A 111640-nucleotide genomic window follows, 5' to 3' on the forward strand; every position below is an offset into this window, starting at 1 on the left:
CTCGGGCAGCACCAGGCAGAACTGGCCGTACGCCCCGTCGCCGCGGTACCCGTGCCGGGACATCCAGAACTGGTAGCCGTAGCCCCGGTCCCAGTCCTGCCGGTCCGCGTCCCCCAGGGCCCCGGCGGTCGGGACGTGCGGGCGCGCGGCCCGGGCCGGCCAGCCCTCCGGCAGCAGCCGGCCGCCGTCCCACACCCCGTCGCGCAGGTACAGCTGGCCGAGCCGGGCGACGGCGTCGGTGGTGGCGTGCAGCCCGCTGAAGCCGATCTCCCGGCCGGAGCGGTCGCGCAGCCAGGCCACCTCGCCGACGCCCAGCGGGTCCAGCAGCCGGGGCCGCAGGTAGGCGGTGAGCGGCTGCCCGGTGACGCGCTGCACGATCGCGGCGAGGGTGTAGGTGGCGGGCTGGTTGTAGGCGAAGACCGTGCCCGGGTCCCGGTCCGGCGGCAGCAGCAGGAACCCCCGGACGGGCTCCTCGGGATCGCGCGCGTACGCCTCCTCGACGGTGTCGCGCAGGTGGCCGCTGGCCATGCAGGCCACGTCCCGCACGCGCATCGCCCGGCTGCGCGGGTCGGTGACGTCCGCCGCGAACTCCGGGAAGTACGACAGGACCGGGGCGTCGAAGTCGAGCAGTCCCTCGGCCTCGGCGAGGGCGGCCGCGGTCCCGGTGAAGCTCTTGCTCAGCGAGTACAGCAGCCGGGGGCGGCCGGGGGTGTACGGCGCCCACCAGCCGGCGGCCGCGAGGCGGCCGTGCCGCAGGACCATCAGGCCGTGCGGCTCGATGTCGGGGGCGGCTTCCACGGCGTCCAGGAAGGCGTGGACGCCCGAGGAGTCGACGCCCAGGTCGGCGGGGGCGGCGGCGGGCAGGGGGCGGTCGCTCATGACGGCATGCTGCCCCACCGCCGGGCGTCCGACCGCCTCCCGGACGGATGACCGCCCCGTTTTCGGCCCGCCCGGCCGGGGACTCGCCGGTCATGGTGCAAATCGGATACACGATGATGACCGAGCAGGCCGGCCCCCGAGAGCTCGTCGACCACGTGGTGCGGGCCGAGGAAGCGGGCTTCGACTTCTCGGTGACCTCGGACCACTACTTCCCGTGGCTGCGCTCGCAGGGGCACGCACCGTACGCGTGGAGCGTGCTGGGCGCGGCCGCGCAGGCCACCTCGCGCATCCCGCTGATGACGTACGTGACGTGTCCGACGTTCCGCTACCACCCGGCGGTGGTGGCGCAGAAGGCCGCCACGATGCAGCTGCTGTCCGAGGGCCGCTTCCGGCTGGGCCTCGGTTCGGGCGAGAACCTCAACGAGCACGTGGTGGGCGGCGGCTGGCCGTCCGTCGACGTGCGGCACGAGATGCTCGTGGAGGCGGTCGAGATCATCCGGGCCCTCTTCGAGGGCGGGCACGTGAACCACCGCGGCACCCACTTCGACGTGGAGTCCGCCCGGCTGTGGGACCTGCCGGACCAGCCGCCGCCGCTCGGCATCGCCGTCTCCGGGGAGAGGTCCTGCGAGCTCGCGGGCCGGCTCGCCGACCTGGTCATCGCCACCGAGCCCAAGGCGGGGCTGCTGGAGGCGTTCGACCGGCACGGCGGCGAGGGCAAGCCGCGGGTGGGGCAGCTGCCGGTGTGCTACGACCCCGACCGGGACACGGCGGTCAAGCGGGCGCACTCCCAGTTCCGCTGGTTCGGCAGCGGCTGGAAGGTCAACGCCGAGCTGCCGCACCCGGACTCCTTCGAGGCGGCCACCCGGTTCGTCACGCCCGACGACGTCGCCGACGCGATCCCGTGCGGCGCCGACCCGGAGGACTTCGTCGAGGCCGTGTGCCCGTACGCGGAGGCCGGGTTCACCGAGATCGCCCTGGTGCAGATCGGCGGCGAGTCGCAGCCGGCGTTCCTGGACTGGTCGGAGAAGACCCTGCTCCCGGCCCTGCGCGACGCCTTCGCCTGACCGGCCGCCGCGCCTCCGCCGTGACCGGCAGGAGGCGGGCGGCAGCGGGCGCCGCAGCAGCAGTCCGTCGCCGGAGGCGGCGTGCGGCCGCCGCACCACCGGGACGTCGACCCGGACGGCGTGCTCGTCGCCCGGGGGAGCGCCGGGCGGCCCGCCCCGACCGCGGCGCGGCGGAAGCCGCCGGCGAGGTCGCGGGCCGGGCAGCCGGCGGGACCGCGGCCGGGCCGGTCACCGCGGCCGGGGCGGACCGGCTGATCAAGAGCCGCGTCCACCACCCGCCGGTCGAGCGCCGCGTCCACCACCCGCCGGTCGTACCGGCCGGGTCCGGCCGCCCCGTCGCTGCCGGCTCGCGTTCCCGGCCGGTGTCCGCGGTCTCCCGGGCACGCGGGAAGGCGTCCCGGGCCTCCTCGACGACGCCGTCCACCGGCGCGCGGCGGCCGGCGCGGCCGGGCGCACCGCCGTACGCGGGTCCGCCGCGCCGCGCGCGGCGGCGCGGTGCCGCCCGGGCGCCGGTTGCGTCCTGTTCGCCCTTTCTTCGCCGCCCGGACCTGCGGCGGACCCCACGGAATCACCCGGAGGGCGGAGCATGCCGCGCGATTCGGGGGTACTAGAGGGCTCTACGTCGGTTCCTTCCGGAGGCCCTTTCGTGAACTCGTTCGTGCACAAGACGCTGGTGGTGCAGCTTCAGTCGGGCGCCGCGGACCGTTTTCCGGTACTCGCCCACCTGAGCTACGACGCCACGGACCCCTTCGCCGTCACCATCGTCTTCAGCCACGACGGCCGGGTGCTCGCCCGGTGGCAGCTGGACCGCGAGATGATCGCCGAGGGCCTCACCCGCCCCGTCGGCGTGGGCGACGTGCGGATGTGTCCCGAGTCGCGCGGCACCTGGCAGGAACTGCGCATGGAGTTCTACGGCGACGCCCACGCGGACGGCGGCCGCCACCACGCCGTGGTCTTCGCGTGGGCGGAGACGTTCTCCGCCTTCCTGCGCGACACCTACGAGGTGGTCGCTCCCGGGCGGGAGGAGGTCCGCGTCGACGACTTCCTCGCGGACATCCTCGCCGGGAGCTGACGCCCGGTGACCGGGGGTCAGCCGTACTCGTGCGGCCGTCCCCCGGTCACCGGGACGTGTGGCGGCGCCGCGTCCACAGCGGTATCCCGAACCAGCACAGCAGGTACCACAGCACCACGGCGGTGACCAGCCAGGGCACGAAGCCGTCGTGCGTGGCCACGCGCATGATGAGCAGCAGCGAGGCCGCCATGGTGGCGAGCAGCAGGACCAGCCCGAGGAGGGTGAGCCGGGAGGCCCACCGGACCGCCTGCGCCTTCACCCGCCGCCCGGCCACGAGACGGTGCAGGGACACCGGTCCGATCAGCGCACCGGTCGCGCAGGCGCCCAGGACCACGGTGACGATGTAGATGGTCCGGTCGGTGTCGGTCAGGTCGTCGTACTTCGGGGTGAACACGACGGTGAGCAGGAAGCCGAAGAGGATCTGCACGCCCATCTGGGCCACGCGGACCTCCTGGATGAGCTCCTGCCACATCCGGTCGGCTCTCTCCTCCTCCGTCTCGTTGCGCCCCCTGCGCCTGGCCCCGTCCTCCGCCGGCTGCCTCATCGTGCCCTCCCGGTGCGCGCGACCCACGTCCTGTTCGGTTGCGGGTTCCCCGTCGGCGGCCGGCGTCCCGGTCCGGCCGGTTTCGACGACCGGCGGGCGGTTACACGGTCCCCGTTACGCACAGGTTCGAGGAGGTCGTGGACGGATGTCCGGTACGCAGCTCACCGTGACGCTCAGTGGCGGAGGCGTGGACGACGCGCAGGCGGTCGTCCGGGCCCTGGAAGAGGTGTTCGGCGCGCCGGACGAGATGCCCGGCGACGAGCGGGCGACGGTCCGCACGGCGACGTTCGACGGCGGCGCGGCCCCGGGGGCGGGCGGTTCCGAGGGGGCGGACTCCCCCCGGCTGTCCACGCCCGTGACCGTCACCCTGCAGGGCACCCCGGAGGCGGTCCAGCGCGCCGGCGACACCCTGGGGAAGGCCTTCACGGCCCGCGACCAGGGCGCCGCCTCCGGCGACCAGGAGCAGGAGAGGCAGCTGCTCCTGGAGCCGTAGCACCCCCTCAGCGCGGGAGGTGCCTCACCAGCGGGACTCGACCTGGTCCTTGATGCGGCGCTCGTACAGGTCGCGGATCGCCTCCAGCGTCCGCTCGTCCAGCTCCGGCAGCCGGGCGGCGTCCGCGTTCGCGCGGGCCTGCTGAGGAGAGCGGGCGCCGGGGATCACGGTGGTGACACCGGGCTGCTGGACGATCCAGCGCAGGGCCAGCTGCGCGGGGGTGTACCCCTCGGGCGCGAGCGCGGCGAACTCGGCGGCCGCCTCGACGCCCGTCTCGTAGTCGACGCCGGAGAAGGTCTCGCCCACGTCGAAGGACTCGCCGTGGCGGTTGTAGGTGCGGTGGTCGTCCGCGGCGAAGACGGTGTCCTTGGTGTACTTGCCGGACAGCAGGCCGGAGGCGAGCGGAACCCGCGCGATGATGCCGACGCCCGCCTCCCGCGCGGCCGGGAGCACCTCGCGCAGCGGCTTCATCCGGAACGGGTTGAGGATGATCTGCACGCTCGCCACGTTCGGCCGGGCGATCGCCGTCAGGGCCTCGGCGCAGGTCTCGACGCTGACGCCGTACGCGGCGATGCGCTCCTCCTCGACGAGGGTGTCCAGCGCGTCGAACACCTCGTCCGTGGAGTACACGGGCGTGGGCGGGCAGTGCAGCTGCACGAGGTCGATGCGGTCGACGCCGAGGTTGCGGCGGGAACGGTCGTTCCAGGCGCGGAAGTTGTCCAGAACATAATTCTCCGGGATCTGGTCGACCCGGCGGCCCATCTTCGTCGCGACGAGCACGTGCAGATCGGGCCGGCCGCTCAGGAAGGCCGCGATGGTCTGCTCGCTGCGCCCGTCGCCGTAGACGTCGGCGGTGTCGAAGAAGGTCACCCCCGACTCGGCGGCCGCCTCCAGGACCGCGAGGGCCTCCTTGTCGTCGACGTCTCCCCAGTCGGCACCCAGCTGCCATGTGCCCAGGCCGACGACGGATGCGTGCTGGCCCGACCTGTCGAATGTGCGCTCGTCCATGGCGTCAGTCTGTCATCCGTTCCCGGCCGGCGCGGAACCGCCCGGTCCGTCCCGTGCACGCCGGCATGGGCGTGCGGGTCCGGGGGCGCCGCCGCCGGCCGGGTGATCCGGCGCGAGGGCCCGGCCGCGCGGCGTTCCGGCCGCGTGGTCACCGGTGCCTGCCGCGTGTCCACCGGTGTCTTGTGCCGCCCCGGCCCGGACGGTTCCGTGCCGGTCGGCCGGACCGTCCGGGGACCGCGGGGCCGTGGCGGAAGGGCCTAGGGGCGGGGCCGCGGCGCGCGTGCGTGCGCGGTCCGGGCGAGCTTGGGCCCCAGCCAGCGCTTGAGGCGGCGCAGCGCCTCCAGCCGGCCGGCCGCCCGGTCGAGGCGGTAGTACAGCCGGGGCGGGACGTGGGGCAGCAGGGGCGAGTGGCGCTGGCCCAGCAGGGCGAACATGCGCTCCGGCGGCAGGTCCATGTAGCGCGGCAGGTTCTCGTACCACTGGGCGCTGAGGCGGGCCGCGCTCTGCGCCGGCACCAGGGCCGCCCGGCGTTCCCGCTCGTAGCGGGCGAGGGCCTGCGGGAGGGCGGGGTGCGCGCGCAGCGCCCCGGCCAGGGCGACGGCGTCCTCCAGGGCGAGGGTGGTGCCGGCGCCGACGGAGTAGTGGGTGGTGTGGGCGGCGTCGCCGATCAGGACGAGGTTGCCGCGGTACCAGGTGCGGTTGGTGAGGGTGCGGAAGGTCAGCCACGGGGTGCCGCCGTCGGGGGCGGGACGGGCGGTGAGCGGGTGGCCGTCGAGCACGCCGGCGAAGAGCTTCTCCAGCAGGGCCAGTCCGTCGGCCCGGTCCGCCCGGTCCAGGCCCAGGCCGGTCCACGTCTCGGGGGCGCACTCGACGACGCAGGTGCCGGCGTCGGCGCCGTAGGCGTAGCCGTAGCACCAGATCCAGCCGTGCTCGGTCTCCTCGAACGCGAAGGTGAAGGCGTCGAAGGCCTTGCTGGTGCCGAGCCAGAGGTAGCGGTTGCGGCCGGCCGTGAGGCGGGTGCCGAAGTGGTCGGCGTGCCGGGTGCGCAGCGCGCTGTGGACGCCGTCGGCCGCGACGACGAGGTCGGCGCCGGGCAGGTCGCCGGGCTCGACGGGGTGTTCGTACTCCAGGCGCACGCCGAGTTCGCGGGCCCGGGCGGCGAGGATCTCCAGCAGGCGGTGGCGGCCGATGCCGTGGCCCTGGTCGCCGCGGTGCCGGGTGGTGAGGCCGCGGACGTGGGCGACGCCGTCGGTCCACCGCGCGGAGTGCGCGTCGAGGGCGCGGGCCGTCTCGGGGTCGTGCGCGGACAGCCGGTCGAGCAGGCCGCGCCAGTACGTCACGCCCCAGCCGTAGGTCGACCCCTCGGGGGCGCGTTCGTAGACGGTGACGGCGTGGGAGGGGTCCTGCCGCTTCAGCAGGATCGACAGGTACAGGCCGGCGGGCCCGCCGCCGACGCAGGCGACCTTCACACACACCCCTGGGGTTACTCATCGCGGTTCGGTGACGACGCACAGTAGCAGGACGGGGCGGCGTCCAGCGGCGCTCCGGATCGCGCCAATCTCGCGGCGTGAGGTGGGACACGCGGGACGGGTCACGGCGCGAAGGATCTTGCCCAACAGCACTCCCCGGGGCAGGAATTACCCGTTCCGCACCGGCACGGGTCCCGCCCACAGCAAGATCATCTTCGTTCAACCTTGCACCACATGCGGGGAATTGCCCGGATCGGAGCCAACCGGTCCGCGGCGATTTCTCCCGTTCGGCACCGGGCGGATAGGCATACGAGTCGTCAGCCGAACGATCCCAGGAGGTCCGTATGCCGGAACTCAGCCGTCGCCGTGCGCTCACCGCCGCGGCCGCCGTCGCCGTCGCCGCCCAGACCGTCGCCGCCCCCGCCGCGTCCGCCGCGGGCGGCCACCGCCCCGGCTCCCCCCGATCCTTCGACGAGGTCTACAAGGGGCGCCGGATACAGGGACGGCCCACCGCCGGGGGCGGGCACCACCACCACGGGCCGGGCTACGCCGTGTTCGTCGACGGGGTGGAGCTGCACGTGATGCGCAACGCCGACGGCAGCTGGATCAGCGTCGTCAGCCACTACGACCCGGTGCCCACCCCGCGCGCCGCCGCCCGCGCCGCGGTCGACGAACTGCAGGGCGCCCCGCTGCTCCCCTTCCCCGCCAACTGACCCCGCCGCACGGATCCTTGGAGTACCCGCACATGACCGTCCGCAAGAACCAGGCCGCGCTGACCGCCGACGAGAAGCGGCGTTTCGTCGCCGCGGTCCTGGAGCTCAAGCGCAGCGGCCGCTACGACGAGTTCGTCACCACGCACAACGCCTTCATCGTCGCCGACACCGACAACGGCGAGCGGACGGGCCACCGTTCGCCCTCGTTCCTGCCCTGGCACCGCAGATTCCTGCTCGACTTCGAGCGGGCGCTGCAGCAGGTGGACGCGTCGGTGGCGCTGCCGTACTGGGACTGGAGCACCGACCGCACGCTGCGGTCCTCGCTGTGGGCGCCGGACTTCATGGGCGGCACCGGACGCAGCCTGGACGGGCGGGTGATGGACGGGCCGTTCGCCGCCGCCACGGGCAACTGGCCGATCGGCGTCCGGGTCGACGGCCGCACCTTCCTGCGCCGCTCGCTCGGCGCCGGCGGCCGTCAGCTGCCGACGCCGGCCGATGTCGAGTCCGTGCTGGCCATGCCCACGTACGACACGGCGCCCTGGAACAGCGGCTCGGACGGCTTCCGCAACCACCTGGAGGGGTGGCGGGGCGTCAACCTGCACAACCGCGTCCACGTGTGGGTCGGCGGGCAGATGGCCACCGGGGTCTCCCCCAACGACCCGGTGTTCTGGCTGCACCACGCCTACATCGACCGGCTGTGGGCCGACTGGCAGCGCCGGCACCCCGCCTCCGGCTACCTCCCGGCCGCCGGGACGCCGGACGTGGTCGACCTGCACGAGACGATGAAGCCGTGGAACGACGTGACCCCGGCGGACCTGCTGGACCACACGGCGTACTACACCTTCGACGCCTGATCCGCCGGGTGCCCGGTCAGGCGCTCCCGGCCTCCGCGCGGCACTCGGGGTGGCCCCAGCCGCCGGCGTTCTTGGCGATGGGCTCGCCGGCCGCGTAGGAGCGGCCGCACGGGCAGCGGCCGGGGAACTTCGCCTTGATGGTGCGCGAGGAGGTCCGGGTGCCCGAGGACGCCTTGGCGGTCCGTGGCGAGCCGCCGCGGGACCGGGAGCGCGGGGCCTTCACCGGTGTGTCCGGCGCGGGCGGCGGCTCCGGGGAGCCGAGGGCGCTGCCCGCGGCCTCCTGCGCGACGGCCGCCCGGCTGGCGGCGCGGTCGGCGAAGTCGTTGAGCGGGTCGCCGTCGACCTGGTGGGCGGGCACGTAGCGGAACTCGACGGTGCGGCCGTCGAGCAGCTCGTCGATGCGCACCACCAGGTCCTGGTTGGCGACCGGCTTGCCGGCGGCCGTCTTCCAGCCGTTGCGCTTCCAGCCGGGCAGCCAGGTGGTGACGGCCTTCATGGCGTACTGGGAGTCCATCCGGATCTCCAGCGGCACGTCCGGGTCGGTCGCCGACAGCAGGCGCTCCAGCGCGGTCAGCTCGGCGACGTTGTTGGTGGCCCTGCCCAGCGGGCCCGCCTCCCAGCGGGCCGGGGCCTCGGAGGCGTCGGCGACGACCCAGGCCCAGCCCGCCGGCCCCGGGTTTCCCTTCGAAGCCCCGTCGCACGCGGCCACAACACGTTCACGCATGGGCTCGATCATGCCATGGCCGCGCCGGGCCCCGGGGCGCGGGCGGGGCCGTCAGACGTCCGTCAGCGGCGGCGCCTCGCCCTCGGTGCGCGAGGTGTCGATCACGGAGAAGCCGGCGCCCTGCGGGTCGGTGAGCGACGCGAACCGCCCGAAGGGCGTGTCCGCCGGGCCGGACCGCAGGACGCCGCCGAGCCCGGTCGCCCGCGACACGGCCGCGTCGCAGTCGGCGACCCCGAAGTAGAGGTTGATGTGCGGCGGCACCTCCGGCGGGAAGTCCTCCGTCATCTCCATGCGGCCCAGGACGGGACGGTCGCCGAGGCCGTACACCCGGAAGTCCGTCGTGTCGCCCTGCATCCGCTGCGCCGTGTAGCCGAAGACGGCGGGGAAGAACGCGTCGGACTTCGCCGGTTCCCGGGTGAAGATCTCGGCCCAGGTGAAGGCGCCCGGTCCGCCCATCGGCGCGCCGAAGCCCTCGTGCCGGGCGGCCTGCCAGACGCCGAAGAGGACGCCGCCGGGGTCCCGGGCCAGGCACATGGTGCCGAGGTCGGCGACCCGCGTCGGCTCCAGCACGATCTCGCCGCCGGCGTCGCGGATCCTGCGCGCGGCGGCCCCGGCGTCCTCGACGGCGATGTACAGGCACCACTGCGGGGAGCCCTCCTGGCCGGGCATCGGCGGGACCACCGCCGCCGCCGGCTCGCCGGCCGCGTACGCCTCGGTGTAGTTGCCGAACTCCTCGGACGTCTCGCCGAAGGTCCAGCCGAGGACCTCGCCGTAGAACTCCTCGGCCCCGTCGAGGTCGCCGAACATCGCGTCGGCCCAGCACGGCGTTCCCTCAGGTCGTACGGCCATGGCTGCGGCCCTCTCCTGATCGGTGGGTGGTCGGACCCGTGGGGTCCGGTTCCTCACGCTAGTCACCGGGACGCCCGCCCGCGCGCCGGGCCGTGCGCGGCGCGGGTCAGCGCAGGGCGCGCGGGTCCGCGTGGAGGCGGCCCGCCAGCCGGACGGTGATGAACTCGTTGTCGTCCGCCCGGCCCGGGGTGCGGCCCGAGGAGAAGGGGAAGTTGTTGTCGTTCAGGACCGCCAGGGTCCGGTCGTCCAGGAGGACCACGTCCTCGATGGTCTGGAACGGGAAGCGGAACGTCTCCCCGAAGCCTCCGACGCCCCGCGGGTTCGCCAGGTCCAGCAGGTCCGCCACCAGGGTCTTGTCCAGCAGCCCGTCCCGGTCCCGGTCCCGGGTGTCGGCGAGGTAGATCCGCTTGAACACGGCCGCGTCGCCCTGGCCGCCGTCCCGCTCGATCACCAGGAACCGGTGGCGGTCGACGGCGACGGCGTCACCGATGGCGTGCGCCGGCGACTCCAGGCGGTAGACGAACCGCTTGCCGGTGTAGGCGCGGGTGCGCAGGTCGAACTCGCTGAAGCGCAGGTCGCCCGGCGTGTCGCCGGTCACCGTGCCCTCCAGCAGCGGGTAGAGGCGCCGCCCGTCGACGGAGCGCACCAGCCCCTCGAAGCCCTTGCTGCCGCCGAGCGTGGGCTGAGCGCCGTCGAGGTACGGGTTCTCCGGGGCCCGGACGCCCTCCAGCTCGACGGGGGCCTCCAGGAGACGGCCCCGGGCGTCGAAGTGCAGCAGGAAGGGGCCGAACTCGTCGCCGATCCAGTACGTCCCGTCGGCGCCCCGGACGATCGACTCGACGTCGAGGTCGGCGCCGGTCAGCACCCGGTCGGCGCGGGTGAGCGCGAACGGGGCCCTGTGGTGCGGGTCGCTGAGGTGGAAGCCGCCCAGCACCCTCAGCTTCCCGGACTTCAGGTCCGGCTTCACGCGGTGCACGCGCAGCAGGAAGTCGGCGCTGTTGGCCTTGTTGCCGTAGCCGTTGTCGGACAGCACGTCGAAGGTGCCGTCGTGGCGGTTCACGACTCCGCTGAAGCCCTGCACGGGCTGGCCGGCGAAGGGCGCGGTGACGCCGTTGAAGGGCCCCGGGCCGAGGAGCGCGCCGGACGGCTCGCTGTCCGGGACGAACGTCTCGGCGGGGAGCGACGCGAAACCGGTGAGGGTGGCCCGCCCGAAGCCGCCGTCCGCGGGGCCGCCCGCCGGGCCCCCGTGGGCCGACGCGGGTGAGGCCAGCGCGACGGTCAGGGCGGCCGCGGCGAGCATGATCGAAGGTCGTCTCATGGCGCGCACCGTAGGCACGCCGGGTGACCACCGCCCGAACACCGGGCGACGAACCCGGTCGGCGCGGGTGGCCGACGTACGTCTTTCCCGCCGCGTCCGGCTGTGCTTGCCTGGGGAGCCGTTTCGACGCTCGGGGCGGGAGTCGCCGTATGCGCAAGCCGTGGGCCGCGGGGATGCTGCTGGCCGCCGTGCTGCTGGGCGGATGCGGGGACCCGGCGTCCGCGCCCGGGGAGCCGCCGCCGTCGCCCCGCGCGTCCGTACCCGGGGGGCCGCCGCCGTCGCCCCGCGCGCCGGCGACCGCCCACCAGCGGGCCGCCGCGTCCCCGGGCACGCAGCCGGCGAGGGCGCCCGCGGTGCTGTACCTCGGCGACTCGCTCGCGACGGAGAGCCAGGAGGTGCTCGGGCGGGAGCTGCGCCGGGACCTGCGCGCGGCGTACACCGGCGCCCCGTACTCGGGCACCACCCTGTGCGACTACCTGGAGGGCACCGGCGAGCGGTCCCTGGTCCCGGCCGCGGACAAGGCGGCGGCGCTGGTGCGGTCGCTGCGGCCGGACGTCGTGGTGCTCCAGTTCTGGGGCAACGCCTGGGGCTACACCCCGTGCATGGACGGGATCACCCACGACGCCGCGCCGGAGAGGTACTTCGCGCGGTACGAGGCCGACGCGCGCCGGCTCACCGAGCAGATCACGGCGGCCGGCGGAGCCCGCCGGCCGCGGATCGTCTGGGTGCTGCAGGGTCCCGACCCGATCACCCCCGACCGGGTGCGACGGGTCAACGCGCTGTACGGGAAGCGGGCCGCCGCCTCGGGCGACCTGGTCGCCGACGCCGGCCGGACGGTGAGCCCGGACTCCGCCCGCCACACCTGGACGCAGTACCTGCCCTGCACCGCCTACGAGCGCGCCCACCCCGCCTACTGCACCCAGCCGGACCGCGGCCGCACCGCCCTGCACCGCGACGACGACCCCCTGCACTTCTGCCTGGCCCCGACGACGTCCACCCCGAGACCGTGCCCGGTCCGCTCCCCCGGCATCCTGCGGATCGCCCGGGAGATCACGCGGGTGATCGCGGAGCGGGTGGGGTGAGGGTGCCCGGGCGGGGCGCGCACCCGCCCGGCGCGCGCGTGCCGCGGAAAATGCTTGGACAGGACGCCGGGCGCCCGCTGGGATGGCCCGCATGAGTGCGCTGCGGATGCACGCGGACGAAGTGGACGTCGACGTGTCGCTGGTCGGCCGGCTGGTCGCCGGGCAGTTCCCCCGGTGGGCCGGGCTGCCCCTGGAGCGGCTGCGGTCCTCGGGGACGGAGAACGCCATGTTCCGCCTCGGTACGGACCTGGTGGTGCGGCTGCCCCGGCACCCCGGCGCCGTGGAGAGCATCGCGCACGAGCGGCGCTGGCTGTCCCGGCTCGGGCCCCGGCTGCCGTACGCCGCGCCCGAACCGCTGGGGCGGGGCGAGCCCGGCGCGGGCTTCCCGTGGCCCTGGTCCGTGTACCGCTGGCTGGAGGGCCGCAATCCGGTCGCCGGCGCGGTCGACGAGCCGGAACTGCTCGCCGGGGACCTGGCGGAGTACGTCACCGCCCTGCGCGGGCTCGACCCGTCGGACGGGCCGCCCTGCTCCCGGGGTGTCCCGCTGGCGGCCCGGGACGCGGCGACGCGCGAGGCGATCGCGCGCCTGGCGGGCCGGGTCGACACGGGCGCGCTGACGGCCCTGTGGGAGGAGGCCCTGCGCGCCCCCGGGCACACCGGCCCGCCCCGGTGGGCGCACGGTGACCTGTCGCCCGGGAACGTGCTGGTGCGCGGGGGACGGCTGGCCGCCGTGATCGACTTCGGCTGTGTGGGCGTCGGGGATCCGGCCGTGGACCTGATCGTCGCCTGGAACCTGCTGCCCGCCGGGGCGCGGGGCGTCTTCCGTGACGCGGTGGGCGCCGACGACGCGCAGTGGGCGCGGGGCCGCGGCTGGGCGCTGTCCATCTCGCTGATCCAGCTGCCGTACTACTGGGACACCAATCCGCCGCTCGCCGAGAACTCCCGGCACGTGATCGGGGAGATCCTCGCGGAGGCCGGGTAGGACGGGGCGGGGCCGTCGCCGTCCCGCCCGGCACGGGTGTCACTCCCCGGCGTACGCCTTCTCCAGGGCCGCGATGTCGAGCTTGCCCATCGCGAGCATGGCCCGGGTGGCGCGGGCCGCCTTCTCCCGGTCGTCGTCGGCGACCATCTCGATCAGCCGCTTCGGGACGACCTGCCACGACACGCCGTAGCGGTCCTTGAGCCAGCCGCAGGGGCCCGGTTCCCCGCCGTCCTCGGTGAGCCGCTTCCAGTAGGAGTCGACCTCCGCCTGGTCGTCGCACTCGATCTGGAAGGAGACCGCCTCGCTGAAGCGGAACTGCGGGCCGCCGTTCAGCGCGACGAACCGCTGCCCGTTGGCCGTGAACTCCACGGTGACCACCGAACCCGCGGGGCCCGGTCCCGCCTCGGTGGAGCGGACGGTCCGCCCGAGGCGGGAATCCTCGAAGACGGAGACGTAGAAGCGGGCGGCCTCCTCGGCCCGGCCGTCGAACCAGAGACACGTGGTGAATCCGTCGGTGGTCATGGGTACCTCCTGGGGCGGTGGAACGGTCGTCTGTACGACCGGCGCCCGCCCGGAAACTCATCGCCGGCGGCCGGACGCCCCGTCCGGAGACCGCGCGGGCCGGGCCGGCGAGCCGCCCCCGGCACGGGCTGGTCGTGCGGCGTGCCGACGGCTTACCCGCGGGAGCTCGGCCCCTGCCGGCGGCACGTCCACGACCGGTGTGCCGCCGAGGCGGAACCGAACGCGTGGCCGCGGTTCACCACCGTCGTCGACGGGGCGGCCGTCCGCTCCGCGCGCGACCGGTCCCCGGAACCGGACGCCGTGCCGCTGGTCCTCACGCACGGCCGGCCCGGTTCGGTCGTGGAGGTCCCGGACGTGGCGGGGCCGCTCGCCGGTCCGGCCGCCCACGGGGGCGATCCGGCCGACGCGTTCCACGTCGTGTGGTGCCGAGGGTCCCCGGGTCGGGCTGTCGGGTCCCACGCGGGACACCGGCCGGGAGGCGGGGCGGGTCGCCGGCGCCCGGGCGGAGCCGATGCGGCGGCTCGGCGGCGCGCGGTTCGGCGCGCAGGGCGGCAACGGGGGTGCCGCGATCTCCCGAGAACCGGGCCGGGCCCGCCCCGGCCGCGTCGTCGGCGTCCACCTCAACCTGCTGCCGGGAGCCGGCCGCCGGGGAACCGGACGCGTTCGGCCCCGAGGAGCGGGAGCGCACCCTCGCGTCGTCGCGCCGCCGGCGCGACCGGTCCCGCGGGGGGGGGCACCGGGTGCGCCGTCCTCCGGTCGGCCCGGCCGCAGACCCTCGCGTACGCGCTCGCCGGCGGGCCGGCTCGCCTGGACCGGCGAGACGTTCCGGGAGGGGACGGACGCGCGGGAACCGCCGGAGGAGGGCGTCGACCGGGACCGGCTGATGACGGACGCGATGCCGTACCGGCCGGCCGGGACGGCGGGTTCGTCCGCCCGCATCTCCTGCGGGCGGGCCCACGCCACCGGCGGGACCGCCCGGCCCGCCGATCCGTCGGCCGCGCCCACCGCGCTCGCCCTGTTTCCCGCCGAGCCGCAACCGCCCCTGCGGCACGAGGCGGAGCGCGCCGAGGACCTGGTGCGGTGGACGGAGTTCGACCGGGGCGGGCACTTCACCGCGCTGGAGGGGCCGGACCTGCCGGTGGAGGAGGCGCGGGCGTTCTTCCGGGAGTCGCCCGGCACGTGAGCGCTCTGCGCGTGGCGAATCTGCCGCGAGCCGAGAAAGGCGCCGGGGGCCGGGGCGCAAGGCAAGAGTGGAGAGCGCGGCGAGGACCGCCGCGTCCCGAGACGAACGACGACTGGGAGCGCCGATGTCTCCACTCACCGCCGGCCCCGTGCCGGCCCCGCTGCCCCGGGCCGAGGAGGGCGACACCCCTCCGACCCGGTTCGACGACCACCTGGCCGCCCAGCTGCTCGCCCAGCGGATCGTGCTGCTGGGCACGCAGGTCGACGAGGTCTCCGCGAACCGGGTCTGCGCCCAGCTGCTGATCCTGTCCGCGGAGGACCCGCGCACCGACATCAGCCTGCTGATCAACAGCCCCGGCGGGTCCGTGCACGCGGGCCTGGCCGTCTACGACACGATGCGGCTGATCCCCAACGACGTCTCCACGCTCGCCATGGGCTTCGCCGCCAGCATGGGGCAGTTCCTGCTCAGCGTCGGCACGCGCGGCAAGCGCTACGCCCTGCCGCACGCGCGGATCATGATGCACCAGCCGTCGGCGGGCATCGGCGGCACCACCGCCGACATCGAGATCCAGGCGGAGAACCTGGAGTTCACCAAGCGGACCATCGAGCGGATCACCGCCGAGCACACCGGGCAGAGCCCGGAGACCATCTCCCGGGACGGCGACCGGGACCGCTGGTTCACGGCCGAGGAGGCCCGGCAGTACGGCATCGTGGACCGGGTCGTGGAGTCGCTCGCCGACGTCCGCCCGGCGGCCACCCGGCGCAGGATGGGGTTGCAGTGAGGGGCGGTTACACGATTCCGAGCGTCATCGAGAGCACCGCGCGGGGCGAGCGGTCCTTCGACGTCTTCAGCCGGCTGCTGAACGAGCGGATCGTCTTCCTCGGCACCGAGATCGACGACGGCGTCGCCAACGTCGTCATCGCGCAGCTGCTCCACCTGGAGTCGGCGGCCCCGGAGAGCGAGATCGCGCTCTACCTCAACTCCCCCGGCGGCTCGTTCACGTCGCTGATGGCCATCTACGACACGATGACCTTCGTGCAGGCGCCGATCTCCACGTTCTGCGTCGGGCAGGCGGCCTCCACGGCGGCCGTGCTGCTGGCCGGCGGGGACCCGGGGCGGCGTTTCGTGCTGGAGCACGCGCGCGTGCTGCTCGGGCAGCCCGCCTCCGGCGGCGCCCGCGGCACCGTCTCCGACCTGGCGCTCCAGGCCAAGGAGATGGTGCGGATCCGTTCCCAGGTGGAGGAGGTGCTGGCGCGGCACACCGGCCACGACGTGGCGACGCTGCGCGCCGACATGGACCGCGACAAGGTGTTCACCGCGCAGGAGGCGGTGGCCTACGGGCTGGCCGACGAGGTGCTGAGCCGGCGCCTCGCGCGGATCTAGAGGCGCCGGCGGCGGGTGCGCGGTCAGGCGGCCAGGCAGAGCCCGTCGTGCGACGCCGGGGACACGGTCCGGCCGGCGGCCGCGTACCGCGAGGTGACGCGGACGAGCTCGCCGTGCGCCCGGGCCAGCAGGTCGCCGAGGGTCAGGCCGAGGGCGTGGGCGGCGGCCGCGAGGACCTCCGAGGAGGCCTCCTTGCGGCCGCGCTCCACCTCCGACAGGTACGGCATGGAGATCCGGGCGGCCTCGGCGACGTCCTTGAGCGTGCGCTCCTGGGCGAGGCGCTCGCGCCGCAGGACGTCGCCGACCAGGTCGCGCCAGAGGGGTTCCCTCGGCGCGGGGGCCGCCGGCGTCCGGGGCTCCGGGACGGCCGGGACTCCGTGTCCCGGCCGGAGGGCGTCGGCGGCGCGGGGCGGGTCGGACGCGGGGCGGGCGCTTCCCCGGGGCGCGGCCTGCGGGCGGGCGGCCGGCGGCCGGGCGGCCGGCGGGCGCAGGGGGACGACGCGGGCTTCGTTCGGCAGGTGGCTGGTCATCCGTTCAGCGTAAGAGCGCCCGCCGCCGGGGCAAGGGACCGGCATTCCGCCCTCGGTGGAATCGCGGCCCGGCGGGGCCGTGCGGCACACGGGAAGCGGCGTCCGCACGCAGCGGCCTCGGGGACCCGTACGCGGTCCGCGCCGGGGGCACCGGATGCCCCCGGCTTCCTGGTGCCCGGGCGCAGGGGCGATGATGGGGGTCGGCTCACCGTGCCGCCGGGGCTGCTCCCGCCCGCGACCGGCGATGTCACCGCTTCGTTCACGGAGCGGGCATGCATCGCCACATCCCGGGTACCCGCAACCCGGAAGCACCTGAGCAGATACCGAGCTGTGACTGTCGTGGGAGAGGTACTAGCTGATGGACACCGCCGTGATCCGGTCGCAGGCGCGGACCGACGAGGGAAACGCCGAGGTCAGGACGGGTGACACAGCACTGCCGGGAATCGTGGACCCGAGGACCGTGGCTCCCCGGGACGCCAGGGAGCTGTCGCGGCAGTTCTTCCAGCGCCTGACGGAACTCGAAGAGGGCACGCACGAGTACCAGTACGCGCGCAACACCCTGATTGAGATGAACATGTCACTCGTGCGGTTCGCGGCCGGCCGGTTCCGCGGACGCGGCGACGACATGGAGGACATCGTCCAGACCGGCATGATCGGCCTGATCAAGGCGATCGACCGGTTCGAACTGTCGCGCGAGGTCGAGTTCACCTCCTTCGCCCTGCCGTACATCGTGGGCGAGATCAAGCGGTTCTTCCGCGACACCACCTGGGCGGTGCACGTGCCCCGGCGGCTGCAGGAGCTGCGCGTGGAGCTGGCCAAGGCGCGCGAGGAACTCGCCAGCCGGCTGGACCGCGAGCCGACCGTCGCCGAACTCGCGACGCTGATGAACATCAGCGAGGACGAGGTCGTCGAGGGCCAGATCGCGGCCAACGGGTACAACAGCGCGTCGCTGGACGCCGCGCTCACCGGTGACGGGGCGGAGAACGGCGAGGCGGTCCTCGCCGACTTCATCGGCGTGGAGGAGCACGGGCTGCGGCTCGTCGAGGACTTCCACTCGCTCGCCCCGCTCATGGCCGAGCTCAGCGAGCGCGACCGGCAGATCCTGCACATGCGGTTCGTGGAGGAGGCCACCCAGGCGGAGATCGGCGAGCGGCTCGGCTGCTCGCAGATGCACGTGTCGCGCCTGATCAAGCGGATCATCTCGCGCCTGCGCGAGGGCATGCTGGGCGAGCTGGGCATCAGCTGAGACCGGCGTTTCCAGGACCACCGGGACGCGGGTGCCGTTCCCCCTTCGGTACGGGGACGGCATCCGCGTCCTTAGCGTTGCGGGTTCCCCGCGCCCCCGCAGGCGCGGTGCGGGGCGCTGCTACGCCCCCAGGGGCTCCGGGCCGGGCAGGCTCACCACGACGCGCACCCGCTTGCCGACCGGCACCCGCTCGACGGTGACCCGCTCCGCGAGGGCGTGCACGATCTCCAGGCCGTGCCGGCCCACGCGCTCCGGGTCCCGGGGGAATATGCGGGGCAGGGCGACGCTGCTGTCGTAGACGGACACCGTCACGGCGGTGTCCGTCCCCTCCAGCTCCAGGATGTACGGCCCGTTGCTGTGCCGGTCGGCGTTGGTGACCAGCTCGCTCACCACCAGTAGGACGGCGCCGTCGGTCCGGTCGTCGATCGCGGCGCACCACTCGGTCCTGAGCCGCTCCAGGAAGTGCGCGGCGAAGGCCCGCGCCTCGGCGATGCAGCCCGCTTCGCCGGTGTAGTGTGCCGCCCGCCGCAGCGGTTCCACGGGCACGTCGAAACCAGTCGGTATCACTGCCCCGTCCAGGTGCTCGATCATGCGTTTCTCTCTCGGAAGCCGGACTGGCCGGACACTCTGCACCAGTCCTCGTACCCCGAGCCGGGCCCAGCACTCCCCACGGCACGTGCCCGCCTTCCCCCACGCTATCGGCGCGGCGCGCCGCCGCCTTGACCGGGCGGCGTGCGGAAAACGCGTGCGAGGCCGTCCCCCGGCCGCATCGTCCCGGCCGGGCGGGGCACCCGGACGGCGGAAGGGGCATGGGGATGAGCGAGCTGATGGCGGCGCGCAGCCTGGCGACCCGGCCGGTGGTCACCCTGGGCGGCGACATGGTCGCCCACGTCAAGGACACGGTCTTCGACCCCGCGGCCGAGCGCATCACCGGCTTCACGCTCAGCGGCCGGAGCCTGCTGTCGGGCCCGCTGAAGCAGAGCCTGCCGTGGCCGGGCGTGCACGCGCTGGGGCACGACGCGGTCATGATCCGCGACGCGACCGTCCTGGCCGACACGCCGGTCATGGTGGCGCGCCGGGAGGCCCTGCACGGCCGGGTGATCGGCGCGAAGGTGCTGACCGACACGGGCACCGAGATCGGCACGGTGCTGGACGTCGTCGTCGAGGGCGGCGGCAGCGGCCGGGTCGCCGGGTTCCGCATCGCCCCGCACCGGTCGCTGCTGCCGGGCGCCGGACGCCACCGGTACCCGGTCTTCCTGCCCCGCGGCGAGCAGGTCGCCGTCTCGGGCCGGACCCTGGTCGTCCCCCTGGACAGCGTCCGCCACGTCACCGCGGACCTGCCGGTCTTCACCGCCCGGCTCGGCCTCTTCCACCACCACGTCCGGCACGAGGACGCGTCGTGATGCTGTTCTCGCAGGTGCGCGGCCTGCCGGTGCTGACCGCCGGCGGGGAGCGGATCGGTGTCCTGAAGACGCTGACCGTCGACGCCAGGGCGGGCACGGTCACCCACGTCCGCGTCCGGGAGCGGCACGCGCGCAGGGAGACCGTGCTGCCGTGGGCCGCGCTGTACGCCGTCGGCCCGGATGCCGTGCTCGTCCGCCCGGCCGTCGCCCCGCACACGGTGCCCCCGCTCCACGACGTCCTCGGCCGCCAGGTCCTCACCGAGCGGGGCGAGGGCCACGGCACGGTCCTGGACGTCGCGTTCGACCCGGCGACCGGCCGGACAGCGGCGGTCTACACCACGCTCGGCGCGCTCCCGGCCGACCGCCTGCTGGGCCTCGGCGACCACGCCCTGGTCGTCCGCGCGGCCTGACCCGCCGGGGCCGGGGCCGGCGCGCCGACGCGGACGGACCTCCCGGCGGGCGCCGGGCACGGGCGCTGCTTAGCGTGGCTGCGTGACCTCGGGAACCCCCTCTGCGCGGGCCGCCGCCCGGCACGGCTGGGTGCAGGCCGTGGCCGTGGTCCTGGCGGGGCTGGCCGCCATGGGCACGGTCGCCGCGCTGGGGCTGTGGGCCGCCGGAGCGGCGGACCTGCCGGGCGGCGCCTTCCCGCAGGTCGTCGCGGCGACCGTCGTCACCTCCGTCGGGGGCGCGGTCGACGTGTCCGGCACCGCGGGGGAACTCGCCGGGACGGACGCCGACCTGACCGTGATCCCGCTGTCGGTGACGCTCGTGGGGGCGCTGGTGATCGCCGGCGGCTTCCTGCGCCCGCTGCGGCACCGCGCGGTGGCCGGTGCGGCGGAGCTCGGCGGCTGGGCCGCCCGGATCGCGGTGCTCTGGCTGCCGGCGCTGCTGGGCCTGGCCCTCGGTGCCCGCCGGACGTTCGTGATCGACCTCGGCGAGGACGTGCTCGGCGACATCGGTGATTTCCTCGGCATCCGGCCGGAGGTCGGCTTCACGGCGGACGTGCCGCTGACGCTGCTCTTCGGCCTGCTGTGGCTGGCCGGTGTGCTGCTGCTGGCCCTGCTGGTCGCGCGCGGCGCGCCGCTGCCCGGCGGGCTGCTGCGCTTCCAGGCGTCGGTGCGGCCGGCCGCGTACGCGATGGTCGTGCTGCTGCTGGCGTCCGTCGCCGTCGCCCTGGCCGTCGGGCTGGTCGTCGCGGCGACCCGCGGCCACCCGGCGGAGACCTTCGCGGTGATCCTGCTCGGCCTGCCGAACCTGGCGTGGCTCGGGCTGACGGTCGGCATGGGCGCCACGTGGCACGGCCGGGTGGAGGGCCCGTTCGGGCTGCCCGTGCCGCACCTGCTCGACCAGGTGCTGCGCACCCCGGACGTGTCCGCTCTCCACCTGGGTTCGCTGGCCGAGTACGACGGGACGGCGTGGTGGCTGCCGGTGATCGACGCGGTGCTGCTGCTGGGCGCCGCGTTCGTGATGGCGGCCCGGTCCCCGGCGGGCGTCCCGGCCTGGCGGCACGCGGTGCGCATGGCGGTCGCGCTCACCCTGACCGTCCTCATGATCTGCCTGGTCGGCCGTGTCTCGGCGCACTACGGGCTGTCCGTGCTCGGCATCGGCGACCTCGGCGGCGGGCTCGCCGGAGAACTGTTCCTGCGCCCGCAGCTGTGGTCCGCCCTGGGAGCGGCCGTCCTGTGGGGCCTGGTCACCGGCTTCGCCGGGGCGCTGGCGGCGGGGCCGGTGCGCCGCCGGGGCGAGACGACCGGCGCGGGCCGAGGCGGGGCGTGAGCGGCCGCCCGGCGGCACCGGGGCGACGGGGACGCCCGTGCTCAGGCGACGGGGACGCCGAAGACCTGGGCCATCCGCTGCATGCGCCAGGCGTCCACGGACTCGGCGAGCAGTTCGTACTCGGTGGTGTCGTCGCTGGTGGCGATGCGCACCAGCCGTCCGGCGGCCAGTTCGTCGGCGACGTGTTCCTGCTGGGCGACGTCGGCGCACCAGGCGCGCAGCACGGCGGGCACGTCGGGCACGGTGTCGGCGACCGGGACGAGGGCGCCGGACGGCACGTGCTCGGCGTCGGGGCGCGGGTCGAGGCGCTCGGCGATCCAGGACGCCCGGTCCCGTAACCACCACAGGGCGAGGGCCAGGGTGGGCGCCCGGTAGGTGCCCAGGGGGACGCCGATGCGCCGGCCGTCGCAGACTCCGTACGCGGTGACGTGGCACAGGAACTCGTCGTGCACGGTGACCTCCCCGTTGCCCTGCCCGTCTGCCGGCCCGGCCTCGCTCTCCCGCGGCTCGCGTGCTGTGCGTGAGGGCGCCGTCGCCCAGCGCAGTGCCCACGCTGTCGAGTATGTTCACTACTGAAACACTGTCACCATGGCTTTCCGGCCAGTCTCCTGGCATATTCACGGGCGTTCTTGGCCGAAACATGGCGGTGACGGACGGGCCGGGGAGCACCGGCCGTCCGCCCGGCCGCCTCGGCGGATTCCCGCCCTCCCGGCGGCCTCCTCCGTGCGGACCGACGGAGACAACGGGCCACCGGGAGCGGAGCGATCATGGCCGTCACCGGACACCCCGACGCGGAGTGCACCGCCGTCCCGCGACGGCACGCACCGGCTTCCCGTCGGGGCGGACACGCACCGTCTTCCCGCCGGGGCGGAGGTGCGCGGGGCGACCGGGATGCGGGAGGGCGGCCGGGTGACCGCCCGCCCGGCCGAGCGCCCCGGCCACCCGCCCGGCCGAGCGCCCCGGCCGTCGGCCTGGACGAGCGCCTCGGCCGTCCGTCCGTCCGTCCGCCCCGGCGCCTCAGCCGTTGACGACCGCGTCGATGCGGACCAGCTCCTCGGCGTCGAAGTGGAGGTTGCCGATCGCGGCGACGCTGTCCTCCAGCTGCCGCGGGCTGCTCGCCCCGACCAGGGCGGAGGTGACCCGGCCGCCGCGCAGCACCCAGGCCAGCGCCATCTGGGCCAGGCTCTGGCCGCGGGTCTTGGCGATGTCGTTCAGGTCGCGCAGCCGCGCCACCAGGTCCTCGGTGAGCGCGTCGCTGTTCAGGAACGGGCTGTCGCCGGCGGCCCGGGAGTCCTCCGGGATGCCGTCGAGGTAGCGGCCGGTCAGCAGGCCCTGCTCCAGCGGCGAGTAGGCGATGGAGCCGGCCTGGAGCTCGTCGAGGGCGTCCAGCAGCCCCTCGTCCTCAGGGCGGCGGTCGAGCATCGAGTAGCGCGGCTGGTGGATGAGCAGCGGGGTGCCGAGGTCGGCCAGGATGCGGGCGGCCTCCCGGGTCTGCTCGGCGCTGTAGTTCGAGACGCCGACGTACAGCGCCTTGCCCTGCTGGACCGCCGAGTGCAGCGCGCCCATCGTCTCCTCCAGCGGAGTCTCCGGGTCGGGGCGGTGCGAGTAGAAGATGTCGACGTAGTCCAGGCCCATCCGCTTCAGGCTCTGGTCGAGCGAGGACAGCAGGTACTTGCGCGAACCCCACTCGCCGTACGGGCCGGGCCACATCAGGTAGCCGGCCTTGGTGGAGATCACCAGCTCGTCGCGGTACGGCGCGAAGTCCGCCTTGAGGGCCTCGCCGAAGGCGGACTCGGCGGCGCCGGGCGGCGGGCCGTAGTTGTTCGCGAGGTCGAAGTGGGTGACGCCCAGGTCGAAGGCGCGGCGCAGGATGGCGCGCTGGGTGTCGACCGGGCGGTCCGGCCCGAAGTTGTGCCACAGGCCGAGCGAGAGCGCGGGGAGCTTCAGTCCGCTGCGGCCGGTGCGCCGGTAGGGCATGTCCGCGTAGCGGTCGGGGTGTGCGGTGTACAACGCGACTCCAGAGGGGTTGGCACACGGGTTCGCGGGTCCCTGGAGGCCCAGGGACCCGTGTCCCACTCTGTCGTGACCTGCGGGCAGTGGTCCAACAGAAGAATCCGATGGAATTCAGCGGATAGGCTTCTCAATCATGGAACTGCGCCACCTCCAGCACTTCGTCGCGGTCGCCGAGGACCAGCACTTCACCCGGGCGGCCGAACGCCTGATGGTGTCCCAGTCGGGTCTGTCGGCCTCGATCCGGGCGCTGGAGCGGGAGCTGCAGACCCCGCTGTTCGTGCGCACGACCCGCCGGGTGACGCTCACCCCGGCCGGACGGGCGCTGCTGGGCGAGGCGGAGCGGATCCTGGCGCAGGTGCGGGCCGCGCACGAGGCGGTGGCGGCGGTGCAGGGCGTGCTGCGGGGCATGCTCGCGCTCGGCACCGAGCAGTGCATCGCCGGGGTCGACGCGGCGCGGCTGCTGGCCGCGTTCCGCGGGCGGTACCCGGACGTGGAGATCTGCCTGCGGCAGGCGGGGTCGGCGGAGCTGGCCGAGGAGGTCGCGGCCGGGCGGCTGGACCTGGCGTTCGCGGTGCGGACGGCGCAGGCGGACACCGAGCAGCTGCGGGCCGTGCCGCTGACCGCCGAGCCGATGACGGTGCTGTGCCACCGCAGCCACCGGCTGGCCTGCGCGGGCGCCGCCGTCACGCCGGAGGACCTGGGCGGCGAGGTGTTCGTCGACTTCCACCCGGACTGGGGGCCGCGCCGCATCACCGACGCCGCGTTCGCCGCCGCGGGGGTCCGCCGGTCGGTCGCCCTGGAGGTCAACGACGTGCACACGCTGCTCGACCTCGTGGACGAGAACCTCGGCATCGCGGTCGTCCCCCGGCACTTCCGGCACAAGCGCGCCTCGCTGACCGCCCTGCCCCTGAAGGACACCGACGAGTCGGCGTACGAGACCGTCGCCCTGCTGCCGCCGCCGCAGGCCACCAGCCCGGCGGCCCGGGCCCTGATGGCGCTGCTGACCGGCGCCCCGGAGCACCGCGGGGAGGCGTGAGCCGGACCGGCGCGCGAGCCGGACCGGGACGCGCCGGACGCGGCCGTGCGCGATGGTGGAGCCATGCATGCCAAGGACATCCTCATCGACGGGTACGGCCGCGTCCGGGAAGAGGTCCACGCAGCCGTCGAGGGCCTCGGCCCCGACGAGCTCGGCACCCGCCCCGCGGCCGACGTCAACTCCATCGCCTGGCTCGTCTGGCACCTCACCCGTGTCCAGGACGACCACATCGCCGACGCCTTCGGCCTCGACCAGGTGTGGCTGTCACAGGACTGGGAGAAGCGCTTCGCGCTCGGCCTGCCCCGCCACGACACCGGCTACGGCCACTCCCCCGCGAAGGTCGCCAAGGTCCGGGTCGACTCCCCGGACCTGCTGACCGGCTACTACGACGCCGTGCACGAGCAGACCCTGCGCGCCCTGCGCGCCCTGACCGCCAAGGACCTGGAGCGCATCGTCGACGAGCGGTGGGACCCGCCGGTCAGCCTGGGCGTACGGCTGGTCAGCGTCCTGTCCGACGACCTCCAGCACGTCGGACAGGCCGCCTACGTCCGCGGGCTCCTTCAGAGCGCGGCCTCGTAACCGGGCAGCACGACGTCCTCGATCAGGGCCTTGCGCTCGTCGTACGGCAGGAAGGCGCTCTTGACCGCGTTCACCGTGACGGTGCGCAGGTCCTCGGCCGTCCAGCCGGCCTGCTCGACCAGCAGGGACATCTCCCGGGTCATGGTGGTGCCGGAGACCAGCCGGTTGTCGGTGTTGAGGGTGACGCGGAAGCCGAGGTCCTTCAGCGCGGTGATGGGGTGCTCGGCGATCGAGGCGGCCGCGCCGGTCTGCAGGTTGGAGGTCGGGCACATCTCCAGCGCGATGCGCCGGTCGCGGACCCAGCCGGCCAGGCGGCCCAGCTTGCCGCCCGCGAGGTCGGGGATGTCCTCGGTGATGCGCACGCCGTGCCCGATGCGCTGGGCGCCGCACACCTGCACGGCCTGGTGGATGCTGGGCAGGCCGTGGGCCTCGCCGGCGTGGATGGTGAAGGGCACGTTCTCGCGGCGCAGGTGCTCGAAGGCGGCCAGGTGGTCGGCGGGCGGGAAGCCGTCCTCGGCCCCGGCGATGTCGAAGCCGACGACACCGGCGTCCCGGAACGCCACGACCAGGTCGGCGATCTCCCGGCTCCGGTCGAACATGCGCATGCCGCACAGCAGGGTCCCGACGCGGACGGGCGTGCCCGCGGCCGCCGCCTTCGCCATGCCCGCCGCGAGACCCTCCTGCACGGTCTCCACGACCTCGGGCAGGGTGAGCCCGCCCTTCAGCATGAGCTCCGGGGCGTAGCGGACCTCGCCGTACACGACGCCGTCCGCCGCCAGGTCGAGGACGTACTCCTCGGCGGTGCGCAGCAGGCCCTCGCGGGTCTGCATGACGGCGAGGGTGTGCTCGAAGGTGGCGATGTAGCGGACCAGGTCGCCGGAGTTGGCGGCGTCGTAGTACCAGGCCGCGAGCGCGTCCGGGTCGGTGGTGGGCAGGGTGTGGCCGACCGCGTCCGCGAGCTCCACCACGGTGGCGGGGCGCAGGCCGCCGTCGAGGTGGTCGTGCAGGACGGCCTTCGGCAGGCGGCGGAGGGCGTCGGCGTCTATGCGCGTAGATGACATGTGCGGTCGTTCCTCGGCGATCGGTGGGCGAGCGGGCGGGAGGGTCAGGAGGCGGCGGGCTGGAGCAGGTCCCAGCGGTTGCCGTACAGGTCCTGGAAGACGGCCACCGTGCCGTACGGCTCGTGGCGCGGGTCCTCCAGGAAGGTCACGCCCGCGGCGGTCATGCGGGCGTGGTCGCGGGCGAAGTCGTCGGTGTGCAGGAAGAGGCCGACGCGCCCGCCGGTCTGGTCGCCGATCCGGGCCCGCTGCGCCTCGCCCGCGGCGCGGGCGAGCAGCAGTCCGGTGCCGTCCCCGCCGCGGTCCGGCTCGACGACGACCCAGCGGGACCCGTCGGGCCGCGGCGCGTCCTCGGCGACACGGAAGCCGAGGGCTTCGGTGTAGAAGCGGATCGCCTCGTCGTAGTCGTCGACGACGAGGGTGACCAGGGCGATACGGCGCATCGGGACCTCTCGGGCGGGGTGGTTGACGGGAGAGGTTATACGTAAAACTTGGCGGATGCCAATCCGCCGGTGCCGCGCCTCGCCCCCCCGGGGGGCGGCTCACGCCCTCGCGGGGAACACCCGCCCGCCGGCCGCGCCCGGGACGGCGTCCACGCCGCCCTCGCCGCTCCGGCCCGTGGACACCGGCCGGATCACGAGGTGCCCCACCGGACGGACCGGCCCGTCACCCGCGGCGGCCGGAACGGTGGTCCCACCGGCCTCTTGCCCTGATCCCGGCCGGAGTTCGGGGCCGATCCGCTACAACCCTTCCGGCGTGACGGAGGTCTGCCCTGCGGGTGCGCGCGTTTCCCCGCCGTACACCCCTCCGTAACCGTCGTTCGACCAGAGGACCTCATGTACCAAGCGTCTCCCGGCCTCCGCGCGTACCGACAGACCGCCGGCGCGATCGGCGCCGTCGCCCTGATGGTGCTCGGCGCCACGCCCGCCGCCGCCGAAGACTCCGCCCCGGGACTCGTCCTGGAAGACATCGCGGCGATCGACGGGGTGAAGCCGGGCAGCCGCTTCGAGGTCCCGGCCGGTTTCACGAACACGGGCAGCGAGGCCCTCGGCAAGGTCTGGCTGTCGTACTCCGTCACCCGCGGGCTGAGCCACACCGAGCTGCCCTCCAACTGCCTGCGCTACGACGTGGGTTCGTTCGACGAGGCGCCGAGCAAGTCCAGCGCGGTGTGCGCGTTCGACCAGACGGTGAGGCCCGGTGTCGTCTACGCCCCCGAGAAGCCGCTGACCCTCGACGCCCTCGACCACGCGCTCTACGACGACCTGCGCGTGACGGTGTCCACCTACGACGCGGCCCCCGGGGACGGCGCGGCCGAGCCCGTGCGCGGCACCGCACCCGCGGTCGAGCTGGTCGAGCGGCCCGACGCCACGCCCGCCCCGCCCGGCTCCGCGGAGCGTGCCGAGTGGGACGCGGCCGACGTGGACGTGACCGCGGTGAACACCGCCGACTTCCAGGTGACCGGCGCGCGGCTGAAGGGCGCCGTCGGGGACACGGTGGACCTGACGGTGCGGTTCACCAACGCCGGCCCGGGCTGGCTGTACCGGAGCGAGGAACTGGGCATCCCGGCGACCCGGGTCCTCATCGGGATGCCCGCCGGTACGACGGTGACCAAGGGCAACGGCAACTGCACCGCGCTGTCCGCCGGGAGCTACCGGTGCGGCACCCCCCAGGCCTGGGTCGACGAGGACGAGGGGGTGACGTACGCCTTCAAGGTGCGGATAGACAAGGCGGTGGCGGGAGCGAAGGGCTCGGTGGCCCTCGACTCCGAGCCCCGGCCGTTCGACGACGACAAGGCGAACGACACCGCCGTCATCACGCTCGACGTCACCGGCGGCGGCTCGACCGGCGGCGGTTCGACCGGTGGCGGCTCGACCGGCGGCGGCTCGGCGTCCACCACCGGCGGCTCCGGCTCCGCGTCCACCGGCGGTTCGGACTCCACGGCGGGGTCCGGGTCCGCCGCCGGCGGGTCCTCCGGCGACGGCGGATCCGCCGCGGCCGGCTCCTCGACGGCCGGCTCCACGGACGCCTCCGCCGACGGCGGCCTGGCGAGCACCGGTTCGAGCGCCCTGCCCCTGGCCGGCGCGGCAGCCGCGGCCGTCGCCGCCGGAGCGGCCGCCGTCCTGGTGACGCGCCGCCGCCGGGCGGCCCGCCGGTAGCACCCCGGGCCGGCCCGCGGCGCGTGCGCCCCGCCGCGGGCCGGCCGGCCACCGGGAGCCGGCGGGGCCGTCCCGCCTCCCGGCGCTCTCCCGGAACGGTCACGCGCGCCGCGACCGGCACGAGGCGCCGGGGCGGCGCCCCACCCGGAACCGGCGTGCCCGGCACGGCACGGGACGGCTAGCCTGGCGATCATGACAAGACGGCGGCGGAAGAAACTCGCGCGGCGGCTCGTCGACGCCGCGGGGTGCGGCGACACGGACCGCGTCCGCGCCCTGCTGCGGGCCGGTGCGCAGCCGGACGCGCCCGACGCCGACGGCACCACTCCCCTGTACGCCGCGTCCGTCCGGGGCGCCGCCGGAACCGTCCGGTCGCTGCTGGCCGCCGGTGCGTCGCCCGACCGGGAGAGCGGGCACGGCTCGGAGGGCACGCCGCTGTGCGGGGCGGCGTGCTGGGGGCACGTCGAGGCGGTGCGCGCGCTCCTGGCGCACGGCGCCGATCCGGACCTGCGCGAGGACCACGGCACGGGCCGCACCGCGCTGGAGTGGGCGCTGGCCGGTCCGTACCCCGACACCGTCGCCGTGCTGCGGGCGGCGGGCGCCACGCCGCCGGCCGGCTCCGCGCCGTCCGCCGCCGGCACGGGTGCCGGCGGCGGGTGACCGGAGCGGCCGGAGGGCGGTCCGCGCCCGTCTCGCCCCGGCCGTGTCAGGGGTACGTGTACGTGTTCAGCAGGCCGACCGCGGACGCCGGGTCGCCGAGGTCGTAGCGGTCCACGGCGAGGAAGTTGGGCTTCTTGCGGGCGGCGGCCTGGCAGAACCGCCGGGCACGGTCGGCGAGTTTGCCGTTGTCCGTGGCCGCCGTCGAGGCGACGGGGGCGTCACGGAAGTGGTTCATCACGAACAGCGGCCGGAAGCCGGGCTCCGTGCGGGTGAGGGGCAGGACGGTGTTCGCGTCGTACCAGCGGCTGGAGCAGGACCAGTCGGACGCGCCGACGCCCGGGCCCATGGACCAGTGGTTCTCCACGGTCCACTCCCGCTGGTACATCACGCCGAAGCTGTCCCGGGTCAGGCCCGCCGCCTGGTCTGCGGAGCGGCTGTGGTCGGTGAAGAGCAGCAGGCGCCGGCCGGCGGCGGTCAGGTCCGCCAGGCGGGGCCAGCCGTTCTCGCGCACCCCGGTGCGGTCGGGGCGGTAGAGGACGTCCTGCAGCCCGTCGACGCGGGCGAGTTCGGCCCGCAGGACGCCCGGGTCGACGTAGTCCTCCAGGAAGACGGTGACGAACTGGTCGGGACGGGCTTCGAGGAAGTCCACGATCCGCTGGAGGTCCACCCACAGCGCGACCGGCCTGCTGACCAGTGCGCAGCTGTTGTGGCAGAGGATCGCGCCGTCCGGGGTCTGGTGGATGTCCAGCATGAACCCCCTCACCCCGTCCTGGAGCTGGCGGGCGATCCCGCGGCTCTGGTTGGGGAAGAGGCTGACGAACGGCGGGGCGAAGCCGCCGTCGACGCCGTTGGCGTACGCGTTGTGGGCGGTCAGGAACGTGACCTGGTCCAGCGTGCGCCGGTCCGGGGGCGGCATGGGACCGGTCGCGGGGTCCACCGGGGTGAGGTACCAGGCGGCGCGGTCCTCCGAGGGCCCGCCGACGGCCAGCCGGGCCGGGTAGGCGGCGTCGGCGGGTTTGGGCGCCACCGTCAGGTGACGGTCGGTGCCGGGGGCCCTGAGCGTGTACCGGTCGGCGCCGGCGGGGATGATCTCCCACACCGCGTCGGCGCTCGCGCAGGCCACGGTGCGGGCCTGGTCGCCGCCGCGGCCGAGGCAGCTCCCAGCGGTGTCGGTGCTCTCCAGCAGGTACCCGGAGCCGCCGGGTCTCAGGTACCACTGCTGCCGGTCCTCGTCGCCGCGGGGCCGGTGCTGCTCGACCGCCCCGGCGGCGTCGGCGGCGTTCAGCCCGGTCGTCGCGCTCTGCACGTAGTAGGCGCCCGGGGCCGGGACCGTGCCGGCGGCGGACGCGGGGGCGGGCGGGGGCGCCACGACCGCGGCGGCCAGCGCCGCGGCCGTGGCGAGCAGGGCGTGGGGGGTGCGCATGAGGAAGCCCTTCCTCCAGCGGATGGTCAGGTGCATGACACCACGCCCCGCGCCCGGTGTCAGCAGTAGAGGTTGCCGCCGGGCGACACCCCGAGGATCTGCGTGAACCGCTGGTAGTTGTTCACGCGGCTCTGCACCTGGGCCGGGTTCTTGCCGTCGCACTCCAGGGACCCGTTGATGCTGCGGATCGTCTGGCCGAAACCGGCCCCGTTGACCATGGCGTTGTGGGGGGTCATGGTGCCGGGACCGGACTGGGTGTTCCAGTACCACAGGGCCGTCTTCCAGGCCACGGCCGCGTCGTTCTGCACCAGCCAGGGGTTGTTGAGGAGGTCGATGCCCAGCGCGTCGCCCGCCGCCTTGTAGTTGAAGTTCCAGCTCAGCTGGATCGGGCCGCGCCCGTAGTAGGCGGACTGGCCGGCCGGGCAGCCGTAGGGCTGGCTCCAGTCGCAGTAGTGCGAGTAGTTGGCGGTGTTCTGCTCCACGACGTGCACCAGGCCGCCGGTCTCGTGGCTGACGTTGGCGAGGAAGGCGGCGGCCTCCTGCTTCTTCACCGTGTCGCTGCCGGTGTTGGCGAAGCCGGGGTAGGCGCTGAGGGCGGCCTTGAGACCGCTGTAGGTGTAGAAGGAATTCCGGTTCGGGAACATCTGGTTGAACTGCGCCTCGCTCACGACGAAGGTCCCGACGGGCGTCCCGGAACCGGTGTCGCAGGCGTACGGCTCCCAGTACCAGGTGCTGATGGTCGGGTCGTAGCCCGGGTTGTCGTGTTCGGCGATGTAGGCCTTGCCGTCGGTGTAGCGGACGATGTCCCCGGTGACGTACGGCTTTCCGGCCACCCAGCTCGGGTAGCTCGAACAGGCGGCGGCGGACGCCTCGGTGGCCGGAAGCAGGACCGGCGCGGTGCCCGCGAGGGCGAGGGCGGCCAGGACGGCTGAGATGCGGCGCCTCGACACGATGTCAACTCCTTTGCGTGACACGGCCGCGTCCGGACCAGGGCAGGATGGAACCGGGCCTCGCGCGGAGCGCGGCCGTGGTGGGGGGTGTGGAAGCACACTCAACCGCTTTGGTCTGTACCAGTCAAGGGTGTAGACCAGTCACTCCGGTGAAGCGCCGGGACCGGCGACGGCTCAGCCGGTGAGTTCACGCCGGCGCCGTTCCAGGTAGCCGCGTTCCGCAGGGCTCGCGGCCAGCGCGATCGCGGCCTCGTACGCCCGTACGGCCTCGGTGTCGCGGCGCAGGCGGCGCAGCAGGTCGGCGCGGACCGCGTGGAAGACGTGGTAGCCGTCCAGCGCGAGGGCGTCCACCAGGGCGAGGGCCGGGCCCGGTCCCTCGGTCTCGGCGACGGCGACCGCCCGGTTCAGGGCCACGACGGGGCTCGGGGCCAGCGCCGTCAACTGGTCGTAGAGCTGCCGGATCTGCCCCCAGTCGGTGGCCCCGGCGGTCGGCGCGTCGCTGTGGACGGCCTGGACGGCGGCCTGGATCTGGTAGGGCCCGGGCCGGTTCCGGCGCAGGCAGCGGCGTATGAGCGCCTGCCCCTCGGCGATCAGGGCGCGGTCCCACCGGGAACGGTCCTGCTCGGGCAGGGGCACGAGCTCGCCGCGGTCGTCCGCCCGGGCCGGGCGGCGTGACTCGCTCAGCAGCATCAGCGCGAGCAGGCCGGTCACCTCGGGCTCGTCGGGCATGAGTTCGGCCAGCAGCCGGGCGAGCCGGACGGCTTCGGCGGACAGCTCCGGGTCGCCCGTGTACCCCTCGTTGTAGATCAGGTAGAGGACGGCGAGGACGCCGTTCAGCCGGCCGGGGAGATCGGCGTCGCGGGGCACGCGGTACGGGATCCCGGCGTCGCGGATCTTGGCCTTGGCCCGGACGATGCGCTGGGCCATGGTGGATTCGGGGACGAGGAAGGCGCGGGCGATCCGGTCGGTGCCGAGCCCGCCGAGGAGGCGGAGCGTCAGGGCGACCCGGGCCTGCGGGGCGAGCGCCGGGTGGCAGCAGGTGAAGATCAGGCGGAGCCGGTCGTCGCGCACGGGGCCCTCCTCGGGCGGTGCGTCGGGGGCGTGCAGCAGGGCGGCCTCGGCGTGCCGGGCCTCCCGCGCGGACTCGCGGCGGAGCCGGTCGACGGCGCGGTTCCGCGCGGTGGTGATGATCCAGCCGGCCGGGCTCGGCGGCACACCGGTCTCCGGCCAGCGGCGCACGGCCGTGGCGAAGGCGTCCTGGACCGCTTCCTCGGCGAGGTCGAGGTCGCCGAGGAAGCGGGTGAGGACGGCGACCGCACGGCCGTACTCCGCGCGGAAGACGGCTTCGACGTCCACGGCGGTCAGTCCGCCTCCCCCATGAAGGGCCGCACCTCGATGGGCAGGGTGGTGGCCAGCGCCGCCTTGCGGCCCCACTCCAGGGCCGCGTCGAGGTCGGGTGCCCTGACGACGCAGATGCCGCCCAGCTGTTCCTTGCCCTCGGCGTACGGGCCGTCGGTGACCAGGACGTCGCCGTCGCGGGGCCGCAGCACGGTCGAGGACGACCGCGGGTCGTGCAGTCCCCCGGCGAACACCCAGGCCCCCGCCTCGCGCAGCTCCTGGTGGAAGGCGTCGAGCCGGGCGCCGATCCCGGCCAGCTCCTCCGGTGCGGGCAGGTCGTCCCACCCCGGCTGCATCACGCTGAGCAGGTAGTGCTTCATGGCGGCCTCCTCGGGTCCCGTCGGTCTTCTCACCTCCTACACGAACGGGACTCCCCCTTTTCGACACCTGGCCCGACCGGACCGGGGGATTTTTCCGGGCCGGGGCGCGTTCGGGAGCGGGCGGCGGCCGCCCGGCCGCGCAGGTGCTCGCCGGGGCAGGCCGCGGCGGCCGCCCGGGTGCTGCCGAACAGGCCGCGCAGCCGTGGCGGGCAGGCCTCGCGCGAGGCGGGCGGCCCCGGCAGCGGGCGGCGGCGCGTTCGCACGTCGGTGGTCCCGGCGGACGCCCGCGGCGACGCCTCCCCCACGCGTGCGCCACGTCCCGCGACGCGTCCGGGGCGGGATCGCGCGTCCCGCCCGGCCCGTACGCCGGTGACCGGCCCGGCCGCAGCGGCAGGCGGGCGCGGGACCGGGCCCGCACCGCACCGCCCGCCCGGCGTCGGTGCCGGTCCGCGGGGAGCCGAGCAGGGCCGTCGGCACGCGGCGGCGTCCGAGCGCGTGGAGCGCCGGTGCGACGGACCAGCGGCACAAGCCGGGATCCGGGTCGTGGGCGGCCGCCGCCGTCAAGGGACCGGACACTTCCCCGGGCAGGCCCGCCCGGCCGAGCGGCGGCTCACGCACGGCGGCGGCCGGCAGCCGGGCCTGCCGGCGGACCGCCCCCGGATCCGTGCCTTCGGCGCCCGCGGCGTCCCGGGGTTCCCCGCCGCCTCGACGCCGGACAGCCGGGCCGCCTCCGCGACGCACGGCAGGAAGGCGCGCGCTCCCGTCCCGTTCCCCTGTCCCCGGCCACGGCGGCATTCCCGGCCGCGCGCCCGCGGGCCGGGCGCCGGGCGGGTCCGGGCGCGGGCCGCGGGCCCGTGACCGGCCGCCGGGCGAGCCGGAGCCGCTCCCGCTAGCTCGCGAACGGCACCCGGGCCGGTGACGGCGTGGCCGCCGCCGCGAAGGGGTGGCGCCACAGGCCCCGGCCGGCCAGACGCGGCAGGACACCTTCGCCGAACCAGTACGCCTCCTCCAGGTGCGGGTAGCCGGAGAGGACGAACTCCTCGATGCCGAGGGCGTGGTACTCCTCGATCCGCTCGGCGACCTCGTCGTGGCTGCCGACCAGGGCGGTGCCCGCGCCGCCGCGGACCAGGCCGATGCCCGCCCAGAGGTTGGGGTGGATCTCCAGCGCGTCCCGCCTGCCGCCGTGCAGGGCGAGCATGCGCCGCTGTCCCTCGGACTCGCTGCGGGCGAGCCCGGCCTGGATCGTCCGGACGCTCTCCGGGTCGAATCCGTCGAGCAGCCGGTCGGCCTCCGCCCAGGCCTGCGCGGAGGTGTCGCGGGTGATGACGTGCAGCCGGATCCCGAAGCGCGGCGTGCGGCCCTCCCGCGCCGCCAGCGACCGGATCCAGGCGATCTTTTCGGCGACCTGCGCGGGCGGCTCGCCCCAGGTGAGGTAGACGTCGGCGTACCGGGCGGCGACCTCCCCGGCGGCCGGCGAGGAGCCGCCGAAGTACACCGCGGGGACCGGGTCGGGCACCCGGGCCAGCGCCGCGTCCTCCACCCGCAGGTGCTCGCCGTGCAGGTCGACGGTCTTGCCCTCCCACAGCTCCCGTACGACCTGGAGGAACTCGCCGGTGCGGCGGTACCGCGCGTCCTTGTCGAGGAAGTCGCCGTAGGCGCGCTGCTCGTGGCTCTCGCCGCCGGTGACGACGTTGAGCAGGAGCCGGCCGCCGGTGTGCCGCTGGAAGGTCGAGGCCATCTGCGCGGCGAGGGTGGGCGAGACGAAGCCGGGCCGGAAGGCGACCAGGAACTTCAGCCGTTCGGTGTGCTGGCTGACCATGGCCGTGGTCAGCCACGCGTCCTCGCACCAGGCGCCGGTCGGGGTGAGCGCGCCGACGAAGCCGAGGTCCTCGGCGGCGCGGGCGATCTGGCTCAGGTAGGCGACCGTCGGCGGCCGGTCCCGTCCGGAGGCGGTGGCCGGGGTGCCGTGGCCGCCGCCGACGACATCGCGGCTGTCGCCGTTGGTGGGCAGGAACCAGTGGAAGGTGAGGGACACGCGGGTCTCCGATCGGGGGGTCTTCAGAGCAGGCCGTGCCGGGGCGGCCTGGTGCCGTTGAGCACGTACCGGCCGATGTGCTGGACCTTCCAGCGGACCGGGTCGTGCAGGGTGTGGGTGCGGGCGTCCCGCCAGTGCCGGTGCAGGTTGAGGGAGCGCAGGGCCGAGCGGGTGCCGGACACCTCGAACAGGGCGTCCGCCACCTCGACGGCCGCCCGGGCCGCCTGCACCTTGGCCGCGGCGACCGCGACGGACGCCTCGGCCGCCGAGTCGTCGGTGAGGGCGGCCCGCGCCGCGTCGACCGCGCGGGCCGCCTCGCGCAGCAGGGCCTCCGACGCCCGCACCAGCAGGGCGAGTTCACCGAACTGCTGGATCAGCAGCGGGTCCTCGGCGGCGGTCTCGGTGCCGCTCTCGAACCAGGGACGGCTCTTGGTGCGCACGAACGCGACGGCTTCCGCCAGCGCTCCCCCGGCGATGCCGGCGTCGATGGCCGCGTGCAGCAACTGCGCGACCGCGCCGTGCAGTTGCGGCCCCTGGAAGGTAAGGTGGTGGGGCAGCACCCGGTCGGCGGGGACCGGGACGCCGGCCAGGCGGACGGTGCCGCTGGCGGTCGTGCGCTGGCCCATGCCGTCCCAGTCGTCGACCACCGTCAGGCCGGGCGCGTCCCGGGGCACGTACGCCACGTGCAGGGCGTCGTCCTCGGCGCGGGCGAGGACGGGGATCCAGTCGGCGAACAGGGCCCCGGTGGCGTAGTGCTTGACGCCGTTCAGGACGTACGAGCCGTCCGGCCGCGGCTCCAGCCGGGTGCGGATGTCCTGGACGTGCCGGGTGCCGGCCTCCGACTGGGCGTTGCCGAAGCGCCGCCCGGCGAGCACCTCGGCGAAGAGGAACTTCTGCTGCTCCTCGGTGCCCTGGCGGCGGACGACGTTGACGTAGACGAAGTGGCTCTGCGGGATCTGCGCGAGGCTGGCGTCGGCCGAGGCCAGCAGCCGGAAGATCTCCGCGAGGGTCTCCTGGCGGACGTCGGCGCCGCCGTGGCCGGCGGGCACGGTGACGCCGAGCAGCCCGGAGGCGGACAGCCGGTCCAGTTCGCGGTGCGGCAGCCGCCGCTCGGCGTCCCGGGCGGCGGCGCCCGCGCGGAACTCGTCGGCCAGCGACGCGGCGACCGCCAGGGCCTCCGCGTCGTCGGCGATCACGTGTACGGACACGGCGCTCAGCTCGCCGCGGCCAGGACGGGCGTGCGGCCCAGCGCCGCCGAGAACTGGTCGACGACCTGGGTGAGGGCCTCGTCGGCGGCGGGCGCGACGGCGAGGGAGCCGTCCTCGTGCACGGTGATGTCCTTGTCGAGGGTGAACCAGCCCTGCACGATGTGCGCCGCGCCCATGGAGTTCAGCACCGGGCGGAGCGCGTAGTCGATGGCCAGGACGTGTGCGACGGAGCCGCCGGTGGCGAGCGGCAGCACGGTCTTGCCGGTCAGGGCGTACTGCGGGAGCAGGTCGAGGAGCGCCTTGAGGACACCGGAGTACGACGCCTTGTAGACGGGCGTGCCGACGACGACGCCGTCGGCGCGGGCGAACAGCTCGGTGGCGGCGACGATCGCCGGGTGCCGGAAGTCGGCGCCGAGCAGGGCGTCGGCGGGAATGGTGCGCACGTCGAGCGGGACCACCTCGTGGCCCTGCGCGACCAGCCGCTGGTCGAGGTGGCGCAGCAGGCGGTTGGTGCGGGAGGAGACGGACGGGCTGCCGGAGACGGACAGGACGGTGGCCATGGGTCCTCTTTCGGGGAGGGCCGGGGCGCCCGCGCGGCGGGCGCCCCGGGAAGCGGTCAGGAGTACCAGGTGGGCTGGGGCAGTTCGCCCTCCAGGACCCAGCGGCCGACCTCGCGGCGCTTGTAGGCGACCGGGTCGTGCAGGCTGTGGGTGCGGATGTTGCGCCAGAAGCGGTCCAGGCCCTCCGCGGTGCTGGTGGCGCGGGCGCCGGTCACCTCGAAGACGCGGTTGGCGACCTCCAGCGCGACGTCGGTGGCGCGGGCCTTGACGGCGGCCACCCGCACCTCGAACTCGCCGCGGGCCTGTTCGGTGACCGCGTCGGGGTCGTCGTGCAGCTTCTGCCCCTCGGCGGCGACGGCGTCGGCGAGCGCCTCGACCGCCCACAGCTTGGCGGTGAGGTCGCCGTAGGTGTCGATCACGTACGGCTCGTCGACCGCCCGCTCGTACCCGCCGTGCAGCCAGGAGCGGGACTTGGTGCGGGTGTAGGTCGCCGCCGTCTCCAGGGCGCCGCCCGCGATGCCGAGGTAGAAGGCGACGAAGACGAGCTGGATGGTGGGCACGTTGAGGGTGGCGTACGTGCGCGGCTGGAACTCCTTGCCGACGTAGCCGAGCGCCGAGGACCAGGGGGTGCGCACGCCGTCGATGGTGACGCTGCCGCTCTCGGTGAGCCGCTGGCCGATGTTGTCCCAGTCGTCGTGGAAGGTCAGCCCGGCGGTGCCGGACGGCACAATGGCGAAGACGTGGTTCTCCGTGCCCTCCAGGACGCCTTCCAGGACGGTGACGTCGGAGACCCTGCTGCCGGTGGAGAACGACTTGCGGCCGGAGAAGACGAGGTCGTCGCCGTCCTCGGTGACGACCACGTCCTTGTCGCGCGGGTTGACGGCGCCGCCGAAGAACCAGCGCTCGCGGGCGGCCTCGGCCTCGATCCGCTCCCACTGCTCGCGGGTGCCGACCAGGCGGGCGGCCCAGTTCCACAGGTAGTGGTAGCCGAGCAGCTGGCCGATGGAGCCGTCGGCCTTGGCGACCTCGCGCACGACGCGGTAGGCGGTGGTCCAGTCCTGGCCGGCGCCGCCGTGCTCGGCCGGGCCGAGCAGGGTGACGAGACCGGCGTCCTTCAGCAGCCGGACCTCGGCGTGGGGGGTGGCGCCGGCGCGGTCGCGGGCGGCGGCGTCGGTGGCGAGGACGGCCGCGACCTCGGCGGCGCGGGCGATCCACTCCTCGGCGGTCCGCGGGGCGGGGCGGGTCTGCCAGTCGGCGGGCGTGACGGTGCTCATGGGTGTGGCCTCTCTCGCGGTGCGGGTGCGGTCAGGCGTGGGCGGGGACGGAGGTGGACCGGTTTCCGGCGCCGGGTTCGGTCCCGTCGTCGGGGAGGGCGGCCTCCAGCTCGCGCACCAGGGGCAGCACGCGGCGGCCGAAGTACTCGACCTCCTCGTGGTAGTGCAGGAAGCCGAGGAGGAAGAGGTCGACGCCGAGCTTCTTGTAGGCGACGATCCGCTCGGCGATCTGCTCCGGGGTGCCGATGAGCCCGGTGCGGAAGCCGTCGTTGTACTGGACCAGGTCCTCGAACGTGGAGTCCTGCCACATGCCCTTGCCGTCGGCGGTGGACTGTCCGGCCTGCTTCACCGCCGCGCCGAAGCCCTCGACGGCCTCGGTGTCGGCCTTGGCGACGATCTCCCGGAGCGTCTCGCGGGCCTCGGCCTCGGTGTCGCGGGCGATGAGGAAGCCGTTGAGGCCGAACCGGGGCGGCCGGCGGCCCGCCCGGGCGGCGGAGGCGTGCACGTCCCGGATCTGTTCGACGACCCCGTCGAAGTCCTTGCCGTTGGAGAAGTACCAGTCGGAGACCCGGCCGGCCATGGCGCGGGCGGCGGTGGAGTTACCGCCCTGGAAGATCTCCGGGTGCGGGCGCCCGGTAACGTCCAGCGGCTTGGGCTTGAGGGAGAAGTCGCGCAACCGGTAGAAGTCACCGGCGAGTTCGGCGTGGTCCTCGGTCCAGACGGCGCGCAGGGCGCGGATGAACTCCTCGGCGCGGCGGTAGCGCTCGTCGTGCTCCAGCCACGGTTCGCCGAGCGCGGTGAACTCGTCCTTGAACCAGCCGCTGACCACGTTGACGGCGAAGCGGCCGCCGGACAGGTGGTCGGCGGTGGCGCCGAGTTTGGCGAGGACGCCCGGGTGCCACAGGCCGGGGTGGACGGCGGCGATGACCTTCAGGCGCTGCGTGGCGAGCAGCAGGGCGAGGCTGAAACTGGTCGACTCGTGCTGGTACTCGGCGCCGTAGCTGGCCATGTAGCGGACCTGGCTGAGCGCGTACTCGAAACCGTTGTTCTCCGCGAGGACGGCGAGTTCGCGGTTGTAGTCGTACCCCCAGTCGGTGCGCTGTTCGATGGTGCTGGTGACGAGTCCGCCACTGACGTTCGGGACCCAGTAGGCGAATTTCACGGGTGCTGCGGGCATGCGGAACTCCTGCTGCGGCGACGTACGGGAACGCCGAATGCGAAAGGCGCGGCGAACCGGCCTGCCATTCAGGCGGTGAAAGAGAGGAACGCGGTGAGGAAGGCGAATCGGGTGGAGAGGGCGAGACCCGGGCGCGGCACGGCGGCGTCCCCGGGGGACGCGTGCGGCGGGGTGTCGGGAAGGCGGCGGATCTGCGGGATCAGGCCGCGGCGCAACAGGAGGCGCTGGAGACGCGCGCGAGGTCGACGTGGCGTCGCCGCGTGAGGTCCAGTCGCGTTGTCATGCCGTCGATCGTGGCAGTCGAAAGGGAGGGCCGTCAAGGAAAACCCGACCGGTCTCGTATCGCGGACCATTGGATTTCACGAACGTGTGACAGGAAAACCCTTGAACCGAGCGCCGGGGCGCCCGCATTCTGCGGCGGTGCGGACAGAACAGCTGGAATACATCGCGGCGGTCACCCGGCTCGGTTCGCTGCGCCGTGCCGCCGAGGAACTGCGCCTGTCGCAGCCCGCGTTGAGCGAGACGGTGCGCAACCTGGAGCGGGAGCTGGGCGTCGACCTGCTGGAGCGCAAGCGGTCGGGGGCGCGGATGAGCGCCTCGGGCCGGGAGCTGCTGCCGCACATCGTCGGCGTGCTGGAGGCGGTGGACCGGTTGCGGGCCGCCGCGGGCGAGCAGCACCGCATCAGCCGCATGGTGCGCGTCGGCACGGTGAACGCGGCGACGGTGCCGCTGCTGATCCCGGTGGTGCGGGCGTTCCGCGCCGCCCATCCGGTCACCCAGGTGGAGGTCGTCGGCGCGCAGCAGACCGACATCCACCGGGGTCTGCTGGAGGGCGGTTTCGACCTCGGCCTGGTGAACCACCTGGAGGGCGACGACACCCCCGCCGAGTTCGAGAGCACCGAACTGCTCAGCGGCCGGCCGGTGGTGTGCGTACGCCCCGGCAGCCCGCTCGCCGCGCGGTCCGCGGTGTCGGTCGACGACCTGCTCACCGAGCCGCTGATCGGGATGCGCACGGGCTATGTGATGCACCGGTACGTGCACCGGCTGCTGGACGGCCGCGGCCCTTCCTTCGCCTACTCCACCGACGGGGCGGAGATGGGCAAGCTGATGGTCGCGGAGGGGCTGGGGGCGACCGTCCTGCCCGACTTCAGCGTGATCGGGGACCCGCTGGAGCGGTGCGGCGCGATCACCCACCGGCCGCTCGCCGGCGACGCCACACGGGTCCTGCTGATGCTCCAGCGCCGCCGCGCGGAGTCCGTCCCGCGCGCGGCCCACGACCTGCGCGCGGCCTTCGTGCGCCGGGCGGAGGAACTGGGCGGGACGCTGACCGGCGGGAGTCCGCCGACGGCCGACGGCCCGCGGGATCCCGCCCGCGTCCGCCGGCCCGGAGGGCCCCGGCGGGACCCGGCCGGCGGCATGCGGCCCGGCCGCCCCGCCACCGACGCGGCACGGGCCGGCAGGGCCCTCGACAGCGGTCCCCCGCACGGGAGTTGACGGGCCCGGGCCCCGCCGTGCCCGGCCCGCCGGGGCGTGGGCCACCGGCCCCACGCCCCGCACACCGCCGCCCGCCGGCCTCCGGCGCGCCGACGACCTGCTGTTTCAGTCCTCGTCGCGCGACGGCACGACCACCAGGAACGCGTCCGACTTCAGATCCATGACGACCGTCGCGGGCTCACCCTCCGCGCGACGCGCCGCCGCGTACTCCTCCGCCGGCCACGATCCGCGCGGAGCCCCCGCCGGAAAACGCTCCAACACCTTCGCGCCCATAGCGGCAGACACCTCCATGATCGACCAGACTCCGAACCGACAACTTCGTACAATCCGGCTGCCCTGGATCGGGGCAAGCATGTCCGGCGGCCCACCGCGACATGTCAGGAATCCTCACGGGCCGTGACGAGCGTGCGGTCCTCCGCGGGCGCCCGCCCGTCGCGGCGGCTCAGCCGCCCGGGCCACCACGCCCGGGCACCGGCGTCCCGCACCAGCGCGGGCACCAGCAGCGACCGCACCACGAGCGTGTCGAGCAGCACACCGAAGGCGACGATGAAGGCGATCTGCGCCAGGAAGGCCAGCGGGATCACCCCGAGGGCGGCGAAGGTCGCGGCGAGCACCACCCCGGCCGAGGTGATCACCCCGCCCGTGGTGACCAGCCCGCGCAGCACGCCCTGGCGCACGCCGTGCCGCAGCGACTCCTCGCGGACCCGGGACATGAGGAAGATGTTGTAGTCGACGCCGAGGGCGACGAGGAAGACGAAGCCGTACAGCGGCACGGACGGGTCGGTGCCGGTGAAGCCGAGGACGTGCTCGAAGACGAGCGCCGAGACGCCCAGCGTGGCGAGGAAGTTGAGCGCCACGGTGGCCACCAGCAGCGCCGGCATGGCGAGCGAGCGCAGCAGCACCGTGAGGATGAGGAAGATGATGGCGAGGACGACCGGCACGATCAGCGTGCGGTCCCGTTCCGCGGTGCGCAGGGTGTCGTACTGCTGGGCCGTGTAGCCGCCGACCAGGGCGTCGGCGTCCGGGACGGCGTGCAGGGCGGTCCGCAGCCGGGCCACGGTGTCCTTGGCCGTGTCGCTGTCCGCGGCGGAGGCGAGGGTGACGTCGACGCGTACGCGTCCGTCGGCGACCAGAGGGTCGCCGCCGGGGCGCCCGGAGGCGGACACGGGGGCCGCGGAGGCGACGCCCTCGGTGTCCTCGGCCGCCGCGACGACCCGGTCCACGCGGTCGGCGTCGGCGATGACCACGGTGGGGTTGCCCGAGCCGCCGGGGAAGTGCCGGCCGAGGGTCTGCTGCGCGGCGACGGACGGCGCGTCGTTCACGAAGGTCTCGTCGAGCGGCACGCCCTTGGAGGTGAGGGCGGGGGCGAAGGCGGCGCAGGCCAGCAGGCCGGCGAGGGTGACGGCCCACACCCGGCGGGGCGCCCGGTCGACCAGGCCCGCGACCCGGTGCCAGACGCCGCCGGCGGACTTCCCGGCGTCGGGGCGGGGCTTGGCGGGCCAGTAGGCGGCGCGGCCGAGCAGGACGAGGACGGCAGGCAGGAACGTCAGGGAGCTCAGTACGGCGCAGCCGATGCCGATCGCGCCGACCGGGCCGAGGGCGCGGTTGTTGGTCAGGTCGCTGAGCAGCAGGGCGAGCAGGCCGAGGGCGACGGTGGCGGCACTGGCCACCACGGCGCCCCAGGACTGCCGCAGCGCGGCGCGCACCGCCGCGAACCGGTCGGCGCGCTGGGCGAGTTCCTCCCGGTAGCGGGCGGTGAGCAGCAGGGCGTAGTCGGTGGCGGCGCCGATCACGAGGATGGAGAGGATGCCCTGGACCTGGCCGTCGACGCGGACCACGTCGCGGTCGGCGAGGGCGTACACGACCGCGCAGGCCAGGCCCAGCGCGAAGACCGCGCCGAGGATGATCACGAGAGGGAGGAGCACGCTGCGGTAGACCAGCAGCAGGATGACGAGGACGGTGACCAGGGCGACGGCGAGCAGCAGCCCGTCGATCCCGGCGAACGCGTCGGACAGGTCCGCCTGGCTCGCGGCGGGTCCGGCCACCTGGACGGTGGTGCCGGGAACCCGTTCGGCGGCGGCGCGGACGCGGTCGAGGGCCTGCGGCAGCTCGTCCCCGAGGTCGGGCCTGAGCTGGACCACGCCCTGCAGGGCCTGCCCGTCCTCGGAGAGCAGCGCGGGCGACGTCTTGCCGGTCACGCCCGGCGCCCCGGCCAGCGAGGCGAGGGCCCGGCCGGCCGCCGCGCGCCGGTCCGCGACCTCGCCGTCGCGGTCGTCGGTCCACACGACGATCGCCGGCAGGGTCTCGTCCTGCCGGAAGGCGCGCTGGCGGTCGAGGACCTCGGTGGACTCGGCGCTGCGCGGCAGGAAGGCGGCCTGGTCGTTGGTGGCGACCTCGCCGAGGCGTCCGGCGAAGGGACCGAGGACGCCCCCGATGCCCAGCCAGACGGCGATCAGGAGGACGGGGACGAGCCAGCGGGCCCGGCGTGGGGTGGGGGACATGCGATCTCCGGACGGTGGGAGGCGTTTCGGGACGTGCTGGTGCCCACATATCTCAACGAAAAACAATCTCAATGATTGAGATATATGGCCGGGACGGATCTTAGACGACGCCTGGTGTTCCGTTTCCGGCCGGTCCCCGGATGCGGGGCGCCCGGCTCAGCGCCCCGGCGTCCTGCGCACCGCGAGCTCGTCGTTCATCGCGGCGAGGAAGCGCAGCACCACCGCGAGCTCCCGCTCGGTGAACCCCGACCGGGCCGCCTGCGCCGCCTCGGCGAGCGGGCGGAAGTAGGTACGGGCGGCGGACCGCGCGTCGGCGGCGTAGTACAGGTGCACCACCCGGCGGTCGGCGCTCTCCCGGACCCGGCGGATGTGCCCGGCGCGCTCCAGCCGGTCCACGCACGCGGTGACGGCACCGGAGGTGAGACCGAGGTGCTCGCGCAGCCTGCCCGGGGTCATCGGCTCGTCGGCGTCGAGGATGGCGGCGAGCGCCTGGATGTCCGTGGCGTGCAGTCCCTGCTCGCCCGCGAAACCCTGCACCATGCGGTTGATCTCGCTGTTCATCCGCCGCAGCTGCACGGCGAAGGCGCGCGGGTCGGTCGCCCCCGCCTCCGCGGGCGCCCCGGGGCCCCGCTCGTCCTGCTCCCGCCCGCCCTGCTCCCGGTCGTCTGCTGTGGCCACGTGATCAGCCTATAGACACCGGCGCGCGCTCCCCGCCGGCCCTCGCGCGGCCGGGCGGCAGCCGGCCCGCGCACGGTCCGGTGACAACCGCGCCCCGCGCATCCGGCACCGGACGTTCCGGGGAAGCGATCCGTGGAGGAGCACACCGCGACGGAGGGCCGAGAGCTGATGAACGGTGACGAGCACCGCGCACGCGCACCGCGCTGCCTGGTGACCGGGGCGACGGGCTACATCGGCGGCCGGCTCGTCCCGGAGCTGCTGGCGGCGGGCCACCGGGTGCGCTGCCTGGCCCGTTCCCCGGAGAGGCTGCGCGACCACCCGTGGGCCGGCGAGGCCGAGGTGGTGCGCGGGGACGTCACGGACGCCCCGTCGGTCGCCGCGGCGATGGACGGCGTCGACGTGGCCTACTACCTGGTGCACGCCCTCGGCACGGGCCGGGACTTCGAGGAGACCGACCGCCGGGCCGCGCGGATCTTCGCGCGGGCGGCGCGGGAGGCGGGCGTACGGCGCATCGTCTACCTCGGCGGGCTCACCCCGGCGGGCGTCCCCGAGCGGGAGCTCTCGCCGCACCTGCGCTCCCGCGCCGAGGTGGGCCGCATCCTGCTGGACTCGGGCGTGCCGACGACCGTGCTGCGCGCCGCGATCGTCATCGGCTCGGGCTCGGCCTCCTTCGAGATGCTGCGCTACCTCACCGAACGCCTCCCGGTGATGGTGACGCCGAGCTGGGTGCGCACCCGGATCCAGCCCGTCGCCGTCCGGGACGTGCTGCGCGCCCTGGTCGGCAGCGCCCGCATGCCGGACGACGTGAACCGCGCCTTCGACATCGGCGGGCCGGACGTGCTGACGTACCGGGAGATGATGGCCGGGTACGCGGCGGTCGCGGGCCTGCCGCGCCGGTTCATCGTGCCGGTCCCGGTCCTCACGCCCGGCCTGTCCAGCCACTGGGTCGGCCTGGTCACCCCCGTGCCCGCGTCCATCGCCCGGCCGCTGACCGAGTCGCTGCGCCACGAGGTGGTGTGCCACGAGCACGACATCGCGCGGTACGTGCCCGACCCCCCGGGCCACCCGATCGGCTTCCACGAGGCCGTCCGGCAGGCGCTGCGCCGGGTGCGCGACGCCGAGGTCGTCACCCGCTGGTCGTCGGCCTCGGTGCCCGGCGCTCCCAGCGATCCCCTGCCCACCGACCCCGACTGGGCCGGCGGCAGCCTCTACACCGACCACCGCGAACGGGCCGTCCGCGCCTCCCCCGAGGCCCTGTGGCGGGTCGTCGAGGGCATCGGCGGCGAGAACGGCTGGTACTCCTTCCCGCTGGCCTGGGCGCTGCGGGGCTGGCTGGACCGGCTGGTCGGCGGGGTCGGCCTGCGCCGCGGGCGGCGGGACGCCCAGCGGCTGCGGGTCGGGGACTCGCTGGACTTCTGGCGGGTGGAGGAGATCGAGCCGGGCCGGCTGCTGCGGCTGCGCGCGGAGATGCGGCTGCCGGGCCTGGCCTGGCTGGAGATGTACGTCGACACCGACGGCGACGGCCGGAGCCGGTACCGCCAGCGGGCCCTGTTCCATCCGCACGGCCTGCTCGGGCAGGCCTACTGGTGGGGCGTGTCGCCGTTCCACGCGGTCGTGTTCGGCGGGATGGCCCGCAACATCGCGCGGGCGGCGGAGCAGCAGGCCCAGGTCACCCGGGAGAGGGAAGGAACCGGCGCCCCCTGAGACGACCGCATCCGTGCGGTCCCGCGGACCGGAAGCCAAGGTCGCCCGTTCCCGTGCACCGGCCCCTTCCGTCCTCCCGCGCGCCCCGCCCTTCCTTCCCGGAGCCACCCCGATGAACGTCTCGGTCGTCCTGTTCACCGCCGATCTGCGGCTGCACGACCATCCGCCCCTGTCCGCCGCGCTCGACAGCTGCGGCGGTTCCGGCCACGTGGTGCCCCTGTTCGTGCGCGACCGGTCGGTGGCCGCCGCCGGGTTCGACGCGCCGAACCGGCTGGCGTTCCTCGCCGACTGCCTGCGCGATCTGGACGCGGGCCTGCGCGAACGCGGCGGGCGGCTCGTCGTCCGCTCGGGCGACGTGGTCGAGGAGGTGTGCCGGGTGGTCCTGGAGGCGGACGCCGACGAGGTCCACATGGCGGCCGACGTCAGCGCGTTCGCGCGGCGCCGCGAGGCGCGGCTGCGCCGGGCGCTGGAGGCGGAGGGCCGGCGGCTGCACGTCCACGAGACGGTCACCACGGCCGTGCCGCCCGGGCTGCTGACACCGTCCTCCACGGACCACTTCGCCGTCTTCACGCCGTACTTCCGGCACTGGTCGCAGCACCGGCTGCGCGACGCCCTGCGCGCGCCCCGCTCCGTACGGGTCCCGGACGGCGTCGGCTCGGACGGAGTGCCGTCCCGCACCGGCCTGTCCGGCGTCTCCGAGGCGCTGGCCCGGGGCGGCGAGAAGGAGGGCAGGAAGCGGCTCACCGCGTGGCTGCGCGGCGGCCTGGCCGGGTACGCGGACCGCCAGGACGACCTGGCCGGCGACGCCACCTCCCGCCTCTCGCCCCACCTGCACTTCGGCACGCTCTCCCCCGTCGAGCTCGTCCACCGGGCCCGCCGGGCGGGCGGGCCGGGCGCCGAGGCGTTCGTCCGGCAGCTGGCCTGGCGCGACTTCCACCGCCAGGTGCTGGCGGCGCGGCCGGCCGCGTCCACCGCGGACTACCGCACCAAGCACGACCGCTGGCGCACCGAGCGGACGGCGGGCGCCGACATCGCGGCCTGGCGGGCGGGCCGCACCGGCTACCCGCTGGTCGACGCCGCGATGCGCCAGCTGCGCCACGAGGGCTGGATGCACAACCGCGCCCGCCTGCTGACCGCGAGCTTCCTCGCCAAGACGCTGTACGTCGACTGGCGCGTGGGCGCCCGGCACTTCCTGGACCTGCTGGTGGACGGCGACGTGGCCAGCAACCAGCTCAACTGGCAGTGGATGGCCGGCACCGGCACCGACTCCCGGCCCAACCGCGTCCTCAACCCCGTCACCCAGGCCAAGCGGTACGACCCGCGCGGCACGTACGTACGGCGCTGGGTGCCCGAGCTGGCGCCGCTGGACGGGCCCGCGCTGTTCGAGCCCTGGAGGCTCGCGGAGGACGACCGGGCCGCGCTCGGCTACCCCGGCCCGATCGTCGGGCTCTCCGCGGGACTCGCGCGGTTCCGGCGGGCCCGGGGCCGCGAGGAGTGAGCGCGCCCGCCGTGCCGGTCAGCGCGCCCCGGCCCCGGCCAGCGTGTCCAGGGCGTCCCCCAGGCCGGTCGGTCTGAGCATGCCCCGCGCGGCGCGTCCGGCCCAGCCGGGTCCGCCCAGCATCACGAGCGGCTGCCTGCGCGCCCCCTTCACCCCCCACTGCGTCCCGGCCACGTGCCGGGCCAGCGGCAGGCTCGCGGTGGAGCGGGCCTGCGCCCACAGGACGACGGCCGACGGGCCCAGCCGCTGCACCGCCGCCGTGAGCGCCTCGACGGGTACGGCCGCGCCGAGCATCCGCGTGGCCACCCCGAGGCCGGTCAGTCCGGCGTTCAGCGCCTCCAGCGGCAGGGTGTGCTGCTCGCCGGGGACGCAGGCCAGCAGGACGGGCCCGGCCGCGCCCGCGCCCTGCGGGGCGGGCGGGCGGGTGTACCGGCGCAGCGTGGTGGACACGTGCCAGGACAGCAGGTGCTCGACCTCGACGTACCGGTCGCCGGAGGAGGCCCACTTGCGTCCGACGGCGTGCAGGGTCGGCACCATCACCTCCTGCCAGGCGACGACCAGGCCGTGCTCCTCCACCGCGGAGACGAGCTGCTCCTCGACGGCCGGGGCGTCCAGCCGCACCGCGGCGCGGGCCAGGCCCCGGCACTCCTGGCGGACGTCGCCCAGCGGCAGCGATCCGGCGGCCCGGGAGCGCCCCGGCGCGGCACGGTCACGGGTCCGGCCGGCCGGCTCCGTGCTCTGCGGCGGGACGCCGGCGCCCCCCTTGGCGACCCGGGCGGCCTCGCCGGGCGGCACCCCCGCCGAGGTCAGCCGGCACATCGCCTCCAGCATCGCCACGTCCCGCGCCGACCAGCGGCGGTGCCGGCCGTCGGCGCGGACCTCGGGACCGATGCCGTACCTGCTGTCCCAGGAGCGCAGGGTGGTGGGCGACACGCCCAGGCGGCGGGCCACCGCGCCGGTCGTCAGACCCGTGTCGGCGGCCCGGGCGGCGGGCGGTGCGGGGCGGGTCTGCGGTGCCTTCCCCGCCGTGGACTCAGCCATGAAGCCGACTTTACGGCACTGATCGACGCAGAAACGATGCGAGTTGAGGACGCCGTCGCCGCGCTCGGACGATGACGGCACCGGGGCGCGGCCGCCCCGGTGGTCTCCGGTCCGAGGTGAGGAGCCGTCGTCATGAGCCCGCCTGCGGTGCGCCGCCCGGTCGAGGAACCGCTCACCGACGAGGATGTGGCGCGGGGCCTGGTCGCGGGCGACCAGGACTGCCTGTCCGTCGCGTACGACCGCTGGTCGGCACTGGTCTTCACCCTGGCGCGGCGCTCGCTGGGGGACACGGCGGAGGCGGAGGACGTCACCCAGCAGGTGTTCCTCGGCGTGTGGCGGGGGCGGTCGGGGTACCGGCCGGAGCGCGGCACGCTCGGCGGGTGGATCGTCGGGATCGCCCGGCGCAGGATCGCCGACGCGCTGGCGGCGCGGACCCGCCGCACGGACCTGCTCGCCGCGGCGGGCTCCGACCTGGCGCTCGCCGACCCCGCCGGGGCCCGGCCCGAGGCCGCCCTGGACCGGGTGCTCATCCGTCAGGAGCTCGCCCGGCTGCCGGGCCCCCAGCGGCGGGTCCTGCACCTGGCCTTCTACGAGGACCTGACGCAGACCCAGATCGCCGAGCGCACCGGCTGGCCGCTCGGCACGGTCAAGAGCCACGCGCGGCGCGGGCTGCACCGGCTGCGCCGCTGCCTGGAGGACGGCTGAGCCGCCCGTGACGCACGCGGTGCATCCGGACGCGCCGCGTCACCGGAAGAACAGGGGGCGGTGCCGGTCGAGCCGCGCGCCGCCCGCCCCCCGGGGAGAGTCGGTGCTCCCCGGGGGCTCGCTCCTGCCCGGGCCCGCAGATGCCCCCATCTCTACACATAAAGACCGAATAAGCGCAGAATGAAGATACGCGGCGCTTATCGCACAGCGCACCCCACGCGGACCGGCCTGTGAGTCAAAGGAGACGCGTCATGGCCAACGTCTCGCCCACCAGAGGTGACATCACCAGCCACCCCGACGCTTCGGAGATGCGGGCCCGCTACGACCGAGTGCTCGGCGGTCGCGACGTGGCGCTCGTGGACGGACCGGTGTTCCTCCTCGGTCTGTACTGCGCGGCCTCCCCCTGGATCGTCCACTACACGACCAGCCAGCCCGCACTCGTCGCCCACAACCTGATCGTCGGCATCGCGATCGGCCTGCTGGCCCTGGGGTTCACCCGGGCGCCCGAGCGCATGTACGGCCTCAGCTGGGCCATGTGCGCGATGGGCGTGTGGATGATCATCGCGCCGTGGGTCGTCGGGCGGAACCCGGACGCCGGTGTGATCTGGAACAACATCGTCATCGGCGCCCTGGCCCTCGCCCTGGGACTGGTCTGCGCCGGCACGGCGGCGAAGAGCGCCCCGAAGCCGTAGGAGGCCCGTCCGGCAGGAAGCGGCGGAAGGCACGTGCCCCGTAGAAGAGACAGGCCGGCCCGCACCCCGCGGACCGGCCCGCTCACGCCTCGCCGTGACGGCTACGGCACGTACACGTACGGCGTCGTCGTGGTCAGCGGGTGGAAGCCGAGGCGTTCGAGGACGGGGCGGCTCTGGCGGGAGGCGTCGACCTGGAGGTAGCGGCAACCGCGGGCCGCGGCCGCGCGGGCCCGGTACGCCACCAGGGCGCGGTAGACACCGCGGCCGCGCCACGCCTCGACGGTGCCCCCGCCCCACAGCCCGGCGAACGGCGTGCCCGGCACGAACTCCATGCGGGCCGCGCTCACCGCTTCGTCCCCGGCGAGGGCCACGACCGCGACGACGGTGTCGGGCTCGGCCGTCAGCCGGGCGAGGAGCTGGTGACGCAGCCCGGAGGAGTCCGTCCCGAACGCCCTCTCGTGCACCTCGGCCACGAGGGCGACGCCCGCCCGGTCGGTGACGGGGACGACGCGGACCCCCTCGGGCGGCTCGGTGTCCAGGTCGAGGCCGGCCACCTCGCCGACCATCAGCGTCTCCCGCGGCCCCGGGCGGAACCCGGCGGCAGCCAGCCGGTCCCCGAGGTCCGCCGGCCGGTCGTGCCCGTAGTGCTTCCACTCGAACGGGAGCCCGAGCCCGGTGAAGTACGCGATCTGCTCGGCGATCGCCGCGTCCGCGCCCGCCCCGTCCAGGGCCGACCACACGACGGCGCTCCAGCCCGGCGCGGAGGCGACCTGGCGCACCACGCCGCCCGTCCGCTCGATCCGGGCGTCCGGGCCGTCCGGCCCCGCTCCCTCGCGCACGGTCCGGTCGAAGAGGGCGAGCACCGCGTCGTGATCCATGGCGCCACTCCAGCAGGCGTGCGCCGCGCGGGCAACGGGATTACGGTGCCTGCGGGCCCGGCCGCGGCCGACCGCTCGCGCCCGCGGCCCGTCGTCTCACGGAAGGTGCGTACGCCATGGTCGTGAAGGACTCCGAACTGCCGCACCTGCGCCGCTGCGTGGAGCTGGCGGCCGAGGCCCTGGAGGCCGGGGACGAGCCGTTCGGCTCGGTGCTGGTCGGCGGTGACGGCACCGTGCTCGGCGAGGACCACAACCGGGTGGCCTCCGGCGACCGCACCCGGCACCCGGAGTTCGAACTGGCCCGCCGGGCGGCCGCCCGCCTGACGCCCGGGGAGCGGGCGGCGGCCACCGTGTACACGTCCGGCGAGCACTGCCCGATGTGCGCGGCCGCCCACGCCTGGGTGGGCCTCGGACGCATCGTGTACGTCGCCTCCTCCGCCCAGCTGTCGGCCTGGCTGGAGGAGTGGGGCGTGCCCGCCCCGCCGGTGCGCGCGCTCCCCGTACAGGAGATCGCGCCCCGGGTGACCGTGGAGGGCCCGGTGCCCGAGCTGACGGAGCGGGTGCGGGAGCTGCACGCCCGGTTCCACCGCCGCTGACCCTCGCCGGAGCCGCGGGGAACCACCGCACCACGAGGCGCCGGGGGCACGGCGCGAGGCACCGCCGCGGCACGGAGCCCCGCCGGTCGGCACCGGCGGGGCTCCTCGTGTCCGGTCAGCCGTTCGCGCCGGGGCGGAAGCGCCTGCGCAGCACGATCCCTCCCGCGACCAGCGCCGCGCTCGCCGCGAGGGCGGGGACGGTCCGGTCGGCGCCGGTCTCGGCGAGGGAGCCCGCGGCCGGTTCCTCGACGAGGCCGGCCGGCTCGGGGGCCGGGCGCGCGGTGTCCGGCACGACCGGCTTCGGGGCCGGGTGGTGGGCCTCGGGCGGCGTGGACGGCCGCGGCTCCGGCTGCTCGGGGGGTGCGGTCGGCTCGGGCCGGTCCACCTCGGGCGTGTTCCCGGACTGGTTGCCGAACGCCGGGTTGCCGATCCCGACCACGTCCACGGTGTTACCGCTGACGTTCACCGGCAGGTCGACGGGCAGCTGGAGCCCGTTGCCCGAGATCACGCCCGGCGCATCCGTGGTGCCGCCCTGCGCGGCCGCTCCGCCGGAGGACGTCTCGGCCGGTCCGCCCTTCCCCCCCTCGTTGACGCACGTGTTGCCCATCGCGGGATTGAGGAGTCCGACGACGTCCACCGTGTTCCCGCACACGTTCAGGGGCACGTGCACCGGAAGCTGAATGCTGTTCCCGGAGATCGCTCCCGGCGAGTCGGCCGCGGAGCCGTCCGCCGCGGAGTCGGCGAAAGCCGACCCCGTCATTGCCATCGCGCCCGAGACGGCGGCGACGGCGATCAGACCGTTTCGGGTCACCCGTCCCATAGGTTCCCTGCCTTCCAGACATGGTCGCGGGCACTCACCCGCACCGGGTAGAACGCGGGCGGTCCAGCGGGGTTATGGCCTGTCCGTCTTTCACTCCATCGAGCGGCCCCTTCGTCGAACTAGCGGTAAAGAACCTCGTATGCGCGCCGGGCGAGCGGGAAGGGGAAGGGCCGCCGTGCCGTCCGGTGCCGGAGAAGGGGGAAGGGCGCGGAAAGGGCGGAGGGGCGGAACGCCCGTCCGGAGGCGCGGCGCGCGGGGTCCCCTTATGGTGTGGTCCAGACGCCGTTCTCCCGGTCCGCTGCGGGGCGCTTCTTGGAGGCATCGATGCTGGCCAAGCTGTCCGTACGGCCCTCGGTCCGGCGCTGCGCGGTCACCGCCGCGGTCGGACTGGCCGTGCTCGGCGCGGGGCTGTCGGCCACCGACGAACCGGCCTCCGACCTGGCCCGCTTCTACCGCCAGAAGGTCCGGTGGGCGGCGTGCGAGGGCGCGGACACGCCCAAGGACCTGCAGTGCGGGAAGGTCACCGTCCCGCTCGACTACGCCCGGCCCGCGGCGGGCACCCTCGACCTGGCGCTGGCCCGCTACCGCGCGACGGGCCCCTCGCGCGGCTCGGTGGTGCTGAACTTCGGCGGCCCGGGCGGCGCCGGGGTGAGCGAACTCGCCGCCGGCGGCGGCAAGGACTTCATGGACCTGACGGACGGCTACGACGTGGTCGCCTTCGACCCCCGGGGAGTCGGCCGGTCCTCCCCCGTCAGCTGCGGCGAGGGCTCCGACGACGCGCTGGCGGCGACGGTCGGCAGCGCCGACGTCGACGACCCGCGGGCCGTGCTGGACCGGCTGCGCGAGGCGGCCGACGCGTGCGCCGCGCACTCGGGGCCCGTCCTGCGCCACATCGGCACGGTGGACGCCGCGCGCGACATGGACGTCCTGCGCCAGGCGCTCGGCGACAAGAAGCTGAACTACCTGGGCTTCTCCTACGGGACCCGGCTGGGCGCCGTCTACGCCGCCCAGTTCCCCGGCCGGGTGGGCCGGATGGTCCTGGACGGCGTGGACACGCTGACGGAACCGCTGGCCGAGCAGGGGCTGGCGAGCGTGCGGGGCCAGCAGACCGCGCTGGAGAACTTCCTCACCTGGTGCGCTAAGGACGTCGGCTGTCCGTTCGGGCAGGATCCGCGCGACGCGCGGAAGCAGGTCGTGCAGCTGGTCCGCTCGCTCGACGCGGACCCGGTGCCGACGGACTTCGGCAACGAGTTCTCCGGCCAGGACCTGGCGGGCGCCATCGGCCAGGCGCTCTACAGCCGGGAGATGTGGCCGTCGCTGGTGCGGGCCCTGCTGCAGCTGCTGGAGGACGGCGACACCCGCGCCGTCGAGGGCTTCGCCACCGAGGGCGTGGCGCTGCCCGTGCCGCGGCGGGACGACGGCGGTCTCGTCGACGAGGAGGACGTCCCGCTGGACAACCTCCCGGCGGCACTGGTGGCGGTCAACTGCGCGGACGATCCCGACCGCCCGACCGCCGCGCAGGTCGAGAGGGACCTCGGCCGGCTGCGCGCCGCGTACGAGGAGGCGTCGCCGGTGTTCGGCCCGTACCGGCTCGCCCAGGTGCTCATGTGCTACGGCCGCCCCAAGGGCACCGACTTCATCCGGGAGCGGGTCAAGGACCTCGACACGCCGAAGATGCTGCTGATCGGCACCCGGGGTGATCCCGCCACGCCGTACCGCTGGACGCAGCAGACCGCCGAGCGGCTCGGTTCCGCGGCGGTGGTGCTGGACAACAAGGGCGAGGGCCACACCGGGTACGCCTCCTCCGCGTGCGTGCACCGCAAGGTCGACGACTTCCTGCTCTACGGCAGCCTGCCGCGCAACGGCAGCTCCTGCGGCGCCGAGGACGACGAGGAGTAGGCCCCGGCGGCGGTCCGCCGACCGGCTGACGAATTGCCCCGAATGCCCTACTCGCGAGTCGGTCCTATGGTGCTGTCATGGAGCACGATCTCAGCCCCGCCGCCCTCGCCGAGCTGCGCCGCCGGCGCCCCTACCCCGCCGTGTCCGTGCTGACCCCGACGCACCGGCGCGAGCCCTACCACGCGCAGGACTCCGTACGGCTGCGCAACGCGGTGGCCGAGGCGAAGAAGCAGATGGAGACCGATCCGTCGGTCACCCGCGAACGCCGCGCCGAGGTCGCCCGGCAGCTCGACCGGGCGCTGGCCGAGGTGGACCTGACGCACGCCGAGGACGGCCTGGCGATCTTCGCCGCCCCGGGCGAGCACCAGGTGTGGTCGCTCGCGCGCAGCGTGCCCGAGCGCGTCGTGCTCTCGGACACCTTCCTCACCCGCAATCTCGTCTCCGCGCAGACCGCCGAGCGGCCGTTCTGGGTGCTCGCGCTCGCCGCCGACCGCGTCACGCTGTGGAACGGCGGCGCCGGCCGCGTCGTGGAGGAGCACAGCGGCGGCTTCCCGCTCACCCGGGACGTGGAGAACTTCGACCCCGAGCGGCAGCAGCGCATCGGGGACCCGCCGAGCAGCTTCCGGGACGAGCGCACCCGCCGGTTCCTGCGCGAGGCCGACACCGCGATGAGCGCGCTGCTGCGCCTGCACCCGCGCCCGCTGTACGTCAGCGGCGAGCCGGCCGCCCTGGCCCTGCTGGACGAGGTCGGCAGCGTCGCCTCGCGCGCGGTGCACGTCCCGCGCGGCGGTCTCGCGCACGCCACCGCGGAGACCGTGTGGCAGGCGGTGCGCCCGGTGATCGAGGCCGAGGACCACAAGAGCGCGCACGCGGTGGCGCGGGCGCTGGAGACGGCGCGCGGCCGACGGGCGTACGCGGCCGGTGTCGACGAAGTGTGGCGCAGCGCCCTGGAGGGCCGCGTCCGGCTGCTGGCCGTCGAGGAGAACTACCGCGTGACGGTGGCCGACCTGGGCGACCACCTGGTCCCCGCCGAGAGCGGCGACCTCGACGCCCGCGAGGACATCGTGGACGAGATCGTCGAGCAGTGCCTGGAGACCGGCGCCGACGTCCGGTTCGTCCCGGACGGCACCCTGGGGGACGCGCACGGGATCGCGGGGGTGCTGCGGTACTGACACCGACCGCACCGGTCACGCTGCGTACACCCTCGCCCATGCCGAACACGGGGCCGTCGAACACACGAGTGAGCGCGACGCCGGCGCCCCCGGCCGTCCGTCAAGTCGCGTAATCCGCCTACGACTTGCCCCGTCCGGCGACGTACACCGAAGGGGCCCGCGGCATCACTCCGCGAAGACTGTGGCATATGCCTGAAGCATCACCGCAACGTGTGTTGCCAAATCCCTTACAGGGCGTCGCGGCCTGTGCCACAGTCGTAGCGGTCCCTGCGCCCGCCCTGGCCGTACCGTTCCCGTATCGGAGTGCGTCATGCCGTCCCCTCTCTCCGCGGACCGCCCCGCCGCCCAGCCGCCGGGACGCGGTCCGGTCGACGCACTCATCTCGCAGACGCGGCGGCTCAAGGGCGAGGTGGACGCGGTGCGGCGGGACGCGCAGGGCGACGGATCGGACCCCCGGGAGCGGTGGCAGCGCGCCCTGTGCGACCTGGCGCTGCACCAACTCGACGACCTGGACGCGCACTTGGCGCAGTTACGGGACGGCCCGCTCCCCGCGCCCGGAGCGGCGCCCGCGCCACGGCACGGCTCGCTGCTCAGCCGGGTCGGCACCGCCGAGTGGAACCTGCTGACCGACGAGGCCGGCTGGTCCGGGGAGTTCTGCCAGATCCTGGGGCGCGACCCGGCCGCTCCCCCGCTCACCCTCGACGAACTGCCCTCGCTGGTGCTCGACGAGGACCGGCCCACGCTCACCGCGATGGTCACCCACTGCCTCGTCGACGCCCGGCCCATAGACGGGGAGTTCCGGATCGTGCGCCCGGACGGCGAGGTGCGGACCGTGCACATGATGGGCGAACCGGTCCTCGACGCCGACGGCAGCGCGGCCTCCATGTGGGCCGTGCTGCGGGACGTCAGCGAACTGCGCCGCACGCAGCGGGCGGTGAGCGAGACCCGTGACTCGCTCACCGCCCGGCCGTGTGCCGCGCGGGCCGCGGTCGAGCCGCAGGAGGCCGCGCCGCTCCCCTGGCACGGCCCCCTGCGGCTCCCGCGCTCCGGCCCGCCCGCCCTCGACGTCGCGGCCCGCCACCTGCTCCCGGCGGCCGGCGCCCCTCTCGGCGGCGACTGGTACGACGTCCTCGAACTCCCCGGCGGCGAGACCCTGCTCACCGTCGGCGACCTCACCGGGCACGGCGCCGGCGCGGCAGCGGACCGGGCGATGGTGCTCGGCGCGGTGCGCGGCATGGCGATGGCGGGCACCGGGCCCGGACAGCTGATGGGCTGGCTCAACCAGCTGGTGGACGCCGCCGCCGAACCGGCCCTGGGCAGCGCCGTCTGCTGCCGCTACCGGCCCGGGACCCGCACGCTGGTGTGGGCACAGGCCGGACACCCCGCCCCGCTGCTGTTCCGCGACGGGACGGGGCGTGTACTGGACGCACCCGACGGCGTGCTGCTCGGCGCCACCACGGGCGCCGCCTACGGGCAGGCCGAGGAGGCCCTCCGGGCGGACGACCTGCTGCTCCTCCACACCGACGGACTGGTGTCCGGGCACAGCGGCACCGACGCCGCGGGAACCCTCCTCGCACTGGCCCCGCTCCTGGCCGGGGCCCGGACCGCGCAGGACTGCGTCCGGACGGTCGTCGAGGAGTTCGGCGGGGACGGGCGCCAGGACCACGCCTGCGTGCTCGCCGTCAAGGTGACGTCGTGACCGGCACCGCGCCGCCGCCGGAGGGCGACGCGCGGGACCGCTAGGCCGGTGCCGCGGAACCGCCCCTGCCGCCCTTGGCCTTGGGCAGGGCGAGTTTGATCTCCTCCCGCAGCTCCTGGATCTTCGGGTAACCGGCGTACTCGGCGGTGAGCCGGTACATCTGGCGCAGCCGGTCCCAGGTGCGGTGCGAGGAGTTCGAGCCCATCGACACCAGGGCCAACCGCGCGTAGCCGGCGGCCTGTTCGGGGTCGTCCGCGATGAAGCAGGCGGACGCCATGGAGAGATGGTCGAAGATCTTCGACCGCTCCTGCGCGTCGACCCGCAGCGACAGCGCCTTGTCCGCGTAGTGCTGGGCGTGCACGGCGGCGTCCGGCTCGAACTCCGCGAGCGTGCGGTACGCCAGGGCCTGCATGCCGTACAGGTCCGCCTCGTCGAAGAGCTGCATCCAGCTCGGCGGCGGCACGTCGCTCCTGTCGGAGATGAACAGGTCCTCCGCCTGGCCGAGGGTGCGGCGCATCGCCTGGCCCTTGCCCATGGACGCCTGGGCCCAGGCCTCGATGGTGTGGAACATCGCCTTGGTGCGGGGCAGCATCCGGTCGCCGGAGCCGGACTGGGCCAGTTTCATCAGGTCCAGGGCGTCGTCCGGCCGGCCCAGGTGCACCATCTGGCGGGCCGCCCGGGAGAGCGCCTCGCCGGCGCGGGGCCGGTCGCCGCCCTCTCTCGCCGCGTGGGCGGCGATGACGAAGTACTTCTGGGCCGTGGGTTCGAGGCCGACGTCGTGGGACATCCATCCCGCGAGGACGGCGAGGTTGGCGGCGACGCCCCACAGGCGCCGCTGCAGATGGGGTGGGTGCCGGTAGGCGAGCATGCCGCCCACCTCGTTGAGCTGGCCCACGACCGCCTTGCGCTGGAGCCCGCCGCCGCGGGCCGCGTCCCAGGCGCGGAACACCTCGACCGAGCGCTCCAGTTCCTCGATCTCCTGCGACCCGATGGGAGCGGCCTCGTAGCGGTCGAACCCGGCCTGGTCGGCCTGCAGGGGACGGTGGAGGTCGGGAGCGTCGGCCGCCAGGGCCGGGTCGGTGTGCAGCCAGTCGTGCATGGCGCTGCTGAGTGCGGATCCCGCGGCGAGCGCGGCGCCCGCGCCCACCAAGCCGCGTCGGTTGAGCATGAGGTCCATTCCCGTGAATTCGGTGAGGACCGCGGCGGTCCGCTCGGGCGCCCACGGCACTCCGTCGGGATGTTCCGCACTCCCGCCGCCCTGCCGTTTCCCCGCGCGCCCGTGCCGTACCAGACCGAGGTCCTCGATGGTCACGACACGGCCGAGACGCTCGGTGAACAGAGCCGCCAGCACCCGCGGCACCGGATCGCGCGGGATCTCTCCCATGTCGATCCACCGCCGCACCCGGGAGGTGTCGGTCGCCAGCTGGGGGTGGCCCATGGCCGCCGCCTGCTTGTTGACCAGCCTCGCGAGTTCGCCCTTGGACCAGCCGGCCAGGCCGAACAGGTCCGAGAGCCGGGTGTTGGGTCGTCCGCTCACGTCAAGCCCCCAGGTTCTCGGCTGAGTTGACAGTAGCCCGGCCGGACATGCCGGGCGACTATTCGCCAGGGTTCGCCAGGGCACGCCAGATGGTGTGCCACGGGCCGTCGGGTGTCAGGTAGGAACGCGCCACCCCGCCCCGGTCGCCTCTCGCTACGACGGGTGCACTCCCCAGGGTGCACCCGGGCGGCCGGGCCGGGCGGGCGTTCGACCCACAGGCACACGAAGGGATCTGTTTCGCCCATGTACGCAGCATCGTCCTCCGTGTCCGCCCCGGCCCGACCGCTGCGCCCCCGTCCCACGGACAGCGGCCCCTATCTCGCCCCCGCCCGTCCGGCGGCCCCCGTGCTCGGCGCGGGCCGGGCTCGGCGCGCCACGGGGCCCGGCACGCAACCGCTCAGCGGGAGACTCGACTTGTCCGGCCCTCAGGGCGCCCAGCTGCGCACGGCGCTGGCGTCGGTGCACCGGATCTGTCCGGAGTTCGCTCCGGTCCAGGTGCTCCGCCGCAGCGGACGCTCCGTGCTCCTGGTCGGTACGACCGGACGCAGCACGGTCGTCGCCAAATGTTTACTGGACCACTCCCCCGCGTGGGCCGAGCGCATCCGCCACGAGATAGCGGCCTACCGCGCGTTCGTCCGGCACCGCCCGCCCGTGCGGGCGCCCCGGCTGATCGCGGCGGACCCGGACAACTGCACGCTCGTGGTCGAGCGGATGCCCGGCCGGGCGGCGGCGCTCCAGCGGCACCCGGCGGAGGCACCGCCGCGGGCGGACATCAGGGCGGCACTCGGCGCGGTCTGCCGGCTGAACGCCTGGCGGCCGCCGGCCGGCACGTTCGACGCGCCGCTGGACTACGCGGCACGCATCTCCCGGTACCACGAGCTGGGCCTGCTCACCGACCGGGACATGGGCGACCTGCAGAAACTGCTGCACGGCATCGCGCAGGCGGCCGGGCGGCACGGCATGGGCCAGTTCTGCCACGGCGACGCACTGCTCTCGAACATCCTGCTCTCACCGGCCGGTCCAGTGCTGGTGGACTGGGAGCACGCGGGCTGGTACCTGCCGGGCTACGACCTGGCGACGCTGTGGTCGGTGCTCGGGGACGCGCCGGTGGCCCGGCGGCAGATCAGCCAGATCGCGCAGTCGGCGGGACCGGCCTCCAGGGACGCCTTCCTGGTGAACCTGATGCTGGTGCTGACCCGTGAGATCCGCACCTACGAGACGGCCGTGCAGCGTTCGATGCACGACACGGCCCCGGCGGCACCGGTGCCGCCCCACCCAGGTGCCGCGCCGTCCGGCGAGGAGCAACGGCTGCTGCTGCGGCGGCTGCACGACGACTGCCACCTGGCCCGGCGGGCCGTGCGCGCGGCGGTCGGCACACGCTGACGGGGACGGACGTCCGCGGTGCACCCGGAGAGGGCGCACCGCAGACGTCCGTCTGCGCGGCCGGAAGGCGGGACGCGCCCGGCGCCGGTGACACGGCAGCCTCCCTCCCCGTGGGCATGATTGACGAACCGTCGGCTCACAGGAGGACCCAGTGCGAGGATCCGCCACCGCCACCGCCACCGCCACCGTCACCGCCACCCCCACCGGACCGGTGTCCGTGCCCGGCCCCGGACGTGCCCGAAGAACCGCCGGTGCCGCGGTCGCGGCGGCGCTGCTGCTGCCGCTCCTCGGCGCCGCCCCGTCCGCGGCGCGTCCGGACGGGTTGCAGGAGGCGTTCGCCGCCGCGGCCGCCGAGTACCGCGTGCCGCAGAGCGTGCTGCTGGGCGTCTCCTACCTCCAGTCCCGCTGGGACACGCACGGCGGCGCGCCGAGCGTGACGGGCGGCTACGGGCCGATGCACCTCACCGACGCCCGCACCGCGCTGGCCGCGGCGGCGCACCACGGCGACCGCACGGAGGACGCCCGCGGCGACGGCGCCCGCCCGGCCCTGCTCCCCGCGGCGCCGTCGCCCGCGGGCGGCGCGCTCCCGGCCCGCCTGACGACCCTGCCCCGCGCCGCCGGGCTGACCGGGCTGAGCCCTGAGCGGCTGCGCACCGACCCCGCCGCGAACGTGGCCGGCGGTGCCGCGCTGCTGGCCGCGGCCCAGCGGGACCTCGGCGAGCCGCCGAGCGGGGATCCGGCGGACTGGTACGGGGCGGTGGCCCGCTTCTCCGGCGCGGACGACACCGCGACGGCCGCGGCGTACGCGAACGACGTGTACGCCGTGATCCGCGCCGGCGCGCGGCGCACCACGGACACCGGACGGCGCGTCACCCTGACCGCCCGGCCGGACGTCGTCGCGGACACGGCCCAGCTGCGCCGCACCGGCCTGCGCACCGCCTCCGCCGCCGGCACCGAGTGCCCCGCGTCGGTGTCCTGCGCGTGGATCCCCGCACCGTACGAGCAGTTCGGGGACGGCGACTACGGCAACCACGACCTGGCCGACCGGCCCGGCTCGCCGTCGTCCCCGCCGATCGAGTACATCGTCGTCCACGACACCGAGGGCGCCTGGGACGGGGTCCTGCAAGCGGTCCAGGACCCCACCTACGTGTCGTGGCACTACTCCCTGCGCGCCACGGACGGCCACATCGCCCAGCACGTGCGGACCAAGGACGTGGCCTGGCACGCGGGCAACTGGTTCGTGAACGCCACCTCGGTCGGCCTGGAGCACGAGGGCTTCCTGACCAGCCCGGACGCCTGGTACACGGAGGCCATGTACCGGTCGTCGGCGCGGCTGGTGGCGCATCTCGCCGGGAAGTACGGCGTACCGCTGGACCGGCAGCACATCCTCGGCCACGACACCGTGCCGGGGCCGACCGCGTCGGCGGTCCCCGGCATGCACACCGACCCGGGGCCGTACTGGGACTGGCGGCACTACTTCGAGCTGCTCGGGCGACCGCTGGAGCCGTCCGGGGGGCCGGACAGCGGCGTGGTGACGATCCGGCCCGACTACGCCGCCAACCGGCCGGTGTTCACGGGCTGCGCGGCGGCCGGGCAGCCGTGCCCGGCGCACGGGTCGAGCGCGGTGCGGCTGTACGCCGACCACGACGAGAACGCGCCGCTGATCCCGGACCCCGGCCTGGGCGGCACGCCCACCACCGGGGTGAACGACCTGTCCTCGCGGGTGTCCACCGGGCAGCGGTACGCGGTCGCCGGCCGGTGGGAGGACTGGACGGCCATCTGGTACCTGGGCCGGAAGGCGTGGTTCAGGAACCCGGAGCGGCAGCCCGCCGCGGTCCCCGCGCAGGGCGAGGTGGTGACCCCGAGGGACGGCCTGGAGAGCGTCCCGGTGTACGGCCGGGCCTACCCGGAGGCGGCCGCGTACCCGGCGGAGGTGCCGGTCCAGGCGGTGTCGCCGCTGCCGTACCGGATGCCCGCGGGGCAGCGGTACGTCTCCGGCGGCACGGTGCGGGGCGCGTACTACTACGCGGCGACCTTCGACCGGGCGGGGCACCGGATGGTGGTCGGCGAGGACGTGTACCACGAGATCCAGTTCGGCCACCGGGTGGCGTTCGTCCGGGCGGCGGACGTGCGGGTCGAGCCGGCGGCCGCGCGGCCGTGAGGCGGTGAGGCGCGGGGCCGGCGGTCTCGTGGCGTGCCGAGGGCCGGGCCCCCGCCGGGGTCCGGCTCTGGTCGTGCCGGTGGTTCAGCCCTGCTGGAAGAGCTCCGCGGGCAGCGGCTTGAGCAGCGCGTAGAGGTCGTCGGTGATGGGGCGGTCCCAGGCGGCGATGGTCACCAGGACGTTGTCGCTGCGGTCGAACTGCACGCAGGAGATCCGGCTCTCGGAGAGCTTGACGCGGCGCACGATCAGCAGGTTGTCGCCCTGCATCACCGGCACGTCCTCGGTGCCGACGACGGTGACCTCCTCGTCGTTCTCCAGCGCCAGGAGCAGCTGGGCGACCTCGAAGGGGACCTGTCCCTCGGGGACCTCGCGGGCCGGGGAACCCTCCGGCAGGTTGCCGATGACCATCGCGGGGCCGCGGCCGCCGAACAGGTCGTAGCGCAGGAAGACGCCCTGGCAGGTGCCGTCGGGGGCGGGCAGCAGCCCGGCGCCCAGGTTGCCGGGCCAGTCGCCCGGGTCCATGGCCAGTACGTCGAAGTCGGGCCCGGCGGGAGTGGCACTGCGGCGGCGGAGGAACGACATGCCGCCATGGTACGTGCCCGGGCGCGGCGCGCGCGGGCTGGGCGGGGCTCCGGTCGGCCCGCGCGGTGTTCCCGTGCCGCTGGTGCCGGCGGGCCGCCCGGGCCCGGCCGCCGCAGGACGGCTCGCACCGCTCCTGGCGGGGTGCTCCTCGGGGAAGTGCCGCACGCGGCGCGGCACGTGGCAGGCGCGCGGCCGCCGTCGGCCGGGGCTCGCGAGGAAGGCGGTCACGGCCCGGGCGAGGAAGGCCGCCGGGCCGCGCGGACCGGGCACGGGCCGTCGTCCGGCGCCGGGTCCGGTGCCCCGTGCCCGGGTCGGGACGGGCGCGGTCGGCGGGCGGGCGGCCGCGTCGCCGAGGCGCCGGACGGCCTCGGGCAGGGGCAGCGGGCGGGCTCGGCGCGGGGCGCGCCGCGTGCGCGAAGAGGGTCCGGACGGCGGCGCGCGGGTCCCGTACGGCAGTGAGGGCGGCGGACCGGCCGGGGTCCGGGACGGTGGCGGGGTGGGCGTGGGCCCGCGCGGTGCGGCCGGGGCCGGGTCGGCGAGGTCCTCGACGGCGCCTCCGCGGCCGTCGTGGCGGAAGGTGAGGGCGGAGTCCGGGCGGGCCGGGCGTCCTCGCCGGCCGGGTCCCGCAGGGCGGTCAGGACGGGGAGGCCGGGATGCCGGCGGGTGCGGCGCGGGGGCCGCTCAGTCCTCCGGCGGCTTCGGCGGTACGACCGCGACGGGGCTCGCCGCGTGCAGCAGGACGGCGTGGGTGACGGACCCGATCATCCGGGCCGGGGCCAGCAGGCGCCGCCGGTGACGGCCGACGACGACCAGGTCGGCGTCCCGGGAGGCCGCGACGAGGACTCCGGCCGCGTCGCCCGGCGCCACGTACGTCTCGGCCCGTACGTCCGGGTGCCGCTCGCGGTGCGGGGCGAGGAAGCCGTCGGCCAGGGCGCGGGTGTCGTTCTCCACGGCGTCCCGGTCGATCGCCGGCGGGGGCAGCTCGCCGGGGACCAGCCACGCCTGCGCGGGCCAGGGGTAGGCGCAGACCACCTGGAGGCGGGCGCCGAGCCGGGCGGCCTCGGCGAAGGCGAAGCCGAGCACGGACTCGTCGGGTCCGTCCACCTGGAGGCCGGCGACCACCCGGGGGCCGGGGCCGGCCGGCGCGGCGCCGTGCACCTCGCGCCCGGGCCGGGGCACCACGACGACGGGGCAGTCGGCGTCGCGGGCGGCGGCCATGCCGTTGGAGCCGAGCAGCAGGCCGGTGAAGCCGCCGCGGCCGCGGGAGCCGAGCACCAGCAGCTGGGCGGTCGCGCCCAGTTCGGGCAGGACGGCGCTCGGCGCGCCCTCCAGCCCGGTGTACTCCGTCTCCGGCAGGTCGGCGCGTCCCTCCAGCCGGCCGCGGACGTCGTCGAGGACCGGGTCGTGACCGGGGTCGGCGGGTGCGGCGGCCAGTGCCTCGGGCTGCGCCCAGGGGGCGTACTGGCGTACGTGCACCACGCGCAGGGGGGCCGAGCGGCGGCGGGCGGCGTGCAGGGCCCATTCCAGGGCCCGCAGGCCGTCGTCCGATCCGTCGACCGCCGCGATGACCGGCAGGGTGCTCATCGGGTTCCTCACCTCCGGGGGGTACGACCGTCCCGTCCCGGGGGCAGCGTGGCTCAGGCGCCGCCCCGGGAGCGCGTTCCGGGTCGCGTGTCCGGACATCCGGCGGGAAACACCCCCGGATCGGCCGGTCGGCCCGCGGTTCAGGTCAGGTCGAACTCGCCCTCCCGGGCGCCCGAGACGAACGCGCCCCATTCGGCGGGCGTGAAGATCAGGGAGGGGCTCTCCGGGCGGGTGCTGTTGCGCATGGCGATGAAGCCTTCCACGAAGGCGATCTGGACATCGCCCAGGCCCCGGCTGCTGGACTGCCACTGCGCGTTGCTCAGGTCCAGTTCCGGCTTGTCCCAGCCCGTGAACGCGCGCTGCTGGATGGTGCTCTCGGCCACGTCCGTGCTCCTCCCGACTCGTCGTCCGCGGGCCAGCCTAGCGACCGCTCCGCACGGCGGACAGGCCACGTGAGGGGGACCTTCCGGGGCCCGGCCGTGCTCCGGGGCCGGTCCCGAGGAGAGCGCACGGCGGATCGCGGGGCCGGCGGGGGTCACGGCCGTGCCGGCCGGCCGGACGACGAGCCGGGCGCGGGCGCGTCCCGGCCTCCACGCCCCCTGCGACTGAACGGAACGCGGGGCGCGGACGTACCGAGAGGGGCAGGCCCGGTGACGGGTGCTGTTGTCATGCCTTCGTACGACCGCACGGAAGGACCCGCCGGGTGTCGCTCTTCGTTCGTTCCCGTCAGCTGCCGGACACCGTCGAGGGCGGGGCGGACGACGGCGGCGGCGACGGGGAGGGGACGGACGCCGCGGGGGCGGCGGGCCGGTCCGGGTGGCGGCGGCGGTTCCCTCGGGCCGCGCGCGGGGCGACCGTGGCGACGACCGTGCTGGCGGGCGCGCTGGTGGTCTTCGCGCTGCTCGTGCCCAACCGCCTCGAACGGCTCGCTCCCGGCGCGTTCCTCCGCATCCCGGCCGAGGGGGTGCTGCTGGCGGGCCTGCTGCTCGCGCTGCCGCCGCGGCCCCGGCGGATCGCCGCGGTCGGGTCGGGTCTGCTCCTCGGGCTGCTCACCGTGCTGAAGTTCGTCGACATGGGCTTCTACCAGGTGCTGGCGCGGCCCTTCGACCTGGTCCTGGACTGGATCCTGCTGGAGAACGCGACCGAGTTCCTGAGGGAGACGTTCGGCCGTACCGGGCAGGTGCTCGCCGTGGCGGGGGCCGTCGTGTCGATCGCCGCCCTGCTCGTCCTGATGACCCTGGCGACGGTGCGGCTGACGGACCTGATGGTCCGTCACCGGCCGGTCGCGGCCCGGACGACGCTGGTCCTCGGCACCGCGTGGATCACCTGCGTCACGCTGGGGGTGCAGATCGGCACGGTCCCGGTCGCGACCAAGGGCAACGCCGAGTTCCTCGGCAACCGGGTGGAGCAGGTGCGGGCCGGTCTGCGGGACGCGCGGGTGTTCGAGAAGCAGGCCGCGGTCGACGCGTTCGCGACCACCCCGCCGGACCGGCTGCTGACCCGGCTGCGCGGCAAGGACGTCCTGTTCACCTTCATCGAGAGCTACGGCCGGGTCGCGCTCGACGACCCGGCGATGGCGCCTCAGGTCGACGCGGTCCTCCGGGACGGCACCCGCTCGCTGGAGGCCGCCGGGTTCGCCTCGCGCAGCGGCTGGCTCAGGTCGCCGGTGACGGGCGCGGGCAGCTGGCTCGCGCACTCCACCTTCCTGTCCGGGCTGTGGATCAAGAACCAGCAGCGGTACCGGAGCCTGACCACCAGCGACCGCATGACGCTCACCAACTACTTCCGCAAGTCCGGTGCCTGGCGGACCGTCGGCATCGTGCCGGGCGTGCGGCGGGCCTGGCCGGAGGGCGAGTTCTTCGGGCTGGACCACATCTACGACTCCGAGCGCCTCGGCTACCACGGCCCGTACTTCAGCTGGACGCCCGTGCCCGACCAGTTCAGCCTGGAGGCCTTCGAGCGCCTGGAGCACGGCCGGAAGGACCGCGAGCCGATCATGGCGGAGATCATCCTCGCCTCCAGCCACAACCCCTGGTCCCCCATCGCCCGGATGATCGACTGGGAGGACCTCGGCGACGGCTCGGTGTTCCACGCGATCAAGAAGGAGGGCACGGACCCCAAGGAGGTCTGGAAGGACCCGGAGCGGGTGCGCACCGAGTACCGGCGCGCCATCGAGTACTCCCTGCGCAGCCTGATCGGGTGGGTCGAGCGGTACGGCGACGAGGACACCGTCCTGGTCTTCCTCGGCGACCACCAGCCGGTCCCCACCGTCACCGCCGGGGACACCGGCAGGGACGTGCCGGTCACGATCGTCGCGCACGACGCGGAGGTGCTGGAGCGGGTCTCCGGCTGGGGCTGGACCGACGGGCTCCGGCCGGCCGGCGACGCGCCGCGCTGGGGCATGGACGAGTTCCGCGACCGGTTCATGACGGCGTACGGCCCGGGCTCCGGCGCCGGGCCGGGAACTCCCGCACGGCCCGCGGGGACTCCTCCGGCCGCGACCGGCGCCCCGCAGGCCCCGCGTCGGCGGTGACGGACCGGGCGCCGGGCACGCGGGGTGCGGGACGGTGCGGCCGCGCAGCGGGAAAGTGCGGGCCGCGCTCTTGCCGGGAGCCGGGCCGCCTGCCTTAACTGATCTCCGACAGGGCGACCGAATGATCGGTCGTCCGTACGGGTGCGGTCGGTGAGGGAGGTCCTCATGGCGGAGGCGGCGGATCTGCTGGACCCCGGGGAGCGGCTCGACGCGGACGCGCTGCGCGAGGTGCAGCTGCGACGGCTGCGGGCCTCCCTGCGGCACGCGTACGAGAACGTGCCGTTCTACCGGGACTCCTTCGACAGGGCGGGGATCCGTCCGGAGGACTGCCGTTCGCTCGCCGACCTGGCCCGCTTCCCCTTCACCACCAAGGCGGACCTGCGCGACACCTATCCGTACGGCATGTTCGCCGTGCCGCGCGACCGTGTGCGCCGCATCCACGCCTCCAGCGGCACCACCGGGCGCCCCACGGTGGTGGGCTACACCGACAACGACCTGTCCCTGTGGGCCGACATGGTGGCGCGGTCGATCCGGGCGGCGGGCGGCCGCCCCGGGGACACGGTCCACGTGGCGTACGGCTACGGCCTGTTCACCGGCGGGCTGGGCGCGCACTACGGCGCCGAGCGGCTGGGCTGCACGGTCGTGCCCGCGTCGGGCGGGATGACCGCCCGCCAGGTGCGGCTCGTCACGGACCTGGAGCCGGCGGTGATCATGGTGACGCCGTCGTACATGCTGACGCTGCTGGACGAGTTCGAGCGGCAGGGCGTCGACCCGCGCGGCACCTCGCTGCGGGTGGGGATCTTCGGCGCCGAGCCGTGGACCGAGGAGATGCGGCGGGAGATCGAGGAGCGGTCCGGGATCGACGCGGTCGACATATACGGGCTGTCGGAGGTGATCGGCCCGGGGGTCGCGCAGGAGTGCGTGGAGACCAAGGACGGGCTGCACATCTGGGAGGACCACTTCTACCCGGAGGTCGTCGACCCGGTCACCGGGGAGGTCCTGCCGGAGGGCGAGAGGGGCGAACTCGTCTTCACCTCGCTCACCAAGGAGGCCATGCCCGTCATCCGGTACCGGACGCGCGACCTGACCCGGCTGCTGCCGGGCACGGCCCGGGTGTTCCGCAGGATGGAGAAGGTCACCGGGCGCAGCGACGACATGGTGATCCTGCGCGGGGTGAACCTCTTCCCCACCCAGATCGAGGAGATCGTGCTGCGCACGCCGGGCGTGGCGCCGCACTTCCAGCTGCGGCTCACCCGGGAGGGCCGTCTCGACGCGCTCACCGTACGGGCGGAGGCGCGGCCGGGCGCCGGGCCGGAGGTCCGCCGGGCGGCGGCGCGGTCCCTCCGGGCGGCGGTGAAGGACGGCGTCGGGGTGTCGGTCGAGGTGGAGATCGTCGATCCAGAGTCGCTGGAGCGGTCGGTGGGCAAGATCCGGCGGATCGTGGACCTCCGGCCGCGCTAGTACTGCAACGGTGCTCGTTCTGAGTGCTGGGCGGTTTTCAGGGGCTGTGTCCGCGTCGCTTGTGGTGACCGATGCGGGCACAAGCCTTGAACCGGTCAGCAATCAGCACAAGCACCGTTGCAGTACCAGAGCCTGTCTCTTGGAAGTGCGGTAGTCCAGCCGATGTCGTCAGCACCGTCGGCCGCTGTCAGGAGCGCGGCGAGGAGCCGTTCCCAGGTGCCGTCCACGGCCCACCTGAGCAGCCGTTTGTGAGCGGTCCGGAATGAGCCGAGCTCGTCGGGCAGGTCCCGCCGGGGCGAGCCGGTGCGGTACTTCCACGCGGTGGCCTCCAGGGTTCGACGATGGCCGGCCCATCGCCGGCCACGGACCGGATCGGCCGGCCACAACGGCTCGATCCGGCCCCGCATCGCATCAGTGATCACCCGCCGGACAGACACATCCGATCGACCGACGAGCAGATCAAGGGGACACGCTCTGGCCGGACACGGGTGTCAGCTGCTCATCCGCCCACTCGGCGAAGGTGGTGACCGGGATGCCCAACTCCCGGGCGAACTCGGGCCGGGCGGGCTGGAGGACCGCGTTGTTCCACTCGTGTCCGGCTCCCCACGTCGGCATGCCCGCGTCGAGGGCCTCTTCCAGGCTCATGGAGGGTGCGGTCACGGGCACGCCCCAGGCGGCGGACAGGGTCTGCGCGATCTGCTCCATCGTGCGCAGGTCACCGGCCAGTTCCAGTTCCACCTGGTGGAACCGGTCAGGGTCTCGAAGGGCGTGCGCCGCAGCCGTGCCGATGTCCCGCACGGCCACCAGGGCCAGTTCGGTCTGCGGCTTCAGTACCGTCAGCAGTCCGCCGCGCGGCCCCTTGGGTGCCAGCAGGGGCAGGTTCTCCATGAAGAAGGCGGGCTTGATCACCGTCCAGCGGGCCAAGCCCGCACCCCGCACCGCCTCCATGATCGCCTGCTTGGCGCGGAAGTAGTCCGCCATCGCCGCCCAGCGGCCCTCGGCCCAGCCGGCGACCCGGGTGTGCTCACCGACTCCACTGGTCGAGGACTGCACGAACTGCCGTACCCCCTCAGCCTTCGCCGCGTCCACCAGGTTGGTGGCTTGGGCGAGCTCGCCCGCGAAGTCCACGCCGGTCTCGGTCATGGGCGGCATCTGCACCGAGAACACCGCGCGGACTCCCTCGACCGCTGGGCCGAGGGAGTCCCGGTCGGAGAGATCCGCCCGCACCAGCTCGGCGCCCAGCGCCTCGATCGCTCGGGCGGACTTCGACCGCGGATCGCGTACGAGTGCGCGTACGGGCACCCCGGCGGCCAGGAGTGCGCGGGCCGTGGCCCCGCCTTGCCGGCCGGTGGCTCCGGTGACCAGGACGGTATCGCTGTCGATGGGCATGGTTGCTGCTCCTCGCGGACCGGAGAAAGAAAACGGCGGGGCCCGCCGTTTTGCCTACCGCTAAGATATGGCGGGGCCCGCCGTTTAGCAATGAGGAGATCATGACCGGTCAGCGCTCGGACGCCCGACGCAACTACCAGCGCATCCTCGCCGTCGCCAAAGCCGAGGTCGCCGCGCACGGCGCCGAGGCATCCCAGGAACGGATCGCCCGCACCGCAGGCGTCGGTTCGGCGACCGTGCGCCGTCACTTCCCCACCCGCCGTGCCCTGCTCGAAGCCGTCTTTCAGGAGCGCATCGAGGACCTGTGCGAGCGCGCCCACCGGCTCAGTGCGACCGAGGACGGCCGCACTGCCCTCCTGGAGTGGCTCCACGCCCTCGTCCGCTACGCCGTCTCAGCCCGCGGATTCGCCAACACCCTCAGCTACGAGCCTCCCGCCGAGGAACCCTCCCCGCACTCCTGTGGCAACAGGATCGCAGCGGCCGGAACTCCCCTGCTCCAGCGGGCCATTCGCGACAAGGCAGTTGCACCGCACGTCACCTTTCACGACCTGCTGACTCTCGCCGTCGGCATCGCCCTGGCCACCGAGCACCACAAGGACCCCGAGACCCAGGCCGACCGCCTCTTCCGCCTCGCTGTGGAAGGGCTCAGCCCTGAGCACGGCATCGCTGGGGTGTCCGGGAACTCAGGATCTTCGGTACTGGTAACAGAAAGCCTGCCGAACGAGCGGTTGTGACAAGTGGGATGCCTAATGGGTGACCGCCAATGTGCCTCGACCGGTCCTCTCCGCCAGCTCATCCGACGTCGCCGGTGACAGCTCCTGAGCTTCGGCTCGATACGGCCCGGGGCGCGCGTGCCGCCGGCCAGGGGCGTCCGGACGTCCTGGGCGGGACCGTGCTGCTCGAGGTCTTCGAGCACGGCGGCGCCCAGCGGCACCTCCCGGGCGAGCGCGGCGACGAGCGGGTGCTGGGCGGCCATCGCCTGCAGGTCGCTGATCCGGCCCTCCAGCCGGCTGCGGGAGGCACCGGTCAGGACGAACAGCACGCGGGGGAAGACCGGATACCAGCGCAGCCAGCCGTACTCCGCGGCGGCGCGCCTGCGCCGACCGGTCGGCTGGGCCTCGTACTGGTGCAGCCGCGCATACTCGATCAGCTTCACCGCCAGGCGCTCGCCGCTCATGGTGGTCCGGTCGACCTCCACGAACGCGCGCAGCTTACGCCGCTGCTCATCCCTGACGCCGGTGTAGTGCATGACGGCGTCGGCCATCACCCGCTCCCCCTCGCCGATGGAGTGCTGTCCAGCGGATGCTGAACCGGATCGGGTGGGACGCCGATGAGGTCCTCGACGACGTGCGGGACTACGTCGTCGAGCACCTCGGCGACCAGGATGCCGTTCTGATCGTCGACGACACCGGCTCTCTGAAGAAGGGGGTGCGATCGGCCGGGGTGCAACGGCAGTACTCCTGCATCGCCTACTGCCCCGCCGGCACCACCCTGGACGACTACCAGGTCCGCCGTTGTCCCGGCTGGCACCGTCACATGACCCTGACCATGGCCGCCCACGCCTGCCTGACCGTCCTGCGCGCCCGTCAGCCGGATGCCGGGAAAGCAGAAACGGATCCTCCCAGCTCATCCCCTACAGCCTCGCCGAGATCCGACGCCTGATCACCCGCCTCACCGACCGCCGACCCGCACCCGTCGACCACGTTCTGCACTGGTCGACCTGGCGCCGCAGACGACAACGCCAGGCCCGCATCGGTCACTGCAAACAACGCGGGCACAAGCCTTGAACCGGTCAGCAATCAGCACAAGCACCGTTGCAGTACTAGCGCTTCGGTCGGGCTGCCGTGGCGTGCGGTGCCAAAAGGCCGTCACCTCCGCCGCGGCGCCGGGTTCGCGTCGCGCCTCGCGGTGCGGGGCCGGGCGGTGCGGGGCCGGGCGGTGCGCGGGTGAGGGCGCCGCGCACCGCCCGGCCCGTCTCAGTGCCCTTCCATGCCGAGGAGCGCCTCGGCCGCCAGCCGCACGCCGGGGGCGCGCAGGAAGGTGTAGTGGTCGCCGGGCACGCGTACGGTCCGGGTGCCGGCCCCGAGCAGCCCGGTCCACGGCGCCGACAGGTCCGGGGACTGCTCGGCCGAGACCACCAGGACGGGGGCCGCCACGGGCTCCGGACGGTGTCCGCCGATCAGGCGCAGGTGCGCCTTGAACACCTGGAACCTGCGGTCGATGTCCTCCTGGACCTCCTCGGTGTCCCCCGACCCGCCGGTCAGCTTCTCACCGAACCACCGCAGCTGCTCGGCCACCGGCGTGGTCCCGGGGTCGGGCAGTTCGCCCGCGTCGGGACCGAGGGCCCGGGCCCCGTCCAGGACGAACTGGGCGGCGAAGGCCTGCTCGCCCACCCCGGAGACATCGTCCGCGGAGAAGGGGGTGTCCAGCAGCCCGACCAGGGCCACCTCGGCGCCCGACTCCTCCAGACGGCGGGCGACCTGAAGGGCGAGCAGGCCGCCCATCGACCAGCCGGCCAGCCGGTACGGTCCGGAGGGCTGGGCCTGGAGGACGGCTTCGGTGTACGCGTCGGCCATCTCCCCCAGGTCCTGCCTCGGCTCGCTGCCGGGCCGCAGGCCCGCGGCCTGCACTCCGAGCACCCGGTAGCGGTGCTGGAGTTCCTGCGTCAGCCCGAAGTACGGGTACACGGTGCCGCCGACGGCGTGGATGAGGAACAGCGGGTCGCCGTCGGTCTTCTCCGACAGGGGCACGACGGTGTCCGAACCGGACGCGGCGGTGCTCTCGCCGGCAGCGCCGCCCGGCGCGCCCGGCCCGTCCGCCTCGTCCAGGCTGTCCAGTTCGTCCAGCGGGGCGTCCTCGAGGCCGTGCTTCTGGACCAGGGCCGCGGCGAGCCGGGCGGGCGTGGGGGCGAGGAAGATCGCGGTCACGTCCGTGTCGACCCCGAGGTCCTTGCGCAGGCGGGTGATCACCTGCATGGCCTGGAGGGAGTTGCCGCCCATTTCGAAGAAGTTGTCCTCGATGCCCACCCGCGGCAGCTTGAGTATGTCGGAGACCATGTCGGCCAGGACCGTCTCCAGAATGGTGCGCGGGGCCACGTAGTCGCCCGAGTCCCCGGGGCCGTCCGGGGCGGGCAGGGCGGCGCGGTCGACCTTGCCGTTCGCGTTGAGCGGGAAGGTGTCGAGGATGACCAGGTGAGCGGGGACCATGAACGCGGGCAGCTGCTCGCCCAGGTGCGCGCGGAGGTCGGCGGTGGTGACGGCCGGCGCGTCGGGGCTGGTGCGCGCGTAGCCGATGAGGTTCTTCTGGCCGGCCTGGTCCTCGCCGACGACGATCACCGCCTGGGCGACGGAGGGGTGGCCGGCGAGCACCGCTTCGATCTCGCCGAGCTCCACCCGCAGGCCACGGATCTTGACCTGGTGGTCGAGACGTCCGAGGTACTGCAGGTTGCCGTCCGGCAGACGGCGGGCCAGGTCGCCGGTCTTGTACATGCGCGCGTCCGGGACCTCGCTGAACGGGTCCGTGACGAAGCGCTCGGCGGTCAGCTCCGGCTGGTTGAGGTAGCCACGGGTGACGCTGGCCCCGCCGATGTGGAGTTCGCCCGCGACGCCGACCGGTACGGGGTTGAGGTGCTTGTCCAGCACGTAGGCCGTGTAGTTCGTCAGGGGCAGGCCGATCGGCGGCGGGTCGATGCCGTCGTCCTGGCACCGGGCCATGGTCGAGCCGACCGTGGTCTCGGTCGGGCCGTAGCCGTTGATGAAGCGCATGCCGGGTCGCGCCCAGGTGCGGACCAGCTCCGAGGAGAAGGCCTCGCCGCCGGCGATGACCACGCGCAGGCTCGGGAACTCCTCCTCGGCCAGCAGGTTCAGCACGGCCGGGGGCAGGCACATGAAGGTGATGCCCTCACCGCGGATCAGGTCGGCCAGCCGCGGAGGGGAGAGCAGGGTCTGCGTGCTGCCGAGGACCAGGGTGGCACCGGACAGCAGCGCGCCGAAGATGTCCAGGACGGACACGTCGAAGTTGAGCGACGCGAACTGCAGGATCCGGTCTCCCGGGCCCAGCGGCCAGAACTCGATCTCGGCGTAGCAGAAGTTGACGGCGTTGCGGTGCTCGACGACCACGCCCTTGGGGCGTCCGGTGGAGCCCGAGGTGTAGATGACGTAGGCGACGTCCGACGGGCTCGCGGTGGCCTCGACGGCGCTGTCGTCCAGCGCGGTGAGTTCGTTCCAGGACCGGTCCAGGTCCAGCACCGTGACGTCGTCGGTCGGCACCGCGGACGCGCTGGCCTCGTCGGTGAGGACCACGGTCATCTTCGCGTCCTCGACCATGAAGGCGAGGCGGTCGGCCGGGTACTCCGGGTCCAGCGGCACGTAGCCGCCGCCGGCCTTGAGGATGCCCATCAGGCCGACGATGCGGCGCACCGTGCGCTGCATGCTCACGCCCACGAGCGTCTCCGGGCCGACGCCGAGCTCGCGAAGCCGCCGGGCGACCTGGTTGGCGTGGGCGTCGAGCTGGGCGTAGGTCAGGCCCTCGCCGTCGAGTTCGACGGCCATGACGTCGGGGTGCGCCGCGGCCTTGGCCTCGAACGCCTGGTGCAGGTTCCAGTCGGGGAAGTCGGCCTTGTCGCTGTTCCAGGTGACGAGCTCCTGGTGGAGCTCGGCCTCGGTCATGATCGGCAGCTGGGAGACGCGGGCGTCGGGGTCGGTCACGACGCCGTCGAGCAGCGTCTCGAAGTGGCCCAGCAGGCGCTGCGCGGTGGCCGCGTCGTACAGGGCGGTGGCGTAGCTGAGGTTCAGCCCCAGCCGGCCGCCGCTCTCGACGGCGGAGAGCAGCAGGTCGAACTTGGCCGCCTCGGCCGGAAGTTCCTCGGAGCTCCAGGTCATGCCGCCCGGCCGGAGGTCCCGCCGCTGGTCGTCGGAGAGCATGAAGCCGACCTGGAACACCGGGGAGCGCGAGGGGTCGCGGGGGGCCTTGGCGGCCTCCACGATCTTGGCGAAGGGCAGGTCCTGGTGTCCGAAGGCGCCCAGCGTGGCGGCCTTGGTGCGCTCCAGGACCTCGCGGAAGGTCGGGTCGCCGGACAGGTCGACCCGGACCGGCAGGGTGTTGATCAGGTAGCCGATCACCGGCTGCAGTTCGGGGCGGCTGCGGTTGGCGCTGACGGTGCCGACCACGATGTCGTCCTGGCCGCTGTAGCGGTGGAGCAGGACGTGGTAGGCGGCCATGAGGGTCATGAACAGGGTGGCGCCCTCGTCCCGGCCCAGTGCGCCGAGCCGGGTCAGGATCTTGTCGCCGAGGTCCCTGGACTCCGTGGTGCCCTGGTAGGTCTGGACCAGCGGCCGGGGCCGGTCGGTCGGCAGCTGGAGGACGGGCGCGCCCCGGAGGTTCTCGCTCCAGTACTCGGTCAGATCCCGCAGCGTCTCGCCCTGCAGCCGGTCGCGCTCCCAGACGGCGAAGTCGGCGAACTGGACGGGCAGCTCGGGCAGCCGCGCGGCCGTCCCGGTGACGGCGCCGGAGTACGACTCGGCCAGCTCCGCCAGCAGCACGGGGAACGAGGAGCCGTCGAAGACGGTGTGGTGGACGGTGATCAGCAGGACGTGGTCCTCGTCGGCCAGCTGCTGCAGGTGCGCGCGGAAGAGAGGACCGCGCTCCAGCTCGAACGGGCGGGCCGTCTCCTCCTGGGCGGCCGCGCGCCAGTGCCGCTCGATGTCGTCCGCGGCGACGGCTCGCTGGTCCACGAAGGCCAGCTCGACCGGGCCGGCCGGATCGACCACCTGGACGGGCGTGCCGTCCACGGTGACCAGGCGGGTGCGCAGCGCTTCGTGGCGGGCGACCAGCGAGTCCAGTGCCGCGCCGAGGGCCGGGCGGTCCAGGGCGCCGGTCATCCGTACCGCACCGGCGATGGTGTAGGTGGATTCCCCGGGAGCCAGCTGGTCGATGAACCAGAGCTGCTCCTGCCCGTACGACAGCGGCAGGTCCCGCAGCGCGGGCGAACGGCGGGGGATCGACGAGATCGGGGGAGCCGTGCGACGCAGCCTGGCGGTCAGCGCGGCCCGCTGGGAATCGGTCAACATGACTGGTCAGTCCTTCTTTCGAACAGTGGGTGAGGCAGCGTCAGAAGCACGATCAGGAATCGGCAGCGCCTGACTGGGCGACGGTCTCGGGCCGGTCCACGTCGACGGGCCCCTGGGGCATCTCGCGGAGCCGGTACACGGGCGAGAAGGCGATCCACACCACCGGCACGGCGATACCCGCGACGCCGACGGCCAGGGCGGCGCGCAACCCGAACACGGAGGCCAGCGAGCCGGCCAGCAGTGCGCCGAGCGGGATCGTGCCGTACAGGATGAGCCGGTAGCTGGCGTTCATCCGCCCCAGCAGGCGGGCCGGCGTCACGGTCTGGCGCAAGGTCAGCGAGTTGACGTTGAAGACGGCCAGGTGGAAACCGTGCACGGCGAGCGCCCCGCCCAGGATCACGAGGGAGACCGGACCGGTGCCCCCGGGCACGAGCAGCAGCACGGGCGACAGGCAGGCCAGCAGCGTGACCAGGCGCAGCGCCGGGCCGAAGCCCAGGCGCTCGCTGATCCGCCCGGAGAGCGTCGCGCCCAGCAGCGCGCCCACCGAGCCGGCCCCCACGACCAGGCCGAGCTGGAACGGGCTCAGCCCCAGTGACCTCACCGCGTAGACCAGGAAGACCGTCGTCATGACGTTCTCGAACAGGTTGAACACGGCCGACTGCGCCGCCAGGTGCCGCAGGATCCGGCTGCCGACCACGGTGCGCAGGCCCTCGACGATGTCGGCGCGGACCGACTTGGGCTCGGCGGGCCGCTCGGGTTCGGCCTCCGGCCTGCGGATCCACCACAGGGCCACGGCCGAGGCCAGGTAGGTGGCGGCGCCCACGGTCAGCGCGACGGGCGCGGTCAGCGCGCCGACCAGGAAGCCGGCCAGGCCGGGACCGGCGATGCCGGCCACCGAGTAGCTGGCCGTCATCTTGCTGTTCGCGTCCGCCAGGTCGTTCTTGTCGACGAGTCCCGGAATGTAGGAGAGGATCCCCACGTCGAAGAGGACCGTCGCCACGCCGGCCAGGAACCCGACGGCGTAGAGCCACGGGAGCGAGAGCACGCCGAGCAGGTGGGCCAGCGGCAGGGCGCCGATCAGCAGCACCCGGACGGCGTCCGCCGCGATCAGGGTCGGCCTCCTGCGCCGCCGGTCGAACCAGACGCCGGCCAGCAGGGTCACCAGTACGTACGGTGCGAACCTGGCGACGTTGAGCAGGCCGATCTGGAACGCGCTGGCGTTCAGGGTGATGACCGCCGCCAGCGGCAGCGCGATGTCGGTGACCTGCGAGCCGACGAGGGAGACCGTCTGGCCGCTCCAGAGTTTGACGAAGTCCCGGTTGGCGAGGACACCGCGTCGGCCCGCGGTGTCCTTGCGCTCCTGTGTGGTGGTCAATGCTCCCGCCCCTTCAGTTGGTTCGTCCCGCGCCGACGGGCTGCGGGGCGGACGCGTCGGTGTGCAGGCCGAAGGCGCTGTGCAGCACCCGTGCGGCCTCGTCGACCGCGCCGGAGGCGACGTGGCAGGAGACCCGGCTGGGGGTGCTGGTGACCAGCACCGGTCTGATGCCCGTGCGCTCCAGGGACTCCAGGATCCGCAGGGTGACCTCGGCCCGGTTGCCGCAGGCGTCCCCGGCCACGCTCACGCTGCCCAGTTCCTCGTCGTGGACCCTGACGGTGGCCCCGATGTCGCCGAGGGCGGCGACGACCGCCTGCGGTTCGGCGCCGGGCGAGGTGAACCGGAGCTCACCCGGGCTGCCGATGATGGATCCGACCGGCAGGCCGTGTCCGGCGAGTGCCGCCGATACCTGCGCCGGCGTCAGGCTGTCGACCTGGTAGAGCGGGTCGTGCCGACGGTGGGCGACGCCGATGATCCTGGCCGTCTCGAACATGACGTTCTCCTCCCTGGCTTCTGTGATCCACGTGCCCGGCTCGCCGGTGAACGAGGACCGGACGTGGATGGCGACACCGTGCGCCGCCGCGAGCTCCACCGCCCGCGGCTGCATCACCTGGGCACCCGCCTCGGCCAGTTGGAGCATCTCCTCGTGGCTGAGCCGCTCCAGGCGCCTCGCGTCGGGGACCACCCGGGGGTCGGCAGTGAAGACCCCCGGGACGTCCGTCCAGATGTCGCACTCGGGCAGCCCGAGCGCCGCCGCCACGGCGATCGCCGAGGCGTCCGAGCCGCCGCGGCCCAGCGTCGTGACGTCACCCTCGTCCGTGACGCCCTGGTAGCCGGTGACCAGGACGATCAGCCCCTGCTCCAGGGCCGCCACGATCCGCCCCGGGTCGATCGACTGCATGCGGGCGTTGCCGTGCGCGGCGTCGGTCCGCACCCCGGCCTGGCGGCCGTTGAGGGAGACGGCGCGCTCACCGGCCTCGTGCACGGCGATCGCGGCGAGCGCGCACGACACGGACTCCCCGACCGCCAGAAGCGCGTCCAGTTCCCGCGCGTCGGGCTGTGCCGTGAGGCCGTTCGCCATGTCCAGCAGGTCGTCGGTGGTGTCCGACATCGCGGACAGGACCGCGACGACGTCCGCCCCGGCGCGCCTGGCCTCCACCAGCCGCTGGGCCACCCGGCGCAGCCGGTCCATGTCGCCCACCGACGAGCCGCCGAACTTCCACACCACCGGCCGCAGCGCGCGGCCGGACGGGTCTGTTGCGGACACAGGTCCCCGCCCCCTAGCGCGCGGCCGACTGGTCACCGACCAGCCGGACCCAGCTCGCGAAGAACGCCAGGCTGTGGCTGCGCCACAGCCGCAGCGGCCGGTCCAGGTCCACGCCGACCGGTGCCTTGACCCCGGCCACCTGCTGGGACACGTCCCTGCGGTACTCCTCCGCCAGGCGCGAGCCGTAGTACTCGGGGTGGCCGGTGTGCATGAGGACGGAGTGGTCGTGGGACTCGGCGATCACCGTGCCCGCGCCCTCGGCCCGGGCCAGTGCGCGGACCGTGGTGCTGGCGTCCAGCGCCTTGTCGTCGAACCCGGCGAAGCGGCTGTGCGTCGACCAGAAGCGGTCGTCGAGGCAGGAGGCGATGGGGCCGTCCTGCGCCAGCAGCTCGGTCTCGTACATGCCGGAGACCTTGTCGGTGTAGATGTCCTTGGGCAGCCCGTAGAGCAGGTGGCCCACGCCCATCGCGCCCCAGCACAGGCCCAGCAGCGGTGCTCCTTGCGCGTGGACGTCCTGCACCATGTCGTTCAGCTCGTCCATGAACCGCACCTCCTCGTAGGGGAGGTGCTCCACCGCGGCGCCGCTGACGATCAGGCCGTCCAGCGGCGCGTCCGCGGTGGCCTCCTTGTAGGTGCGGTAGGCCGCGGCGATGCGGGCCGGGTCGTCCAGGTGGTAGCGGCGGGACGAGATCCGTATCAGCTGCAGTTCGAACGGCTCCGCCAGGGACAGCTGCGGCATCAGCCAGTTCTCGTACTGCTCGGCGTGCGGCATCAGGTTGACCAGGCCGATCCGCGGCGGCCGGCCGGCTCGTCCGGACACGAGCGTGCTCATCGGCCGGCCTCCGCGGCGAGTTCCGCCTCCAGCGCGCTCAGCGCGCTGCCCAGGATCGCCACGGCCTCGTCGGCGACCTCACGGGTGATGTTCAGCGGCGGCAGCAGCCGTACGACGCTGTCCCCGCGGCCACCGAGCTCGACGATCAGTCCACGGCTCAGCGCCTCCTGCTGGAACCTGGCCGCGACCCCGGTCGCGTCGAGCGTCGCGGTGCCGGCCATCTCCATGCCGAGCATCAGGCCCATCCCGCGCACGTCGGAGACGAGCGGGCCGGCACCGAGCCGCTTCAGCTCGCCGAGCAGGTGGTCGCCCACGGCGCGGACGTGCGGGAGCAGTTGCTCGCGCTCGACGATGTCCAGGAAGGCGTTGGCGCTGGCGAAGGCGAGGTTGTTGCCGCGGAAGGTGCCGATGTGGCTGCCCGGCGACCAGGTGTCCAGGTACTTGCGGTAGAGGATGGCGGCGATCGGCAGCCCCATGCCGGACAGGCCCTTGGAGGCGACGACGACGTCCGGGGTGATGCCGTACTGCTCGAAGGCGAACCAGGTGCCGGTGCGGCCGCAGCCGGTCTGGACCTCGTCCACGATCAGCGGGATGCCGAGTCCACGGGCGGTGTCCGCGACCCGGTGGACGAACTCGCGGCGGGCCGGGATGGCCCCGCCCTCGCCCTGGACCAGCTCCATGATGATCGCGGCCGGCAGCTGCACCCCGCCGTGGGTGTCGGTCAGCGTGTTCACCAGGACCTCGGCGCAGTTGGTGGTGCAGTTCTGCGGGGCGAGACCGATCGGGCAGCGGTGGCAGTAGGAGTACGGGGTGAAGTGGATGCCCGGCAGCAGGTTCTGCAGACCGGCCTTGGGCGCGTGCTCCGAGGTGAGGGACATGGCCCCCTGGGTGGACCCGTGGTAGGCGCCCTGGAAGACGACGACCTGGCCGCGGCCGGTCGCCTTCTTGCACAGCTTGATCGCGGCCTCGACGGCGTCGGAGCCGGTGGGGCCGCAGAAGTGCATCTTGACGTCGTCGCGCATGTGCTCGGGCAGCATCGCGATCTGACGGCGTTTGAACTCGTCGCGCACCGGCGTGGGGAAGTCCAGGCCGTGCGTCAGTTTCGGCAGCTGGGCCGTCACGGCGGCGACCAGCTCAGGGTGGTTGTGGCCCAGGGCGAGGACGCCCGCGCCCGAGAGGAAGTCGATGTACCGGCGGCCGTCGAGGTCGGTGATGTAGGGCCCGGCCGCCTCGGCTATCGCGACCGGGATCCGGCGTGGATAGGTGCGGGCGTTGGACTCGGTGGCGGCCTGGCTGTCGAGCAGCACGCGTCCGTTGGGGCCGGGCCGGGCGAGGTCGACCGCCGGTCTCTGCGAGGTCGCTTCAAGGGTCTGCATGATCGTCCCTCTCAGATGTCGGAGCCGGCCGCCTGGGCGGCGACGAGGTCGGCAGCTCCCTGTTCGGCGACCAGGCGCCGCTCAAGGCTTTCGACGATGGCCTGGGAGCGCAGCGCCAGCAGGCTGAAGGAGCCCGCGTCGCCGAGCCCGTGCGTGGACTCGCACAGCCCGTTGACGAAGATCGGCGGCACCTCCCGCTCGAAGACCGGGTGCGGCACCACCCCGTAGTCGTAGCCGACGGACAGCGGGCGGTCGTCCGTCACGCCGAGCACGTCCGCCAGGTCCTTGAGCAGCGGCGGCAGCTGCTCGGTGCGGCCGGTGATCCCCAGGTCCAGGTAGCCGGTGGCCAGGACCACCCGGTCGGCGTGGATCCGCTCGCGCTCACCGGTGATGTGCTCCGTGACGTCCAGCGCCACTCCCCCGGCGGTGCGCTCCACGGCGTCGACACGGCGGTTGGTGCACAGCCGGATCCGCTCGCGTCCGTCGAGCTCGTCCTCGTACATGCGCATGTACAGGGCGCTGACCACGTCCGCGTCGGCGGCCGAGTAGTTGGTCGGCCGCAGCTGGTCGCGCAGCCGCTTCTTGCCCTCCTCCGTGGCGTGGAAGTAGTACTTCACGAACTCCGGGAAGTAGACCTCCTCGGAGAACGGGCTGGTGTCCTTGAGCCGGTAGCCGAAGCCGGTCATCACGTTGGCGATGCGGGCGGCGGGGAAGCGCGCGATCAGGTCGAGCACGACCTCGACCGCGCTCTGGCTGGCGCCCACCACGGCGAGGGTCCCGTCGAAGTCCCGGTCCAGGTCGGCGATGTTGGGCAGGAACTGGGAGGTGTGGAAGAGGTACGGGGCCGGCACGCCGCCGAAGACGGCGGGAACGTTGGGGGTGCGTCCCGGGGCCACCACGACCGAGCGCCCGTGGTAGGTGGTGCCGTCGGCGACGGTGACCTCGACCAGCGGGCCGTCGGCGGACGCCACCGTGGTGATGCCGGTGACCTCACGGCCGTAGTCCACGTCGGCCCGCACGTTCTCGGCGACCCACTGGACGTAGCGCGCGTACTCCTTGCGCAGCGGGTAGTGGGAGGGCAGGTTGAGGTGTTTGAAGAGCCGGCCCTGCTCGTGCAGGTAGTTGGTGAACGTGTACCGGCTGCGCGGGTTGCGCGGCGTCACCAGGTCCCGCAGCGGGTTGTTCTGGATGTCCGAGCCGTCCAGCAGCATGGCCCGCTGCCAGTAGGGGCCGGGCTCGCGCTCCAGGAACTTCACCCGGGCCTGCGGCCACAGCTCCTCGAACGCGACCGCGACGGCGACGTTCGCGGGTCCGTAGCCCACACAGAGAACGTCATAGGCATCGTGCACGTTGAACCTCCACAGTTGGTTTGCACGGGCATGCCGACGGCATGCCGGCTGGGTCACGGACGGGAGACCGCCTGCACCTCCGCGCAAGCGCCGTCGGAGTACGGCCCGGCCGCGTGCCGGCCGGCGAAGGACGCGCCGTCGCTGAGGTCCCCCGCTGCGTGCGGGACCACCCATTCCGCGGTGTCCGGGCCGGTGAGGTCGCTTGCCGGCCCAGGGCCGGCGGTGTCCGCAGTCACACCTTCGGGGTCCGCATTCGTGGTCATTTGAACTGCAGCTTCCGTCGGCGTCCGAGGTGTAATGAGCTTTTCACTGACCGCTACCGTTTGACTTCCGCCGGGCTTCCTGCCGTGCGGTATCGTCCAGAAACGCAGTTCATCAGTGGGGGGTGTCCCGTGACCGCGTCGAGCGGACGGGATGGGAAGGAAGCTGCGTGATATTAGAGTTCCGTGTCCTCGGGCCGATCACGGCGTGGCGCGAGGGACTGACAGTGAGACTCAACGGGCGCAAGACGAGATCGGTGCTGGCGGCGTTGCTGCTCCGCTCCGAGCACGTGGTCCCGGTGGAACGGCTCGTCGCGATCCTGTGGGGGGAAGCGCCGCCGCCGACCGCCGTGGCCCAGATCCAGAAGTGCGTGTCCCAGCTGCGCGGTGAGCTGGGGCCCGACCTGATCGTCCGGTCGGGCAACGGCTACCGCCTCCAGCTCGGTGAGCACCGGTTCGACCTGCGGACCTTCGACCGGGCCGTCGCGGACGCGAGGGCCGCGCTCGCGCAGGACCGTCAGCTCGACGCGGTGGAGGCGTACTGCGCCGGACTCGCCCAGTGGCGTGGGGAGCCCCTGGCCGACGGTACGGAGGAGTTGATCCGGGCCGAGTCGCCGGCGTTGGAGGAGCGCCGCATCGGGATCGTCATAGAGCGCATCGAGGCGGAGCTCTCCCTGGGCCGCCACGGCGAACTCGTCAGCGAGCTCAAGGCGCTCGTCGGGGAACAGCCGCTGCGGGAACGGCTGCGCGGTCAGCTGATGCTGGCGCTCCACCGCTGCGGCCGGGTGGCCGACGCGCTCGCGGTCTACCAGGCCGGGCGCACCCTGATCGCCGACGAGCTCGGCCTGGAACCGGGGAGCGAGCTCCAGCGGCTCCACGAGGCGATCCTGGTCGGCGACCCCGGTCTCGACCTGCCCCGCAAGGCCGCCGACGAGGTGCCCGAGCGCGTCTGGTCTCCCATCGTCCCGGTCGTGCCGGCCCAGCTTCCGCCGTCGATAGCCGACTTCACCGGACGCGCCGACCAGGTCGGCCGCATCCGCGAGACGCTGACGACGGGCGACAAGGAGTCACTGGCGCTCGTCGCCCTCTCGGGCAAGGGCGGGGTCGGCAAGTCCACCCTCGCGGTGCAGGCCGCACGCCGGGTGGCCGATCAGTTCCCCGACGGGCAGCTGTACATACGCCTGCGCACGGCGGACGCCCGGCCGCTCGACCCCTTCGTGGCGCTCAAACGCTTCCTGCGCGCGCTCGGCGTCGGGGAGGAGGGCATCCCGGACTGCCTGGAGGGGCGCAGTGAGCTCTTCCGCAGCCGGACCGCCTCCTCCCGGATGCTCATCCTGCTCGACGACGCCGTCAGCGAGGCGCAGGTGAGACCGCTGCTCCCCGGGTCGCCCGGCTGCGTCGTGCTGATCACCAGCCGGCCGCGGCTCACCGGACTGGAGTCCGCCACCCACATCGGCCTCGACGTGTTCAACGCGGAGGAGTCCGGGACCCTGATCGAACGGATCGCCGGAAGGCACCGTCTCGCCGGGGACGAGGCCACCACGGCGGAGATCGCCCGGTTGTGCGGATACCTGCCCCTGGCCGTCCGGATCGCGGCCGCGCGGCTCGCCCAGCACTCCCGGGGCGGCATCACCCGGTTCGCCCGCCGCCTGGCCGACGAGCGGCGGCGGCTGGACGTGCTGGTCTCCGGCGACCTCGAAGTGCGGGCCACGCTGAAGACCGGCTACCAGGAGCTGGAGCCGCGCGAGCGCGAGGCGTTCTGCCTGCTGGGCCTGATCGACGCGCCCGACTTCGCGTCCTGGCTGCTCGCGCCGTTGCTGCGCGTCACCATCGACGAGGCCGAGGACCTGATCGAGGAACTCGTCAGCACCCAGCTCCTCGACATCGTCGGATGCGATGCCGCCGGGCAGACCCGGTACCGGTACCACAATCTGGTCCGTCTCTACGCCAAGGAACGGGCCCAGGCGGAGTACTCGCAGTCGCAGTGCCGCGAGGCGCTCGCCAGGGTGCTGGAGGGGTGGCTCACCCTGTCCACCACGGCGGCGCAGCGCATCACCGGTGCGGGATCCCAGGGACGGCCGACCGCGGCGCGGGGCGCGGCGAACCGCTACGACGGCTTCGACCGCTCCGACGTCGACTACATCGTCGAGGACTCCTACCTCTGGTTCGAGGCCGAGCGTCCGGCGCTGGCCTCCGCGGTCGCGATGGCCTGCTCGAACGGGTTCGGCCGGATCGCCTGGGAGCTGGCCGACAGCATGACCGGCTTCCTGGAGCTGCGGCACCTCTACGACGACTGGGAGCTCAGCCACCGGCTCGCCCTGGCGGCGGCCGAAGCCGACGGCGACACCGTCGGTGTCGGTGTCATGTCCTTGCGGCTGGCCGCTCTGCGGTGCATCCGCAGGGAGCCCGAGGCCGGCCTCGGCCTCGCCGACCGGGCGGCCGCCGTCTTCGAGGACCTGGGCCTCGGTGCCCTGGAGAGCGAGTGCCGGGTGATCCGTGCCGCGGCGCTGCGGGCGCTGGGCCGGCTGGGGCCCGCCCTCGCCGAGGTGACGCAGGCCGCCGAGTCCGCGCTGGCCTCCTCCAGCCGGCTCGTGCAGGCGTTGGCCGCCCGCGAACTGGGCACGATCCACTACGAGGAGGGGCGCTGGGAGCTGTCGTCGGCCGCCTTCCAGGAGGCGGTCCGGTTCAGCCGTCTGGCCGGCAACAGGCGCGAGGAGGCCCTCGCGCTGCGGCACTGGGCCATCGTGCTGCGCCACCGCGGGGAGCTCCAGGAGGCGAGGGAGAAGGCGGAGACGGCCCTCGCGGCGTTCCACGAGCTGGGGGACCGTCCCTACGAGGCGTTCAGCGGCCTCACCCTCGGTCTGATCCTGCTGGAGCTGCGCGACCCGTCCGCCCGGCGGTTCATCGAGGAGGGGCACGCCGTCCTGCGGGACATGAACCTGGAGTTCGGGATGGGCGAGCTCTTCTACGTGCTGGCCTCCCTGGAACTCGCCGACGGGCACCTCGACCGGGCCGTCGAACGGCTGGCCCAGTCCATCCGGCTGCTGGGCGTGGAGCCGGTCCACCACGTGCTGCTCTCCGCCGTCGAGCTGCTCTGCCAGGCGCTGGAAGCCGGGGACCCGGTGGTGGGCCGGGTGCTGCGCGCGGAGCTCGCCGAACTGTCCGCCTGCGTCGGCGCACCGGTGCCCGCCCACCGTCTCGAGTCGATCCTCGCCCAGGTTTCACGCAGAGTCATCGGAAGGAATCCGGTAGTGACCCTGTCTAGGGTTCCCGTCCTGCAACCGATCCCCTGATCACGGAAACGGACGGCGATCATCGTGAAGAAGACCACCATCCACGTCGACCCACGCACCACGGCGGAGAAGAGGAGAGCCGGCACGGACGTCATCGGCGTGCGCAGGATCCTTGCGGCGGAAGGACTCTGAGACCGACCGGAGGGCTGCTCAGCACATGCGTATGACTCTCGTGAACATGCCGTGGGCCTCCTTGGACACTCCCTCCCTCGCGCTGGGGATCCTGCATTCCATCGGCCGCTCCCACCGGGCGGACGTGGAGACGGTCAACGCCAACCTGGACTTCTTCGACTGGGCGGCGGAAGCGATCGGGCTGAGGGTCGAGGACTACGAGTTCTTCGCCAGTCACGCGTACTTCGAAGGCTATGGGGACTGGGTGTTCTCCAGCGCCCTCCACGGTGTTCCGGCGTGGAGGGTGCGCGAGTTCGAGGAGCGGATGGCGTCGGGCCTCAGCCCCCGCCTGCGGGCCGTGAGCCTGGCCCTGCACGAGGCGTCCGCGCGGTTCGTCGAGGAACTGGCCGCGCGGATCGCCGGCACCCGTCCGGACCTGGTGGGCTTCACCACCACGTTCCAGCAGAACACGGCCGCCCTGGCCACGGCCGCGGCGGTCAAGAGGCTGTCGCCGGGCACCGCCGTGGTGCTCGGCGGCGCCAACTGCGACGGGCCGCAGGGGGCGGCCCTGCACCGCAACTTCCCCGCCGTCGACTACGTGGTGCGCGGCGAGGCCGAGCGGGCGTTTCCCGCGTTGCTCGGCGTGCTCCGCGGCGAGGTGGAGCCGGCGACGATCCCGGGGCTGTGCTGGCGCGGGGAGGACGGCGCGCACCGGGCGAACGCGATGTCCCGGCCCCCGCTCCCGCCCGGCGAGTTGAGGCAGCCGGACTACCGGCCCTACTTCGCCCGGGTGCAGACGTCCGCCGCCCGCTCCAGCATCGAGCCGAAACTGGTGCTGGAGGGCTCGCGCGGGTGCTGGTGGGGCGAGAAGCACCACTGTACGTTCTGCGGACTCAACGGCTCGTCGATGTCCTTCCGCAGCAAGGCTCCCGAGACGTTCCTGAGCGAGATCGTGGAACAGGCCCGACGGCACCAGGTGCTCGACGTCCTCGTCGTGGACAACATCCTCGACATGGGCTACCTGCGGAGCCTGCTGCCCGCTCTGATCGACCTCGGCCACGACTTCCGGTTCCACTACGAGATCAAGTCCAACCTCCGCCACCGCCATCTGAAGACGCTCGCCGACGCCGGCGTCGTGCAGGTGCAGCCCGGTATCGAGAGCCTCAGCAGCCGGGTCCTGCGCCTGATGGACAAGGGCGTCACCGGCTGCCAGAACGTGCGCCATCTGCGGGACGCCCAGTCCGCCGGCCTCTGGGCCACGTGGAACTACCTCTACGGGTTCCCCGGCGAGCAGGAGTGCGACTACACCGAGGTGATCCGGCAGCTCCCCGCCCTCGCCCATCTCACCCCGCCGGACGGCGTCACCCGCATCGAGATCGAGAGGTTCAGCCCTTACTTCGACCGGCCGGAACTGGGCTTCGCCCCGCTGCGGCCGGCCGCGCACTACGCCGTCGTGTACGACCTGCCGGAGACGGAACTGCACGACCTGGCCTACCTCTTCGACGCCCCGCACGCCGGCATCGACGAAACCGTCGCGAAGGAGCTCGGCGCCGCCGTCGAACGGTGGCGCGACCTGCACCTCCACAGCAGCCTCACCCGTCACGACATCGGATCGAGAATCGTGCTGACGAACCGGCGGGAACACTTCGACTGGACGACGAGGAGCATCACGGATCCGGTCGAGGTGGCCGCGTTCCGGCTCCTGGAGGATCCCCGGAGCGTCCAGTCGCTGACCCACCGGCTCAGCGCCAGATTCACCGCCAGCGTCTCCCCCGCCCGGGTCGCCGCACTGCTCGCGGAGTGGGGCGAGGCCGGGCTCCTGTACGAGGACGCCGACCGGTACGTCCACGTCGTGCCCCTGGCCACCAACGCGGAGCTGACCCGCCTCGGCGGTTCCGCCCCGGACCTGACCTGTGACTTCGCACGGGCCGCCGGCCCCGGGCCCGAGGACGTCTCGTGATCCCCGCCCGCAAACCGGTGATCGACCTCTGGCGTGACTACCGGGACCACGCGCGAACGCTCCCGGGCATGCATCTCGGCAGCATCGCCCTCTCCGACGCCTCCGCGGACGCGGCGGGCACCGCTCATGAGCTGTACCGCACGGGCGTGCGCAGGGCCGAGTTCAGCGCCCTGGTGGACCTGTCCCCGGCAGCCGAGCCGCTCTGCGCCGTGCGGGCCTTGGACCTGGTCCGGGAGCTGACCGCCTGGGGCGTCGTCGTCGACTGGCGCGTACGGCTGTCCGACGCGGGGTCGTGCCGGACCGGCCCGTCGGCGTTCACGCTCAGCCATCTCTACCCACCGTCGCGGATCGAGGGGCCGGCCGACGCGGCGGAACTCCGGTCGGCCTGGGCCGAAGGCTTCTTCCTGGGCAAGTGTCTCGTCCGGAAGGGGCCCGGCTTCCTGGAGATCCGCGATCACCGGCCCGGGGTGCTGAACCGGATCGTGATCGACGCACCGGACTACCTCGCCGCGGTGGAGGCGGTCCGGGCGGTCCCGTCGGCCGACGGCATCGACCCCTGCGTCCGTGCCGATCTCGCGGCGGAGTCCCTCCTGCTCGGCGTCGGCGACCTGTGGTGGTGGGCGCCCCACCGCCCCCACCGCTGGCCGCAGCCGCCTTTCCGGGTCTGACCGGAGCTCCGCCGTGCGGCCCGGCAGCACCTGGGCCGCCTCCGACGGCCCGGAGGCCGTGGCGGGGAGGGACAGGACGGTCGCGTGCACGTGGACGGCCGAAGGGTCCGGAAGACGGGGTGCCGCTCGGGGTTGCCGGGCGGCCGGAGCGCGGCCTCGCCGTGCAACTCCGTTGCCGCGTCGCGGTTCTGCCGTGGCGTGTTCCCGCCGGGCGCGTCCTCACCGTGGGGCGCGCGGTCGGTGGGCGTGTGCGCCGGCGGTTCACCCGGGTGTGCGCCGGACATACTTCCGGGGGACGTCCGGACGGCTCGGCGGGAGGGATCCTCGGTGACCGGAGGCGCAGCGGACGGGGCGGGAGCGGCCGGCGGGCCGACGCGCCGTCACCTCGGAGCGGCGGCACTGGCGCTGGGCGGCGCCCTGGCCCTCGCGCCCCTGCCGGCCGGACCGGCCGCCGCCGCGGACCGGACCCGGAAGCCCGTCCTGCGCCCGGGGTCCCCCGAGCGCGCCGGACTGCTGCGGGCCCCGCTGCGCGGGCTCGTCGCCGACGCCGAGGCCTTCCTCGGCCCCTCCCCCCGGCGCCCCTGGTACGCCGGTGCCGTGCTGCTCGCGGGCCGGGGCGGCACCGTGGCGCTGCACCGGCCGATCGGCATGGCGGTGCGTTACCAGGCGTACGACGAGACGACCGACACGGGCGTGGAGTTCCCGGCCGACCGGCAGATCCCGATGGCCGAGGACACCGTGTTCGACCTGGCGTCGGTGTCGAAGCTGTTCACCTCCCTCCTCGCCGTGCAGCAGGCGGAGCGGGGCGCGCTGGAGCTGGGGGCGCGGGTCGCCGCGTACCTGCCGGAGTTCGGCCGGGCGGGCAAACAGGACGTGACGATCCGTCAATTGCTGACCCACACTTCCGGGTTGCGCGCCTGGCTCCCGCTGTACGACGCGCCCACCCGGGAGGAGAAGCTCGCCCGCGTCCTCGGCGAGGCGCCGGTCAGCCCGCCGGGCACGGCGTACCTCTACTCGGACCTCAACCTGATCTCGCTCCAGCTGGTGCTGGAGCGGGTCACCGGCCGGACCCTGGACGTCCTGCTCCACGACGAGATCACCGGCCCGCTCGGCATGCGCCGCACCCGTTACAATCCGCCCGCGTCCTGGCGGCCGGGCATCGCGGCGACGGAGGACGCCCGCCGGCCGTGGTCCGGGCTGGACCGGGGCCTGGTGTGGGGCGAGGTGCACGACGAGAACGCCTTCGGCCTCGGCGGGGTGGCGGGCCACGCGGGGGTGTTCTCGTGCGCGTGGGACCTGGCGGTCCTCGGCCGCACGCTGCTCAACGGCGGTGTCCACGGCCGGGCGCGGATCCTGGCGCCGGAGTCCGTGGAGCTGCTGTTCACCGACTTCAACACGGCCTTCCCCGGCGACGAGCACGGCCTCGGCTTCGAGCTGTACCAGCACTGGTACATGGGCGCGATGGCCACGCCGCGCACCGCCGGGCACACCGGCTTCACGGGGACGTCGCTGGTGCTCGACCCGGTGACCGACTCGTTCCTCGTGGTGCTCGGCAACTCCGTTCATCCGGTGCGCGGTTGGCGGTCCGGCTCGGCGCCCCGGGTGGCCGCCGCGAACCGGCTGGCGCGCGCCGTGCCGGTCCGCCCGGTCCGGGGGCGCACGGCGTGGTTCTCCGGGATGGCGAACGACGCCGCCGCGACCCTCGCGCTGCCCGCGCTGGACACCTCCCGGGGCGGAGCGCGGCTGCGCTGCGCGCTGTGGTGGGACACCGAGCCGACGGCGGACGCGCTGGTGCTGGAGGCCTCGGCGGACGGCGGCGCGGCCTGGCGGCCGGTGCCGTTCACGACGGCCCGCCGGGGCGAGGAGCCCCGGACGCACCCGTCGGGCACGGTCACCGGCTGGTCGGGCCGCGTCTGGCACCGCCTCGCGGCGGACCTGCCCGCCGCGAGGCGGCTCACCCTGCGCTGGCGGTACGCCACGGACCGGCTGTACACGGGCCGGGGCGCCTATGTCGACGGGCTGCGCGTGGAGGCGGCCGACGGCGTCCTGTTCGACGAGGTCCGCCCGGCGGACGCGGCACGCGTCCGGGCCGCGGGCTGGACGCCGTCGGCCGACTAGGCGGTCACCGTTCGGCGACCGGCCGTCGCCCTACTGGTTGAACACGGCCTTCTGGACCTCGTTGGGGCCGTCGAAGTGGTCCTGCTTCAGGCCGTCCAGGCGGCTGACGACCTTGTCGTCGGCCTTGTTCTTGCGGGCCTGCTCGACCAGGTGCTGCTTGTCGGTCGGGTAGTCCATGCCGCTGAGGGCCTTCTGCAGGTCGATCGGGCTGAGGTCGGCCATGGGAGCCTCCCGTGGGGTGGACGGCCGCCCGCACGGGGCGACCGATTCGTGCGGTTTGCTTCGCTTTGCCGGAGTGCCCCGCTCGGAGACGGCCATGCAGCGACGGCCGTGCGGTCACGCTCGCGCACCGCGCGGGAGCCCTCCGGTGAACCCCCGCTCAGTCGCCCCGCGCCTCCAGCACCGCCATGGCCGCGTTGTGCCCGGGCACCCCGCTCACCCCGCCCCCGCGCACGGCTCCCGCCCCGCACAGCAGCACGCGCGCGTGCCGGGTCTCCACGCCCCAGCGGCCGGTGTCCTCCCGGGCGTGGGGCCAGGCCAGGTCCCGGTGGAAGATGTTGCCGCCGGGCAGCCGCAGGTCGCGCTCCAGGTCGAGCGGGCTCTTCGCCTCGATGCAGGGCCGTCCGTCCGCGTCGGTGGCCAGGCAGTCGGCAAGCGGCTCGGCCAGGTGGGCGTCGAGCTGGGCGAGGGTGGCCTTGAGCAGGTCCTCGCGCACGGCGTCGTTGTCCCGGGCGAACAGGCGGGCCGGGGCGTGCAGCCCGAAGAGGGTGAGCGTCTGGTAGCCCTGGGCGGCCAGGTCGGGGCCGAGGACGGTCGGGTCGGTGAGCGAGTGGCAGTAGATCTCGGAGGGCGGCTCGGCGGGCAGCTCGCCGGCGGCGGCCCGGGCGTGCGCGGCGGCCAGCTGCCGGTAGCCCTCGGCGATGTGGAAGGTTCCGGCGAACGCCTCGCGCGGGTCCACGGAGCGGTCGCGCAGCCTCGGCAGCCGCGTGAGCAGCATGTTCACCTTCAGCTGGGCGCCCTCGGCGGGGGCGGGCGGCGCGTCGCCGGTCAGCGCGGCCAGGGTGTGCGGGGAGGCGTTGACGAGGACGTGCCGGGCGGTGACGGTGCCCTCCGTGCCGGCCGTGCGGTAGGCGACCTCCGCGGTGCGGCCGTCCGGGTCGATCCGGACGGCCTCGTGGCCGGTGGCGATGACGGCGCCCGCGGCGCGGGCCGCGGCGGCCAGGGCGTCGGTGAGGGCGCCCATGCCGCCCACCGGCACGTTCCAGGCGCCGGTGCCGCCGCCGATCACGTGGTAGAGGAAGCAGCGGTTCTGCTTCAGCGAGGGGTCGTGGGCGTCGGCGAAGGTGCCGATCAGCGCGTCGGTGAGGACAACACCCCGCACCAGGTCGTCGGCGAAGTGCTCCTCGACGGTCACGCCGACCGGCTCCTCGAACAGGGCCCGCCAGGCGTCCTCGTCGTCGACGCGGCGGCGCAGTTCCTCGCGGGTGGGCAGCGGCTCGGTGAGGGTCGGGAAGACGCGCCGGGCGACCCGGCCGGTCATGGCGTAGAACCGCCGCCAGGCCTCGTACTCGCGGTCGGAGCCGGTGAGCCGGGCGAACGCCTCCCGGGTGCGCCGTTCGCCGCCGCCGACCAGCAGCCCCGTGGGCCGTCCGTCGCGCTCGGCCGGCGTGTAGGAGGAGACGGTCCGGGCGCGGACCCGGAAGTCCAGGTCCAGGTCCCGGACGATCTTCTCCGGCAGCAGGCTGACCAGGTACGAGTAGCGGGACAGCCGGGCGTCGACGCCCGCGAACGGCCGCGTCGAGACGGCCGCGCCGCCGGTGCGGCCGAGCCGTTCCAGCACCAGCACGGAGCGTCCCGCCCGGGCCAGGTAGGCGGCGGCGACCAGGCCGTTGTGGCCCGCGCCGACGACGACGGCGTCGTACGTCCGGTCCGTCCGGGGTGCCTCGGGTGCGGTCATGGTCCTTGGTAACACGCGGTGATCCGGGTCGGCCAGGGGGCGGGCGGGCGCTCGCGGGGTCCCCGGCGTCAGGAGGTGCGGCGCTGCCGCGGTCCCGCCGCCCTGTGGTGCGGTGCGGCGGCCCCGGGGCCGCGGCCGAGCCGTTCCAGGCAGTGGGCCTCGTCGTCGCGGGCGGCGAGGGTGTCGGGGTGGTCCGGTCCGAGGACCCGTTCGCGGGCGGCGGCCACGCCGCGGTACTCGGCCAGCGCGTCGGCCCACCGGCCGAGCCAGCCCAGCCCGACGGCGACCTCCCGGCGGCTGACCAGGGTGTCCGGGTGGTCGGGGCCGAGGACCCGCTCGCGCAGGGCGCACACCGCCCGGGACTCGGCCAGCGCCTCCTCCCACCGGCCGAGCCGGCCGAGGTTGACGCCGAGGCCGTGGCGGGCGCGCAGCGTCTCGGGGTGGTCGGGGCCCTGGACGCGGGTGCGATCCGCGACGAGGTCCCGGTAGAGGGCGAGCGCCTCGGTGCCGCGGCCGAGGCGGCCGAGGCTGATGCCGACCTCGTAGCGGGCGGCGAGCGTGTCGGGGTGGTCGGGGCCGAGGGCGCGGGCACGGGCCCCGGCGACCTCCCGGTAGGTCTCCAGGGCTTCGTCCCAGCGGCCCAGCCGGCCCAGGCAGTAGGCGACCTCGTACCGGGTGACCAGGGTGTCGGGGTGGTCGGGGCCGAGCACCCGGGCGCGGGCCGCGGCCACCTCGCACGCCACCCGGTGGGAGTCCTCCGGGCGGCCGAGACGGCCGAGGTTGAAGCCGAGGTTGTGCCGGCAGCGCAGGGTGTCGGGGTGGTCGGGACCCATGGTGCGCTCCCGTGCGGCGAGCACCGAGAGGTAGACCCGGTGGGCGTCGGACGGGCGGCCCAGCCGGCCGAGGACGTAGGCCATCTCCTGGCGGGCGGCGAGCGTGTCGGGGTGGTCTGCGCCGAGCACGCGGATCCGGGCCTCGGTCACGTGCTTGTAGGCGCGCAGCGCGTCGGCGGCCCGGCCGGTGCGGCTGAGGGTGAAGGCGACCTCGTAGCGGCTGGCGAGGGTGTCGGGGTGGTCGGGCCCGAGGAGGTGCTCGCGTTCGGCGGCGACCGCGCGGTGCACCTCTCCCGCCTCCGTCCAGCGGCCGAGCCGCCCGAGGCTCAGGCCCGCGTCGTGCCGGGCGGCCAGGGCGGCGAGGGCCTCCGGCGGCGGGGCGGGCCGCTCGGCGGGGGCGGGCCGCGCGACCCACTCGCCGGACAGGCCGGCCGCCGGGTCCGGGGGCGTGGCGCGCGGGCCGGCGCCGGCCGCCTTGTGGCCGGTGGTCATGCCGCGCGTCCAGGACGGCAGCCGCGCGCCGCGCGCCGCAGGGCCCGGGGCGGTGCCGGGGCCGGCGGCCGCCACGGTCGGCACGTACAGCGGGGCGGCGCGGTGCGCGCTGATCCGGCGGGCCAGTTCCCTGGCGTCCCCCGGGCGCTGTCCGGGTTCCTTGGCGAGCAGGTCGAGGATGATCCGGTCCAGGTACCCGGGCAGCCCGGGGCGGTGGTCGCGCGGCGGCCGGGGCGGGGTGTCGCGGTGGCCGACCAGGACGGCCCACGCGTCGTCGAGGTCGAACGGCGGTACACCGGTGGCGAGTTCGTACAGCACGCAGCCGAAGGAGTACAGGTCGCTGCGCTGGTCGACCTCCGTGCCGCTGATCTGCTCCGGCGACATGTAGTGCGGGGTGCCCATCGCGATGCCGGTGCCGGTCAGGCGGGAGGTGAAGCCGATGTCGTGGCCGAGGCGGGCGATGCCGAAGTCGCAGATCTTCGCGGTGCCGTCGCCGAGCCGCACGATGTTGGCGGGCTTCAGGTCCCGGTGCACGATGCCCTGTTCGTGGCAGTAGGCGAGGGCCGCGGCGACCTGTTCGGCGATCTCCACGACCTCGGCGACCGGCAGCGGGTGGTGCTTGTTGTCCTCCAGCAGCTGGCTGAGGTTGCGGCCCTCCAGCAGCTCCATGACCAGGTACAGCAGGCCCTCGGACTCGCCGAAGTCGTGCACGACGGTGATCCCGCGGTGCTGGAGGGCGGCGGCCACCCGCGCCTCGCGGCGGAACCGCTCCCGCAGCACCCGGGTGAAGGCCTGGTCGCGCTGCGGGCCGAGCGGCTTGAGGCACTTGACGGCGACGTGCCGGCCCAGCGACTCGTCCCGCGCCCGCCACACCTCGCCCATGCCCCCGCGCCCGATCAGGTCGAGCAGCCGGTACCGGCCGTGGATCAGCCTGCTGTCCCCCATCTGCCGCGCACGCCCCCGTCGCTGTCCGCCGCGCCCTCCCCTGGCCCGTCCAGTATGGCCACCTCTCGCCCGAGTTTGTACGGGGCCGGGCGAGCGGCGGGGCCGGGTCCGCCCGGGGCGCGCCCGATGTGCCCGGGCGGGAGCCGCCGGCGCGGACGGGCGGGGACGGTGCGCAGGGCGGTGCCGGTGGGGCGCGGTCGCCGGGTGGCGGCGGCGGGTGCGGGGGCCGCTCCGCCGTACAGCGCGTGGGCGCACGGCGGCGGGAAGACGTACGCCCCCTGCGCCGCCCGTCGTCCGGCACCTCGCGCACCGGGACCGGCAGCGGGGGCGCCGGCGGGCGGAGCGGCAGGTCGTCCGCCTCGCGGGACCGCGGCGGGTCGGGGCCGTCCCCGCGCGGAGCAGGCCGCCGGCCCGGCCCGGTACTGCGACGCGGGCACCGGCCCCGCCCGGGCTCCTCGGTGGTGCGTACGCCGTCGTGCCGGCGAAGCCGGCGACCCGCGTCGCCGGAGGCCGCCGTGCATCCGGCAGGTCACCGTGCGGCGGCCCCTCCGCATCCGTCCCGTGTCTCCCGGGGCTCTCCCTCGCGCACCTCCTCACGGGGACGGCCGTCAGCTCAGTGTCGCGAGGAAGTCCGTGCAGGCCCGGGCGCACGCCCGGCACGCCTCGGCCGTCTCCTCCGCTCCGGGATGCGCCTCGAAGACGCGCGCGCTCTCCAGGCACACCGTGCGGCACCACTCCACCTGCGCACGGATGCCCGCCTCGTCCACCTGGTTCTGCTCGGACAGCACCCGGCAGGTCGCGTCGCAGACCTCCGCGCACAGGATGCCCTTGCGCCGTACCAGGTCCTGGTTCTCGGTCCCGTCCGGGTCCACGAGGCTCGCGCGCAGCGCGCAGGCCCGCGCGCACTCCGTGCACGCCTGGGCGCAGGCGAAGCGGTCCTCGAGGAACCGGAACAGCTCCTGTTGCGATGTCGTCGATGTCACACCGCGCGGGTAGCCCCGGCCCCTCACGGTCAAACCGGCGTCCGCGCGGCGTCCGCGCCGTTTCCGGCCCTGCCCGCCGGGCACTCGTCCGGCCCGGACGCACGACGTCGCGGAGGTGGGTGCCATGCCCGGACGGCAAGAGATCCCGTCGACCCTGGAGCGCTCCTCCGAGGACGCCCGGCACGTCTGGATCAAGGCGCACGACTCGGCCGTGGAGCAGTACGGCGAGGGCGAGCGCGCGCACCGCGTCGCGTACGGCGCGCTGAAGCACCTGTACGAGAAGGTCGGCGACCACTGGGGGCGCAAGGAGGGCGGCCGCAAGGGCCCCTCGGACCCCCGCTCGGCCCGGCCCCGGCAGCAGGGCGGCCGCAGCGGCGAGGGCGTCGACGAGCAGGCCTCCAAGGAGCACCTGTACGGCCTCGCCCGGCGCCTCGGCGTCGCGGGGCGGTCGCGGATGTCGAAGGGGGAGCTGCTGGAGGCGGTCCGCAAGGCGAACCGTTCGCGGACCAGGGCGGCGCGGGAGAGGTGAGCCGGTTCACGGGGCGCTCCCCGGGTACTCGCGTGCCATGAATACCGCATGGATGGAGCTGGCCGCGGGCCGGGGAGCCCTCGGCGTCGGACTGATCGTGGCGGGTGTGGTGGTCCTGGCCCTGCTGCTGGGCGCCTTCGTGCTGGGCATCCGCGTCATGCGCCGGGAGTCGCCGACGCCGAGGCCGGAGGAGCAGCCCCGCATGCCGGCCGGGGGCCCGGTCCGCGAGACGCGTGAGGTCCGCGAGCCCGACGAGATGCCGCAGAGCGACACCCGGCTGACGCCGCACGAGCTGAAGGGCAACGGCCGGACGGGCGACCGGACCAGCCCGTCGCAGGAACGGCCCCGCTGGAACGAGGGCAGCAGCGGCTCCTTCGGCAGCGGCGGCCCGGGCGGGCGCTGAGCCGCACCGCCGGGGAGTCCCGGCTCCCCCGTCGGACACGACCACCCATCCCAGGGAAGCAAGAACCATGGCCGGCCACGCCGCCTCCGGCACCCTGCCGCCGGACCGCACCCGGCTCTCCGGGCCGCCGATCGGCGGCCCGGAGAGCCGGGTGCGGTCGGTGACCGCGGACGAGGCGGCGGAACTGCCGGCGTCCGGACGGTCGCACGCCGGCCGCCACCCGGCGACCGGGCCGCTGTCGAACCGGCTGGAGCAACCGCGCCAGGGCGCGCAGCCGGCGTCCGACGGCCGGGCCTGCGGGCGCCCCGGGCAGCGCGAGGGAGACGGGGGTTCCCCGGTCTCCCCCGCGGCCTCGCCGGAGCCGTTCCGCCCGTCGCCGCACGGCACCCCCGGCCGGTTCGGCAAGCCGGAGGGCGACCGCCACTAGACCGCTAGACCGCAGACCGCGTCCGGAGCGCGGCCGGAGAAGGGCCCGGGCCTCGTGCCCGGGCCCTTCGCGCTGCCCGGGCTCTTTTCGCCGCCGGGCCCTTCGCGCTGCCCAAGCCCTTTTCGCCGTCCGTGCCCCGCACGGCCTCGGTGGTGAGGTGGATCACACAGGAAGGGCGCATCGCGGGACGGGGTCCAGCGTCTTTAGCAGGGGTGCAGGGGGTTCGTCGGACGCGGGACGGTGGGGATGGAGCGATTTCGGGCGGACGGCTTCGACGCGTTCGTGGCCGCCCGGTGGTCGGCGTTGCTCCACGTCGCGCGGCTGCTGACCGGCGGGGACCGGCAGCGGGCCGAGGACCTGGTGCAGGAGGCCCTGGTCAAGCTGTGGTTCGCCTGGCCCCGGGTGGCCGACCAGGCGCCGGAGGCGTACGTCCGCCAGGTGCTGGTCCGGCTGGCGGCGCGCTCGGCCCGGCGGCGGTGGTGGGGCGAGCGCCCCGTCGAGCGGCTGCCCGAGCAGGCCGAACCCGGTGACGTGTCGTCCGCCGTGGCCGAACGCTCGCGCCTGGAGGCCGCCCTGGCCCTGCTGTCGCCGCAGCAGCGCGCCGCGGTGGTGCTGCGCTACTACGAGGACCTGCCCGAGGCGCAGGTGGCGCAGGCGCTCGGCTGCCCCGTCGGCACCGCCCGCTCGCACGCCTCCCGCGGCGTCGCCCGGCTGCGGAAGATCCTGTCCGGCACCGTCAGGACCGTGGGGTGAAGGGAGACGCCATGGACGACTTCGAGCGGGAACTGGCGCGGCTGATGCGCGACTCCCGGCAGCACGCCCCCTTCGAACCCCGGCACCGGCAGCGGCTGCACGAGGGCATCCGGGCCCGGCACCGCGCCCGGCTGCTGTGGCGGGCCGGCGGCTCCGCCGTCGCGGCGGCCGGGCTGTGTCTCGCCCTCGCCCTGCTGCCCGGCATGCTCACCGAGGCCCAGCCCGCCGATCCCGTGCCCCGGCCGACGACCAGCCCCCGGCCCCCGGTCACCACCGGACCCACGAGCCGGCCCCCCGACCCGAGCCGGAGCACCACGACGCCCCCGTCGGCCACCCCGCCCGCGACCGCGGACGCCGGCCCGGCCCCCGAGGTCACGACCCCGGGGAGGACCGCGGCGGGGACCACCGCACCGGCCACCCGGACGCCGCCGGCCACGTCCGGCGCGGGACCGGAAGACGGCGGCGCCACGACGACGCCGCCCGCGCCCCCCGCCACCCGGACGCCCACGACGACCCCGCCGCCGGACGCGGAGACGCGGGAGCCTTCCGCCTCGGCCGACGTGGAGGCGGAGGCGACCGGGTAGCGAAGCGGCCGGCGCGGCGTCCCGGCCCGCGTCGCGCCGCCCTCCCGGTCCGGGCCCCGACCGACCGCGTCGGGCTCCGCGCCCACCGCCGCACCGCGTCGCCGCACCGCGTGGCACCGCACCACAGCAGCACACCCACCGCACCGCACCGCACCGCACCGGACAGAACCGCACCACCGCCAGGCACCGCACCACCGCCAAGCAGCCCACCGCACCACCACCCCGCACCACCACCCGCCCCACCCCGCCCGCCCGTTGGGCGCCCCACCGCCCGGGCCCGTCGTCCGACCACTCACCCTCCGGGTGCCCCCGGCATGCCGTGGGCCGGAAAGAGACTGTGAACCAGCCATGAGAACCGCAAGGCGGCCGGCCCCGACCGGCCGCCGGACCCCCGATCCGCTCCCGGCCCCGGTCGCACTGCCGCGCCGCGCTCCGCTGCCCGCGCACCACCCGGACCCGGTCCTGGACGTGGTCGTCCCCGTCCACAACGAGGAGAACGACCTGGAGCCGTGCGTCCGGCGCCTCCACACCCACCTTGCGGAAACCTTTCCGTACCCGTTCCGGATCACCATCGCGGACAACGCCAGCACCGACGGCACCCCGCGCATCGCCGCCCGGCTGGCCGCCGAACTCCCCGGCACCGACTGGATCCGGCTGGCCGAGAAGGGCCGGGGCCGGGCCCTTCACACGGCCTGGTCGCGCTCCTCGGCCCCGGTGCTCGCCTACCTGGACGTCGACCTGTCCACCGACCTCGCGGCCCTGCTCCCGCTGGTCGCCCCGCTGATATCCGGTCACTCGGACATCGCCATCGGCACCCGGCTGGCCCGCGGCTCGCGCGTGGTGCGCGGCCCGAAGCGGGAGCTCATCTCCCGCTGCTACAACACCCTGCTGCGCGGCACCCTCGCGGTGGGGTTCAGCGACGCGCAGTGCGGGTTCAAGGCGGTGCGGCGGGACGTCGCCGAGCGGCTGCTGCCGCTGGTGGAGGACCGGTCCTGGTTCTTCGACACCGAACTCCTCGTCATCGCCGAGCGCGCCGGGCTGCGCATCCACGAGGTGCCCGTCGACTGGGTGGACGATCCCGACAGCCGGGTGCGGATCCTGTCCACGGCCCTGGCCGACCTGCGGGGCATCGCCCGGCTCGGCCGAGCCCTGGCCTGCGGCCGGCTGCCGCTGACCGCGCTGCGCCGCAGCGACGGCCTCGGCGCCGGGGACGGGGTGCCGCCCGGGCTCCTCCCCCAGTTGCTGCGCTTCGCCGCGGTCGGCGCGGCCAGCACCCTCTTCCACTTGCTGCTGTACACCGCGCTGCGGCCCGCGACCGGGGCGCAGGCCGCCAACGCGCTCGCCCTGCTGGCGAGTGCGGTCGCCAACACCGCCGCCAACCGCCGCCTCACCTTCGGCATCCGGGGCCGCACCGGGGCCGTGCGCCACCAGCTCAAGGGCCTGGCCGCCTTCCTGATCGGCCTGACGCTCACCAGCGGCGCGCTGGCCGTCCTCCACCACACGGTGCCCGCGGCCGGGGCCCGCGTCGAGCTCGCGGTCCTGGTCGCCGCCAACCTGGCCGCGACCCTGCTGCGCTTCCTCCTCTTCCGGGCCTGGGTCTTCCCCGCCCGGCACGACCGCCGTACGACGGGACCCTCCGTCTCATGACCACCGCCCCGGCCCCTGTGGCCGATCCACGGCCCTCCGGCGACGGCCGGCCCGGCCCCTCCCCCGCCCCGGGCCGCCGGCGGCGGCTGCGCCGCGCCGCCGCGCACCACGGGCCGGTGCTGGCGACGTACGGCGTACTGAAGCTGATGGGCTTCGGCGCCTTCCTGTTCCTGCTGGACTCCGCGGGCGACTTCCGCGAGAAGCACCCGCGCTTCGGCGGCGGCGCCCACCCCTGGGACGTGCTGGGCAGCTGGGACGGCTGGTGGTACCAGCAGATCGTCCTGCACGGCTACGACCCCGCCCTGGAGCCGATCCCCGGCGCCACCGGCCTGATCACCCTGCAGGGCAACTCGGCGGCGTTCTTCCCGCTGTACCCGGCGCTGATGCGCCTGGTCCGCGAGTGCACCGGCCTCGGCCCGTACGGCGCCGGCATGGCCGTGTCCGTCCTCGCCTCGTTCGTGGCCGCGCTCGGCATCCACGCCGTCACCGCGCGCCTCGGCGGGCGCCGGGCGGGTCTGATCGCGGTCGGCCTGTGGGCGGTGTGGCCCGGCTCCGGCGCGGAGTGGGCGGTCTACTCCGAGTCGCTCTACGTGGCCCTCGCCTCCTGGGCCTGCTACGCCGTGATGACCCGGCACTGGCTCACCGCCGGGGTGCTGACCTGCACGGCCGGGCTCAGCCGCCCCACCGCCGCCACCCTGGTGGCCGCCCTGGCCGTCGCCGCGCTGCTGGCCGTCCGCCGCCGCCGGGACGGGGTCGGACGCCCGCTGGCCGCGGTGGCGATCGCCCCGCTGGGCCTGGCCGGCTACCTCGCCTGGGTCGGCCACCGCATGGGTGACTGGAACGGCTACTCCAAGCTCCAGGACGGCGCCTGGGCCCACACGTTCGACTACGGCAAGCACACCTTCGACGTGCTGTCGTCCGTCCCGGTGGGCCACTTCGACTACCTCTTCGCGATGCCCTACCCGGACCTGATCGGGGTCGGCGTGGTACTGCTCGTGCCGGTGCTCACCGTGCTGCTGCTGCAGATCCGCCCGCCCGCCGTGCTCGTCGTCTACACGGTCCTGTCCTTCGCCATGGTGATGGGCACCCAGCAGTACTTCGCCAACGTCTCGCGCTACCTGCTCCCCCTCTTCCCGCTCTTCGTCCCCGTCGCGCTCGGCCTGCGCCGCCTCACCCTGCCCTCCCTGGCCGCCCTCCTCGGCGTCGCGGCGCTGGCCTCCGGCTCGTACGCCGGGTACGCGCTGTTCGAGCTGGGCGTGCCGTAGGCGGACGCCCGGGCGCGGGGCCCTGTACCGGCGCCGGCCCGAGGAGGAGAATCACGACGTGCACGCCTCAGGTCCCGGGGCGTGCGCGCACGGCGTCACCGGGGCGGAGCAGCAGGGCGAGGAGGCGGGCCGATGACCGTGGACGCGTCACTGCTCGTCCCCGTGCTCGGCGTCGCCGCCCTGGTCGTCAAGGCGGCGCTGGGCGAACTGCGCCGCCCCGGCAGCGCCCGCGAGCAGTGGGCCTTCGCCGCCGACCGCACGGCCCTGGCCGCCGGGGCCGCCGCGGCGGCGGCCGTCGTCCTGCTCGGCTGGAACCGGCTCGGCGTGACCGCGGTGGCCTGGGCCCTCCTCGTCGGCGCGCTGAGCGCCCAGCTGTTCCACCGCGCCGCACCCCGCCCCTGACCGGACACGGCCCGCTTCCGGCGGTCGCCCCGGGTCCCCGAGGCCCGCAGGCCGGCCGTGCGCCCGGTGCCCGGTGCGGTCCTCGGCCGCCGCGCCCCGGGAGGTCACCGGCGGCGTCCGCCACCACGGCCCGATCACCGCTCTCACGTGACCTTCGCCGTCCCAGGGCAGATACTGCCCCCATAGGGCTCCGGTCGACATACGGGTGCCCTGCCGAGGCACCTGTCAGGACGGTACGGAAGCCATCCACCTGCCAAGCCCCAGGAGGTACCCATGAGGATGCTCATCAACGTCCCGGAGACCGTCGTCGCGGACGCGCTGCGCGGTCTGGCGGCCGCCCATCCCGAGCTCGCCGTGGACGTGGAGAACCGGGTGGTCGTACGGCGGGACGCGCCTGTGGCCGGGAAGGTGGCCCTGGTGTCCGGGGGCGGCTCCGGGCACGAACCGCTGCACGGCGGCTTCGTGGGCCCCGGCATGCTGTCGGCGGCCTGTCCTGGCGAGGTGTTCACGTCCCCCGTGCCGGACCAGATGGTGCGGGCGGCGGCCGCCGTGGACAGTGGCGCGGGCGTGCTGTTCATCGTGAAGAACTACACCGGTGACGTGCTCAACTTCGACATGGCCGCCGAACTGGCCGAGGACGAGGGCATCCAGGTCGCGAAGGTGCTCGTCGACGACGACGTGGCGGTGACCGACAGCCTCTACACGGCCGGGCGGCGCGGCACGGGCGCCACCCTGTTCGTGGAGAAGATCGCGGGCGCGGCGGCGGAGGCCGGCCTGCCGCTGGAGCGGGTGGAGGCCCTCGCCCGGCAGGTCAACGAGAACTCCCGCAGCTTCGGCGTGGCCCTGAGCGCCTGCACCACCCCCGCCAAGGGCAGCCCCACCTTCGACCTGCCGCAGGGCGAACTGGAGTTGGGCATCGGCATCCACGGCGAGCCCGGCCGGGAGCGCCGGCCGATGATGACCTCGGGGGAGATCGCCGAGGCCGCCGTCGACGCGATCCTGGCGGACTTCACGCCGCGCAACCCCGTCCTGGTGCTCGTCAACGGCATGGGCGCGACGCCGCTGCTGGAGCTGTACGGCTTCAACGCCGAGGTGCAGCGGGTGCTGGGCGAGCGCGGCGTCCCCGTCGCCCGCATCCTCGTCGGCAACTACGTCACCTCCCTGGACATGGCCGGCGCCTCCGTCACCCTGTGCCAGGTGAACGAGGAGATGCTGAGGCTGTGGGACGCGCCCGTGAAGACGCCGGGGCTGCGCTGGGGCATGTGAGACACGGGCGGGGAAAGGACCACGACGTGCCCGTCCGCGGGACCCCGACGTACCTACCACGCAAGGAGATCCAGTGCTCGACGCCGACTTCTTCCGCCGCTGGATGACGGCGACCGCCGCGTCCGTGGACCGCGAGGCGGAACGGCTCACCGCCCTCGACTCCCCCATCGGGGACGCCGACCACGGCAGCAACCTCCAGCGCGGTTTCGCCGCCGTGACCGCCGTCCTGGAGAAGGAGGCGCCCGCCACGCCCGGTGCGGTGCTGACGCTGGCCGGACGGCAGCTCATCTCGACCGTCGGCGGTGCCTCCGGCCCGCTGTACGGGACGCTGCTGCGCCGCACCGGCAAGGCGCTCGGGGACGCCCCCGAGGTCAGCACGGCCCAGCTGGCCGAGGCGCTGCGCACGGGGGTGGACGCGGTGCGGACCCTCGGCGGTGCCGCGCCGGGCGACAAGACCATGATCGACGCGCTGGTGCCCGCCGTGGACGCGCTCGGCGAGTCCTTCGCCGCGGCGCGGGACGCCGCCGAGCGGGGCGCCGAGGCGACGATCCCGTTGCAGGCGCGCAAGGGCCGGGCGAGCTATCTCGGCGAGCGCAGCATCGGCCACCAGGACCCCGGCGCCACCTCGGCGGCGCTGCTCGTCGCCGGACTCGTGGAGGCCGCAGGTGAGTGACGGCAAGCTGGTCGGGATCGTCCTCGTGTCGCACAGCGCGGAGGTGGCCAGGTCCGTGGCCGACCTGGCGAAGGGGCTGGCCGGCGGCGGCACGGCGGTGCCGGTCGCCGCGGCGGGCGGTACCGAGGACGGCGGGCTCGGCACGAGCGCCGAGCTGATCGCGGCGGCCGCCGCGTCCGTCGACCGCGGTGCCGGGGTCGCCGTCCTCACCGACCTGGGCAGCGCGGTGCTCACCGTGAAGGCGCTGCTCGCGGAGGGGGACGAACTCCCCGCCGGCACCCGCCTGGTGGACGCGCCGTTCGTCGAGGGCGCGGTGGCCGCCGTCGTCACGGCCTCGGCGGGAGCCGACCTCGCGGCGGTGGAGGCGGCGGCCGCGGAGGCGTACGCGTACCGGAAGGTGTGAAGGGCTTCCGCGTGATCGCGTGATCGGGTGATCGCGTGATCGGGTGATCGGGTGATCGCGTGATCGGGTGAGGTGGCCGGCCCGGGCGGGCCGTTCCGGCGGAAACGGTGGAACCGTCCGGGCCGGGCGGGGTGATGGAGCCGTCCGGTCCGGACAGGGTGATGGAGCTGTTCGGCCCGGACGGGGTGATGGAACCGTTCGGCCCGGACGGGACGGTGGAACCGTTCGGCCCGGACGGGGCGGAAGGGGCGTCCGGTCTCCGTCCGGACGGGGCGTCGGGTACGGGCAGGTCGGACGGGCCGGCACAGGGAGTGCCCCGGGCCGCCGGTCCGGCCCGGCCGGGCGGGTCCCGCCGTCAGGTCAGTCCCTGCGACGCGACGGCGAGAGCCGCGCGCAGGGTCGCCGCGAGCTCGGTCCGGGCCGTCGCGGCGTCCGTGCGCGGGTCGGCGGTACGCCAGGCGTAGTGCTCCACCGCCGCGCGCAGGGCCGCGTTGAACATGGCCGCCTGGATCGCGGGCCGCAGGTCGCCGGCGGGCAGCCCGGCGCGGTCGGCGAGGGCGCGGGCGAACGCCGGCTCGGCCTCGTCGTAGGTCTGGAGCCAGACCGCCCGCAGGCCCGGCTCGGTGCGGGTGAGGCGGACGAGCGCCCCGACGGTGACGCGCTCGGGACCGGCGAGGAGGCGGTCGTCGGCCAGGAGTTCGCGGTCCAGGACCTCCTCCAGGGGCCGGCCGGGGGCCCAGCGCCGCAGACACCCGGCGATCAGGTCGATGCCGGCCGAGAACAGCGGCCGGACGCAGCTCTCCTTGCTCGGGAAGTACCGCCACACGGTCCGCGCCGAGACGCCGACCGCCTGCCCGATCTGTTCCCCGGTGGTCGCGGCGACGCCCTGGGCGACGAACAGGTCCACCGCCGCCCGGGCGATGTCCAGCCGGATCTCGGCCCTGCGCTCCTCGGTGAGGGGCGGTCGTCCTGTGCGTCCGCGGGCTGCGGTCATCTGCTGTTCCTCCGGCGCGGTCGTCGCTCTCCCGGAATTCTCCACGACGACTTTCCGTCACTGAGCGACATTAAGTCGTAGGGTGTGCGCGGCGGACATGGTGTCCGCCCACACAGGGAGGGGAGACCTCATGGCGGGCAGTGGAGTGGACGGGCGCGGCGTCATCGTCACGGGAGGGGCGTCGGGCATCGGGCGCGCCGCCGCGCTGGCCTTCGCCGCGCAGGGGGACCTGGTACTGGTGGCCGATCTGGACGCCGAGGGGGCGAAGTCGGTCGTCGAGGAGATCGGGCGGGCCGGGGGCACGGCGGTCGCGGTCACCGGCGACCTGAGCGCGCAGGACGTCGTCGACCGGGTCGCCGCCACCGCCCTGGAGCGCTTCGGCGGGGTGGACGTGCTGGTGAACAACGCCGGGATCATGGACCGCATGTCGGCCCTCGCGGACGTGAGCGACGCCGAGTGGGAGCGGGTCATCCGCGTCAACCTCACCGCGCCCTTCCTGCTCACCCGGGCGGTGCTGCCGCACATGCTGGCGGCGGGCCGGGGCGCGATCGTGAACACGGCCTCCGAGGCCGGGTTGCGCGGCAGCGCGGCGGGCGCCGCGTACACGGCCTCGAAGCACGGCGTGGTGGGGCTGACCAAGTCGCTGGCGGTGATGTACCGGAAGCAGGGCATACGCGCCAACGCCGTCTGCCCGGGCGGCACCCGGACGGGCATCGCCGTGGACGCCGAGCAGGGCGCGCACGGCCCGGCCACGCTCGGCCCGCACTTCGTCAACCTCGGCCGCCTGGCCCGGGCCGAGGAGCAGGCCGCCGCGATCGTGTTCCTCGCCTCGGACGCGGCGGGCAACATCAACGGCGCGATCCTGCCCGTCGACGACGGCTGGGCAGCCGTCTGACACATCGCCACCGACCTTGTGCGGGGCGGTGGTTCAGCCGACGACGACGACTCCCGTGCCGGCCGCTCGCCCGCCGCCACGGCCGCCACGGCCGCCTCGCGTCCTCGGCGGGCGTCACCCGCGCGCCCGCGCGCCCGCGAAGAGGATGTACGTGACGCCGGAACCCGTGCCGCCGCCGCGCGGGCCGGTGTCGCCGACGACCGCGTACCGCACCCGGTTCCGGTCCCGGTGGGCGACGGCCACGACCGGTCCGCTCCGGATGCCGTGGGCCAGTGGTACCGGAACGGGCCCGGGAGCGGGCACGACGACGAGGAAAAGACTCTCGGCGCCCAGCGGGCGGCTGCCGGAGGAGGGCCCGACGGTGCGGTGCGCCGGTCCGCCGACAGCGGCCGGGGGCCTGGGCCCTTCGCGGGGCCCGGCCGCCCGGCCGCGGCGCCGGCGCGGGATCTGCGACGACAGCGGTCCGCGCCACAGGCACGAACTCATCGCCTCTCGGGAGGAGTTCGGCCGTGAGCAACTTCAGCATACGTACCCCTGGGCGCAGGGTCACCCGCGCCACCCTCTTGATGTGGACGCGTCGACGGCGCCATATTGGTGTGGACCAATGCGGAGTACGCCCGGGGAGGCAGAGTCGTGCGAGGCGTTCCCTTTCCCTTCCCCGCCGCCCTGCGCCGCGGCGCCGCGCTCTGCGGCGCGCTCGGCCTCGTCGCCTCCCTCGCCTCCTGCGGGTGGGGCGGTCCGGACGGCGACGACGGCGGGCGGCTGCCCGGGGCGCCGACGGGGATCACCGCCGCGGCCGGCAGCGCGACGAGCGTGCACGTCATGTGGAACGCGGTGACCACGGACGCGGGGATCGGCGCCTACGAGGTGTACCGCGGCGCCACGAAGGTCAAGGAGGTGCCCGGTTCCGAGCACATGGTGGACGTCACCAGGCTCCGGCCGTCCACCACCTATGCCTTCACCGTGCGGGCACGGGACACGGAGGGGCGGCTCGGGCCGCCCAGCCGGGAGGTCCGGGCGACCACGCCCGAGGCGGCCCCGGCCGACCGCGCGGCCCCGACCCGCCCCTCGGCGCTCAAGGGGCGGGCGGTCGGCAGCCGGGCCGTCCAGCTGTCCTGGTCCGCGTCGACGGACGACCGGGGCGTGGTGTCGTACGACGTCCACCAGGGCGGGACGAAGATCCACAGTGTGGGCGGGTCGCAGACGGCGGCCGTGGTGACCGGGCTGCGGCCTGGCACCCGGTACGTCTTCACCGTCCGGGCCCGGGACGCGGCGGACAACGTCTCCCCCGCCGGCACCGCCGTCCGGCTCACCACCCCGGGCCGCGACGCCGGCGGGGCCACCGCGCCCACCGGGTTCCGGGTGACGAGCCGGGCGGCCGACGGGGCGTACCACCTGGACCTCAGCTGGGTCCCGCCGCGCACGGACGGCGTGATCACGGAGTACCAGGTCCACCTCGACGGCCGGCCGGCCACCTCGCTGGTGTTCGGCGGGAACGCGCCGCGCGACCGGGCGACGTACAGCTTCTACGTGGGGCGCGAGAGCGGGGTCAGGCACCGGGTGCGGCTGCGGGCCAAGCTGCCGGACGGCACCTGGGGCGGGTTCTCCGCGGAGCGGACGGTGACGACGGGCGCGGGGCGCTGAGGAGGCGGTGCGCCGGCGCGCCGAAGGGGGCCGGCGCGCCGCGCGGCGGGCCGGCGTGACCGGCTGCCCGGGTTCCCCCGTACGGGCCAGTTCGTCACCTGCCCGGCGGCGGCCGGGCTGCGGCACGGCCGCCGGGCGCATGGGATGCCCCTGAAGGCAGCACGGGCGTTTCCCCGACCTCGGCGGCGCAAGGGATGTACCGCCAGCCGTGCCGCCGGAAGGCAGCCACCATGCGCAACGCACAGCCACTTGTCCGCTACGGCCTGACTGCGGCAGCCGCCGCCGCGCTCCCGCTCGCCCTGACCACCGGCGCGGCCGCCGCTCCGGGGATCTCCGTGAGCACCAGCGGCTCGACGGTCTCGGTCACCACCAGCGCGTGCACCGAGAGCAGCGGTGCCTGGGGCACCGCCTCGCTGCTGACCAGCGGCCAGGCGAACTTCTCCCAGGGCCGCCAGGTCGCCCTGTCGGGCTCGGCCGCCAACCAGTCCGCCGCCTGGTCGAACGTCAGCCCGGGCACGTACACCGTCATCGTCATCTGCTCGAACGGGACCACCGCGGGCTCCCAGTCCGTCATCGTCTCGGCGCCCGCCACCCCGCGGCCGACCCCCACCGTGTCGCCGTCCCGCGGCGTCATGGGCGGGCTCGGCGGAGGCTCGAAGGACTACGGCACCCTCACCCTGGTGGCGGGCGGCGCGCTGGTGAGCACCGGGCTCGTCGCCACGGGCTGGTACCTGCGCCGCCGCAACAAGCCGTACCGCCTCTGAGACGGGCACGGCACGTTCCGGCCGCGTCGGCCCGGTCAGCAGCGCTGCGGCCGTCTCCGCCCGGTTCGCGCTCCGGCCGCGTCGGCCGGTTCCCGGCCCGGCCGTGTCAGCCCGCCTCGCGGTCCGGCAGGTCGTCGAACTCGGCGAGCGCGCGCCTGAGCCACTGGGTCCAGAAGGTCTCCAGGTCGATGCCGGCCCGGAGCACCAGGTGCCGCAGCCGGTCCTGGGCACTGTCCCGGCCGGGCGGGAAGTCGCGCTCGTCGATCTCCCGGTACTCCGCCAACTGGCGTTCGTGCAGCTCCAGATGGCGCCGCAGGTCGGCCTCGAGGCCCGCGGTGCCGACCACGGCCGCCGCCCGCAGCCGCAGCAGCAGGGCGTCGCGGTGCGGCTTGGGGTCCTGGGAGGCGGCGGTCCAGCGGGCCAGTTCCGCACGGCCCGCGGGCAGGACCTCGTAGCTCTTCTTCTGCCCGCGCGCCGGCTGTTCGGAGGGCAGGGCCCGGATCAGGCCCTCGGCCTCCAGCTTTCCCAGCTCGCGATAGATCTGCTGGTGCGTCGCCGACCAGAAGTAGCCGATCGACCTGTCGAACCGGCGGGTCAGGTCCAGCCCCGACGACGGCTTCTCGAGCAGGGCGGTGAGGATCGCGTGCGGGAGTGACATGCGGTCATCCTAGGGACGCGCCGGACGCCCCGGGCCTCCCCTACAGGGCCGCCGCCAGCTCGGTGCCCTGCTTGACGGCGCGCTTGGCGTCCAGCTCGGCGGCCACGTCGGCGCCTCCGATGAGGTGGACGGAGCGCCCGTCGGCGACGAGCCGCTCGTACAGGTCGCGGCGCGGTTCCTGCCCGGTGCACAGGACGACCGTGTCGACCTCCAGCACCGTGCTCTCGCCGCCGACGGTGACGTGCAGTCCGGCGTCGTCGATCCGGTCGTAGCGCACGCCCGGGACCATGGTGACGCCGCGGTGCTTGAGCTCGGTGCGGTGGATCCAGCCGGTGGTCTTGCCGAGGCCGGCGCCGACCTTGGTGGTCTTGCGCTGGAGCAGGTGGACGGTGCGCGGCGGGGCGGGGCGCTCGGGCGCGGCGAGGCCGCCGGGGGCGCGGTAGTCGAGGTCGACGCCCCAGTGACGGAAGTACGTGGCCGGGTCCTCGTGGGCCTTGTCGCCGCCGTCGGTGAGGTACGCGGCGACGTCGAAGCCGATGCCGCCGGCGCCGAGGACGGCGACGCGCTCGCCGACGGGGGCGCCGCCCTGCAGCACGTCGAGGTAGCCGACGACGCTCGGGTGGTCGACGCCGGGGATGTCGGGGACCCGCGGGGTGACGCCGGTGGCGACGACGACCTCGTCGTAACCGGCCAGGTCGTCCGGGCCCACCCAGGTGTTCAGCCGGACGTCGACGGCGTGCTCGTCGAGCCGGGTGCGGAAGTAGCGCAGCGTCTCGTCGAACTCCTGCTTGCCGGGGACCCGGCGGGCGACGTTGAGCTGGCCGCCGACCTCGCTCGCGGCGTCGAACAGGGTGACGTCGTGGCCGCGTTCGGCGGCGCTCACCGCACAGGCCAGGCCGGCGGGTCCGGCGCCAACGACGGCGACGCGCTTGCGCAGCCGGGTCGGGGCGAGGACCAGTTCGGTCTCGTGGCAGGCGCGCGGGTTGACCAGGCAGGAGGTGATCCTGCCGCTGAAGGTGTGGTCGAGGCAGGCCTGGTTGCAGCCGATGCAGGTGTTGATCGCCTCGGGGCGGCCGGCGGCGGCCTTGGCGACGAAGTCGGGGTCGGCGAGCATCGGCCGGGCCATCGACACCATGTCGGCGTACCCCTCGGCGAGCAACTGCTCGGCGAGGTCGGGGGTGTTGATGCGGTTGGTGGTGACCAGCGGGACCGACACCTCGCCCATGAGCCGCTTGGTGACCCAGGTGTAGGCGCCGCGCGGCACGGAGGTGGCGATGGTGGGGATGCGGGCCTCGTGCCAGCCGATGCCGGTGTTGATGATCGTCGCCCCGGCGGCCTCGACGGCCCGGGCCAGCTCGATCACCTCGTCGAGCGTGGAGCCGCCCGGCACCAGGTCCAGCATGGACAGCCGGTAGATCAGGATGAAGTCCTCGCCGACCGCCTCGCGCACGCGGCGCACGATCTCGACGGGGAAGCGCATGCGGTTCTCGTACGCGCCGCCCCAGCGGTCGGTGCGGCGGTTGGTCGGGGCGGCGACGAACTCGTTGATCAGGTAGCCCTCGGAGCCCATGATCTCGACGCCGTCGTAGCCGGCCCGCCGGGCGAGGCGGGCGGCGCGGACGTAGTCGTCGACGGTGCGCTCGACGTCGGCGTCGGTGAGCTCGCGGGGCGGGTAGGGGCTGATCGGCGCCTGGAGAGGGCTCGGGGCGACGAGGTCCGGGTGGTAGGCGTAGCGGCCGAAGTGCAGGATCTGCATCGCGATCCGCCCGCCCGCGCGGTGCACGGCGTCGGTGACGACGGTGTGCCGCTCGGCCTCGGCCTCGGTGGTGAGCTTGGCGCCGCCCTCGTACGGCCGGCCCTCCTCGTTGGGGGCGATGCCGCCGGTGACGATGAGGCCCACCCCGCCGCGGGCGCGCTCGGCGTAGAACTCCGCCATGCGGGCGAAGCCGTTGTCGGCCTCCTCCAGACCCACGTGCATGGAGCCCATGAGGACCCGGTTGGGCAGGGTGGTGAAACCCAGGTCGAGCGGGGTCAGCAGGTGCGGGTAACGGGTCATCGGGCCCTCCGTGCGCGGTGTCGTCCCCGTAGTTGTAGAGGACGACGGACGCCTTATGCAACTAGTTGCATAAGGCGTGACGCAGGGCACAGCCCAGGGCCCGCCGGCCGGTGCCCGCGGGCGGACCCCTCGTTTCACCTCACCGGTTCTCCAGCCTGACGTGCAGTTCCTTCTCCTGGTCGCCGGAGGCCGAGCTCAGGTCGTGCACGGCGAACAGGGAGTCGAGGGTCTCGCGGAAGCGGTCGATCGCCCAGTACCCGCCGTGCGCGTCCGCGACGACGGAGGCGTGCAGCCGGGCCGGGCGCGCGGCCTCGTGGGCGTCGGCGACGTCGAACGTGCCGAGCCACACCGTCGGACGCGTCCGATGGAGTTCCTCCGGCACGTCGTCCGAGCAGCGGTCCGACGCGAAGCAGGCGCACAGCGTGTCGAACACGATCCGGGCGTCGTCCTTGCCGCATCCGCTGATCTCCACCGAGACGGACTCCGGGTGCGCTCGCTCGCGGTCCATCGTGGTCGCTCCTCTCGTGGCGGCACTGCCGTACCCACCCCAACCCCAGCAAAGCACCACCTTCCGCCGAGCACTACCGGCGGGAGCGCCGCCGTCCCGCCGTTTTCCGCACGGCGGCGGCCGCCGTGTTGGGAGAAGGTGGAAGGAGACCGCGCAGGCGTCGAGGAACGGCTCCTCGCGCGGTAGAACAAGGGGAGTCGGCACCGCGACGGCGTGCCGCGAAGGATCGGCGAAGGCGGGCGTGGGATGAGTGCAGCCGGGTCTCCCGTGGCCGGGGGCGACGAGCCGGCGCGCGGGCCGGTGGAGCCGAGCGGGCTGCTGGACGTGCTGCGCGTCGCCTCGGTCGTCCTGGACGCCGCGGGCCGGATCGTCCTGTGGAGCCCGCAGGCGGAGGAGCTGTTCGGGTACACCGCGCAGGAGGCCCTCGGGCAGTACGCCGCCCGCATCATGATCCACGAGCAGCACGTGGACCTGGTCGTCAAGCTGTTCGCCGACGTGATGGAGACCGGCCGGGACTGGGCCGGGGCCTTCCCCGTCCGGCACAGGGACGGCAGCACCCGCCTGGTGGAGTTCCGCAACATGCGGCTCCAGGACGACCGGGGGGAGGTGTACGCGCTGGGGCTGTGCGTCGACCAGTCGACGGTGCGCCGTCTGGAGCGGGAGCTGGCGCTGTCGACGCGGATGATCGAGCAGTCCCCGATCGGGCTGGCGGTCGTGGACACCGAGCTGCGCTACGTCTCGGTCAACCGGGCGCTGGAGGGGCTGAACGGCATCCCGGCCGAGGAGCAGATCGGCCGCACGGTCCGGGAGCTGCTGCCGCAGCTCGACGCCGACTCCGTGGAGGCCGCCATGCGGGAGGTGCTGGCCACCGGCCGCCCGGTGATCGACCAGCGCATGGTGGGCCGCACCCCGGCCCACCCGGACGAGGACCACGCCT

General features: G+C 74.6%; 100 protein-coding genes and 5 pseudogenes (2 of these 105 cut by a window edge). 53 read left to right on the plus strand and 52 right to left on the minus strand.

All coding sequences use genetic code 11. The features are described from left to right. Positions 1–879: the 5' portion of a serine hydrolase domain-containing protein gene (locus tag ACIF8T_RS10300; RefSeq protein WP_400033219.1), read on the minus strand. 567 nt of this gene lie to the left of the window's left edge; the window shows 879 of its 1446 coding nt (coding positions 1–879); its start codon is at positions 877–879; its stop codon lies beyond the left edge, outside the window. A 92-nt stretch (positions 880–971) separates the two neighbouring features. Between ACIF8T_RS10300 and ACIF8T_RS10305 the strand changes: the two genes are divergently transcribed. Beyond that, the gene (locus ACIF8T_RS10305) at positions 972–1943 is read left to right on the plus strand and encodes an LLM class F420-dependent oxidoreductase (RefSeq protein WP_400033221.1); all 972 of its coding nucleotides are present in this window, start codon (positions 972–974) and stop codon (positions 1941–1943) included. A gap of 646 nt (positions 1944–2589) precedes the next feature. Then, the gene (locus ACIF8T_RS10310) at positions 2590–3015 is read left to right on the plus strand and encodes an SsgA family sporulation/cell division regulator (protein WP_400033223.1); all 426 of its coding nucleotides are present in this window, start codon (positions 2590–2592) and stop codon (positions 3013–3015) included. Positions 3016–3061: 46 nt separating this feature from the next. Here the strand turns inward: ACIF8T_RS10310 and ACIF8T_RS10315 are convergent, their stop codons facing one another. Next, positions 3062–3559 (minus strand): DUF6328 family protein, encoded by a 498-nt coding sequence (locus tag ACIF8T_RS10315; RefSeq protein WP_400033225.1) that lies wholly within the window; start codon positions 3557–3559, stop codon positions 3062–3064. A 145-nt stretch (positions 3560–3704) separates the two neighbouring features. On the opposite strand from ACIF8T_RS10315, the gene ACIF8T_RS10320 reads away from it, so the two are divergent. Next, positions 3705–4052 (plus strand): hypothetical protein, encoded by a 348-nt coding sequence (locus ACIF8T_RS10320; RefSeq protein WP_400033226.1) that lies wholly within the window; start codon positions 3705–3707, stop codon positions 4050–4052. Between the two features lie 24 nt (positions 4053–4076). Here the strand turns inward: ACIF8T_RS10320 and ACIF8T_RS10325 are convergent, their stop codons facing one another. Beyond that, on the minus strand, positions 4077–5060 hold the full coding sequence (locus ACIF8T_RS10325) for an aldo/keto reductase (protein WP_400033228.1): 984 nt from the start codon (positions 5058–5060) through the stop codon (positions 4077–4079). Between the two features lie 257 nt (positions 5061–5317). Continuing rightward, positions 5318–6535, minus strand: coding sequence for an FAD-dependent monooxygenase (locus ACIF8T_RS10330; RefSeq protein ID WP_400033230.1), 1218 nt, complete (start codon positions 6533–6535; stop codon positions 5318–5320). Positions 6536–6873: 338 nt separating this feature from the next. Here ACIF8T_RS10330 and ACIF8T_RS10335 point away from each other — a divergent pair, with 338 nt between their 5' ends. Continuing rightward, a complete protein-coding gene (locus tag ACIF8T_RS10335; protein WP_400033232.1) occupies positions 6874–7242 on the plus strand; it encodes a tyrosinase cofactor in 369 nt (122 codons plus the stop codon). A gap of 32 nt (positions 7243–7274) precedes the next feature. After that, positions 7275–8096 carry a tyrosinase family protein gene (locus tag ACIF8T_RS10340; RefSeq protein WP_400033234.1) on the plus strand — a complete coding sequence of 274 codons (822 nt, stop codon included), beginning with the start codon at positions 7275–7277 and terminating at the stop codon, positions 8094–8096. Between the two features lie 16 nt (positions 8097–8112). On the opposite strand, the gene ACIF8T_RS10345 is transcribed toward ACIF8T_RS10340, so the two are convergent. The 3 genes from ACIF8T_RS10345 to ACIF8T_RS10355 all read right to left on the minus strand — a co-directional run bounded on the left by ACIF8T_RS10345 (position 8113) and on the right by ACIF8T_RS10355 (position 10987). Beyond that, positions 8113–8832: a ribonuclease H gene (locus ACIF8T_RS10345; protein ID WP_400033235.1), complete on the minus strand. Its 720-nt coding sequence runs from the start codon at positions 8830–8832 to the stop codon at positions 8113–8115. A gap of 39 nt (positions 8833–8871) precedes the next feature. Continuing rightward, the gene (locus ACIF8T_RS10350; RefSeq protein ID WP_400033237.1) at positions 8872–9669 is read right to left on the minus strand and encodes a VOC family protein; all 798 of its coding nucleotides are present in this window, start codon (positions 9667–9669) and stop codon (positions 8872–8874) included. Positions 9670–9775: 106 nt separating this feature from the next. Further along, complete coding sequence (locus ACIF8T_RS10355; protein WP_400033239.1) at positions 9776–10987, minus strand: esterase-like activity of phytase family protein; 1212 nt, start codon at positions 10985–10987, stop codon at positions 9776–9778. Between the two features lie 149 nt (positions 10988–11136). On the opposite strand from ACIF8T_RS10355, the gene ACIF8T_RS10360 reads away from it, so the two are divergent. Further along, positions 11137–12069, plus strand: coding sequence for an SGNH/GDSL hydrolase family protein (locus ACIF8T_RS10360; protein WP_400033241.1), 933 nt, complete (start codon positions 11137–11139; stop codon positions 12067–12069). 91 nt (positions 12070–12160) lie between these two features. Next, positions 12161–13051 carry an aminoglycoside phosphotransferase family protein gene (locus ACIF8T_RS10365; protein WP_400033243.1) on the plus strand — a complete coding sequence of 297 codons (891 nt, stop codon included), beginning with the start codon at positions 12161–12163 and terminating at the stop codon, positions 13049–13051. A gap of 39 nt (positions 13052–13090) precedes the next feature. Here the strand turns inward: ACIF8T_RS10365 and ACIF8T_RS10370 are convergent, their stop codons facing one another. Next, a complete protein-coding gene (locus ACIF8T_RS10370; RefSeq protein ID WP_400033245.1) occupies positions 13091–13573 on the minus strand; it encodes a VOC family protein in 483 nt (160 codons plus the stop codon). A gap of 141 nt (positions 13574–13714) precedes the next feature. Here ACIF8T_RS10370 and ACIF8T_RS10375 point away from each other — a divergent pair. The 4 genes and pseudogenes from ACIF8T_RS10375 to ACIF8T_RS10390 form a co-directional block, all read left to right on the plus strand. After that, positions 13715–13861: pseudogene (locus ACIF8T_RS10375) on the plus strand (epoxide hydrolase); the annotation flags it as partial. Between the two features lie 595 nt (positions 13862–14456). Next, positions 14457–14756, plus strand: a complete 300-nt coding sequence (locus ACIF8T_RS10380; protein ID WP_400033247.1) for a hypothetical protein — start codon at positions 14457–14459, stop codon at positions 14754–14756. 124 nt (positions 14757–14880) lie between these two features. Continuing rightward, complete coding sequence (locus ACIF8T_RS10385; RefSeq protein WP_400033249.1) at positions 14881–15537, plus strand: ATP-dependent Clp protease proteolytic subunit; 657 nt, start codon at positions 14881–14883, stop codon at positions 15535–15537. After that, positions 15534–16139: a ClpP family protease gene (locus ACIF8T_RS10390; RefSeq protein WP_400033251.1), complete on the plus strand. Its 606-nt coding sequence runs from the start codon at positions 15534–15536 to the stop codon at positions 16137–16139. Before ACIF8T_RS10385 ends, ACIF8T_RS10390 begins: the two co-directional genes overlap by 4 nt. Positions 16140–16162: 23 nt before the next feature. Here the strand turns inward: ACIF8T_RS10390 and ACIF8T_RS10395 are convergent, their stop codons facing one another. Beyond that, positions 16163–16669 carry a helix-turn-helix domain-containing protein gene (locus tag ACIF8T_RS10395; RefSeq protein ID WP_400033253.1) on the minus strand — a complete coding sequence of 169 codons (507 nt, stop codon included), beginning with the start codon at positions 16667–16669 and terminating at the stop codon, positions 16163–16165. Positions 16670–17027: 358 nt separating this feature from the next. On the opposite strand from ACIF8T_RS10395, the gene ACIF8T_RS10400 reads away from it, so the two are divergent. Further along, positions 17028–17915, plus strand: a complete 888-nt coding sequence (locus ACIF8T_RS10400; protein WP_400033255.1) for an RNA polymerase sigma factor SigF — start codon at positions 17028–17030, stop codon at positions 17913–17915. Between the two features lie 120 nt (positions 17916–18035). Here the strand turns inward: ACIF8T_RS10400 and ACIF8T_RS10405 are convergent, their stop codons facing one another. Next, a complete protein-coding gene (locus ACIF8T_RS10405) occupies positions 18036–18506 on the minus strand; it encodes an ATP-binding protein (RefSeq protein WP_400033257.1) in 471 nt (156 codons plus the stop codon). 224 nt (positions 18507–18730) lie between these two features. On the opposite strand from ACIF8T_RS10405, the gene ACIF8T_RS10410 reads away from it, so the two are divergent. The 3 genes from ACIF8T_RS10410 to ACIF8T_RS10420 all read left to right on the plus strand — a co-directional run bounded on the left by ACIF8T_RS10410 (position 18731) and on the right by ACIF8T_RS10420 (position 21094). Continuing rightward, the gene (locus ACIF8T_RS10410; RefSeq protein WP_400033259.1) at positions 18731–19318 is read left to right on the plus strand and encodes a PRC-barrel domain-containing protein; all 588 of its coding nucleotides are present in this window, start codon (positions 18731–18733) and stop codon (positions 19316–19318) included. Continuing rightward, positions 19315–19728, plus strand: a complete 414-nt coding sequence (locus tag ACIF8T_RS10415) for a PRC-barrel domain-containing protein (protein WP_400033261.1) — start codon at positions 19315–19317, stop codon at positions 19726–19728. Before ACIF8T_RS10410 ends, ACIF8T_RS10415 begins: the two co-directional genes overlap by 4 nt. An 82-nt stretch (positions 19729–19810) precedes the next feature. Beyond that, the gene (locus ACIF8T_RS10420) at positions 19811–21094 is read left to right on the plus strand and encodes a streptophobe family protein (RefSeq protein ID WP_400033263.1); all 1284 of its coding nucleotides are present in this window, start codon (positions 19811–19813) and stop codon (positions 21092–21094) included. Between the two features lie 41 nt (positions 21095–21135). On the opposite strand, the gene ACIF8T_RS10425 is transcribed toward ACIF8T_RS10420, so the two are convergent. Next, positions 21136–21546: a hypothetical protein gene (locus ACIF8T_RS10425; protein ID WP_400033265.1), complete on the minus strand. Its 411-nt coding sequence runs from the start codon at positions 21544–21546 to the stop codon at positions 21136–21138. Positions 21547–22111: 565 nt separating this feature from the next. After that, a complete protein-coding gene (gene mgrA / locus ACIF8T_RS10430) occupies positions 22112–23104 on the minus strand; it encodes an L-glyceraldehyde 3-phosphate reductase (RefSeq protein WP_400033267.1) in 993 nt (330 codons plus the stop codon). A 136-nt stretch (positions 23105–23240) separates the two neighbouring features. On the opposite strand from mgrA, the gene ACIF8T_RS10435 reads away from it, so the two are divergent. Together ACIF8T_RS10435 and ACIF8T_RS10440 are read left to right on the plus strand one after the other, a co-directional pair. Further along, a complete protein-coding gene (locus ACIF8T_RS10435) occupies positions 23241–24143 on the plus strand; it encodes a LysR substrate-binding domain-containing protein (RefSeq protein ID WP_400033269.1) in 903 nt (300 codons plus the stop codon). 63 nt (positions 24144–24206) lie between these two features. Then, positions 24207–24722: a DinB family protein gene (locus ACIF8T_RS10440; RefSeq protein WP_400033271.1), complete on the plus strand. Its 516-nt coding sequence runs from the start codon at positions 24207–24209 to the stop codon at positions 24720–24722. Here the strand turns inward: ACIF8T_RS10440 and ACIF8T_RS10445 are convergent. Then, positions 24704–25783 (minus strand): adenosine deaminase, encoded by a 1080-nt coding sequence (locus ACIF8T_RS10445; protein WP_400033273.1) that lies wholly within the window; start codon positions 25781–25783, stop codon positions 24704–24706. The two genes, ACIF8T_RS10440 and ACIF8T_RS10445, sit on opposite strands and share 19 nt — an antisense overlap. A gap of 44 nt (positions 25784–25827) precedes the next feature. Beyond that, complete coding sequence (locus ACIF8T_RS10450) at positions 25828–26223, minus strand: VOC family protein (protein WP_400033275.1); 396 nt, start codon at positions 26221–26223, stop codon at positions 25828–25830. A 393-nt stretch (positions 26224–26616) separates the two neighbouring features. Here ACIF8T_RS10450 and ACIF8T_RS10455 point away from each other — a divergent pair, with 393 nt between their 5' ends. Together ACIF8T_RS10455 and ACIF8T_RS10460 are read left to right on the plus strand one after the other, a co-directional pair. After that, positions 26617–27936 (plus strand): hypothetical protein, encoded by a 1320-nt coding sequence (locus ACIF8T_RS10455; RefSeq protein WP_400033277.1) that lies wholly within the window; start codon positions 26617–26619, stop codon positions 27934–27936. A gap of 192 nt (positions 27937–28128) precedes the next feature. After that, positions 28129–28593 (plus strand): ankyrin repeat domain-containing protein, encoded by a 465-nt coding sequence (locus ACIF8T_RS10460; protein WP_400033278.1) that lies wholly within the window; start codon positions 28129–28131, stop codon positions 28591–28593. Positions 28594–28639: 46 nt separating this feature from the next. Here ACIF8T_RS10460 and ACIF8T_RS10465 read toward each other — a convergent pair whose 3' ends face one another. From ACIF8T_RS10465 to ACIF8T_RS10510, 10 genes are all read right to left on the minus strand, one after another. Beyond that, a complete protein-coding gene (locus ACIF8T_RS10465; protein ID WP_400033907.1) occupies positions 28640–30016 on the minus strand; it encodes a phospholipase in 1377 nt (458 codons plus the stop codon). Between the two features lie 59 nt (positions 30017–30075). Then, positions 30076–30966, minus strand: a complete 891-nt coding sequence (locus ACIF8T_RS10470; protein WP_400033280.1) for a glycoside hydrolase family 19 protein — start codon at positions 30964–30966, stop codon at positions 30076–30078. 174 nt (positions 30967–31140) lie between these two features. Then, a complete protein-coding gene (locus ACIF8T_RS10475; RefSeq protein ID WP_400033909.1) occupies positions 31141–32331 on the minus strand; it encodes an RNA polymerase sigma factor in 1191 nt (396 codons plus the stop codon). Further along, positions 32328–32684 carry a YciI family protein gene (locus ACIF8T_RS10480; protein WP_400033282.1) on the minus strand — a complete coding sequence of 119 codons (357 nt, stop codon included), beginning with the start codon at positions 32682–32684 and terminating at the stop codon, positions 32328–32330. The genes ACIF8T_RS10475 and ACIF8T_RS10480 overlap by 4 nt, the downstream gene beginning before the upstream one ends. Before the next feature lie 889 nt (positions 32685–33573). Then, a complete protein-coding gene (locus ACIF8T_RS10485; protein WP_400033284.1) occupies positions 33574–34719 on the minus strand; it encodes an LLM class flavin-dependent oxidoreductase in 1146 nt (381 codons plus the stop codon). 23 nt (positions 34720–34742) lie between these two features. Then, positions 34743–35927, minus strand: a complete 1185-nt coding sequence (locus ACIF8T_RS10490) for an SfnB family sulfur acquisition oxidoreductase (RefSeq protein WP_400033286.1) — start codon at positions 35925–35927, stop codon at positions 34743–34745. 5 nt (positions 35928–35932) lie between these two features. Further along, positions 35933–36487, minus strand: coding sequence for an NADPH-dependent FMN reductase (ssuE, locus tag ACIF8T_RS10495; protein ID WP_400033288.1), 555 nt, complete (start codon positions 36485–36487; stop codon positions 35933–35935). Positions 36488–36543: 56 nt separating this feature from the next. Continuing rightward, positions 36544–37761, minus strand: a complete 1218-nt coding sequence (locus ACIF8T_RS10500; RefSeq protein WP_400033290.1) for an acyl-CoA dehydrogenase family protein — start codon at positions 37759–37761, stop codon at positions 36544–36546. 31 nt (positions 37762–37792) lie between these two features. Beyond that, on the minus strand, positions 37793–38938 hold the full coding sequence (gene sfnG, locus ACIF8T_RS10505; protein WP_400033292.1) for a dimethylsulfone monooxygenase SfnG: 1146 nt from the start codon (positions 38936–38938) through the stop codon (positions 37793–37795). 199 nt (positions 38939–39137) lie between these two features. After that, positions 39138–39221, minus strand: coding sequence for a putative leader peptide (locus ACIF8T_RS10510; protein WP_365831370.1), 84 nt, complete (start codon positions 39219–39221; stop codon positions 39138–39140). A gap of 137 nt (positions 39222–39358) precedes the next feature. Between ACIF8T_RS10510 and ACIF8T_RS10515 the strand changes: the two are divergent. Further along, positions 39359–40267 (plus strand): annotated as a pseudogene (locus tag ACIF8T_RS10515) (LysR family transcriptional regulator); the annotation flags it as partial. Between the two features lie 270 nt (positions 40268–40537). On the opposite strand, the gene ACIF8T_RS10520 reads toward ACIF8T_RS10515, so the two are convergent. The 3 genes from ACIF8T_RS10520 to ACIF8T_RS10530 all read right to left on the minus strand — a co-directional run bounded on the left by ACIF8T_RS10520 (position 40538) and on the right by ACIF8T_RS10530 (position 43611). Then, positions 40538–40705 (minus strand): hypothetical protein, encoded by a 168-nt coding sequence (locus tag ACIF8T_RS10520; protein ID WP_400033294.1) that lies wholly within the window; start codon positions 40703–40705, stop codon positions 40538–40540. 104 nt (positions 40706–40809) lie between these two features. Beyond that, positions 40810–42933, minus strand: a complete 2124-nt coding sequence (locus ACIF8T_RS10525; protein WP_400033296.1) for an MMPL family transporter — start codon at positions 42931–42933, stop codon at positions 40810–40812. Between the two features lie 156 nt (positions 42934–43089). Beyond that, a complete protein-coding gene (locus tag ACIF8T_RS10530; RefSeq protein WP_400033298.1) occupies positions 43090–43611 on the minus strand; it encodes a MarR family winged helix-turn-helix transcriptional regulator in 522 nt (173 codons plus the stop codon). Between the two features lie 168 nt (positions 43612–43779). On the opposite strand from ACIF8T_RS10530, the gene ACIF8T_RS10535 reads away from it, so the two are divergent. Together ACIF8T_RS10535 and ACIF8T_RS10540 are read left to right on the plus strand one after the other, a co-directional pair. Next, positions 43780–45315, plus strand: a complete 1536-nt coding sequence (locus tag ACIF8T_RS10535; RefSeq protein WP_400033911.1) for an SDR family oxidoreductase — start codon at positions 43780–43782, stop codon at positions 45313–45315. Positions 45316–45427: 112 nt separating this feature from the next. Continuing rightward, the gene (locus tag ACIF8T_RS10540) at positions 45428–46813 is read left to right on the plus strand and encodes a cryptochrome/photolyase family protein (RefSeq protein WP_400033300.1); all 1386 of its coding nucleotides are present in this window, start codon (positions 45428–45430) and stop codon (positions 46811–46813) included. A gap of 18 nt (positions 46814–46831) precedes the next feature. Here ACIF8T_RS10540 and ACIF8T_RS10545 read toward each other — a convergent pair whose 3' ends face one another. Beyond that, entirely contained in the window at positions 46832–47854 is a 1023-nt protein-coding gene (locus tag ACIF8T_RS10545; RefSeq protein WP_400033302.1) for a MerR family transcriptional regulator, read from the minus strand. Positions 47855–47986: 132 nt separating this feature from the next. Between ACIF8T_RS10545 and ACIF8T_RS10550 the strand changes: the two genes are divergently transcribed. Together ACIF8T_RS10550 and ACIF8T_RS10555 are read left to right on the plus strand one after the other, a co-directional pair. Then, complete coding sequence (locus tag ACIF8T_RS10550; protein WP_400033304.1) at positions 47987–48559, plus strand: sigma-70 family RNA polymerase sigma factor; 573 nt, start codon at positions 47987–47989, stop codon at positions 48557–48559. 251 nt (positions 48560–48810) lie between these two features. Then, positions 48811–49251 (plus strand): SPW repeat protein, encoded by a 441-nt coding sequence (locus ACIF8T_RS10555; protein ID WP_400033306.1) that lies wholly within the window; start codon positions 48811–48813, stop codon positions 49249–49251. Positions 49252–49352: 101 nt separating this feature from the next. On the opposite strand, the gene ACIF8T_RS10560 is transcribed toward ACIF8T_RS10555, so the two are convergent. Then, positions 49353–50129, minus strand: coding sequence for a GNAT family N-acetyltransferase (locus tag ACIF8T_RS10560; RefSeq protein WP_400033308.1), 777 nt, complete (start codon positions 50127–50129; stop codon positions 49353–49355). 116 nt (positions 50130–50245) lie between these two features. On the opposite strand from ACIF8T_RS10560, the gene ACIF8T_RS10565 reads away from it, so the two are divergent. Next, entirely contained in the window at positions 50246–50725 is a 480-nt protein-coding gene (locus ACIF8T_RS10565) for a nucleoside deaminase (protein WP_400033310.1), read from the plus strand. 115 nt (positions 50726–50840) lie between these two features. Here the strand turns inward: ACIF8T_RS10565 and ACIF8T_RS10570 are convergent, their stop codons facing one another. Further along, the gene (locus tag ACIF8T_RS10570) at positions 50841–51545 is read right to left on the minus strand and encodes a chaplin family protein (protein ID WP_400033312.1); all 705 of its coding nucleotides are present in this window, start codon (positions 51543–51545) and stop codon (positions 50841–50843) included. A gap of 324 nt (positions 51546–51869) precedes the next feature. Between ACIF8T_RS10570 and ACIF8T_RS10575 the strand changes: the two genes are divergently transcribed. The 3 genes from ACIF8T_RS10575 to ACIF8T_RS10585 all read left to right on the plus strand — a co-directional run bounded on the left by ACIF8T_RS10575 (position 51870) and on the right by ACIF8T_RS10585 (position 56315). Beyond that, positions 51870–53444 (plus strand): alpha/beta hydrolase, encoded by a 1575-nt coding sequence (locus ACIF8T_RS10575; protein ID WP_400033314.1) that lies wholly within the window; start codon positions 51870–51872, stop codon positions 53442–53444. A 77-nt stretch (positions 53445–53521) separates the two neighbouring features. Next, positions 53522–54616 (plus strand): chemotaxis protein, encoded by a 1095-nt coding sequence (locus ACIF8T_RS10580; RefSeq protein ID WP_400033316.1) that lies wholly within the window; start codon positions 53522–53524, stop codon positions 54614–54616. Positions 54617–54926: 310 nt separating this feature from the next. Beyond that, positions 54927–56315 carry a PP2C family protein-serine/threonine phosphatase gene (locus tag ACIF8T_RS10585; protein ID WP_400033318.1) on the plus strand — a complete coding sequence of 463 codons (1389 nt, stop codon included), beginning with the start codon at positions 54927–54929 and terminating at the stop codon, positions 56313–56315. 40 nt (positions 56316–56355) lie between these two features. On the opposite strand, the gene ACIF8T_RS10590 is transcribed toward ACIF8T_RS10585, so the two are convergent. Continuing rightward, complete coding sequence (locus ACIF8T_RS10590; RefSeq protein WP_400033320.1) at positions 56356–57852, minus strand: hypothetical protein; 1497 nt, start codon at positions 57850–57852, stop codon at positions 56356–56358. 243 nt (positions 57853–58095) lie between these two features. Here ACIF8T_RS10590 and ACIF8T_RS10595 point away from each other — a divergent pair, with 243 nt between their 5' ends. After that, positions 58096–59235, plus strand: coding sequence for an aminoglycoside phosphotransferase family protein (locus ACIF8T_RS10595; RefSeq protein WP_400033321.1), 1140 nt, complete (start codon positions 58096–58098; stop codon positions 59233–59235). A 211-nt stretch (positions 59236–59446) separates the two neighbouring features. Further along, positions 59447–61396: an N-acetylmuramoyl-L-alanine amidase gene (locus ACIF8T_RS10600; RefSeq protein WP_400033913.1), complete on the plus strand. Its 1950-nt coding sequence runs from the start codon at positions 59447–59449 to the stop codon at positions 61394–61396. Positions 61397–61480: 84 nt separating this feature from the next. Here the strand turns inward: ACIF8T_RS10600 and ACIF8T_RS10605 are convergent, their stop codons facing one another. From ACIF8T_RS10605 to ACIF8T_RS10615, 3 genes are all read right to left on the minus strand, one after another. After that, positions 61481–61978, minus strand: a complete 498-nt coding sequence (locus tag ACIF8T_RS10605; protein WP_400033322.1) for a hypothetical protein — start codon at positions 61976–61978, stop codon at positions 61481–61483. A gap of 681 nt (positions 61979–62659) precedes the next feature. Beyond that, positions 62660–63562, minus strand: coding sequence for a universal stress protein (locus tag ACIF8T_RS10610; protein ID WP_400033323.1), 903 nt, complete (start codon positions 63560–63562; stop codon positions 62660–62662). Between the two features lie 140 nt (positions 63563–63702). Next, entirely contained in the window at positions 63703–63945 is a 243-nt protein-coding gene (locus ACIF8T_RS10615) for a DUF397 domain-containing protein (protein WP_400033324.1), read from the minus strand. A 320-nt stretch (positions 63946–64265) separates the two neighbouring features. On the opposite strand from ACIF8T_RS10615, the gene ACIF8T_RS10620 reads away from it, so the two are divergent. Together ACIF8T_RS10620 and paaK are read left to right on the plus strand one after the other, a co-directional pair. After that, positions 64266–66095 carry a sulfatase gene (locus tag ACIF8T_RS10620; RefSeq protein WP_400033326.1) on the plus strand — a complete coding sequence of 610 codons (1830 nt, stop codon included), beginning with the start codon at positions 64266–64268 and terminating at the stop codon, positions 66093–66095. A gap of 165 nt (positions 66096–66260) precedes the next feature. Continuing rightward, the gene (gene paaK, locus ACIF8T_RS10625; protein ID WP_400033328.1) at positions 66261–67556 is read left to right on the plus strand and encodes a phenylacetate--CoA ligase PaaK; all 1296 of its coding nucleotides are present in this window, start codon (positions 66261–66263) and stop codon (positions 67554–67556) included. A gap of 143 nt (positions 67557–67699) precedes the next feature. On the opposite strand, the pseudogene ACIF8T_RS10630 reads toward paaK, so the two are convergent. Further along, positions 67700–67993, minus strand: a pseudogene (locus tag ACIF8T_RS10630) (transposase); the annotation flags it as partial. Positions 67994–68015: 22 nt separating this feature from the next. Next, positions 68016–68945: an NmrA/HSCARG family protein gene (locus ACIF8T_RS10635; RefSeq protein ID WP_400033330.1), complete on the minus strand. Its 930-nt coding sequence runs from the start codon at positions 68943–68945 to the stop codon at positions 68016–68018. Between the two features lie 101 nt (positions 68946–69046). Between ACIF8T_RS10635 and ACIF8T_RS10640 the strand changes: the two genes are divergently transcribed. Beyond that, on the plus strand, positions 69047–69679 hold the full coding sequence (locus ACIF8T_RS10640) for a TetR/AcrR family transcriptional regulator (protein ID WP_400033332.1): 633 nt from the start codon (positions 69047–69049) through the stop codon (positions 69677–69679). Between the two features lie 107 nt (positions 69680–69786). Here ACIF8T_RS10640 and ACIF8T_RS10645 read toward each other — a convergent pair. After that, a pseudogene (locus tag ACIF8T_RS10645) lies at positions 69787–70236 on the minus strand (hypothetical protein); the annotation flags it as partial. A gap of 2 nt (positions 70237–70238) precedes the next feature. Here ACIF8T_RS10645 and ACIF8T_RS10650 point away from each other — a divergent pair. Further along, positions 70239–70406, plus strand: a pseudogene (locus tag ACIF8T_RS10650) (transposase); the annotation flags it as partial. A 515-nt stretch (positions 70407–70921) separates the two neighbouring features. On the opposite strand, the gene ACIF8T_RS10655 reads toward ACIF8T_RS10650, so the two are convergent. The 6 genes from ACIF8T_RS10655 to ACIF8T_RS10680 are packed head-to-tail and all read right to left on the minus strand — an operon-like array spanning position 70922 to position 81212. Next, on the minus strand, positions 70922–75013 hold the full coding sequence (locus ACIF8T_RS10655; RefSeq protein ID WP_400033334.1) for an amino acid adenylation domain-containing protein: 4092 nt from the start codon (positions 75011–75013) through the stop codon (positions 70922–70924). 52 nt (positions 75014–75065) lie between these two features. Further along, positions 75066–76388 carry an MFS transporter gene (locus ACIF8T_RS10660; protein WP_400033336.1) on the minus strand — a complete coding sequence of 441 codons (1323 nt, stop codon included), beginning with the start codon at positions 76386–76388 and terminating at the stop codon, positions 75066–75068. A 13-nt stretch (positions 76389–76401) separates the two neighbouring features. Beyond that, complete coding sequence (locus ACIF8T_RS10665; protein ID WP_400033338.1) at positions 76402–77655, minus strand: aspartate kinase; 1254 nt, start codon at positions 77653–77655, stop codon at positions 76402–76404. Positions 77656–77668: 13 nt separating this feature from the next. Continuing rightward, positions 77669–78487: a homoserine O-succinyltransferase gene (locus tag ACIF8T_RS10670; RefSeq protein ID WP_400033340.1), complete on the minus strand. Its 819-nt coding sequence runs from the start codon at positions 78485–78487 to the stop codon at positions 77669–77671. Next, positions 78484–79863 (minus strand): diaminobutyrate--2-oxoglutarate transaminase family protein, encoded by a 1380-nt coding sequence (locus ACIF8T_RS10675; RefSeq protein WP_400033342.1) that lies wholly within the window; start codon positions 79861–79863, stop codon positions 78484–78486. The genes ACIF8T_RS10670 and ACIF8T_RS10675 overlap by 4 nt, the downstream gene beginning before the upstream one ends. 11 nt (positions 79864–79874) lie before the next feature. Further along, the gene (locus ACIF8T_RS10680) at positions 79875–81212 is read right to left on the minus strand and encodes a lysine N(6)-hydroxylase/L-ornithine N(5)-oxygenase family protein (protein ID WP_400033344.1); all 1338 of its coding nucleotides are present in this window, start codon (positions 81210–81212) and stop codon (positions 79875–79877) included. Positions 81213–81699: 487 nt separating this feature from the next. Between ACIF8T_RS10680 and ACIF8T_RS10685 the strand changes: the two genes are divergently transcribed. The 4 genes from ACIF8T_RS10685 (at position 81700) to ACIF8T_RS10700 (ending at position 89622) form a co-directional block, all read left to right on the plus strand. Beyond that, positions 81700–84765 carry a BTAD domain-containing putative transcriptional regulator gene (locus tag ACIF8T_RS10685; RefSeq protein ID WP_400033346.1) on the plus strand — a complete coding sequence of 1022 codons (3066 nt, stop codon included), beginning with the start codon at positions 81700–81702 and terminating at the stop codon, positions 84763–84765. Positions 84766–84928: 163 nt separating this feature from the next. Beyond that, positions 84929–86836, plus strand: coding sequence for a RiPP maturation radical SAM C-methyltransferase (locus tag ACIF8T_RS10690; RefSeq protein ID WP_400033348.1), 1908 nt, complete (start codon positions 84929–84931; stop codon positions 86834–86836). A gap of 68 nt (positions 86837–86904) precedes the next feature. Beyond that, complete coding sequence (locus tag ACIF8T_RS10695) at positions 86905–87504, plus strand: DUF5825 family protein (protein ID WP_400033350.1); 600 nt, start codon at positions 86905–86907, stop codon at positions 87502–87504. Positions 87505–87831: 327 nt separating this feature from the next. After that, positions 87832–89622: a serine hydrolase gene (locus tag ACIF8T_RS10700; RefSeq protein ID WP_400033352.1), complete on the plus strand. Its 1791-nt coding sequence runs from the start codon at positions 87832–87834 to the stop codon at positions 89620–89622. A gap of 30 nt (positions 89623–89652) precedes the next feature. Here ACIF8T_RS10700 and ACIF8T_RS10705 read toward each other — a convergent pair whose 3' ends face one another. From ACIF8T_RS10705 to ACIF8T_RS10720, 4 genes are all read right to left on the minus strand, one after another. Beyond that, entirely contained in the window at positions 89653–89844 is a 192-nt protein-coding gene (locus ACIF8T_RS10705) for a DUF2795 domain-containing protein (RefSeq protein WP_400033354.1), read from the minus strand. A 157-nt stretch (positions 89845–90001) separates the two neighbouring features. Next, positions 90002–91579 carry a phytoene desaturase family protein gene (locus ACIF8T_RS10710; protein WP_400033356.1) on the minus strand — a complete coding sequence of 526 codons (1578 nt, stop codon included), beginning with the start codon at positions 91577–91579 and terminating at the stop codon, positions 90002–90004. 68 nt (positions 91580–91647) lie between these two features. Then, a complete protein-coding gene (locus ACIF8T_RS10715) occupies positions 91648–93849 on the minus strand; it encodes a tetratricopeptide repeat protein (protein ID WP_400033358.1) in 2202 nt (733 codons plus the stop codon). A gap of 608 nt (positions 93850–94457) precedes the next feature. Then, positions 94458–94832 carry a ferredoxin gene (locus tag ACIF8T_RS10720; protein WP_400033360.1) on the minus strand — a complete coding sequence of 125 codons (375 nt, stop codon included), beginning with the start codon at positions 94830–94832 and terminating at the stop codon, positions 94458–94460. Positions 94833–94956: 124 nt separating this feature from the next. On the opposite strand from ACIF8T_RS10720, the gene ACIF8T_RS10725 reads away from it, so the two are divergent. The 11 genes from ACIF8T_RS10725 to ACIF8T_RS10775 all read left to right on the plus strand — a co-directional run bounded on the left by ACIF8T_RS10725 (position 94957) and on the right by ACIF8T_RS10775 (position 103184). Continuing rightward, positions 94957–95361 carry a ChaB family protein gene (locus ACIF8T_RS10725; protein WP_400033362.1) on the plus strand — a complete coding sequence of 135 codons (405 nt, stop codon included), beginning with the start codon at positions 94957–94959 and terminating at the stop codon, positions 95359–95361. A 37-nt stretch (positions 95362–95398) separates the two neighbouring features. Then, positions 95399–95764, plus strand: coding sequence for a DUF6479 family protein (locus ACIF8T_RS10730; protein ID WP_400033364.1), 366 nt, complete (start codon positions 95399–95401; stop codon positions 95762–95764). A 67-nt stretch (positions 95765–95831) separates the two neighbouring features. Further along, positions 95832–96191, plus strand: a complete 360-nt coding sequence (locus tag ACIF8T_RS10735) for a hypothetical protein (RefSeq protein WP_400033366.1) — start codon at positions 95832–95834, stop codon at positions 96189–96191. Between the two features lie 246 nt (positions 96192–96437). Continuing rightward, a complete protein-coding gene (locus ACIF8T_RS10740) occupies positions 96438–96944 on the plus strand; it encodes a SigE family RNA polymerase sigma factor (RefSeq protein WP_400033368.1) in 507 nt (168 codons plus the stop codon). A gap of 11 nt (positions 96945–96955) precedes the next feature. Continuing rightward, positions 96956–97528: a cellulase gene (locus ACIF8T_RS10745; protein WP_400033370.1), complete on the plus strand. Its 573-nt coding sequence runs from the start codon at positions 96956–96958 to the stop codon at positions 97526–97528. A gap of 348 nt (positions 97529–97876) precedes the next feature. Beyond that, positions 97877–99175 carry a glycosyltransferase gene (locus ACIF8T_RS10750; RefSeq protein ID WP_400033372.1) on the plus strand — a complete coding sequence of 433 codons (1299 nt, stop codon included), beginning with the start codon at positions 97877–97879 and terminating at the stop codon, positions 99173–99175. Next, a complete protein-coding gene (locus ACIF8T_RS10755) occupies positions 99172–100440 on the plus strand; it encodes a hypothetical protein (RefSeq protein WP_400033374.1) in 1269 nt (422 codons plus the stop codon). The genes ACIF8T_RS10750 and ACIF8T_RS10755 overlap by 4 nt, the downstream gene beginning before the upstream one ends. Positions 100441–100572: 132 nt before the next feature. Then, the gene (locus ACIF8T_RS10760; protein WP_400033376.1) at positions 100573–100842 is read left to right on the plus strand and encodes a hypothetical protein; all 270 of its coding nucleotides are present in this window, start codon (positions 100573–100575) and stop codon (positions 100840–100842) included. A gap of 273 nt (positions 100843–101115) precedes the next feature. Further along, complete coding sequence (gene dhaK / locus ACIF8T_RS10765; protein ID WP_400033378.1) at positions 101116–102108, plus strand: dihydroxyacetone kinase subunit DhaK; 993 nt, start codon at positions 101116–101118, stop codon at positions 102106–102108. Between the two features lie 73 nt (positions 102109–102181). Further along, entirely contained in the window at positions 102182–102781 is a 600-nt protein-coding gene (gene dhaL, locus ACIF8T_RS10770) for a dihydroxyacetone kinase subunit DhaL (protein ID WP_400033380.1), read from the plus strand. Beyond that, positions 102774–103184, plus strand: a complete 411-nt coding sequence (locus tag ACIF8T_RS10775) for a PTS-dependent dihydroxyacetone kinase phosphotransferase subunit DhaM (protein WP_400033381.1) — start codon at positions 102774–102776, stop codon at positions 103182–103184. The genes dhaL and ACIF8T_RS10775 overlap by 8 nt, the downstream gene beginning before the upstream one ends. A 355-nt stretch (positions 103185–103539) precedes the next feature. Here the strand turns inward: ACIF8T_RS10775 and ACIF8T_RS10780 are convergent, their stop codons facing one another. Further along, positions 103540–104178, minus strand: coding sequence for a TetR/AcrR family transcriptional regulator (locus ACIF8T_RS10780; RefSeq protein ID WP_400033383.1), 639 nt, complete (start codon positions 104176–104178; stop codon positions 103540–103542). A 130-nt stretch (positions 104179–104308) separates the two neighbouring features. Here ACIF8T_RS10780 and ACIF8T_RS10785 point away from each other — a divergent pair, with 130 nt between their 5' ends. Beyond that, the gene (locus ACIF8T_RS10785) at positions 104309–105073 is read left to right on the plus strand and encodes an SDR family NAD(P)-dependent oxidoreductase (RefSeq protein ID WP_400033385.1); all 765 of its coding nucleotides are present in this window, start codon (positions 104309–104311) and stop codon (positions 105071–105073) included. 114 nt (positions 105074–105187) lie between these two features. Here the strand turns inward: ACIF8T_RS10785 and ACIF8T_RS10790 are convergent, their stop codons facing one another. Continuing rightward, positions 105188–105316: a hypothetical protein gene (locus tag ACIF8T_RS10790; protein ID WP_400033387.1), complete on the minus strand. Its 129-nt coding sequence runs from the start codon at positions 105314–105316 to the stop codon at positions 105188–105190. 390 nt (positions 105317–105706) lie between these two features. Here ACIF8T_RS10790 and ACIF8T_RS10795 point away from each other — a divergent pair, with 390 nt between their 5' ends. After that, positions 105707–106717 (plus strand): fibronectin type III domain-containing protein, encoded by a 1011-nt coding sequence (locus tag ACIF8T_RS10795; protein ID WP_400033389.1) that lies wholly within the window; start codon positions 105707–105709, stop codon positions 106715–106717. A 230-nt stretch (positions 106718–106947) separates the two neighbouring features. After that, the gene (locus ACIF8T_RS10800) at positions 106948–107481 is read left to right on the plus strand and encodes a hypothetical protein (RefSeq protein ID WP_400033391.1); all 534 of its coding nucleotides are present in this window, start codon (positions 106948–106950) and stop codon (positions 107479–107481) included. A gap of 106 nt (positions 107482–107587) precedes the next feature. On the opposite strand, the gene ACIF8T_RS10805 is transcribed toward ACIF8T_RS10800, so the two are convergent. From ACIF8T_RS10805 to ACIF8T_RS10815, 3 genes are all read right to left on the minus strand, one after another. Further along, on the minus strand, positions 107588–108139 hold the full coding sequence (locus ACIF8T_RS10805) for a PadR family transcriptional regulator (protein WP_400033393.1): 552 nt from the start codon (positions 108137–108139) through the stop codon (positions 107588–107590). A 40-nt stretch (positions 108140–108179) separates the two neighbouring features. Continuing rightward, entirely contained in the window at positions 108180–110195 is a 2016-nt protein-coding gene (locus tag ACIF8T_RS10810; protein ID WP_400033395.1) for an FAD-dependent oxidoreductase, read from the minus strand. A gap of 139 nt (positions 110196–110334) precedes the next feature. After that, on the minus strand, positions 110335–110703 hold the full coding sequence (locus ACIF8T_RS10815; protein ID WP_400033397.1) for a hypothetical protein: 369 nt from the start codon (positions 110701–110703) through the stop codon (positions 110335–110337). A gap of 246 nt (positions 110704–110949) precedes the next feature. Between ACIF8T_RS10815 and ACIF8T_RS10820 the strand changes: the two genes are divergently transcribed. Further along, positions 110950–111640, plus strand: the beginning of a protein-coding gene (locus ACIF8T_RS10820) for a SpoIIE family protein phosphatase (RefSeq protein ID WP_400033399.1). It continues 1388 nt past the right edge of the window; 691 of the gene's 2079 nt are visible here — the first part of the coding sequence; the start codon lies at positions 110950–110952; its stop codon lies off the right edge, out of view.

It is taken from the genome of Streptomyces sp. NPDC085946 (assembly GCF_044540485.1).
Lineage (GTDB): Bacteria > Actinomycetota > Actinomycetes > Streptomycetales > Streptomycetaceae > Streptomyces.

Excerpts from the sequence above, each read along its gene's own strand:
- ACIF8T_RS10555 (WP_400033306.1), top strand. The coding sequence starts at position 48,811 with ATGGCCAACGTCTCGCCCACCAGAGGTGACATCACCAGCCACCCCGAC.
- ACIF8T_RS10405 (WP_400033257.1), bottom strand. The coding sequence starts at position 18,506 with ATGATCGAGCACCTGGACGGGGCAGTGATACCGACTGGTTTCGACGTG.
- ACIF8T_RS10670 (WP_400033340.1), bottom strand. The coding sequence starts at position 78,487 with ATGAGCACGCTCGTGTCCGGACGAGCCGGCCGGCCGCCGCGGATCGGC.
- ACIF8T_RS10725 (WP_400033362.1), top strand. The coding sequence starts at position 94,957 with ATGCCCGGACGGCAAGAGATCCCGTCGACCCTGGAGCGCTCCTCCGAG.
- ACIF8T_RS10510 (WP_365831370.1), bottom strand. The coding sequence starts at position 39,221 with ATGACAACGCGACTGGACCTCACGCGGCGACGCCACGTCGACCTCGCG.
- ACIF8T_RS10395 (WP_400033253.1), bottom strand. The coding sequence starts at position 16,669 with ATGACCAGCCACCTGCCGAACGAAGCCCGCGTCGTCCCCCTGCGCCCG.
- ACIF8T_RS10535 (WP_400033911.1), top strand. The coding sequence starts at position 43,780 with ATGAACGGTGACGAGCACCGCGCACGCGCACCGCGCTGCCTGGTGACC.
- ACIF8T_RS10695 (WP_400033350.1), top strand. The coding sequence starts at position 86,905 with ATGCATCTCGGCAGCATCGCCCTCTCCGACGCCTCCGCGGACGCGGCG.
- ACIF8T_RS10755 (WP_400033374.1), top strand. The coding sequence starts at position 99,172 with ATGACCACCGCCCCGGCCCCTGTGGCCGATCCACGGCCCTCCGGCGAC.
- ACIF8T_RS10450 (WP_400033275.1), bottom strand. The coding sequence starts at position 26,223 with ATGCGCCGTATCGCCCTGGTCACCCTCGTCGTCGACGACTACGACGAG.
- ACIF8T_RS10730 (WP_400033364.1), top strand. The coding sequence starts at position 95,399 with ATGAATACCGCATGGATGGAGCTGGCCGCGGGCCGGGGAGCCCTCGGC.
- ACIF8T_RS10595 (WP_400033321.1), top strand. The coding sequence starts at position 58,096 with ATGTACGCAGCATCGTCCTCCGTGTCCGCCCCGGCCCGACCGCTGCGC.
- ACIF8T_RS10565 (WP_400033310.1), top strand. The coding sequence starts at position 50,246 with ATGGTCGTGAAGGACTCCGAACTGCCGCACCTGCGCCGCTGCGTGGAG.
- ACIF8T_RS10605 (WP_400033322.1), bottom strand. The coding sequence starts at position 61,978 with ATGTCGTTCCTCCGCCGCCGCAGTGCCACTCCCGCCGGGCCCGACTTC.
- ACIF8T_RS10380 (WP_400033247.1), top strand. The coding sequence starts at position 14,457 with ATGACGGACGCGATGCCGTACCGGCCGGCCGGGACGGCGGGTTCGTCC.
- ACIF8T_RS10525 (WP_400033296.1), bottom strand. The coding sequence starts at position 42,933 with ATGTCCCCCACCCCACGCCGGGCCCGCTGGCTCGTCCCCGTCCTCCTG.
- ACIF8T_RS10715 (WP_400033358.1), bottom strand. The coding sequence starts at position 93,849 with ATGGGGGACAGCAGGCTGATCCACGGCCGGTACCGGCTGCTCGACCTG.
- ACIF8T_RS10560 (WP_400033308.1), bottom strand. The coding sequence starts at position 50,129 with ATGGATCACGACGCGGTGCTCGCCCTCTTCGACCGGACCGTGCGCGAG.
- ACIF8T_RS10810 (WP_400033395.1), bottom strand. The coding sequence starts at position 110,195 with ATGACCCGTTACCCGCACCTGCTGACCCCGCTCGACCTGGGTTTCACC.
- ACIF8T_RS10610 (WP_400033323.1), bottom strand. The coding sequence starts at position 63,562 with ATGAGCACCCTGCCGGTCATCGCGGCGGTCGACGGATCGGACGACGGC.
- ACIF8T_RS10550 (WP_400033304.1), top strand. The coding sequence starts at position 47,987 with ATGAGCCCGCCTGCGGTGCGCCGCCCGGTCGAGGAACCGCTCACCGAC.
- ACIF8T_RS10500 (WP_400033290.1), bottom strand. The coding sequence starts at position 37,761 with ATGAGCACCGTCACGCCCGCCGACTGGCAGACCCGCCCCGCCCCGCGG.
- ACIF8T_RS10335 (WP_400033232.1), top strand. The coding sequence starts at position 6,874 with ATGCCGGAACTCAGCCGTCGCCGTGCGCTCACCGCCGCGGCCGCCGTC.
- ACIF8T_RS10655 (WP_400033334.1), bottom strand. The coding sequence starts at position 75,013 with ATGTTGACCGATTCCCAGCGGGCCGCGCTGACCGCCAGGCTGCGTCGC.
- ssuE (WP_400033288.1), bottom strand. The coding sequence starts at position 36,487 with ATGGCCACCGTCCTGTCCGTCTCCGGCAGCCCGTCCGTCTCCTCCCGC.
- ACIF8T_RS10675 (WP_400033342.1), bottom strand. The coding sequence starts at position 79,863 with ATGCAGACCCTTGAAGCGACCTCGCAGAGACCGGCGGTCGACCTCGCC.
- dhaK (WP_400033378.1), top strand. The coding sequence starts at position 101,116 with ATGAGGATGCTCATCAACGTCCCGGAGACCGTCGTCGCGGACGCGCTG.
- ACIF8T_RS10370 (WP_400033245.1), bottom strand. The coding sequence starts at position 13,573 with ATGACCACCGACGGATTCACCACGTGTCTCTGGTTCGACGGCCGGGCC.
- ACIF8T_RS10340 (WP_400033234.1), top strand. The coding sequence starts at position 7,275 with ATGACCGTCCGCAAGAACCAGGCCGCGCTGACCGCCGACGAGAAGCGG.
- ACIF8T_RS10785 (WP_400033385.1), top strand. The coding sequence starts at position 104,309 with ATGGCGGGCAGTGGAGTGGACGGGCGCGGCGTCATCGTCACGGGAGGG.
- ACIF8T_RS10455 (WP_400033277.1), top strand. The coding sequence starts at position 26,617 with ATGTACCAAGCGTCTCCCGGCCTCCGCGCGTACCGACAGACCGCCGGC.
- ACIF8T_RS10545 (WP_400033302.1), bottom strand. The coding sequence starts at position 47,854 with ATGGCTGAGTCCACGGCGGGGAAGGCACCGCAGACCCGCCCCGCACCG.
- ACIF8T_RS10760 (WP_400033376.1), top strand. The coding sequence starts at position 100,573 with ATGACCGTGGACGCGTCACTGCTCGTCCCCGTGCTCGGCGTCGCCGCC.
- ACIF8T_RS10585 (WP_400033318.1), top strand. The coding sequence starts at position 54,927 with ATGCCGTCCCCTCTCTCCGCGGACCGCCCCGCCGCCCAGCCGCCGGGA.
- ACIF8T_RS10435 (WP_400033269.1), top strand. The coding sequence starts at position 23,241 with ATGGAACTGCGCCACCTCCAGCACTTCGTCGCGGTCGCCGAGGACCAG.
- ACIF8T_RS10350 (WP_400033237.1), bottom strand. The coding sequence starts at position 9,669 with ATGGCCGTACGACCTGAGGGAACGCCGTGCTGGGCCGACGCGATGTTC.
- ACIF8T_RS10805 (WP_400033393.1), bottom strand. The coding sequence starts at position 108,139 with ATGTCACTCCCGCACGCGATCCTCACCGCCCTGCTCGAGAAGCCGTCG.
- ACIF8T_RS10480 (WP_400033282.1), bottom strand. The coding sequence starts at position 32,684 with ATGAAGCACTACCTGCTCAGCGTGATGCAGCCGGGGTGGGACGACCTG.
- ACIF8T_RS10740 (WP_400033368.1), top strand. The coding sequence starts at position 96,438 with ATGGAGCGATTTCGGGCGGACGGCTTCGACGCGTTCGTGGCCGCCCGG.
- ACIF8T_RS10635 (WP_400033330.1), bottom strand. The coding sequence starts at position 68,945 with ATGCCCATCGACAGCGATACCGTCCTGGTCACCGGAGCCACCGGCCGG.
- ACIF8T_RS10705 (WP_400033354.1), bottom strand. The coding sequence starts at position 89,844 with ATGGCCGACCTCAGCCCGATCGACCTGCAGAAGGCCCTCAGCGGCATG.
- ACIF8T_RS10320 (WP_400033226.1), top strand. The coding sequence starts at position 3,705 with ATGTCCGGTACGCAGCTCACCGTGACGCTCAGTGGCGGAGGCGTGGAC.
- ACIF8T_RS10315 (WP_400033225.1), bottom strand. The coding sequence starts at position 3,559 with ATGAGGCAGCCGGCGGAGGACGGGGCCAGGCGCAGGGGGCGCAACGAG.
- ACIF8T_RS10400 (WP_400033255.1), top strand. The coding sequence starts at position 17,028 with ATGGACACCGCCGTGATCCGGTCGCAGGCGCGGACCGACGAGGGAAAC.
- ACIF8T_RS10365 (WP_400033243.1), top strand. The coding sequence starts at position 12,161 with ATGAGTGCGCTGCGGATGCACGCGGACGAAGTGGACGTCGACGTGTCG.
- ACIF8T_RS10410 (WP_400033259.1), top strand. The coding sequence starts at position 18,731 with ATGAGCGAGCTGATGGCGGCGCGCAGCCTGGCGACCCGGCCGGTGGTC.
- ACIF8T_RS10570 (WP_400033312.1), bottom strand. The coding sequence starts at position 51,545 with ATGGGACGGGTGACCCGAAACGGTCTGATCGCCGTCGCCGCCGTCTCG.
- ACIF8T_RS10345 (WP_400033235.1), bottom strand. The coding sequence starts at position 8,832 with ATGATCGAGCCCATGCGTGAACGTGTTGTGGCCGCGTGCGACGGGGCT.
- paaK (WP_400033328.1), top strand. The coding sequence starts at position 66,261 with ATGGCGGAGGCGGCGGATCTGCTGGACCCCGGGGAGCGGCTCGACGCG.
- ACIF8T_RS10745 (WP_400033370.1), top strand. The coding sequence starts at position 96,956 with ATGGACGACTTCGAGCGGGAACTGGCGCGGCTGATGCGCGACTCCCGG.
- ACIF8T_RS10385 (WP_400033249.1), top strand. The coding sequence starts at position 14,881 with ATGTCTCCACTCACCGCCGGCCCCGTGCCGGCCCCGCTGCCCCGGGCC.
- ACIF8T_RS10800 (WP_400033391.1), top strand. The coding sequence starts at position 106,948 with ATGCGCAACGCACAGCCACTTGTCCGCTACGGCCTGACTGCGGCAGCC.
- ACIF8T_RS10460 (WP_400033278.1), top strand. The coding sequence starts at position 28,129 with ATGACAAGACGGCGGCGGAAGAAACTCGCGCGGCGGCTCGTCGACGCC.
- ACIF8T_RS10325 (WP_400033228.1), bottom strand. The coding sequence starts at position 5,060 with ATGGACGAGCGCACATTCGACAGGTCGGGCCAGCACGCATCCGTCGTC.
- ACIF8T_RS10540 (WP_400033300.1), top strand. The coding sequence starts at position 45,428 with ATGAACGTCTCGGTCGTCCTGTTCACCGCCGATCTGCGGCTGCACGAC.
- ACIF8T_RS10520 (WP_400033294.1), bottom strand. The coding sequence starts at position 40,705 with ATGGGCGCGAAGGTGTTGGAGCGTTTTCCGGCGGGGGCTCCGCGCGGA.
- ACIF8T_RS10445 (WP_400033273.1), bottom strand. The coding sequence starts at position 25,783 with ATGTCATCTACGCGCATAGACGCCGACGCCCTCCGCCGCCTGCCGAAG.
- ACIF8T_RS10355 (WP_400033239.1), bottom strand. The coding sequence starts at position 10,987 with ATGAGACGACCTTCGATCATGCTCGCCGCGGCCGCCCTGACCGTCGCG.
- ACIF8T_RS10710 (WP_400033356.1), bottom strand. The coding sequence starts at position 91,579 with ATGACCGCACCCGAGGCACCCCGGACGGACCGGACGTACGACGCCGTC.
- ACIF8T_RS10640 (WP_400033332.1), top strand. The coding sequence starts at position 69,047 with ATGACCGGTCAGCGCTCGGACGCCCGACGCAACTACCAGCGCATCCTC.
- ACIF8T_RS10780 (WP_400033383.1), bottom strand. The coding sequence starts at position 104,178 with ATGACCGCAGCCCGCGGACGCACAGGACGACCGCCCCTCACCGAGGAG.
- ACIF8T_RS10305 (WP_400033221.1), top strand. The coding sequence starts at position 972 with ATGGTGCAAATCGGATACACGATGATGACCGAGCAGGCCGGCCCCCGA.
- ACIF8T_RS10465 (WP_400033907.1), bottom strand. The coding sequence starts at position 30,016 with ATGCGCACCCCCCACGCCCTGCTCGCCACGGCCGCGGCGCTGGCCGCC.
- ACIF8T_RS10815 (WP_400033397.1), bottom strand. The coding sequence starts at position 110,703 with ATGGACCGCGAGCGAGCGCACCCGGAGTCCGTCTCGGTGGAGATCAGC.
- ACIF8T_RS10440 (WP_400033271.1), top strand. The coding sequence starts at position 24,207 with ATGCATGCCAAGGACATCCTCATCGACGGGTACGGCCGCGTCCGGGAA.
- sfnG (WP_400033292.1), bottom strand. The coding sequence starts at position 38,938 with ATGCCCGCAGCACCCGTGAAATTCGCCTACTGGGTCCCGAACGTCAGT.
- ACIF8T_RS10575 (WP_400033314.1), top strand. The coding sequence starts at position 51,870 with ATGCTGGCCAAGCTGTCCGTACGGCCCTCGGTCCGGCGCTGCGCGGTC.
- ACIF8T_RS10360 (WP_400033241.1), top strand. The coding sequence starts at position 11,137 with ATGCGCAAGCCGTGGGCCGCGGGGATGCTGCTGGCCGCCGTGCTGCTG.
- ACIF8T_RS10580 (WP_400033316.1), top strand. The coding sequence starts at position 53,522 with ATGGAGCACGATCTCAGCCCCGCCGCCCTCGCCGAGCTGCGCCGCCGG.
- ACIF8T_RS10735 (WP_400033366.1), top strand. The coding sequence starts at position 95,832 with ATGGCCGGCCACGCCGCCTCCGGCACCCTGCCGCCGGACCGCACCCGG.
- ACIF8T_RS10690 (WP_400033348.1), top strand. The coding sequence starts at position 84,929 with ATGACTCTCGTGAACATGCCGTGGGCCTCCTTGGACACTCCCTCCCTC.
- ACIF8T_RS10750 (WP_400033372.1), top strand. The coding sequence starts at position 97,877 with ATGAGAACCGCAAGGCGGCCGGCCCCGACCGGCCGCCGGACCCCCGAT.